This is a genomic window from Bifidobacterium canis, assembly GCF_009727065.1.
Lineage (GTDB): Bacteria > Actinomycetota > Actinomycetes > Actinomycetales > Bifidobacteriaceae > Bifidobacterium > Bifidobacterium canis.
On record NZ_WNLP01000010.1, the window covers coordinates 1 to 93980 of the forward strand.

Here is a 93980-nt window from a genome sequence, read left to right on the forward strand (position 1 = left end):
ACCCCCTGTCAATCCCACATCAGACACGCACAACCAAACCAACACAACAAAAGAAAGAACGCCACAACCAAACAACAAACAGCCTGCAACGAAGGACAGGAACCATGCACCATCACACCATCAACGAATACGACGAATACTCATAGGGAGGGCATGGAACGAATCAAGGCGAAAAACACGGGAATATGCAAGGGCGCAACCCATGGGTCGACCATGGGTTGCGCCCCTGTTGGAACCAAGGGTGCCGGTCAGCGCCCGTCACGCAACAAGGTTGTCGCCCATTGCACGGCCCCGTCCACCGTGTCGAACGCCTCCGTGCGTACATCACCATGCCCGTCCTCGGCTTGCACGGTCAGGCGCGCCCCGTCCACACCGGATTGGCCGGGAGGGAGGATGTGGAGTTTCCATGGGCTTGGAGCCCCGTTGCGTGTGGCGCGGATCATATAGTCGCCTGTGCCGATGTCGTTGGTTTCCATGCCGGTGTCGTCGAACGCGGCGACTTGCCAACCGGGTTGCATGTCCGTCAACGCGTCCTCGATGGCGGCGGCGAAGTCCGTGTCGTAGGGGTATTGTTCCATCACCATGTCGTGCAGCGTGTCCGTCATGATGTCCACCGCTTGGCCGGCGTCCTCGAACTGGTCGTACACGCTGCTGCCGTCCGTGTCGTAATGCCACAATTGGTATTGATTGTTGGAGTGGACCAACGTGTGGCGGGTGTGCATCGGCATGCTTCCCTGATCGCCGTTCTTGATGACCAGGCCATGGTCAATGCCGTTGGAGGCTGGTGCGATGGTGAGGAACCGGCTGGTGGTGTACCCTTGTGTGGCCGGATGGTGTTGCAGTTCGTCCCATAATGCCGCGTTGGTCATGTCCATGAATCGTCCTTTCGTTTGCACCCCTGTTTGCATGGTCGTACGACGGCTATGCCGTATCGGTTGGGTGTGTCGCTCACGGTCCATTATCACACCAACCGTCCCATGTCCGGCATTCATTGTCGCCGAGTGTGGGACGGTTGGTGTGCTGTCTTGTTTGGTTCACCGGCGGCTGGTGCGCGCCAGGATGATGATCCCGCCGATCATGGTGGTCAGGGAGATGCCGAGCAGGAGGATCAGTATCAGGCCTTGCCCGGTGGTGGGCATGGTGTGTTTGACGGGGATGCGTTGGTTGGTGCGGGTGATGGTGTCCATGGTGATGTGCTCCACCCCATGCCACCCGTCCGGTTTGAGACCGGTTGGCGCCTCGCACGCTTTCAACGCGAACTCGTATGGCGTACTGTCCAGGTTGTAATCGACGGGTGCTTGCGTTTCGGTGAGCCGGTACGCGGTGCCGCACTCCAGTTTGTCCACCACACTCGCCGCCGTGCTGCTGGTGGTGATGGTCCGGTCGTGCACGTACTGGGTGCCATCCCATCGTTGCAGGTCGAACACCGCGTCCGGCAGGAGCAGGGTCGGGGCCGTGCTGTCTGTTTTCTTCAAATACACGCCTTGGATCTTCGCGACCGCGGCGCTTTTGTAGATGGGGAACGTGTTCGTCGTGGTGGCGGTGCTGATGTCTTCTACCGGTTCGCCGTCCACGGTGAGCATGGCCGTGCTCCTCGCATTCGTGATCTGCGTGTTGACGCTGTTGTAGACGAGCGCGTATTCCAACCCAGATGCGCGCGTTGTCGGGCAATCCGTCCACGGTGAGCGTGCTGGTGGCGGCATCCCAACTGGCCGTGTACACACTGGGGTCAAGGGTGCGCGCATTACTGGGTGGTGTGGAGGGGATGTTGCTGTACGTGTAATAGTAGCCATAGCCAGAATAGGAGTTTGTAGTATGCAACGGCCCCGCTCCGTATAAGTAACTACCGTGATAGTTGCGATTGATGCTTTGTGTTTGTGGTTCGGTCAGGTATCTCACCACCACACTGCCGGGCATGGTCACGCCCATGCCTAGCAGGCCAGTGAGCAGACTGATGACAAGCAGGAGGATGCCGATGCGGTGGGTGTGATGCAGTGTGGTGTGCGGGTTGGGTTAAGGGTCAAAAAGTGTGTCCGGAATCGCGGATTTTCACGGATTGACCTGTAGGTTTCCGGAAAGTATATGCTCCGGAAGCATATATCTAGCCCCCGACGGGAAATCCTCGGTGTGGCAGCCGTGATGTGCTATGCGCGGCGTGGTGTGGTGTCGCAATGTCGAAGAACCAACCACGCTGCCACTGCGGCGGTGAAATGAAACGCAACGGCACCACCAGCAAAGGCACCACCAGATGGCGCTGCAAACAATGCGGCGCCTCCAGCGTCAAACGTCGAAACGACATCACCAACGCGGCAGTGTTCACCCAGTTCATCGAGCATTGCACCACCGCAATATCACTCGACGACCTAGCCAAACGAAACGGTGTTAGCCGCGCCACCATGAAGCGGCGCTTCAAGTGGTGCTGGCTCGTTGATGTGCCTGACCCCACCGCCGGCCACCACAAGCGGATCTACGACCAGGTATTTCTCGATGGCACCTACACCGCCGGTGGCTGCCTGATCGTCGCGGCGACCATCGACCACGTGATCGCCTGGCACTGGTGCAAACACGAAACCACCCGCGACTACCAACTGCTGCTTGAACGCATCGAAGCCCCACTCATCGCCGTCATCGACGGCGGCCAAGGCGCATACAGCGCAATCAAAAAGTGCTGGCCGACTACGAAAATTCAACGCTGCCTCGTCCACGCCCAACGCGTGGTCCGCCGCTACACCACCACCAACCCACGCACCGATGCCGGGCGCACCATCTACCGACTTGCGCTGAAACTGACCCGGATCACCACACTGGATGAAGCCGCCGCGTGGGGTGTGCAACTGCACGAGTTTTCAACGATCTACCGGGAATGGATGAACGAGAAAACCATGATCAAAGACCCCAAAACAGGTGCATGGACCCGCGTGTGGACCCACCACAACGTGCGCAAGGCCTACAACAGCCTCAACCATCTTTGGCGGTCCGAGATGCTGTTTGTCTACCTCAACCCGCCAGCAGGAGTCCTTGCGCCCGAGCGGATCAAATCCACCACCAACAGCTTAGAAGGCGGCATCAACGCCCAGCTCAAACTGCTCGCCAGAACCCACCGCGGCAGATCAGGCGAACGACAACGCCGCATGCTGGATTGGTGGCTCTACTTAAAAACGGAACTGCCTGACGATCCAGTACGAATCGCCAGGCAGTCCGACTGGGGCCAGGGCCAACTCGCCAAAGTATCCACCCTGACCCAAACCGAGAACCAAGCCGACCACGAAACAGGACGCCCAGCCCTCTACGACAACGCTATCGACACCGACTACACCCACTCAATCGGCATTCAAAAGGCCAAATCTAACCCCCGCGACACGCCGAGCCAGACACACATTTTGACCCTTAACCCTGCGGGTTCATGTCAGGCTCGTTTCTCCCTCAAGTGTGGTGATGGGGATTTCCTGTGTGATGGGTTTCGGTTCGTGCGCCGGGCGCCTCATGCGGCGGGTATGTGGATTGCGGCGGTTCAACGCGATGGTGATGACCACGATCACAAGCAGCCAGAACACGGCGATCGGCACCCATACCCATAGCCATGTGTGGTCCTCGGGCGCGTCCTGTGGCAGTGGGGCTTGTCCGGGCATGGTGGCGCGTTCCCCGGTGACAAGCAACCGTTTGGTGTTTACGCCGTATGGGGTGCAGGTCAATAGGGTGGCCAGATCGCGGTGTGGTTGGATGCGCAATGCATCGAACCCATCCGGGGCCACCACCTGGATGTCCACGACCCTGTACGCCAACGTCTGGTTGAGGGTGTGCAAATAGAACACGTCGCCCACGCGGGCCTGGCCGCCCAATGAGTGGAGTTTGTCGAACATGAGGGTGTCCGCCAACCCCGTGTGGGCGCTGATCACCGTGTGCGTGTTTTCTCCGCCGATGGGCAGGCTGGTGCCGTACATGTGGCCCGCGCCACGCTCCAACACATTGGGTGTGGTGCCGTGGCGGACGGGCAGGTCGATGCCCAACCGTGGATAGCTGACGGTCGCCATGAGCCCATCGGCTGGCAGATCCAACTCATGCAGATACTCTGTGTCGTACGTGGGCTGGTTGTTGTTGAACGGGTCGGGGTTGTCGTCCAACACGGGTTGCCCGCTGCCGGCCAGCCGCCGGTTGTAGCGGGCAGCGTCCGTGAGTTCCCGCTCACGGGTCTTCGTGTCCATGATGGCCGTGGCGTTGGCATGGCCGGCGTTGACGGCGGCGAGCTCACCTTGGTTCGCGTGCTGCAAGGCGAACGGGATGGTGGCGCATGTGGCGGAGACGATCAGCAGCAGGCAGCCCGCCACAAGGCTGCGCCACCGTTTACTGGCCTGCCGGTCACCATGTTTGCACATGCGTCACCATCCTTTCCACGGCCTCAGTGGCGGGCCGTGCGGGAACGGGCGAGCAGCAGCACACCCGCCACAGCGGCCAACACACACCCCGACGCCCAGACCAGAAGCCATGCGGCGCCCGTCTTGGGCATCTCCAGCAAGGTGCGCGCGTTCCTCACAACGACCGTGCCATCGGTGACGTCGATCATCTGGTGCACATCGCCGTCGCCTTCCGTGGTGGTGATGGCGCCGGTCTTGTCGTCCACGGCCACAGTGACCCCGGCCTGCGGCAGCAACGGGTTGCTGTAGGGGGATTTCGTTTCCTTCAACACGTACGCACCATCGGTGCCGTTGACGCTCACACGCCCGTTGGCGTCCGTGGCCAAAATCAGGGTCGTGCCGCTCTCCCCGGGTTCGGCCAAACGGTAGGCGCCGTCCCCGGTTTTGACGACCTCGCGTGCGGTGTCGCCGTCAAGAAGCTGGAATTCGGCGCCCGCCAATGGTTGGCCGTTCATGTCGGTCTTGGATACCATGGTCTTGCCGGTGTGCACGCTCACCGTGTCACCCTGCTTGGTCTCGTGATCCGTCCAGGTGTTCGGGTTGTGGGAGTATTCCATGTTCACACTGTTCGTGTCCTTGGTGCCTGCGACCGCGTCCTTGTCGAGCATCATCCGGTACTCGACCGTGATGGGAGCGCCCACAGGGAACATGGTTTTGTTGGGGATGATGTCCCCGTCCGTGGTGCCGAACCTGAGCGTGAACGCACCGTCCTTGGCGCCGGTGACATGCCAGTATTGCGCGTCCAACGGTTCGCCGTCCACACTGACCGTCATGGCCGCGGTCGCGGGATCGAAGGACAGGCCTTGGGAATACGTGTCGTTCAACGCGAGATAGTACTTGTCGTATCCGGTCCAGTTCGGCACGGTGGTGGTCAGGCGCATTGACACCATGCGCCCCTGTTCCGTGTCCTCCGACAACCCGTCGGTGTTCACATCGCCCTTGTCCTCGTCCTCGACGGCCGTGATGCGTTTGCTTACGGTGATGTCGTGGACCTTGTATTCGACCTCACTGAGTGTGAACGTGCTCGCATCAGTCGCAAGCCGGGTCTTGCCGTTGATGCCGGTGCCGTTCAACCCGGCGATCGTCGCACGGCCCGTGCCGGTGCGGTCCAACACCATATACACGCTGGGCGTCACCTGCGCCGATTGGCGGTTCGTGTTGCCCTCCACGGGATGCAGCCGGGTGCCGGCGGTGTCTTTGACCGCCTGTTCGTTCTTCAACGCGTCCAGGAAGTCACGCAATTGCCCCGACCATGGGGAGGTTTGCGAGTCCAACAGGTTCTGCACGACCCACAGCATCGGATCGTCCCTGTCATATCCGGTGGCGCCGGCCGCCGTCAACGCCGCACCGATCGCCTCGGTGAGGCCGGCATTGGTGGCCAGGTCGTATCCGATGATATCCGTGCCGTCCGTGGTCGCGTACGTGTAGGTGGCCAATGGGATCGCGTCAAAGGTGTTGGCGGTGATGTCGGTGGTGGCGGTCACGGTGATTGGTTGGTGTTTGGCCAATTCGGCCGCTGGGATGCGGCTGGTGTCGGCGTATGCCGTGCCAACGCCGGTAATGGCCATGATGGTCAGGCAGTCGGTGACGGCGGCCATGGTGTGTTTCCATGGGTTGTTCATGGGTGTTCCTTTGCTCTCTTCGTGCCCTTGGTGCGCAAAGGGACGCGCGCCGGTGTGAAGCCAATCCTCCTGTCTGTGGACCCTCTTGTGTGCGCTCTCTCCAGTACGCACGGGTGGGACGGCGCCGTCCCTGCGGCTGCAACCGGATGGCGGTGCCCACGCTGGTGTGGCGTCGCCGGCCGGTTGCGGCCGGTCCACCCCTCTATGCGTCAAACATGCAAAACGCCACACCGGAGCACGGTGTGGCGTTTCCTTGCATGGCAATGGGGCCGGTCAGGTGGTGGGGGCCCGACAGCATGGAGATGACCCATGGGGGTATGGGTTTGTCCATGGAATGGGTCCGTTCCACCCGTTCCAACAACGTGGACGGGTCGACCATGGCGATCCCGTCCGCATCGTGGCGCAATGGGGGGAATGGATTGGTGTGCCCGTGCGGGTCGCACACCACGTACAACCATTCGATCTCCCATGGCATGGTTCGCAACGGGTTGGGGTGGCCCATGATCCGGTGGAACGCGACGCGCGCGTCCCCCAACCCGCCGATGCGGAGATAGGCGTTGTTGGTGCCCTCGTCGAGCAGGAAGCCATGGTTGCGGATGGAACGGACGAACAGGCTGTCGGTGACTTGGTTCAACACGCAGTGGTTGCACGAGTCGCATTCGTGGATGGAGCATATCCATGCGCGCATCACCCCATCCGCGCCTTGGCCCAGGAGGATCCCGTTGCCGGGCAGGTTGGGGAACATGGCGGTGTGCCAGATGGCGGTGATGCGGGGCTCGTGCATGGCGATGGTACGCGCCATGATCATCTCCCCCGCTGTGCGTGGTTGCCCGTACAGGTGGCCTGTGGCGCGCGCATCGTCCAGATTGGCGCATAGGGCGGGGCCGGTGATCTCGTCCGTGCTGCCATCGTCCTGATGCCAGTACGAGGCGTAGCCGACCAGGGCCAACGCTCCCGGCAATGCCATTGGCAGGTCGTTGCGGGACGCGATGTCATGGATCCGTTGTGTTGCGTCCATAGCTGCACCCTCCTTGTCATAGGTGGCCGTGGCATGCGTCCTTTGCGCTACTGGCGATTGGGACCGTTGCGGGTGGCGTCCGGGACGCATAGGGGGGGCCATGCACGTTTACACCACGGAACGCGGCGCCGTCACGGCCGCGCACACCCCCATGCCCACCACTGACGATGATGCCCCCGTGGGCGAACTCGAGTTCGACCGGATCGTCACCCGCTGGTCCAACCCGAAGATCGCGGGCACCCCCGCATGGCGGCTCAACGGGATGATCCACCAACCCAACGTCGCCAGTGATCTGGTGCGCACGGCGATCACCACGAAAACCGTGGAGGCGTTGCGCGACCCGTCCAAAACCCTCACGCGCCGCTACGCGCACTACCTGTGCTCGCGAGTGAGCATCGAGAAGATCCTCAACGACCAGTACGGAATGGCGCCCACACTGGTGCGCCAAGCCAGCAAATACGAAACGTTGCGTTTGAAACTGCGTGGCGGTGACGGGCGTGGCCACCGGGAACTGACGGACGAGGACATCTGGGACATCGCCGCCCGTGAGGAAGCGGACCGGCAGATGGCCGCGTACGCACGCGGGGAACGCAAATGGATGCGTTGGCCCCCGTTGCATGACGGAATGAGCACGAACCCGGCCGCGCACCGCCGTCTCAAATGCGGCGGCCTTGACCAGTGGCGCGAGTTGACCCAAGCGGCCGCGTTGGACGGCAACCGTCCCCACTACAACATCGACGATGGTTTGCAGATCGGTGACATGCGGGTCGATGTCGCCGATGAGGCCCTCGGTCTGGTGGACGGGTCCGGTGGCATTGACCGTCAATGGTTGGCGGACCATCACATCACCTCCTCCATGATCAACGAATTGGGTGACGACCGGTTGCTGGCCATGGGGTTGGACCCGCAGGAGCTGCGTGCCGCTGCGGCCGCCTTGGACGCCTCCGACGCCACTGTCGCTTGCCCCGTTGATGCGTCCGCCCCCGCAGGTTGGAGGATCTGCCGTTGCCGCCGTTGGATGCGAAACACCGGCGTGCGGCCGAACGCATGGATGATGTGGTCGACGATCCCGTGCTGTGCCTGTGGTTGGTGGCGGGCTACCATGGGCGCGCCCTGCAACCGGATGCGGTGTTGTCCCATTACGGGTTCCCGGTGCGGTTGGCCCGTACCGGCCTGCGCGCCAAACGCCTGCCCATGGACGACAAAACCGTGGTGGATGTGTGGAGTGAGGCGTGCGGGCAGCTCAATGCGTTGGCCCGTCCCCGTGGCGCCACACCCGGCCGGCCGGCTACATGGAGTTCCAACGGACGGTCGAACGGTTCCGTGTGCAGATGCGCACCCAGATCATGCGCCGGTTGACCGGGCGGCGCAAGATGGCGCACCCCACACAACCGCAGCCTGCGGCGCCACAACCCGTCGAATGCCGGTAATGGTCAGTCGGCGGATACGGTGGTGTGTTTGAGTTCGCCCATCACCGCGTCCGCCAACACGGCCCGTCCGCTCAACACATCGAGTTTGCGTTCGTCCACGCTGTCTCGGGTGACGATCCGGTGGATCTGCACGATGCGGGTCTGCCCCTGCCGGTCCAACCGTGCGTTCGCCTGCGCCCAATCCTCCAAACTCCACGTCAGATTGAGCCACACGATGATATGGCCCGCATGCTGGAGGTTCAACCCGAACTTCGCCTGGGCGGGGTGCGCCGCCAACACCGGCACCTCCCCACGGTTCCACGCATCCACGATGCCGGGCTCGTCCACGGTGCGCACCCGCTTGCCGTACTTGGCGCGCAACCGGTCCAACTCGTCCCTCAACTGGTAGAACACGAGGATCTGCTCGCCTTGCGACTCCGCCATGATCCGGTCGAACACGTCAAGTTTGGCCGCATCGTAATGGATGACACGCCCGTCCACACTGTCCTCGTCCGGGTACAAACATCCGGAGGTGAATTGGACGAGTTTGCCCGCCAGGACGCCGGCGTTGACGGCGGTGACCTGACGGCCGGCCAATTCCAACCACCGTTCGTGTTTGAACCGTTCGTACTCACGGCGGGTCTGTTCGGGCATATCGACCCAATGGTCGATGATGAGGGGTTTGTCCGGCAACCCTTGGAGTTGTTCGCGTGCGAGCATCGTCAAACAGAACGGTTCGATCCGGCGCATGATCCGGTCGAACGCACCGGGACGGGCCCGCCACTCGTACACCACATGCCCGTTGCGCCGCCCGGGCGTGAAATACGTTTCCCGGTACCGGGTCAACGTGGTCTCCAACGCGCCTGTCGTGTCCAACAGGCGGCATTGCGCCCACAAGTCCATCAACCCTTTCGCGGCCGGGGTGCCCGTCAACCCCAACACCCATTGCACCGGGCGCCCATGCCCCGGGTGTTTGGGCGCGTGCGTGCGGTCCTGGCGGCGGCGTTTGAGGATGCGGAACCGGTTGGAGGACGGGTCCTTGTACCCGGACAGTTCATCCAATACGATCCCGTCCCATGGCCATTGGGCCAGTTCCCGGTCCAACCACCCCAGGTTCTCCTGGTTGATGATCGTCACCGTCGCCTGTTGGGCCAATGCTTCACGGCGTTGCTTGGCGTTGGATTTCACCCCGCATGCGACCGCCCAGTCCAATGTGTGCGACTGGCGCCATTTGGCCAGTTCCGCCGGCCAGGTGTTGACCGCTACGGTTTTGGGTGCGACGATCAGGAACCGCCAGTCGGGGTGGAGGCGGTGCATGACGTCCAAAATGGCGATGGTCGTCAATGTCTTGCCCAACCCCATGTCCAAAAACAGGCCGGCGCCCCCGTGCGTTTGGAACGCGTGGAGGGCGAACAGGACGGCTTGTTTCTGGTATGCGTGCAATTCCACCATGCCCGCTTGTGATGCGTCACACGGTGGGCGCATAGATGGCGGGCATGAGGACGCAACCACGCAAACCCAAAGGCAGCCCCAACGGCACGGGCGGCCAATACGACCATCTCCCCCATGGGCGTGACACGTTGCCGGACCTGGTGCGGGATGTGCCCGATGAGGGCACGCTCCAATCACACCGGGCACGCCGGGAGTATTACCGGGCCCGTGACAAAGCCGAAAAGGGATGGATGTACATGGACCGGTTCCTCAAGGCGAGCGAACCGGCCGGGGACGGGCATGATTGGACAAGCCAACCGGTGTGTTCCCTGGAACGTGAAATGGAACTGGTGGAACGGGCCATTGGCCCCGAGGGCCGGCCCGGCCCGGTGGCCCGCAAGTTCCTCATGGTCACCGGTTCACCCAGCCAGGCGCAGGATCTGGCACGCACTTGGGTGAATGGCACCCTGTTGGCGTTGCGCCGTTCCTGCGCGTTGGATCCCACCCGCTGCTATTCGGAACCGTTGGTGCGTGCCATGTTGGCGCCCGGCACGGTCAAACTCGAACGGATCCTCGCGAAACCCCCGTACCGTTTGTCCGCGCACCGGTCGCGGATAGGCAACCGGTACCGGGAACGGTTGGACGCGTACAAGCGGGAGCATGGCCGTGTCGATGACCGGATCCGTGACCGGGTGTGGGATGAGACGTTGGCGGATTATGTCGAGGAGAAGATGGCGTCGGGGGTGAGCATGGGCGGCGGTTTGTATTATTCCAACGGCCAGGACGCGAATCCGAGGCATGCGCATGTGCGCCGGGCCATGGAACAGGGGTTGCCGGTGCCGGTGCGGCGCAACCCGGATGGTTCGGTGTTCAACGGGCGTGCCGATTATGAGCGGATCCTCGCGGATTTCCGTTCCCAGTTGCACCAGCATTCCCTGGAGGCGGACCGGGCGTCGTTCGGGTTCGACCCGGCGGCCGATGAGGGACGGGTGGATACGTCCGGGGTGGATCTGGTCAAAGTGTTCCAACAGGCCGCTAGGCAAGGCCATGATTTGAATGTGCTGGCGGATACATTGCACTTGGATGATGCCATGCGTCAACGGGTGATGGCGGCCGCGTGCACCTGAACGGGGGCGGGACGCATGGCGTGTGCGATATTATTACGGGTACGGCAGGGGGCGGGACGCCCCCTGCCGCTCTTATGGCATGGAAAGGCAGGGGCGTCATGAAAGAGCCGCGGTGGAATCCGTTCGTCGCGTTGGGCAAACTCCTCTTCGCCTTGGTGCTGATCGGTGTGGTCCTTGCGTTCATGTCCGGGGCGGTGCTGTGGGGCATCATCAAAGCGATATGGCCGTTCCTGGTCGTGGCCGGCGTCGTGGGGGCCATCATGTTCCTGGTCGACGTGGACCGGGAGAAGAAACAGCGGATGATGGCTGAACAGGCCGCACGGCAAGCGGCATGGGAGGCGGAACAGGCCCGGTTGGCGGCGTTGCCCAAACCACCCGCGCCCGGGGTGCCTCCCACGGGGCAAAGCGAGGGACGGTGGACGGTGGATTACTGGCCGCCATTGACCCAATCCACACCAATGCGCCCCTTATCGGTGGCGGCCGACAGTGTGGCGGCACCGGTGGTGATGCCGCCAACCGGGTCACCATCCCATTGATGCGAACGCGTCCGCCGGATCCGTTGGGGTGGTGTGGGTGGCGTTGGGGTGGCGTCCACCACTTGCACCGGTGTGCGCCCCTCCTCCCCCGGTTCGCCAGAGGTGTCGGTGTCGGTGATGCCCAACAGGTGTTGGGCAAACCCGATGGCGCCATGGGAGGTGAACAGTTCATCGACCGCGTCCTCGTCCAAACTGGCCGCAACCTGCGCTTTGCGTGGCGGGGTGTATTTCACGCCCGGCGGCAGCACGCCATGCAACTGTGTTTCCACCAGCACACGCAACCAGCCGTCCGTGACCAGTTCAGGGTCGGCCACCGGCAGCGTCAACGTCATATCCACATGCCCATGCTCCTGCAACCATTCACCCAACGCCACGGTGTCCGACACACTGTAACGGCCATGTTGGCCGCCACGGCTCAACGACACGCGCCCTATGCGTTGGCCATTTACCATGATGTCCTCGGGTTGGCCGGCGGTGAGACGGTCCTCCTGCGCGGCCTTGCAGGCCCGCTCCACCATGTCCCACCGTTCCTTGTACGCCTTGGCCACACCGATGGCGGCCCGCAACTGCGCGTCCGACAAGCCGCTCACATCCATCACACGATCCATGACGCCCGCTCCTTTCCCATACGCCTCATGGCACGCACCCCACGTATAGGGTGCGCCAGCGTATCATGCGTCCGCATCAACGTTTCACTCCCCCTACTCCATGGGCAGGCGGGTGCCGGCCGGCCCCAAGTGTTGCGCGGAGTACGCGTCCACCAACCCAGTCAGATCATTGCCGCCATGCATGGAGTCCACGACCATGCGGCACATGCGCACACGCATCATGTCCCCCATGAGCCATGCGAGGAACATGCGCAACGACCAGGCGCCCGCGGACCGGTCGAACCGGGCGAGCTGCCCGTCCAACATGGCCAGATCCACACCGGGCCGCCAACCGGGAGTGAAACACGCGAATCCGTCACCCGCGCCATGCACCATGTCCAGCATGCCAGCCATGCCCACCTGTGGTTGGGTGACGCTGGCCGCGGCGGCGTACACGAACGCGGGATCGGAGAACGCGGTGTCCAACACCCCTATGGTCCACGGGTTGGGCGCCAAATCGGGCGCGTGCAGCACCCGCACCCATTCGGCCGCCATCATGTCCCCGGTGACGGTGTCCTCACGCAACGCCATGCACACCATGCGCGGCGCATGCGCCTCCACCGGCATACCGGCCGGTTCCTCTACATGTGCCGGTTCCACAGTTGGTGTGGTGGTGGAGGCGGGTTCGTGGGCTGGTGCAACCCCATCATCATGTTTGTTGAACAATCTCATGCCCACCGGTGATGCGTCACAATTCAGATCAGATCCTGGCTGATGCGCACCTCCACGGGGATCGCGGACCCGTCCACACCCATGTAGTAACAGATCGTGCCACGCAGCAAGCGTCCATCGGCCGGGTCGAACAACGCATACAACGACTGCCAGTCGGGCGCCTCCGACTCCGTGTCCAACACGCGCGCATGCATCATACGCTCATGCAGGCGCCCGTCCTCGGGCTGGTTGAACAAACGGCACACCGCCTGCGCCTGGCTTTCGCCGGTCGAACCACCCTCGTTCTTCACGCCCATGCCCAACGCCAAACCACGGCCCACGAAATCCTCCAGGCCCGCGTCCACGAACTCATCGACCTTCTGGCTGGCGAACACCGGCAGATAATGCTGGGCGCGCGCCAAACGGCCCATGCGGGTCACCAATCCCACACCGAACTCATCACCCAACAGGCTCCACGCCTCATCGACGATCAGCACCCCGTTGCGGCCCATGATCGCGGCCGTCGCACCCAACGCGGCCATACGCACCACCCACCGTTGGATATCCGACACGGCGGACGAACCGGTCTTGTCGGAAATGATGTTCAACGTGCCCGCGCTCAACAAGGTCAACCCCTGGCTGATCGCCAGACTGCGCCCGCCATGACGGGTGCCATAGATCAGCTGGAACATCGGGTCGGAACGCACCACACGGCGCAACACGGGCGTGATCTGCTCGACCAACGGGTCGATGCGTTCCGCATCCGAACCCCGGGCCATGTACGCCTCATACGCCATGTCGACCGCCTCACCCAAACAGTCGGCGCCATGCGCCGTTCCATACGACACGATCGTCGTCAACGCCAGTTCACGGCCACGGTCGCCGTGTTTGCCGCCGGTGATCTGCGAGAGCATCTCCACGGCCGTCTGCACCCTGTCCGTGCGCATCCGGTCGGGGATGCAACGCAACGGGTCGAGGATCCCGTTCGCATCCTCACTGTCCAACCGCACGATCGTGCCGTGGCGTTTGCGCACGAACCCGGTGAAATCATCCGAATTGGGTTTCGGGTCCAAAAACACGATGGGGATATGCGGCCTATCCTCCGCCACATGCGGTGCGTACGGGACCATGCGCGGATGCTGGACGCCGTCCTTGGTGGTGTACGGGTCGGGCAATTGCGCCAATTGGGCCGCGATGTGCAACAACACGCGGGTCTTGCCTGAACCCGTGGCTCCCGTCACCAGCAGACACGGCGGATCATGCTTCTCACGCGACTCGAACGGGGACACGTACACCGGTTGCAGATCGGCCTCCGTGAACCCAAGCAGGGCGCCCGGCAGATCACTGGCCGCGCCGCGGCCCATGTCGTCGCCGGCGACCGAACGGCCGGACAGGCCCGCGTATGCGAGGATCGGCACGGGCCAATACACGGGGCTGGGGTTGAAGGCCACGGGGCTGCCGATCATCATGTCCTGGAACGCGGCCTCCTGCCGGTCCGGGTTCAACGACACCTCCCCCGGGTACAGCACCTGCGTGGGCCGGTCGATGATCTGCGGAATCGCGGCGTGCACCCGCGCGTCGATCAACGTGGGCCATGGCCGCTCCCCCGTCTGGTACACGTCGTTGACGGCGGCGAGCTCACCGGCCACACGCACGTTGCGTTTGTGCCCATCCATGGCCTGCTGCATCGCCTTGTCGTACACATTCTCCTTGTCCTTGTCGATTTGTTCACGGCTCATGTCGCCGGGTTCCAGCAGGCCACGCACCGACAGGCACAACGCGCCCTGTCCGCCGCCACGGCCCTGCGCCAACAGGTTGGCCGCCCAATCCGAGTCCTGCACCTCGCGTTCGTCCTGCCCCTCGAACGGCAACGCGCCCAGGGAGACGATGGTCATGGGATAGGAATACGGGTTGTGGTCGCGCCATGTGCGGCAATCCCCACCCAGGTCGAAGAAGCGGGCGGCACGGCGGCATGACTCGTAGTCGGGGAACGTGTGCATGTGCTCGTGTTCGACCATGACGGGCACGATTTCGGGTTTGCGGTCCGTGCGCCACCATGCCAGGGCACGCCGCATCATCGCGTTGGACGGGACGGTGCAGCCCGCGTCCTGGAACAGTTGCGTGATCGTGTCCCGGTCATGGTCGAATGCGGAGTCCTCCACGATGCCCAACGCGTCCAAGCTTGTTATCGTGTTCAACGCGCCCAGCATGCGCCGCCACACGCTGCGCCGTTCCTTGCCTCCCCCGGTGGACAGGCGCACGCCGATGAGGGTGAAACGGTCGTGGACGGCGGTGTTGTCGTACTCGCGTTGCAACCGGATGCGGCTGGCCATGTCCAGTTTGCCGCTGGGGACGAATGGTTCGGGGGTGCTGACCGCAAGGATGTGGATTTCCCTATAGAACCCTTTCATCGCTTTGCGGCCGGCGAATGGGATGTGCGGGGTGAGTTCCGCGATGCGTGGCAGCAGGGTCAACAGTGGGCGCGCGTTGCGTTCCCGGTCCGTCCAGTTGGCGGCGTCCCGGACGGGTGGTTGTGCGGGCAGTTGCGCGTACAACCATGCGGCGCCGTCCACGGTGCGTACGAACCCGTTGCCCAGATGGCGGGCGCTGGTGCCCGCGTTGCGTATCGTTTCGCTCATGCCCTGCGCCTATGCGCACACCCCGGTCCCCACCCCCGACTGTTTGAAAACAATGGGATCGTTTTTGCCTGCCGCACACCATGGTTTTTATCCCACGGGCCATACGGGATCGGGTGGATGGCCTGTGGGTGTGCTTCGGTGACCGCAAAGGGGTCTTCACCGACGCAGTGATGTCGGTGAAGAACACTCAACCTTACTGCCGATTGGTGTTCGAGGCCCTGAAACCATGTTTCTTCACCGACGCAGTGGCCTTATAAAGGAACCCTTGAAATCGGCTCCCCTATACAAAGACCTTAAAAGTCGGTGCGTCACCGAAGAAACTTGGCAAACCTCAATCGGCAGTAGGCTAGGAGCCTTCAGTGACATTCGAATGTCGGTGAAGAAACTTACCTTTCTTCACCGACATCGCTTGTGCGGTCGGTGAAGAAACCTGCATGTCGGTGAAGAAACCTGTGGTGTCACTGCGTCGCCGATCCACCTGGGAAACAAAAACGAACCATTGCGTGCCATATTGTTTTCGGCCGTGGGGAGTGAAAAACCGCCCCCCGACCGGGGGTGGCGCGTGGGTGTTGGCGTTCATTCGGCGGCGCATTGGGCGAGGAACGTGACCGTCTGCTGTTTCTCACGGGCGGTCATGCTCAACGCCCAATCGTGTTTGATCCGCGCCCGGTGCGCCATGTAGTCGCATTGGTACGCGGTGTTGTCCGGCAGCCAGATGTCGGGCGCCACCGTGTTCGACGCGCTGCGGTAGCGGGCGGTGCCGTTGAAATCCACCCCCACACCCTTCGCCATGTTCGCCGGCCCGTCCGACGCCACCAACACATCCGCACTGTTCGCATACGCCACCCGTTTGGCTTGCGGCCAGTCGCGCGCGCCGGACGCGTACGCGTCCAACAGGGCGACCACATGGTCTATCTGCACCTTGGCGCTGGTCGTGCGCCCCCTGGTGAACGTGATGTCACGGCCGGTGTACGGGTCATGGAGCATGCCGGCGGTGACCCGGCACTGCCGGTCACGCGCCACCCCCGTCAGATCGCGCGCGAGAATGGCGTCACGGGTCGTGGCCTGCCCGCACCCGGTGGGCTGCCACCCGCCGAACTGGCTCTCCCGGTCATAGCCGCCCGGGCGGCCTTGGCCACCGGGACTGTGTCCAACAGGTTCAACGCCTGGCGGTACGACGCCTTGTCCCCCGATGGTTGCCGCGGTTGCGTCTGCGATGGTTCGGGCGTGGGCTCGGATGGTGTGGCGGGCGTGGCGGGCCGGTCGGGTGCGGGTGTGCTGGCGGACGGGGCCGGGGTGGGTATGGTGACCGCATCCGGGTTGTGTTCCAACCGTTCATGTTGGGGCCACAAATCCGACAGGCCGGCATTCGGGTCGCCTATCCCGGTGGTTTCGCTGAATGTGCGCCATGCAGGTGTGGCCACCAGCAGGATGGCGCACATGAGGATGAGCAGACAGACGACAACGCCATCCATGATGGGGTGTTTGGGACCGGTGCCACGCGCCATGATCGCAATGCTCCTTGTTATTCGGGGATGATGAACGGGGCCTGCACCAGGTCAAGCAGCCAGTTGCCCAGCGGCGCCAACCCGTGCAGGGAGATGCCCAACGCGCCCAACAGCCCGTAGATAAGGATGAACACCATGACGGCGCTGATGGCGCGCAGGGCTGCGCGCATCGCGCTCATGGTGCGGGCCATGGCGAACCCGGCGAGCAGGGCGATGATGAGGACGAGGGCGAAGAGCATGAGGCTGCCGGGGTTGAGGATGTTCGCCCAGAACATGCGCCATGCGTGGGTGAGAAGATCGAGAAGGCTCATCAAAGCACCGCCTTTACCGGAAATTGCAGGGGTATCGCCATGCGGCTATGCGCCCACCCGCCCAACACCACCCCCCATGTCGAAACAATACGGTGGGTATTGCAGGAATCCGGATGCGGTTTTCCACGGATCGGCCAGCGCCGATGGGTATGGTTGTTTTCTTCGGTTGCACCGGCCACAGGGGTGTCTTCACCGACGCGGTGATGTCGGTGAAGAGTGGCTAACCCTACTGCCGATTGGTATTGATGGCTTCAAAACCATGTTTCTTCACCGACGCAGTGGCCTTATAAAGGAACCCTTGAAATCGGCTCCTCTATAGAAAGACCTTAAAAGTCGGTGCGTCACCGAAGAAACTTACTAAACCTCAATTAGCAGTAGGGTTAGGAGCCTTCAGTGACATTCGAATGTCGGTGAAGAAACTTACCTTTCTTCACCGACATCGCCTGTGCGGTCGGTGAAGAAACCTGCATGTCGGTGAAGAAACCCGGGATGTCACTGCGTCGCCGATCGCCGTGCAACGAAAAAACAATGGATTGAAATACGTATTGTTTTCGGTGGTCGCAAGAAAAAACGGGCGGTGCGTATGTGGGTCAGGTCCCGTGACGCATAGGGGTCGTGTGAGGGCCATGGCCGTGGGTGAACGGACAATCCCACCCGTGCGACCGTGGATCATGGCGGAAACGTGCAAACGGCCCCACTGCACCCCAAGGGGTTTTACCCTTCTCACCCTTGGGGTGGCATGGGCCGCGCCACCCCCACGCCACCCACCACCCATGGCCCTTATCTTCCCCCTAATCACAGGCGGAAGGGTGTCAACGCCACCCCGGCGCGGTTGTCTACTTGCCGCACCGGGGAACGATGGGAGGGGCAGGCCGGCAACCTTCTAACCACCGGCCGCCACCGACCCCACCCAGCACCCTCCGCCTGTTTCCTCTTCCATGGTCGGGGACGCATTACGCATGGCAGCACAACCACACAACAAGAGGGGCCTGTCATGAACACACCACGCACCACGGATTGGCAACTGGCCGGATGGCGCATCCTGCCCGCACTGCTCAGCATCCCCGGGTTCACCGACGCCACCCCGTGGCCCGTGACCGTATGCTGCATGGCCATCTTCACCCTCGCCACCACCGAAGCGGGCATCACCCTGCTCAGCGGCAATGAAGAAAGGAACGAACAGTGAACACGGGACAATACGCACACGGATACGCATGGCTGCTCACCCACCACACCGACGCCATCCGCGCCATCCGGCAGGCGCACCATTTGCAACACCTCATCATGCCCACCATCCAATCCAACACCCCCACCGCCAATGGCTCCACCGTTTGCGCACGCTCAACACCGCATGCGAACAACACATCACCCAGTTGCGCGCCCTGCAAACCACGTTGCAAGTCCGGGCCCGATGGTCCCCGGCCGCCCATGACGCGGTCCATGTCATCACCCACGAAATCAACCAATTGGACCAATGCCGCACACCCCTGGCCACACTCTTGGACCGGCACACCATCGAAAGGACGGCATGATGATCATCGCGAAGACATTGTACCGAGGGCATACCCTCACCTACCAATACACATTCACCTGTGACATCTGCCATAGGCAACACCCAGCTGGGCTCCCACATGGCAGGCCGCCATCACCCACGCCCGCAACAACGGGTGGATGGTGGACACCACCATGAACCCATGGGCCAGCCTGTGTCCCACGCACCACGGAAAGGATGCCCGATGATCACACACCTCATGCACACCCTCCTGCTGCTCGCCGGCTGCTGGATGGCCACCGGTCCCGCAATGGCGGGTGCGCTCGCCGTCGCCGCCATCATCAACCATGGCCGCCAACGCACCCAACACAGCCTGCTGGGTGGCGGCGCATGTTGGATGCTGTTCGCCGCGTTCTGGATCCCATGGGCCATGCTTGCCGCATGGTGGGCGGTCAACCTGTAAAGGGAGGCTCCTATGTGGTTCGTGATCGTGTTGTGGCACCTGCTTCTGGTGGCCTGTGCAAGCCACAACCAGCGGCAATACTTCATGCTCCCGTCGTGGCGGCGCGACTACGGGCTGCCACGACGGGAGCCGTTGCCTCCGGAGTGCACATGCGGGCATTGGCTGTTGGTGGACATCACCACCGGCCACACCCTGCACCCCATCATCCCAACCACCATCGAACCAACGGAGGACACCCCATGAGAACACGGAACATCACTGTAGCGAAACTTCGCCGTGAGTATTGAGACCGGATCCAACAGGGCGGCAAACGGTTCGAGATCCGCAACGAGCCCATTCCCGACATGTCCACCATGATCGTGTTCGAAGACGCGGACACGGGGGAACATTTGGGCAATGCGCGTGTTCTGGAACGCCACCGGTTCGGCCCTGATGCCACCCCATGGTCATGGGCGTTGCTCGCCCAACTGGCTGACGTGACCGTGGATGAGCTGCGGGAACTGTTCCCCGGGACGTCCGCTCTGGATGTGTTCTATGTGTACCGGGTCGAACCGGTGGACGATGACGGGTTCTTCACCGGTCTCATCGCGGCCAGGTGAGAGGGACGCATATTGCCCGACATGAACGATAGGAATGGTATGAGCCGCCCCCGGGCGCGGATGGTGGATGGGGTGGATCGTGCGGCGTTCGCGCTCATGTGCGCGATGACGAACTGGGCGCAACCCAACCCCACCGAACAGGAGCAACAGGACCATTGGTGGGGGTTGAGCCCCGAACTGCGCGGGCAATACCGCAAGTGGGCGCATGCCGTACTGGACGCCCACCATTGCGCATGCGCGCATGACGCGTGCCCCACCGGATTGGATGGCATCGTGTTGCAGCATGCCCGTCTGCTGGACCGGTTGGAGAGGTCACGCGCCCATGGCGTCGCGTACTGGAACGTCCTGTCGGCATTGCGGTACGCCCTGATCGACGACCGGCCGGAGGGGTGCAGTCCGGATGCCGCCACCGTGCACCTGGACGGGGATGCCCCATGCATCACCTGCCCGCACGGCGCGTTTGGGTCATGGGAGGCGTGGGTGAACCATGCCATCCGGTATAGGGAGGAGTCATGACGGATAAGCGTGCTTGCGGTTCACCGGCGACGCCAGTGAGCAACTGCTTATCCCATGGGGTGTGCCGGGGCGGCCGGTCACCATCCTGAACCGCACCGGTTGGCGTATCCGCCATGATCCCTCCACGGGCGTCCGCCGCCATCAATGCAGCAGGCATAAGACGCTAGCACGCATGGGCCAGGCAATGCGCATATCACAGGAAGCGAGGAATAAGCGATGACGAGCTGGCACATCGAACAACAGGATGGCAAACCATACTACATGCCGCAATGCGAGGTGTGCGGCTTGCGGTACGACGAGTATGGGTTGTATGCGGACAAAGAGCAGGCCGCGACCGATGCGGTTGACGATGGGTGGCAGGCATGGCCGGATTTGTATCACGCCGACTGGGACTGCCGCTGCCCCCAGCATTGGAGTGTTCGGTGTGAGACATGCAAACGCCATGTGGCGCAGGCCGACCGGACCGAATTCAAAGGGTGGCTGTTCGACCGTGACGATGATGACATGCGTGTGGGTGTATGCGACCAATGCTTGGCCCGCATAGACACGTTGCCTACATTGGAGTTGGGCGCATGGCCCATCTTCCACCCCTCGCACCAGCGTATCGACAAGTGGCAGGCATTGAAGGTGTTGGAGGAGGCGGCCGAGGTCGTGGAAGCCGCGAAGGAAAGCATCCGGACCGTCACGGTCCTTGACGGACGGACCCTTGTCAACCGTGCCCGTCTTGTCAATGAGATCGCTGATTTGTTGCAGACCACCACCAATCTGTGCGCCGCGTTCGGCATCACGAGTGTCGATCTGGGGTTCGCCCGCACCGAGTGCACCATCAAAAGCCTCAAACGTGGCATGTTCGATGAGGGGCCACGCACCCGCATGCACCGCGAACCGGATGATACGTGACATTTCACGCGCGCAGTGACATTTTCGGGGTGGTGGGGACATGTCCGTTGGCATGTCCCCACCACCCCGCCAAACGGTGCGCGCGTGGACGCATGTGATGGGGTGTCAACGCAAAACACCAAGAGTCAAGGAGACCGCCATGGATACCACACCGATGATCGCCGCCATTGACCATATGCTCGAGGAACGCGCCATGCTGGACACCACGGATATCAGCCTCGTCACCGCGCAGATCGCGGAACTCGAACAGGCGCTCGACAAGCTCACCAGCACCATCGAACAGGAGGGACGTGAGGAAACCGCTCGGGAGGCCGCGGTGATCGCGGAGGCGGAAAACGAGCTCGACAGACTCAACGATTGCCAAGAGGCATTGGACGAGTAACCAACCACCAAGGTTCCCGTCCGGGCGTTATAGGCGTGGGGTGGGATACGGGAGACCGTATCCCACCCCACGCCTCATTCGTTGGCGGATCGGACAGGAGGTGTGTTACTGGATTGGGGGCGAATCGGGCGCGCGCGGGAGGCTTCGATGGCGGCATCAAGACGGCGGCGTTCCTGCTTGTACAGTTGCGTCATTTGCGGGTCGGTGAGCTGTTCATCCAACAGGTCGTCGAAACTGGTGAGAGGCATGGTTGTGTTCCGTCGTTTGTGCTCTTCGGTTCACCCTAGTTTCACTTGGCGGCCGTCCGGGAGGGTGCCGATGACGTCGAGCCGTCCGCCGAGCGCTTCCATGTATTTGCGGAGCGTGTCCACCATGGCGTGTGACCCGCCGTTGTGTTCGATTGCGGATACACGTTTCTGGTTGACTCCCATGCGTTCGGCAAGTTGGGCTTGTGTCAACCCGTTTTCCCTGCGGGCCTCTCGCAGTTCGTACAGGCGCATGTCCCGGCGTAGTTGGGCGACGGCTTGTGCGTTTTCCTCAGGGGTGATGTTGTGGTCGCGTGCGAAGTCTTCGATGGTGTAGTTCATTGTTGTTCCTTTCCTTGTTGTTCCAGCCATTCGATGTAGTTGGCTTCCGCTTGGCGTATTGCCTGGGGGTACCATTTGTTCCATTTGCGTTGTTTGTCTCCTCCGACGAGCATGATGGCGTTTCTTTTCGGGTCGAAGGTGAATAGGATGCGTATTTCGCTTCGTCCGTGGGAGCCGGGCCGTAGTTCCTTGAGGTTTTTGATGGTGGATGAGCCTTCGATCTTGCCGACCAGGGGACGTTTGAGATTGGGGCCTTCCTCTTGGAGCACGGTGATGGCCGCGAGGATCTGCCGTGCGGAGTCGTCGTCGATCCGGCGGAGCCAGTCGGCGATGGGGTCGAGTATCACATTCCACATGATTACTATAATACCATAGTTTTATGGTTTTCCAACGGTGCCACACGGTATGGCACCACGAGAGAAAGAGAGCCCATCATGGCACGTACCAACCGCATCCTCGCACAGGCGGTCCTCCGGATCCTGCTGCCCGCACGCGGCTACACCGATATCCGCTTCACCGCGGACGACAAACTCACGGCCATCATGCCGGACGGCACCGAAATGGCCGCCGTCGTCACCTCCCGCATCATCGGCGAGCACACCCGTGAAAGCGATGTGATCAGCATCGCCCCCACGAAATACACCACCTACGACCGCTACTTCACCATGGGCGCGCCGGCCGACGCCGCCAAACGGCTCGTGTTCATCGTGGACATCGATGCGGACCTGAACCGCGCCCGTGCCATCGCCCTGGAATACTCCGACCCTGAAATCATGGCAGTCGCAAGCGATGCGGTCAAACTGAAAACCAACGGCGGCTTGGCCATCAACTTCAACCGCTACAGCGAGCTGAAAGCGGATAGCATCGTGTCGGGCACGGTCACCATCGGCGACTGACACCCGCCACACGGGGCCGCTCCCCCAACGGGATACAAGTGGGGCCGGGTTGCAAACCAGAGGATTGCAACCCGGCCCCATCCTCGTTCCTGTGGCGGTCAGCTGCGGCGCTTGGCGGCAACCATCACGCCCGCACCCATGAGCATGGCCATCACACCGGCCACAGCCAGAGCCGTCACGTCCGAACCGGTGGACGCCAGTTGCGCGGCACGCTCCACGGCCTGCACGCTCTCCGGCACACCGGCCACCGTGTTGTCCGCAACAGTGGTGCCAGTGGCGCCGCCGGTCTTGTCAACCGCGCCGATCACGGTGGCCCCACCATGCACACCACCAACCGTGCCGGTCGAACCATTGGCGCCGGTCGAACCATTGGCGCCGGTCGAACCATTGGTGGCACCATTGTGGTTCTGGCCGTCCAGCAACGCCGCCAATGCAGCCTTCGCCGCCGCGACCTCCCGCTCACGCTGCGACACGGCCTCGCCGGCCTCACGGTACGCGTCCTGCGCGTCCTTGAGCATGGCCTTGGCCTCATCCAGCGCCTTATTGGCCTCGTCCAGCTTGGCCTGCGCGGCCTTCACCTCCGGCGTGTCCCACGCGGCCTTCTTCGCCGCGTCCAGCGCGGCCTGCGCGTCCGCCACCTGCCGTTCGGCCTCCGTCTTCGCCGTTTGCGCCGCCTCCACGGCCGCCTTGGCCTGCGCGGCATCACGGTCCGCACCGGCCAACACCTGTTCGGCTTGGGTGAGCTTGGCGCGGGCGTCCTTGAGATCCTGCTCACGGTCCGCCAGCGTGGCCTTCGCCTCACCCAACCGGGTGACCAGCGCGTTGGCGTCCTCCACCCGCTGCGTGGCCCCGGCCAGCTCATCGGCGGCCTCATCAGCCGCCTGCTTCGCCTGCTGTGCACGCTGCGCCATCTCGTCGGCCTCCTGTTTGGCCGCCTTGTACGCCTCTTGTGCGCGGGTGAGGTTCGCCGCCGCATCCTGCATGGCCGCATACTCAGCCGCGGCCTTGTCCGCCGCCAGTTTGGCCTGCTCCGCATCCGCCGTGGCGTCCTGCGCGGCCGCAGTGGCCTTGTCCGCCGCCTGCTTCGCCGTATCGTACTCACCCTTGGCCGCATCGAACGCGGCCTGCGCGTCCGTCACACGCCCATTGGCGTCCGACAACGCCCGGTTGGCCTGCTTCGCCTCCGTATCCGCCGCCGCCAGGGCGCTCTGGGCCGTCTCATCGGCCTGCTGCGCCTTGGTGTGCTCGGCCACAGCCTGCGACTGCGCGGCCTGCGCATCCGTCAGATCCTTGTCCGCGGCCTGCTTGGCCACGCTCGTGGCCTGCACACGCGCATTGGCCTCGTCCAGCAACGCCTGCGCATCCGACACGGCCTTGCGGGCCGCCTCCAGTTTCGCCTTCGCTGTCTGCAACCCATTCACATACGCCTCGGCCTGCGCCAGATACTCATCCGCATCCGTATACGGGCCCGTTTCCTTCATCGCCCGCAGCTGTTCGGTGCGCGCGTCACGGAACCCGTTCGAGGTGTGGGTGAAGAACTCCTGCGCCGCGGTCGGCGGCGCATACGGCAGATCACGTTGGACCTGCGTGATCGCCGCGCCGGTCGCGTACGACTGGTCACGCAGATTGATGTAATGGCCCACCTTCTGCCACAGGTCCGGGTACGTGGTCTGGATGCCAAGCGCCTCCATGTTCTCCAACCCCGGATAGTTGCCGGAGGCGACCGCCTCATCGTACGTTTCCTTCTCCGCGGTCCACCAACGCTCATACGGGGTGTCCGTGCCCCACGCCAGATTCTCCGAGGAGTAGAAATTGCCGGAATGGCCCAGGAGCACGGTCGCGTAGTTCGCGTTCACCATCGCCTGCGCCATGGCGAAATCGGACACAGGCAACGGGTCCAACCCCATGGTGGCACGCAGCCGGTTGGTCTCCTGCACCATCTTGATGCCCGCGATCAGATTCGGCAGGCTCGTCGCATCACCCTCTGCGCCGATATGCGTGTAATCAAGGACACCGTCCATGTAGTACGCGTCCGGGTTGGTGAGCGCCTCCTGTGCGATGAGGCTGCCGCGATGCTGGAACCAGCCCAATGCGCCGAGCTTCTCCTGCTGTTCGGCGGCCAGACCGGCCGGTTCCGCCTCAGCGAGCACACGGTTCGCCTCCGCCAGTTTCTCCTGCGCGGCCCGTTGCGCTTTGGTTGCCTCATCCAATTGCGCCTGCGCCGTGTCGGCGGCCGACTGGGCTGCCTCCACCTTCGCGTCGGCCGCTGTCTTGGCCTGTGCGGTCGCGGCCGCATCCGCGGCTGTGCGTTGTGCCGCCTTCTGGGCCGCGGCAAGTTCACGGTCCGCCTTGTCCGCCGCCGTCTTGGCCTGCGTGGCGGTATCGGTGGCCTTGTCGAGGTCGGTTTGCGCCTTGTCGACATTCGTCTGCGCCGTGGCAAGCGCCTTGTCAGCCGCCTGCTTGTTGGCGTTGGCATTGTCGGCGGCCTTGGCGGTGGCGTCCGCGATGGTTTTCAGATCGTCGGCCTTGTCCTGCGCCTCCTGCATCTTCGCCGGGTCCTTCGCGTCCCCCGCCAGCTGCTCCGCCTTCGCAACATCCTGTTGCGCGGCATCCGCTTTCTGCGCCGCATCCGTGGCTTGCGCGTCCGCCTGCGCCGATTGCGCCGCCGTCTTGTCGGCCGCAGCCTGCTTCGCCGCCTGTTCGCCCTGCAACGCATCCATGTCCGTGTGGTCGACCTGTTCCTGCAACCCGTCGACCACCGTCTGCTGGCCGGCCACGGCCTGTGCAGCCGCATCCGCGTCCTGTTGCGCGGCCTGCTGTGCCTGCTGCGCCGTCGCCTGCTGCGCCTGCGCGGCCTGCTGGGCCGCCACCGCATCGTCCAGCCTGTCGGCGGCGTTGCCTAGATGCGTGTTCGCCTCAGCCAGTGCATCCTGTGCGGCGTTCGTGGCGGGATCCGCGTTGACGGCCGCGTCCACATTGTCTTTGGCCGCCTGCACCTCGTTGGTGGCGGCCTGCACGCCCGCCTGCGCCCCGTCCACCGTGGACTGGGCCTGCTGCATGTCCTGCCGTGCCGCGTCCAGCCCGTCCTGTGCGGCCGTCACGGCCTGCTGCGCCTGCTCGATTGGGTTGGCCGCATTCGTGGCCTGCACTTGCGGTTGGGTGGCGTCCGGCGTGGTGTCCGCTTCACTGGCCATGGCGATGCCCGGTGAGGCGAGCATGCCCGCCATGGTCACCCCCGCCACAAGACCGAGCCCCGCCTTGTGTCCAACGCCTTGTGTGCGTGTGGTGTGTGTCGCGTGTCTTCCCCTGGGCATCTCCGCTCCCTTCGTCCCTTCGGTTGATGCCATGTCCATTGTATGCGCACCAATCATGTGTTTGTGGCCATTCGTTCCCATTGCCGCGTCCTTTCCGCATATGCCGATGTGGGTGGTTAGCAGGGCCGCACATGCGTCCGCACCCTATGCGCCGCGGGCGTATGGCCGTGGATGGTGACGCATATGCCCGGTCGTCAATGGCATAGCCGTTGGGACACAACCGGTATCCCCTCGTCGTATCCCCTCTTTGCGGGGGCATGGGTGAGGGGCAGGGAAAGGGTGATGATGGTGGACATGGACACGAGGCAACTGGAGGACCTGTTCGACATTTTGCATGCGAACGGGTTGATGACGCGCAGCGAACCGGGTGACATCAGCCACCGGGACCTGATGGACTTGCGTGACCAATTGGCACGCGAGGACGGATTGGTGGATCTGACGGAAACACTGTGGAATGCGTACCAGACGGCACACGCCCTGTTGCGCAATCCGCAGGACTGAACACCCACCATGCAGCCGGGGCCGAAACCTGCGGGGTATGGCGGGCCCTGCTGCATGATGGTCAGGCGCGGACGGGTGGCGATGGTGGTTCATCACCGGTCAGGCCGGTGATGATGTCACGCGCCTCCTGTTCGCTGATATGCAGCAATCTGGTGATGTCCTCCATCGGCACACCCTTGGAATGCCACATGAGTGCCAAATCACGCCGTTGTTCACTGGTCACCGGTCCGAACCTCCTCGAAGTCGCACAACACACAACCGGCACGGGGCCACACCCGTGCCGGTTGTGCACTATGCGCCCGGCCAACACCGCCCCCCCACCAATTGGTATTGACCACAATGGAACCGTCCTGTACCATTGCCGGCGCGCATCAATCCCGGTTGGGTGACCGGCCGGTCTTCATTCAGGGATGTTCCAGTGGACATCGGGCATATGCATGATGCGCGGTTCCCGGCCGGGGCAAACGGCCGGGACTTCATATGAAGCGGGGCGCCACACCCACCGGGACATGGCGCCCCGCTCGCACACCCAACCCCATGTGATCGGATGCGCATGGGGTATGACGCATAGCGGCGGCATATGAGCCAACTTCCCTATACTCCCTCGTTTAACACGGTCATGCGCAGCGCACACCGCCACTACCTGCGGCGTGAACGGCAACGGCGCACCAAACGCCGTATTCTCACCATCCTCACCGTCCTTCTCCTCCTCGCGGCCGCAACAACAATCTGGTCCCTGGCGTCAACGCGGGGGCACACGCCCATGGTGCGCGCCCAACTGGTGGCGCAATGCCAAACGGCGCACACCGACACGATGGATGCGTACAACAACGCCGTACGGGCCCGCAACGGGTTCCTGCACCGCTTCGAACAAGGACAAGTGCCGGATGGGCCGGACACGGGAGACCTGTTGGGGTTGGAACCGGCCAAACCAACCACCATGGATTGCAACGCCGATACGCAGCACGCGTTGGACGCCTACCAACGGCAGACGGCCCAATTGAACACGGTGGCGCAACGGTTCACCAATGTGTAACCGTCAGCGGGCCATAGGATTGGGGGCGGTGTTGGCGGCCGGTGGGACGGGCGTGTACGGGGCCGCCACCGGTGTGGCCGCATGTGGCATGCTTTGGTACATGCCTTGGTTGACGAGAAGATCGCTGTTCTCCGCGATGATTGTGACATTGGCGAGGATCTGCGCCAACACCAACAGGAACACGCCCATGATCACGATGAGCAACCCGACCGCCCAACTGACGGGCCCGGCGAACATGGTGCCCCAACCCGGCTCCAACCCGTCGTAAATGGACACACCCGCCTGAACACCACCAACCATGAGCAGGATCGCAATGACGCGGGTGGCGGTGACCCATGGTTTGCCATACTGGTGCGTGCGGTACGGCGGCTGCTGGACCGGTTGCTGCATTGGTGTTGGTGTTGGTGTTGGCATGATGCCCCTCCCCTCTTATTGTCATACCCCGATTGGGTATTGCCTGACAGGATAGCGCGCAACAGTCCATGCACCCAACCTCAAGCGTGTCGGCGCCACACCAACAACAAGGGGCGCCGTGCCGGGTGTGAACCCAACACGGCGCCCCCTGTTCACCTAGGCCATCCGGCCCTTGGCGTGGCGGGTTTATGCCATGTGCCGCGGTACGCCGCTGGTACGGCGCTTGAGGGACAACAGCATGCCCGCGCCACCCATCAGCACGGCGGCCAACACACCAAGCACCGCGACCGTGGCACCCGTATGAGCCAACGGAGGCGTAACGGTCGCGTTCCAATCATCCGTGTTCGACACAACCCGGTCGGAACCGCACATCTTCACACCGTCGATGTCCACTGCGCCTTCGGGCACGTTCGCATCGTCCTTGCCGTCGAACGGGGTGTCATCATTCACCACGCATTCGGTGAGCGGGATGCCGGACACGGACGCACGGTCCGTGTGATCGCCCTTGACACCCTTGAGGGTGCCCTTGACGTCCACCGACTGGCCGGGCTTGAGGATCAGCGTATCCCAGTTGTCGGGGTACTTGAGGTCCACCACACGGCCATCACCGAGGATGGTGTGATCGGTGAGTTTCAAATCCTTGGCGCGGAACACCGCGCCCTTGCCCGCCTTGTCGGTGCGGCTCGTGTTCGTGATGGTGAACACGATGGTGTCGCCATCCTTCGCGTCCTTCAACGCCTGGGCACGCGTGTCACGGTCACCGTTGGGCCAACCGCTCTTCTCATCCCACTTCTCCAAGTGGATGCTGGGGGTCAGGTCGGGCGTGCTGGTCCATACGGTGTTGGACACGAGTTCCTTGTCGTTGAACGTTTCGGTGAACGTGTTCTCCACCCGCTCGCTGGTGGCGATGCGCTGCACGCTGACGAACAGGCTCCATGCCTGCTCATGGGTGGTGTCGGCGGACACGAGCTTGAGGAACAGGTCGGTCGCGTTGGCGGTGATCGTGCCGTCCTTGTAGTCCACGGTGAACAGTTGTTCGCCGGTGGGCTGGGCGGCATCATCCGTGCCGGACTCGTCCCTGTTGGCGGTGTCGCCGGTGATGGCGGCGAGCAGTTCCGTGTTGTCGAACCCAGTGCCTGCGAGCACGTCGCCGGTCTTGGCGACCGGCTTGCCGTCCTTGTACAGGTCACGGTTGGCGCGCACCTGCCAAGCACCCAGGTACTTGTCATGCTGGGTGTCGAGCTTGTCGGTGATGCCCCACTGGGTGACCTGCGGATAAGCGCGGTTCGCGGGGATGACGGAACCGTCGAGACGGTAGAGGAACTTCTGCGTGAGCGGGATTTCCTTGCCGTTGACCGAATCGCCGTTGACCTTGAGCACCACGTCCTTGACGGGGTTGATGGGCTTGAGCGGGTTCGTGACCGTATTCGTGCTCTTTTCACGTCGTTGACGATCTGCGTGGCGGTGTTCTTCACCACATACCCGTCCGTGACCTTCGTGACCGTCATCGGCAACACAACCGTGTATTCCTGGCCCAACAGCGACTGGTCAATGGCGGGATCCTTGAGCGGATCCAGCTTGGCCTGGCTGTATGCCTTGAGATCCTTGGGTTGCGGATCCCCCTTGATGGTCTCACCCGTCGCGGGGACCTTCGTGTCCGCGGTCTTGGCGAACACATACGCCACACCATCACGGAACTGGATGTTGAACTTGGCGGTCACATCCTCGCCCTTGGCGTTGAGGACCTCCACGTTCTGTTCGTCGGCGGTCAAGTATTCGTCGTCGTAATCGTCGACGATGCCGGCGCGCATCACATTGTACGCGGTGCCCTTGCGGTCAAGGTTCTTCAGATCCAAGTGGACGCGGTAGTACAACACGTCGCCCAGCAACGCGGTCTTGCCGTCGATGCTGATGGACGGGTCCTTCTGTGTGTCCTCCTTGCTGGGGTTGAACTCCGGCGGCGTGTTGAACACCTGGTTGGACGGCGTGATCGAGTTGTTGAGGGTGAGCATCCACTGGTTGTCCACCCGGGTGTCGGTCGGCGCGTCCTTGCTGACGGTGCCCTCGAAACGGATCAGCAGGCGTGGGTTCTGGCCCTTGCCCCAGTTCGCCTTGACGTACGCATCGTCGAAGGCCAGTTGGAACAGGTGCTTCGTATCATCCCACTTGGTCGTGTACTGCGCCTTGGGGATGATCTTGCCGTTGCCCAGATCGGTGACCTCCACCGTCTGCTTGTCCGGAACCAGATACTGGTCGTACTGGTCGGTGACCACAACGTTCTTCACATCGTAGGCGAGCTGGCCGGGCAGCTTCGGCGTGGTGGTCAGCTGGTATTCGACCTTCTGGCCGGGGAACACGACCTTGCCGTCCACGCTTTCCTGCGCGCCACCTTGGGAGGCTTCGCCGATGACGTCCTTCTTGACCGGCGGCACGTACCCGCAGATCCACGGCTCGTTCGTCGGACGCTTGTCGCCGTTCACGGTCTGCGCGCCGCCGTTGGTCAGCTTCGCGCCCGAACCGGTCCCGTTGGCGGGGGTTTCGCAGAACGTGAGCTCGTCACCGGGCTGCTTGCCGAAATCCTTACGGACCTGGGCGGCGCCCTTGCCGTTCGCCATGTTCACCACACCGGGGATCAGCAGCGTGTACTGGCGGTGGTTCTTCAACCCCTTGAGGGTTTTGAGCGCATCCGCCTTCATGCTCACGGTAGCCTTCGTGCCCGCCGCCGTGATGTCGAACTGGCCGGTCACATCCGTGCCCTTGTTCACGATGTCATACACACTGGAAGCGGTGTTGGACTGCGCGTCCATCATGTACACCTTGATGCCCTTCGTGTCCGCGTCGAACAGGTAGTCCGCCTTCGTCCAATCATCCTCCAACGTGAACGTGGTGGGCGCGTCGATCAGATTCGCGGAGATGACGCCGTTGACCACAGATGCGACCTTGTCACCGTCCAAGAACACGTTCTGGTCGGCGCCCGTGTTGTTGGTGTGCTCCGGGTCGATGACCGCAGCCCACTTGCCTGACGCGTCCTGCTTGATCCAGCTCTTGTCCGGGTTCGGGTTCCACGTCGGGAACTCCTTTTGGTCGGTGTCCTGGCTGGTGTCGTTCCACAACACCGTGCCCTTGTCGGTCACCTTGTTGATGTCCGGCTTGGCTACGGTCACGTCCAGGTGGAACGCGTACGTGTGGTCGAGTGGCATCATCGTGGTGGTGTCCTTGCGTACCGCGGTGACGGTGTTCGCGTTCTTGTCCCAATTGATCGTGAACTGATCCGAAATGTCCTTGTCGTTGTCGGTCTCGTCGAGCACCTTCATGTTCGACACCGAATAGTTGACCCCATTCGGGGTGATCGTGTCCGTGAACCGCATCGCGTAACCGCCACGGCCCGTATCCGAACGGATCACCGTATGGTTCACCATCGCATCCGCGCTCACGCCCTGTTCGATCTCCTTGACCGGGGCGGCCGGCGGCACATCCACAATACGGAACGATTCGCTCGCCTCACGGTCGGCGGTATCCACCGCGGCCTTCATGTGGCCCTGCTTGGGTACCTGCACATCGAACCAGTACGTGCCGGACGGCCACGCCTTCCAACCGAAATCAGCTGGCGCGAACTCGGGGCTGCGCGTGTCGCCCTTCGTGGTGATCTTCACGCTCTTCGTCACGTTCTTCGCGCCCACGTACTTGTTGCCGTCATAATGCATGATGACGTTCGCGTTCACCTGCTGCGCGTCCCCTCGGGATTGGGAGGCGTGGATGGTGTCGCTCACCTTGCCGGTGCTGCCTGTTTTCAGATCCTGGGGCGCGTTCACATTCGTGGTGACCGTCAGATCATAATCCACCACCGGCGGCGCCGGTTGGTACTTGTCAAGCACGATGATGGCGATGGACGTGTCCGGGTGGACGTTGCGTTCCATGATCTTGTTCACACTGTCCGACGGGTTGTCCCAGAAGGGAGTGGACGTGTGATACTTGGTAACGCCAGCATAGTTGTATTCCACTGGTGCGACGTACTTGTTCCAGTTGTCGATCCACGTCTGGCGCGCCACGATGCCGGAGCCATTCCAGCCGTTCGTGCCTTGCGCCTGCGAACCGGCGACCGCACCTACGGCGACGACACGGCAGTTCGCCTGCCCCGCCTCGGACGGGTGACGCTGGTTGAACCCGCGCTCACACTCCGCACGCGCCTGATCCAACGCGGCCTGCGCCTTGGCCGGACCATTGTAGCTGCCGCCCTCATCGAGCATCGTCACATTCGCGGCCTTCATGGCCTTGCGCACCGAGTCGAGACTGGTGGCCGGACCCCACGACCCGTCCGGGCCATCACGGTACTGCCAGAACTGCGCGGCGTCCAACCCGCCGCCACCCGTACCGGGCTGGTTGCCGCCGCGCCCGCGGCGAGTGCGGCCGGCGCGCCAAGCGTGAGCAGCGTCGCACCGGCGGCCACACCGGCGACCGCTGCCCTGATTGAATGTTTGAAACGACCCATAAGGGGTTGCTCCTTCCAATATTGGTTTGCAACTTGCCGGATACCCTATGCGCGCAACCGGCAACACTCCCCTATGCGTCCAACACCACCCCGCCAACACAACAAAAAGGGGGGCGGGCAACACCCTAGGTTTTAGGTGTTCCCCGCCCCCGCAGCAACCATGCTCTGCGGTTGCCATCTACCTCGGGATGTATCCAAGGTCGGGGGTGCTGCTGCAGTTACCCTCATTGCATCCGTGTCCGCCGCTGACGGGCCCGCTGCCTGTGTTGGGTTTGGACGGTTGTGCGGGCTGCGCCGGCTGTACAGGCGCCGTCTGCTGCGGCGCCGTATACTGCGGAACCGACGGTGCCGTATACTGTGGCGCGGCAGGTGCCGTATACGTGGGGGTATACGACTGTTGCGGCGCCGTATACGACTGTTGCGCCTGACTGCTCGCCTGCGCCTGGGCTGCGGCCGCCGCTTCGGCCTCCTTGCGAGCCTTCTCCTCCGCCGCCTTCCTATCGGCCTCGCTCTTGGCCTTCACGCTCCCGTTGACCTGTTTCATGGCCTTATCCAACCCGGCCTGCGCATCCTTGATCTTCTGCACATCCTTGCCGTCCTTGGCGTTGCCGGCCGCATCCAGTTGCTTCTTCAACGCGTCACGGGTCTTGTTGTCCTTGACCTTGTCCTTGGAGGCATCGTACAGTTTCTTCGCGTCCGTGATCTTCTTGCCCAACGCGGTTTGCGCGTCCTTCAACGTTTTCGCATCACGCGACTCCATGACGCCCCTCACGTCCGCGTCCAGGGTCTTCGTGTGGGTCTCGTACCAGGACGTGTTCTTGTCGATCAGGGCCGCATTGTGTTCGAGCGCGGACTTGCCGTCCACATTGCACGCCGCCATCGCAGGGGTCCGTTCCTGACTGTCCTTGGCCAGAACGGCGACCGTCTCACTGTCCTCGACCTGTTTGTCCGTGACCTGCACCGCCGTCTTGTACTCGTCCCCGTTGATCAACGCATTATAGTTGTTCTGCGCCACACGCAACCGGTCGGCCGCCTGCGCGCACGACTCCTGCGCCTGCGCCAACTGGGTGGTCTGATGCGAGGCGACGGCCCACCAGACGCCACCTGCCGCCAACACGGCGACGGCGACACCGGCGGCGATGATGGCTCCCGTATGCTTTTTATGGCGCTCCGGCCCGTCAGGCGTGTCGCCCGACCCGTCCAACTGGATACGCTGCGTATCCTCCACCTGTCCCATGATCCCGATTTCTCCTTCACTGTTCCCATGCCCAACCCCCTTGTACGGGGCCAAGCGTGCCGGTATGGTCACCCGGCCAATGCGTCCATACCCGCCCATCCTATCCGCCCACACTCCACCCCACCACTCCAACACAAAACAATACACATGTTTTTACCGATGCAGGAAATGGTTATTTCCTGCGGACGGCACTAGACGGGCACCCGAGCCGCTCATGCGCCCTTCACCGCCCCTACAGGAGTCTTCACCGACGCAGCAATGTCAGTGAAGACTCCTCAACCCTACTGCCGATTGGGGTTAGAGGCTTCAAAAACACCTTTCTTCACCGACGCAGTGGGTTCATAAAGGAACCCTTGGAATCGGCTCCCCTATAGAAAGACCTTAAAAGTCGGTGCGTCACCGAAGAAACTTATACAAACCCATATGGCAGTAGGGTTAGGAGCCTTCACCGACTTTCGAATGTCGGTGAAGAAAGTTGGGGTTCTTCACCGACATTGCCAGTGCGGTCGGTGAAGAAACCTGCATGTCGGTGAAGAAACCCGGGATGTCACTGCGTCGCCGATCAGTCTGAACCACATTGGAAACGAATTGGAACACGTATTATCCGATGCTGGATTCCGGTAAAAACATGGTCATGGAAGCAGGGGTGGGAACCACGGGGCACACCCCCTACAATCCCTCGACGGCGCACTTCCGGCAAGCTCGGGGGGCATTACGGTTTTTGCCATGACGCCAACCGAAACAATACGACATGCAATATGTGTTGTTTTACAGTCCACTGCGATCGGTGACGCAGCGACAAGGCAGGTTTCTTCACCGACATGTAGGTGTCTTCACCGACTTCTGACATAAGTCACCGAAGAAACATAAGTTTCTTCACCGACATTGCAAAGTCGGTGAAGGCTCCCAGCCCTACTGCCATAAAGGTTTTATGAAGTTTCTTCGGTGACGCACCGACTTTTAAGGTCGTTCTATAGGGGAGCCGATTCCAAGGGTTCCTTTATAAGGTCGCTGCGTCGGTGAAGAAAGGTGTTTTTGAAGCCCCTGATACCAATCGGCAGTAGGGTTGAGGAGTCTTCACCGACATCGCTGCGTCGGTGAAGACTCCTGTAGTGTCACTGAAGCGTACATGTGCCGCATGGCCGTCCGCCATCCTGCCGCTCCGGTAATTATTCCATGCCGCCCGTGTGTATTGTTGTGTGCATTGTTTGGGCTGGTCGGGGACGCATGACAAAAGCAAGCAAACCGTCACACCTCGTGGAAAGGAACCGGCGATGAAAGCGTATGTGTACGATGCCACAACCCAACAGGCGCATGTGGAGGAGTTCGAACCGGAGGGCGCGTTGCGCATGCTGCAAACCGCGGTCGGTGGATGTGTGGAGTGCTGCACGCCGGACATGCTGCGCGTCCGCAACATTGACATGTGGGTCAATGAGGAATGCCTCCTGTTGGACGATGCGCCGTTCGCGTTCACGGTGCTTGTGAACAACCATCCTGTGCCCGTGTTCGGCAATGCGGTGTTCACCCGCGTGGACGAGCAAGGCGACACAGTGGGGTTGACGGATGGTGATCTGGCGGTGTTGGAGCACATGCTGGCCTGAACCCCCGCGCATAGGAGCCCATACCAGTGTGCCCCATGGAAAGGAGCCAATGATCATGGTCCAGTCGCGACGGCCCAAAGGAAGTCCCAACGGCACGGGCGGCCAATTCGCCCCCGATGCCACCGGCCCCATGGGCACCCCGCCCACGCTCACCTCCCCCACACCTGCCGTATGGCCCGAACATGGCGAGGGTGTGGTGTCCCGAACGGATTTGCGGGATATGACGGCGCGGGAGGTGTTGGCGTTGGACTGGTCGAACATCAATATGCACCAAGGCGATCTGCGGGGCACCGGCGTCACCCCATTGGATCTGCCTTACGACCCGGAGGACGGGGAACGGCCGGGACCGGTGTTCTCCAACACTTTCTTCGGTGACACCCACGGCCAATACGCCTGTTACACGCGTTATGCGGACGGTGATGTGGTGGCCACGCTCACCCAACCCCATGCCTCTGGCACGGATCCGGCGTGGGATGGGCAACTGGTGGTGTGCGACAAGCACGACATGCCCGTCTTGTACGACGAACATGGTGACGGCGCCCGCCGGTCGTACAGTGCGGCGGATCTGGCGTGGGAGGTCGACCAGTGGCGCGCCCATGAACGCACGTTGGGCCATGAGGTGCGTGAACGGGATGCGGCACGGCTCACCGATGCGCTTGACCGGTTCCTGGACGGGGAGCATGGCGTGTGGCGCAACACGGATATTCCCGCGAACATGGACACGGTGGCGCCCACTTGGCTCGATGAGTTCCAAACCACCTGTGTTGCGCACGCATAGTTGTCTTCTATCACATTGGGTTGAGCATGGGAAAGGGCGGCATGTGATGGTCCAGCCACGTAAACCAAAAGGGAGCCCGAACGGCACGGGCGGCCAATACGACGTGTCGCCCCATGGCGTGGATGGTCTGCCACCCATGCTGGAGGCGGCCCGCACCTCACCGGATGAGAGGGCGGTGCGGGAGTTGTACCGGCGGTTCATGGATACGTTGAACACGTACCCCGAGTGGGTGTCCCCCGACTTGTCGTGTGATTTCACCCAAGGGACCATCACCATCAACGGGAGCACCCGCATCGGGTTCGATGTGGATGATACGGGCATGACCGTGGCGACCGTCACCGGCCCGGACAGTGCCGCCTGCACGATGCCGGTGGTGGATGCCGGGGAGCTTGGCCGCGTGTATGCCATGGCGATCCGGGCCGCGTACCCGGATGCGGCACCCATGCCGCAATCGGGTGTATGGGTTGATGAGTACCGGCAGTACATCCGCGATCACACGTTGACACCCACCATGGCCACGGGGGTGGAACCGGGCTCTTGGCCCGACCCGGACCCGGACCAGGTGCCCCATGTGGAGGAAGGTGGGGTGCAAGTGCAATGGGATGGGACGGTCACCATCAACGGGGTGGCCCATGAATTGTCGGTGGCGGACCGGTACCGGTTGGCGCGAGACGGACAATATGAACCGGAGGGCGCCCCTGTCGCATTCCAGGGCGCCACCATCCGCATTGCCCCCGACCCGCGGGACCTGTCACGCCGTATCGTCTCGTTTCCCGATGGGACGGGTGCGAGCATACCGGCACCCGTCTGCCGGTTCGGCATTGGTGTGGGTTGCCCCACGGATCCACAGGCCGCGAGTGTACGGTGGCGGTGGGATGAGCCGGGTGAACAGCAATGCAAACGTGACGCGTATCTGGCCCGCAAACAGTTGGATCCGCAGGCGTTGCCGGATGATCTGCCGGCCGCCACACGGCGCGCACTTGCCCGGTACGGTGAACGGGTCGAGGTGGAAACCCAACAGCGGCATGCGCGGTTGCGCCGTGACCTGGACGGGTTGCGGCAGGCCCGGTTGGAACGGGATATGGCCGCGCACCGGGCGTTGGTGGCGCAGGGTATGGAGGGGTCGCCGACCGTGGTGCGTCCCGGTTGTGCACGGCCCGCACGTACGGGGATGTGCGCGCCGTGATCGCCGACACTGCGCAAGGTGTGGACGGCGCCCTGTTGCGCCAGGCGGCCGGCCGGGTGATGCCCTTGATACGTGAGGCGCCGGATATGGTGCGGGTGGATGCGCACCATGTGGATGTGGACGCGGTGCGGTCCATGGTGGCGGCCTGGTTCATTGAGGCGGCCAACCGCACCTGGAACTGATCAATGGTTGTGGCTGTGGGCGCAGTCGCGGCACACATGGTGGGTGCGGGCGAACATGTGGAACGTGTCCGCCCGGCATGCGGCGCACACGAACCGGTGGCATGCTTGGCATTGGTGCAACCGGTCGGCCCTCATGGGCCGGTGGCACCGGGCGCATTGGTAATGATGGTCCAACAACATGGGTGGCCCCCTGACATATCCGTGAACAATTGGGTGGTACCCCACCGGTGATGCGTCACCGCCCCAAGGGGTGACGCATCACCAGTGGGCGCGGAACCATATGGGAAAGGAGCCGGGAATGGGTCAGACGGAACGCCGGATGCAATGGTTGCAACAGCATGGATATGTGCGCAGAGACGAACATGGCACGGTGTTCTATCCGCCCATATCCATGGCGTTGCTGGGTGGGGTCGACCCGCAACGGGTGCAGGACGCGTGCACCCGCGCCATGCGGGATGGTGCGCATACCGAGGATGGGATGCTGGTGTGCACGTTGCCGGATGAGCTGATGCGGGATATGAAACGTGGCGCCAACGGGTTGCAGGCACAATACAACACCACCGACGCGGTGCTCATCTTGTACATGGAGGCGCAACGCTACGAACGTGCGCAAGGGGCGCGCCGGACGCGGTAAGCCATACGGTGTGTGGTGTCAAGACGCATGCGGCGGATAGTATGGGCATCATCATCGTTTGGAAAGGCGCGGCCCCATGGCGGAGAGCATCGAACAGCTGCACGAGTTACGCAACCAGAAAAGCGCGCAATTGGCGTGGGCGAAACGCGGGTATGACGACAACGGGCGCCCGTTCACGTCCATCACGTTGCGTCGTATGGCGATCGCACGCCTGGAACAGGATATCGCCGAGATCGACGAACAATTATGGGACCTGGAACAACCCAGCGAACACTGATTGCGCCTCCTTTGAGCGTGAAGGCTTGGTGTGCCGTCACACGGGTCTGATGGCCAGCCGGCTGTATGTGTTTGCGTCGAGTGGGATTAGCCGGCTGACTGGGTGGCGGCGTTCGTGGCGGAGCCGGTCGCGTTCGTCACGCAATTGCAGGTATGCATGCTTCCAAGCGTCGAATTGGTCGAGCACCGTTTGGGGGTTGATGCGACCATCGACAACCGGGCGTGCAGCACTGGCAATACCGCTTCTGCTTCATTCGGGGCGCCAAGGTATGCGGCCGCTTGGTGTGCGGCTTCCATGAGCCCATCGGTGCCCATGCCCCATTGGGCGTACTGGGCCAGTATCCGGCACAATGCCGCCCAATCGGACACAACGGTCAAGGGCTGGTCGCATTGGTTGCAATCCACGCATGGTTCCCCGATCAACGCCTGTTGCCGGGCCCAATCCCCCTCCATTGGTTCCACATACACCGTGCGGAGGAGATGATCCCACACGAGCATCAACGGGCGAGTGAACCCGTCATGCATGTGTGGTTCCTCTACTGGGTGTTGAGTGTGTTCCACGCCTCTATCGCCTCCTTGAAACCTCCCGGATGGTACATGCTGGCGAATACGGGCGCGTCCGCATGCCGGTCGCACCCGTCGCATTCGATGAACCAGTGCGCCCATGCGCGCCCCGAATCGGTGAGCCGCACCATGGGTGGCTGTCCACATCGCACGCACACCCCAATCGCAGGATATTTGCGTAACATGTTGATGGCATCGGCCGGCCACTGTCGGCGTGTGCACCCTTGGACCACGACCGTCCTCCTTGCTTATTGGTGTGTTCGTTCCATTGTTGTGGCACAGATTCCATGCGGCGACGAACCCTGTCTGACACACCTATGCCATGGCTACCGTTTGATGGCCGCAACCGTTGCCAAATGACACATGACGGGCATGGCATACCGGTCAACACTGGCAGCCATATGCCGCCGGATCGGGCCGGCGCTTTGATACCCGACCGCCATCTCCTCCAACAAACCACTGATCCTGTGGTACGCGTCCAACGCCAAGCAACTCAATACGCGGGTATCCTCAAGATTAGAGTGGACATCAAACGCAGTGAGGACACGACGCCCGTACCGTATGGCCCCCGCCAACCGTGGATTGTCGCATTGCAACCATATGCGGGTGAGACATTCCATGAAGGCTCCTTCCATGTCGCTAGTCATTGTTCTCCGTATTGTTATGGCGTAGGAAACTCCAGCATTGCTGTCCGAAGTTTTACGGGTGCGTGCTGCTTATAGATGGTGTTTGGCCAGATACGAATTGTTGATGATCTTGAAGCACAGGTTGTCTCCCAATTCGCCGCGTACCGTATCGGGGATGGGCTGGTCCGGGTTGAGATGCCAGACGATGCCCTCGTCCAGCACGTTCGGTGTGATCCGGCCACGCATGCCGTCCACGGCACTGATCAACGTGTCCATGCTGTCGGCGAGCGGGTACTCCCACGGTTTGGCTTCGGGTGCCGCGTGCGCAAGGAACGAATCCTCCCATTCGTCACGCGGCAGTTTCTCCCCGTCCTGCCAGACGGCGAACACGAACAGGTCACGCTTGGCTAGCTTCTGCCGGTTGCCGTTGATGCCGGGCCCGGCGTATTCGGCCTGCACACACATGCCCACACCGATGTCGAACACGCTCAAACCGCCGATACGTGAGGTGAAATAACGGTGCGCGAGCTCGCATGCGTCCCGCCAATCCGGGTGTGTGGGATCGACCTCATAGTTGCGGGTGAACATGCGCAACTCGCTGCCGTCGAAGAAGAACGTCAGGCTCATCCCGTCCACTTTCACCGTAGGCACCGCCTCCAGTTTGCATAGTTCATGCCAGATGCCGGTGAGGGTCTGGGCACGTGGGGCATCCGACTTGGAGCATGGCGCGTTGAACTCGCCGATGATGCCTTGTGCCGCGCGCTGCAATGCCTTGTCCTGACGGTTGGCGCCACGGCCGGTGAACACGGGCGGCTCGTACTTGATGACATGGCACGCTTCGGTGATGTCCGAGCCCACCGGCAGCGAGGGATCAAGCCCCAATTCAGGCAACGGCATGATCAGGCCCTGCGAGTAGACGCCACGCATCTTCATCGTGCGCAGCACATGGCCCGACACCTCCATGGTCTCACCCGTATCCGGATCAGTGACGGCCATGTGGCGCACCCCACGCGGCATGAACTGGCTGTAGCGTGGATCGGTTTCGGGCAACAGGCTGTCGGTCTCGAAATACGCGACCCGGTCGCCCACAGCAAGGCCCATGTCCTTGCTGATGATGACCTTCCACCCAAGCACATGGGCGAGCACAATCCGGTCCGCTCCCGCAATCGGGACGATCCGGGTGATGGTCTGGACACTGACAAGCGTACGGATGCTCATAGGCACCGCCTTTCTCAATCACATGCAAAAGAATGGATTCGCCTACCGGTATGGGTTGTGGACGCCTATGCGTCCTGTTCATTTCGTTTCCTTGTCGCCGGTGGCATCGGACGATGGGAGGCCGGCTGTTCGTGGCCCACGGCTCCGGCTCAAACGCCATAGCCGCCTGATCGGCAGCATGAAGGCGACCGCGCACAGGTCGATGAGTGCCGCCAGCCAATTGGGGTTGGATTGGCACAGTTCGAGGATGATTGCGCCGATCTCTGCGGCCATCGCAGCCGCGAACAGCCGGAAGACCATGGCGTCCGCCAATACGGGACGGTGCTGGCGTTGCAGATGCCATATGCGGATGGTGATGCATACCGCAAGTCCAATGGTCAACCCGTTGCAACATGTCGACCACATGGTCGCCTCCTTTCCTGTTCACTGGGTCTGCCGTTGTTGTGCCGCCAAGCGGCGGACGGTGTTGGTGTGCAGCCGGTTGCCCCTGCATGTGGAGCAATCGCCACACCGGCTGTGGGTCGGTGGTTACAACGGCCCGGTTGCCCCTGCATGTGGAGCAATCGCGTCCGACCGGGCATTGGTACAGATGGTGGCGCAATCGGGGTGTGTGGCGCAGGTAGGTTTCCGCGTCCGGGTAGCCGTGCGCCAAGGCTTTGCGTTCCAATGCGTTGTAGCGGATGGTGGTGTAGGTGCGGCTCATGGCGGACGCCTTTCTACTGGATGTAGGTGTATTGGTTGGCGTTCGCAAGGGTGCGGTTGGAGATGACGCCCAACCCCTGCACGTTGCTCTCCGAAATCGTGATGCTCCCATCCGCATGGACCTGTTCGACGATGGCGACATGCCCATAGGTCAGGTCGGCGCCGGCTTGTCCGGGTTGGAACACGATGATGGCACCCACCGTGGGCCCATGGGTGACCGTGTACCCCAAGCGTGCGGCCGAAGCGGCCCAGACGCCACCGTTGCCGAAATACGATCCGACAGGCAAACCAAGTTGGTGGCGGCGCACGTACGCCCACCATGTGCACTGCCCCCACGGGTACGCGTTGCCGCTGTCGCCCGTGGCGGCCGGGGTGCTGGTGGTCGTATCGGCTGGTATGTCGGTGTCGTTGAGCAGGTCCACGGTCTGTTCCGTGGCTTTCGCATGATGCAGGTCAGTGGGTTCGGGTGTGGCACGGGTGAGCCGCTCCACGTCGATCCGGTCATTGCCCATGGTCCATGTGCCGGTGGAGTCCACGCTTACCGCCTCCACTCCATCAGCCAACGCCTCACGGGTGGAGGTGCGGGACACGGTGGGCCCGTCCACACTGCGGGTGACGGCTGGGGTCGGGCTGCGGTCGGGCACACCGAGCGCGGTGGGGGTGCCGGGCATGGTGAGCGCGCACATGGTGGCACCACCCAACAACAACAGGGACATGACGCCGGCCGTCCATTTGCCGATACGGTTCCGTTGTCGCAGTTGGCGTCGGGTCAATGGTTTCACATGCGCACCACTCATACTCCGTGTCCTTTCTACTCGTCGTCACGCAATTGCCGGACGTAGGCGACGGACCCCAACCCGCCGGTGAAATCAAAACCAGGACGGGGCAGGTCGGCGGCCGTGACGGTCCGGTGCGGGTGTGGCGTGAACCGTTCGAGGCGTTCCACCCGCATGACGCACTGCCTCCCGTCATGGGTGATCAACCCGTACGCGTCCACGACACTGCCTTTGCCCAATCCGTGTGCCATCGTGGCGAGCCGGTCAGGGAAGAGCGCATGCACGGTCATGCCGTCCCGGTCGGCCATATCGAAACTGTGCGCGTATATGCGGGTGACCACGCCGTGCACACGCCTATATGACCATCGTGTCCCATGGTTGTTTGCAATCATGTTTGTCCTCCGATATGCCGATGCCATCCCACCATTGCCTGGCGCATATCACTCAACGCGATACTCCCCCCATTGGCTAGTTGAGTTGTTGTTGGAGCACACGGCCCACCGCGTTGAGTTCCGCGACCACCGTCGCCTCCCACTCGTCCGCGAGCTCCCCATGCCCGTCGGCACGCAACCGGGCGCACACCTCGTTGAGGCTGTCCACGGTCTCCCGCAAATGCCGCAACGCCATACCCAGATGGAACCCGGTACGGTAATCCAACCGCACCACCCCAAGATCAGCAGGCTCATTCAATGCACTCATGCCCCACCCCTATGCGTCCAACCAGTCCCGCACGAACCCCAAAACACGACCGAACGCATATTCCACGGTCACATCCAAAGGGAAGTCGAACACCACGCACCCGTCCTCCACACAACCGCCATGACGGGCCGCAACCCTCGCCAACCGTGCCGGGGACACGGCCGCGCATACCGCGTCGAACAGGAACCATCCATCATCACTGACACGCACCCGCCCGGCTTGCACCTGCACATACACCCGTACCAGATCGCCCTTGGTGTCCCAGACCGGCAACACCACCGGAAGCATCACACCCCCATCCGATCTGTCCGACCGTCGTGCACTGTGGTTGGCTGTGATCATGCTTCGTCCTCCCATGTGTCATTGTCATCCCACCATTGCGCCGCCCGTGCGCACAAGCGTGCCGCCAATTCACCCACGGTCTCCTCGTCCACCTGCGGGCAGTATCGCAAGGCGGCCTGTTCGGCAATGTCGATCAGCGCATCGTCGGCCCACCCGTCCCCAGCCAACGCCATGAGCTCCAGGTCAAGCTCCCCCCAAGTGCGACAGGTGGCGACCACCGTGTCACTGTCGCCGCATTGGCCGCATACAGTCTCGATCCGACGCCGCTGCCGTTCCGCGTCGGTTTGCATGGGTGTGGCCAGCAGGCCACCCATATGGGTGGCGACGATGAGGATCGGCGGAACCAATAACAGGGAGGCGCCGTTGGCATCGGCTGGGTTGTGGTTCGCGCTCATGACCGTTGTCCTTTCACATATGGGGTCAAACAATGCGTCCATGGGGTCGGGGTGTTCGCAGGGTGATGAAACAGGGGTGGTGTCGGCCGGGGCGGTCAGGATGCCACGGATGGTGTCCGCGCACACCCCGGTGATCAGGTGGATGTCCGCGACGCTGCACCCTTGGGCGCGCAACGCGCGGATATGCCGTATGGTCTTCGCCGAGGTCATGGCCATTCTCCTTTGCTGTGGCATTGTGGGCAGATCGCGTCGCATCCCCCCTATGATGCGCCACCCGTCGATGGTGAGCATATGATGGGTCGCGGCAAGGGCCATGCGCCCACAGGCCAGGCACCGCACCTGCCAATGGTCCGGACACCGGTGGTGGTGATGGTCGAGCGTGTCCACGAAATGCCGCCAAGGCCGCTTGTCCCGACCGCGGGTTTTGCCGCACAGGTCGCATGGGCAATCCAGTCTCATGCTCACTCCTCACCAGGCACGGGCATGACCTCGATGCCGCCCAACAACCCGTCCGTGCCGGCCATGGCCTGCCGGATACGTTCGAGAACATGGCCGGGAACACCGTTCGCCTCGTACTCCAACAGCAGCATCTCGTTGTGTTGGGTGCGGGCCTTGTTCATGAGCGCGTCCGTCTGGTCGATTACGGCCGTCAGGCGTTCACGTTGTTTGGTTGCCCATGTGTCCGGCAGCCGCCCTGCGATCAGGTACGCTTCCATCTTGTCGACCCCGTGTTCGATCAGTTGGCGGATGGAGCGCGCGGTGGCGAACACGTCCTCATCGAACCCGTCCGCCAACCGTACGGCCAACTGTTGGTATGCGCCAACCAACAGCATGGTGTCATGCAACAGGCCGTGTGCATGCCATGCGCATTGCGTGCGTCGTATCCATGTGACGTTCATTGCGTGGTTCCTTCCGGTTCCGGTTGTTCGCTGAGGATCATGTCGAGTTCCTCCGCGCTGATCTCCAACAGGCGGGTGATGTCCGACACGGGCACATGGCATTTCGTCCATGTGCGGGCCATCTCCTTGCGTTGTTCACTGGTCAACTGGTCTGTTCCTTATATATGGTTTGGTGATGGGTCAGGGTTTCCACATGCCGTTGTCGAGGCGTGTGCAGTACGCATCGACGGCCGTCAACGCATCCAAGTACCCGTCGGTGTACTGGTCGGCGTTCGCGTGCCCCACCCCCATCACCTGTTCGGCCCGGCTGGTGCGTTCCTGTGCCAACCGGTCGCATTCAGCCATGATGCGTTGCAGCAGGGCGCGCTGTTGGGACACGTTGATCACGATGCCTCCTTGTTGTTGTTGAGCATGGTGAGCGCGGCCCGCTGCGCACGCAACCGTGCCGCCGGGGTGGACGGGTCGAACTGCCGGCCTACACGTTCCAATGCGGCGATCAGCGCCGGCGGTCCGCTCGTGTCGCCGGCGCGTGCGGACAGTTGCTGTTTGGCGTCCGTGATCTCCTTGCCGATCACACGGTGGATGCGTGTGTCCTCGGCGAGGATCGCGTCAATCAAGCCTTGCGTATCGGTCATCTTGTGCTCTCCTTGTCTTCTTGCAGTTGCCGGATGATGCCGGGCGCCTGTCTCCAATCGCTCATGGTGATGCCCCCACTATCACGGCAGTACGGGTGGTCGGGATGGATGACGGTGATCCCTTTGGCGGCGAGCATGCCTATGGTGCATGGTTCGTCCTCGAACGCGACGTCCACATCCACGAGACTCTTGTCGCCGAAATGGAACGCGACATCGTATTCGGTCGGGCCGTGCGCGGGATCGAACCAGTGGCGGTCGAACCATGCGAACGTCTGCCTGAAATGTTCGTCGTCCGCACGGCTGGTCGCGATGAGCAGATCATGGCCGTCCTCAACCAACCGCCACAGGGCGCGCATCGCATGCGGATAGGGATGTTCCGCCAGATACAATCCGTCCATCACCGCACTACGGTGGGCGTCCGCATACGCCTCATATGAGGCGAACGGCCATGACGGGTCACGCCACAACCCGTACTCGCACGGGTCGGCCATCGCATACCCGTCCAACGGGCCATACACGTTGGTGCTCCGCAGATGGTGCCGCAACGCGTGCGTGTAATCCGCCAACGTGTTGTCCAGGTCAACCATGATGCGCACGACGCGCCCTCCCCGCCTGCACCATGCGCCACCGGCGCGTCAACGTGACACGTTCCGCGGGGGTTTTGCCACCCCACACGCCATACGACTCATGCTCCTCGACCGCATGCTGCAAACACCGGTCACGCACCGGGCACTTGTCGCACACCCGGCAGGCGAGCTCCTCACGCAACGCGTCGAAGAACATGTCCGGGTCATACGCGCCGGACGCGCACAATCCACGGCGCATCCACTCACGGCCAGACACCATGATGGCCACCATCCTTTCCTCCCATCACCGGTCCAACCCGTCCAACCGGGGCCGGGCCGGGTGCAACCAATGGTCCACGCGCAACGCCACTTGGAGTGCATACCCCAACAGCATCACCGCCACATCCATAATCCGATCACGCATGCGGCCTACACCTCCCCCACATCGGGAAACTCCAACAACGACGCCATGGCGCACATCCGGCACGCGTCCCGCTCCGGTTCGTCATTGGGGAACGTGAGCGGACCGGACGGCAACGTACGTTCCACCGTCCATAATCCCGGGCCCCCACGGCCCGACCCATCAATCCGGAACACGGTGTCTGTCCCATCGGCGTGCACATGGAACACGCCGTCAGGGTCCACGCACACATACCGCACACGGATCCGGGTGCGTGCACCCGACCCGTCGACCATGTCCAACGTGTCACCCACCTGCGGTGCGGCCACCATCCTGCCATCATGTTTGTTCATGCCCCGCCCTATGCGTCACGCACAACCCCACCCATGCCCTCTGCCGGTTTTGCATCCATGAGACCGCCGCCGATGCGAAACGAAACGCGCGCCCGCGCACCCGCGCGCCCGTGTGGAGCACGGGTGCCGGCCGCGGCGCAAGCGCCGCACTGTTCCCCGACGAAACGCAAAAAGGGAACGCCAAAAAGAACAAACCCAACACCCGCTTTTCCACACACGCCCCACGCCCCATACCCCTCACCGCAACCCAGCCGACACCATCCAACCACCGCAACCCCCAACCATCCCAACAACCGCCATGCACCCAACGCAACCACCATGAACGAATGCGCCACACAATCCACCCAACACAACCACCACGCCAACCACGCCAACCACGCCAACCATGCTTTTCCCTAGGGAGGGCATTCCCCGCGAACCATGCAAAACACGGGGGAATACGCCCGTTCGCCCCATGGCAGACCATGGGCGCCGAACGCGCCCGCCTTGCGGGCACGGACCACAGCAGGCAACGGACGCATTGATGGGGCCATGATGAGTTTCCCGTTGGGATCCCTAACATGGGACGGCACGCAGGATCCGATGGTGCGCACGCTGGATGCCGCATGGCGGTTGCACCACGCCATCGGACAGGAGGCACCCGTGTGGGTGGATGACACGGACGGCGTGCACACCCATGCGTTGGCCGAATCGTTGCGGACCGGACGGGCGCCGTACCTGTTCCTGCCCGAAGTGGAGGAATGGGAGCATGGCGGCATGGACGATTGGCAATGGTTGCACACACCAGGCTGTGAGCGCCTGCTCATGGCGCCCATCCCCCACGGGGACACACCACGACAGGCGGCGGACCGGTTGGTGCGGGACACCGGGGAGGACCCGGTGCGCGCGGCGGCGCGCATGGGTGTGCTCATGCATTGCGCCCACATAGCCCGCCACCATCCACGGGTGTGGGCGTTGGCCGTGTTGCAGACACGCACCACGCAATACGTGTCGGACGGCCGGTGGGATCCGGTGTGCGAGGACGTGGCCCACGGGTTCGAGTCCATGCTGGCGGTGCCCGGTTGGCTCTACCCCGGGTCTGGTCCGCACACCGTGTTCGCGCTCGCCCAATGCACGGCCCGTCCGGATAGGCCAGGCCGATGGGGTGCGCGTGAGGCGGTGGTGTTCGGCCGGCGTGTGGTGTTGCCCGGCGAATGTTGGGACCGGTTGGACGTGTTGGGGTTGCGTGGGTTGTTCGAGCCGGTGGACGAACCGGAGTTCTAGCGCCGTTTCCGTCTGTGGTCATGCGCATAGGGGTTGGGCATGAAGGTTTTCCAATTCAAGTTCCCCACCATGGTTGTGGACAAGGCGAGCGGCGAACGGGTCATGTTCGACCCCGCATCGAACGCGGACCATCGCCGCAAACTCGACGAGAACATCGACCAATGGCGCCGGCAGCACCCCGAGGCGCATGACGCGCAATTGGACAGCATCGACATGGATGCGCATGTGGCCGTGCTGATCGACCATGGCGTCACCAGCGTCAACCGTGAGGGCTCCCAACAGATCGTCAACCTGCGTCCCGCGGATCAGAAACCGGCCGCGGGGGAACGGATCGCACGCATTTGGGAGGCGCGTCTGGGCATGAAGATGGTCCGCTTCGAACCGTACGAGGGGCGTGCGGTGTTCGAGGCGTTGGACAAGGACCGGGTGTCGGCCCGTGGGATCCTGGCGAACGCGTTGGGGGTCAAACCCTGGGAGGTGATGGTCGAACCGCGCGCCGATGGCGGCTGGCGCTGCCGGTTGGCGCGCACGATCATCTGGCAGCCGTCGAAGATGGCGGCCAGGACGCAGGAGGCGTGCGAACAGATCGGCCATGTGGGTTGGACGTACACGGCGGACGCGAAAACGGGGATCATCGACATCATCCCCGGTGAACCGCCGGTGTTTTTGAAAACGCATCCGTTCCCGTTCGACCGGTTGGGTTCGCCTGCGGATAGGGATCGCACGCCGTTCGGGGTGAAACTGCCGGCGCGTGGCGGTGCGGATGTGGTGTATGAGCCGGTGGAGATGGATTGGCGTGAATCGTCGTTCCTGTTGATTGGTGGTGAGGGTGGTTCCGGCAAGAGCGTCCTGGCGAACAACCTGCTCGCGTCGATCGTGGCGCAACAACCGTTGTTGAGTGTGGTGGATCTGGCGAACAAGGCGACGGATTACTACTGGTTGCGCCCGTGGGTGACCGCCGGGTATTGGGGGTGTGAGAGCGTGGTGCAGGCGGCGGGCGTGTTGAACATGCTGGTCGATGAGATTGAGCATGGGGAGCGTGCGCGCGCGTGGAAGGAGAACGCGTGGCAGAACTGGTTGGACATCCCCCGGTGGGCGAAAGAGAAGTACCCGTTGCATTACATCGTGGTCGACGAGTACTCCTCCCTGGTCGATGAGGCGCAGTTGGTCAAACGCATCCCGAAGGCGGATAGTGTGTTGCCGGCGGTGTGGGCGCAGATGTTCACCGGTCAGGCGGAGAACGACATCCGTTCGCGTGTGCTGCGCCTGTTGCGCACGGCGCGCGCGCAGGGCTACCGGTTGATCCTCATTTCGCAGACCGTCAACGAACGTTCCGGGTTGGGGCCTACGACGCGTGACCTGTTCGGCCAACGTATTGTGATGGGGCCCAATCCCAGTGAGGCGTTGGTGCGTGGCGTGTTCCATGATGTGGCGTCGATGCCGGTGGTGCCGGAGCATTTGACCGCATTGGGGGTGACGAAGGGTGTGGGGCGTGCCGAGTTCACCGGGCAGGCGTCGGTGGTGTTCAAGACCACGTATGCGGGCACCCAGGATCGGTCGGACACGTATATGTTGGCCCAAGCGTTGGTGGACCGCATCGGGGTGCCGGACGGGGTCGATGCGGCACGGTTTTGCGTACGTTGGAGCCGCATGGTGAGGACGATCCGGTCGATGCGGAGTACATGCGCTGGTTGACGGACCGGGTCAGCATGCCGTATGCGCGTGCGTTGGCCACTGACCCGGTGCTGTCGGCGATCAAGGGCGCGTGGGATGAGAGCCGCATTGCGTTGGGCGAACGCCCTGACCCCATCCCCGGCATGGGTGCGGACACGGACGGCGCTGATGCGGGCGATGGTGATGCGGACGGGGATGGTGGTGCGGGTTTGCCGGCCGCCTCACCGGACGCGGATAGCCAACCGTCGGGCCCGGTGATGGACGCGCATGAGTTGGCGAGGCTGATGCGCGCATGAGCGGTGCGTACGCGGTCGAGTTCATGGTCTCCGGCATGAACTGGTTGACCACGGTCGGTGATGAGGACAGTGATCGGCGGGCGCGCACCCGCGCCCGGTTGCGCGCGTACGGGCGTGGCGTGTGGGCGCGCGCCAAACAGCATGGCGCGCGCCCGGTATGCACCTATATGCTGTTGGTGTTGGTCGGTGGCCGTGCCGAGTCGCCGGTGTTGGCGGCGGAAACGTTGAAACCGTTGATCGATGCGGGCACTGATGAGGGCATGTGGCCCGATGATGACCCGGCGCATCGGGTGATGACCTTGTACGCGCCCGATCCACGACGGTTGGCGGCGGGTGTGGCCAGCATCCACATGCTTGTCGTTCCCGTCCCCACTCGTGGGGCGGGTGGCGTGCGTTGGACTGGTTGTTGGACACGGTGCACGCCGGCATGGGCGCCATGCGCATGCTGGCGATAGGGGATGCGGATTGGTTGACGAGCAACATGCGCCTGCCGCAGGCGCAACGCAAGGCGCGTCAGACGCGTGTGATGCGCCAGGCGCGTCCCGTATGGTCCGATGGGGTGCGGTTGGGGGCGCAGGTTGGGGTGGTGTGCGCCGTCTCCTACCCTGACACGCGCTATTATGGCGATCCGGACAATACCGCGGAGACGGCGACCGCGTTGTATGGGGCGGGGGTCGCGTTGGGGGCCGCTCCTCCCATACCGCGTGTGTTCGCGTTCATATTGGATCCCGAACAGTGCGCGGGCCATACGCATGTGATGCGCCTGTTGTGCTTCGCCATGCCCCAGGGTGTGGATGTGGTGGCCCGGGTGGTGGGGTGCGCGCCGGACGTGTGACCCACCACCCGGGGTGTCACTGGTTGGGTTCGCCGCGGCGCGCGTATTGGCGGGCGAGCTGCTCTTGGTATTGGCTGGTTGGGGTGAGCCATTGGCCGGTCAACTGGTTATCGTTGCCACTGGCCAACGTCAGATCCTTGTCACGGATCAACGTCCGGTCGCGGCCATGCAGTTCGGCCGCGTGCTCGTGTTCCCATTGCGCCAACCGTTGCGGATCGTCCGCCGACCGGGCCATGTCCACCAACGCCGGGTCGGGTCCATGGTCGAACTTGCCCAACCGGATGGGTGGGATCGTGGCGTCCGCGTCCCGGACCGTGGGCAGGGTGTTGTATGCGCTCGTGTACGCCTGCGCCAGCCGTCGCACCTGCGGGTCATGGTGGTGGCTGTAATCATCCATCATGACCGCATACAAGCCACGCATCGTGCCGGTGAAGTGTTCGTCCATCATGGAGTCGACACGGGGGTTCGCCAACGGTTCCATCCCCTCATCGACCAGATCATGGGTGCGCATGTACCGGTACGCGGTCATCATCGCATACTGGGCTTGGACGGGGGTGTCCGCCAACCGCATGCGGGTGAACAGGCCACGTCCAACAGCGCTGCGGGGAGGGCGGGGTGCGTGCTGTAGCGCGTACAGGGCGCCCAGATGCCGTCCCCCGTCGGACAGGTCCACCAGGTAGTTCTCCACATCCTGACGGTCCTCATCGGTGTCGATGTGCCGGCCCATCCCGTACGTCCACAACGCCATGCCGCGTGCGACGCTGGCCGCACGGCCCGGCTGGTGCTCGAACCGGGTATACAACCCCTCCTCCGTGTCCGTGTCCACATCCCAGTTGCGGCTGACCTGTGTGTACAGGGGGCTGTCGGCGATGTTGTATTGGTCCAATACCGGCGCCACCTGTTCGATTTCGGTGCGCGTGTACGGGCTGGTTTTGCTAGGTTGCCAATCCCGGTCGGGCATCATGGTGCGCATGGCGGCCACGAGCCGGTGCGTGTCCGGCCGTGGTCCCGGTTCCTGTGGCGTCGTGTCCGGCATGGGCGGCAACCCCATGCCGGTGGTAGTGGCGGTGGTGTCGAATTGGCCGCCGGTGCTGTTGGGGCTGCCTTTGGGTTTGCGTGGCTGGCTCATGTCCTGCTCCCTTGTTGTGTCCGGTTACGCCAGCACACTATGCGCCGTTATAGCGGGTTCGCGGCCCTCCACTCCCACGGGAGCATGCGCAACGGTGGCATGTGCGCCAAACGCCACGCCAGCTCGTACCCGGGGTCATGGCGCCAGGGGATGTCATAGACCACACGGTCTTCGGCGCCGCGTTTGCGGGTGTGGACGAAGGTTTCCAGGATGAAGCAGGCGAGCATCGCCTGGGCCAGTTCCGTCGGGTCCATGGTGTGCAGTGTGGTGTCGATCGTGTATTGCTTGCCGTCCCTGTGCGTGGAGGCGGTCACGATACGCTGTTCGCCTCCCGTCGCGTCGACCCGGGTGATGCTCCAGGCGCTGTCGTTGCGCAACGTCAACGGCCCGGTGTCCGCTTGCATGTGCGCATCCTGATCCATGCCCAGGGCGATGAGCGGGACGGTGACGCGCAACTGGTCTGCGATGGTGTGCAGCACGTCCCACAATTGGCCCGACAAGGGGCGTGGCATTTGGGGGTCGAACAGCACGTCCATCGCGTCATGGACGATCCATTGGCCGTCATGGCCGACGGTCGCCAAAGGCTGGTCGCACCACCGGTCCACTTCGGTGCTGTCAAGGATGGCGCGGTGGTACCGGTTGGATACGACCTGCCCGTCCGTGCCGGTGATGTGCGCGCGTACGGTCCAATACTGCATGTTGGTGATGTCATCGCTCATGTCAACCTCGCTTTCCGAATCCGGTACCCGGCGCATGCGTCCAACGCGCATAGCCATGGTCTCATGGTACCGATGAGGCGTGTTGATATGGGTGGGGTGGTGTGATGCGCGGACGTGGCATGTGGACGGCTGTGGTGATGGCGGCGGCCATGCTGGCGGTGGTGGTGATGGTCGCCACCACCGCGTCCGTGGGTGTGTTCACCACCACGGTGTCCGGCATGGCCAACACCATCCATGATGATGGTGATGTGGTGTCGGCCACGGATTGCGATGATTTGTCGGGTGCCGCGTTGGGCGGTGAGGCGGCGCCCATGGGGTCGGGGCCGGCGGCGTTCGTGGACCGGTTCGCCCCTTTGGCGTACCGGACGGGCAAACGGTACGGGTTGCCACCGGAGGCGATCCTGGCGCAGGCGGCGTTCGAGTCGGGGTGGGCGATGAGTGCGCCGCAACACAATTATTTCGGCATCAAGGTGTGGGCCGGGTGCACGGGTGGGGCGACGACGGGCACGCAGGAGGACACGGGCTCCGGCATGGTGTCGACCACGGCGACATGGTGCGGGTATCCCAGTGCGCAAGCGGCCTATGACGGGTATGGTGCATTCATCCGCTCCAACCACCGCTACGATGCGGCGTTGCAATACCAACGGGACCCGTACAAGTACCTGGAGGCGATCTGGCGGGCGGGGTATGCGACCGATGGGGCGTACATGGCCAAGATAGGCCCGATTGTGCACCAGATCACCGAACGGATCAAAGCCACGAACATCATCCCCACCTCCGATAGGATCCATTTCGATGCGGCGGCACCCGGTGAGAGTGGTGCGGAAGGGGCGGGTGGCACGGTGGTGGACGCGTGCTCCACCCAAGCCGCCACTGCCGTGGCGGCCGGCAAGGTGGGTGGCGCCCCGGAGAACGCGCATGATTACAGTTGGATGTGTTCCACGACGGGCGTGTGCCGTGACGGCGACGGGTTCTCAGGAGACCGGATCAAATACCCGCATAATGTGGGCCGCTACCAGTGCGTGTGGTATGCGTGGAACCGGCTTGGCATGATCCATGGTCTGGACGGTTGGGATTGGGTGTTGGGCAACGGTGGCGACATCGCCCGCAACCTGTCCGGCAAGCCCGGTTGGACGGTGGACGCCACACCCCATGCGGGCGACGGGATCAGCCAGGTCGGTGGCGCGTTGGGTGGCGCTCCCCCCTATGGGCATGTCGCCGTCGTCGAGGAGGTGCAGACCAGTGGCGACGGGTGGCGCATCCGCATCAGTGAGGGCAATTACGGCACCGGCGGCAACGGCGCGTGGACGGGCTACAACAGCCGGTGGCTGACCCAATCCCAGTTCACCGGCGCCGGCAACGTGTTCTTCCGGTACAACGGTTGGAAAAATAACGCCGGTCAGTGTTCCCGCCCGTCGGGGGACACGGTGAACCCCTGCTGTTGGTCGCCGCAGGACGCCATGCACATCCCCTCCCATAGGCTCCAATCGACCTTGCCGTCCAGATCGGCCTGGGTGGCGGGGGCGCGCATGACCGGTTGGGTGGGGTTGATGTCCATCACCGGTTGGCCTTGCACGGGGATCGCCACACGGCGCCCATTGGCCATGATCCGGTTCATGTTCGTGTCCCACAATTGGTTCCATGGCGACACCCACCACGGGGAGGGTTGATTCGAACTGACCTCGCTCACCTTGCCATCCGTGTCGAACGTCAACTCGTCCGACAGGGGTAATCCTGCCATGATGGGGTCAACGCGTACGTGTCGGTGGAATGGAAAGTGTCACCGGGTTCGACAAGGATGGCGCGCACCACACCCGTCACCGTTGCGGTGTGCTCCCCGGTGTGTTCCACCGTGGGCCCCTCGATCCACCGTGAGCCGCTGCCCCATGCCTGTTGCACCCACCATTCGCCGACCGTGGGGTACGCCATGCATGAAAAACTGTTGGTCGTCCCCTGGCATGCGGGGTTCTGCCCTGTGGGCCCATAGTCGCTGTTGCGTTGGATGGTGGACACGGCCGACCAGTCCGGGGGCGTGTAGTCGGTGACACGCAATGCGTTGAGCACATCCTTGGCGGGACGGTGCGCGAATTCTTTGGGGTCGATGGTGGAGTCCGCCCCATACGTGCGCCACAATTGTTCGAAGCGGACCGCGTTGGCCTCCCGCACCTCCCGTGCCGACACGGGCGCGGTGGCATCCGGCGCATCAGCACTGGCACTAGCACTGGCGGTGGCGGATGCCGTGGGCGCCGCCGTGGAGGGCGCGCCGGTGTGGCCGCGTATGGCGAACCATACCACCACGGCCAAGAGGACGATGGCGAGAATGAACAGGCCGATGTGCAGCCAAGTGCGGGAACGGTGTGGTGTGGTGCTCATACCCCCAACTATGCCATAGGCCCCGGTGCGCGCATAGACGGCGCATGTCCGATTGTCCGCACTATGGAAAAGAGCCCCAATGACACACCCCACCCCACACGTTCCACGTACCGGCATCCTCCTGCTCGCCCTCCTGCTCACCCTCCCCCTATCCGGGTGCGCCGCCGGGCACCATGATGGCCCGGCGGGCACGGACGGGACCGTGGTCATGGAATCCCACCAAACACCCAATCATGGGGTGAATGGTCAGATCTCCCAATCCTGACCGCTTTCATCGACCACCACCGGATCGGACACCGGGGCCACCACACCGGTCTGATCCGCCAACCCCGTCAACTCCGGTTCGGGTGGCATGTACCGGGACAGATCCACCGGGTTGGCCGTCTGCAACCGGCTTGTCAACGCCTCCAACCCCCCGTCGCCCTTGCCCGGCCAGAAACACTGCACCATATCCACACCACGGCCCAGGTTCTCGAACAAACCACGGCCCTTGGGCATGCCGCCGGTACGGGCCGCCTGCGCATGCAACCGGTTCGCCTCACGCTCATTGGCCTGCGACACATTGCCCTGCGTGTTGCCGATACCCAAAAACACTCGCGCCAACATCCCCTTCGCCATGCCCGCATTCGGCAGCAGATCCAAATCGCCCGCGTTCAACTGCTGCGCGCCCAACACCACCGTGATGCCGGCGCTGCGCGCCTGCGTGAGCAGGTTCGACGCGTACAAGCCGATGCTGGAACGCAACCCGTTGCGCCAATCCGCCAACGCATTCGCATTATCCACATCCGGATCATCATTCGCATTCGCGATATTCGCCCGCTCCTTTTGCAACAGGCTGTTGAACTCGTCACAGAACACCAACAGGCGTGGCGGACGCACCCCGTCAGGCAACGTGGACCAATCCCCACCACCATGCTCACCGATCAGCCGCACCCGCCGGCGCATCTCCTCATGCGCATACCGGAACAACGCATAACACCCCGGCAACGACGGTTCGAACGCATCCACATACGGGGCCAACGGTTTGAAATCATTCGCCCCCTTGCTCGGATCGGTCACCAACACACGCCACCCCGACAACAACGCCATGCCCACCAAGGTCACCGACACACTCGACTTGCCCGAACCGGTCGTGCCGGACGCCAACAGGTGCGGCGACTGGGCCGGGTCGAACACCGCCAACGCGCCATCATCCAACACCCCAAACGGCAACACGCTTGCCCCCGGGCTGGCCAACGACCAGTCCACCGGCGCCCGGTCAGGCAACGGGGTCGACTCACACACCAACAACACCAGCTCATCCGCACCTTGCCCCGGCACCAATTTCGAATACGCATACCCGGCGGCCGTGCAGAACCCATCCAACCGGGAAACCACCATATCCCGGCCCAACCCCGGTGGGATACGGAACACACACCGGGTCAACCGTCCCTTGGCGGGTTGCACCGACACGGTCGTCACACTCACCCCATCACGGTTCACCGCCTTCGCGCTCGCCCACGCCTCATCCAACCGCAACCGTTGCGCATGCTCGAACTCCACTGTCCGCGCCCACTCGTCCCGGTCGGTGCCGCACCCGTTGCCAGCCCACAGGACCAGATGGCCCGCGTCCTCATACTCCCACAGCACCGTGTCCGCACCCATCAACGCCTGCAACCTGGGTTGGTTCTTGCGTGTGTCAGCGGCGGTGACGCCACCGGTCAACGTGATCCGGGTACGCCACAACGTCCACCCCATCCCGTTGCGTGCGCACTGGGTGGCGGGCCCCACATACGCCGCATGCTTCAACGTTTGCGCGAACGCACGGCTGATGATGACCTGCGCGAGCAACCGTTCCGCCGGCCCATCCCCCATAAGGTCACGCAACTGGACGGGCGTGTTGGGATTGTTCGCCGGCACCGTCTGCACGAACCGCATGTACCGGGTGAACCATTTGCCGTTCGCACTCATGCCGATCAGATCCGCTATCGTGCTGTCCCCGAACGCGGGGCGCACGTCCACCCGCATGTAATCCGCGGCTTGGTAGCCGCCTTTGGTGGGGATGCTCATGGGTGTGTCCTCCAACGCCCATCGTCCATCCTGTGCGGTCAACCGGTCCGCGCCCACACGCCGGTCGTACAGGATCTGCATGGGTGCGGGCAGTTTCGCGCCCGCCAACGCATCCTCCCACAGGTTCATGTCATCCTGCGCCCGCACCGCCAACCGCAGGTATGCGGCCGTGTCGCCCATCGTGTTCGCGGAGAACGATTGGGTGTGCTCCTGTCCGGCCTTGTCCTCATCGAACCCGATCGTGTCCAACTCGCCCGTGTACAGCCATGCATGGTCCAACCCCGGGTCGACGATCATGGTGATGCCGATGAGGGTGCCCCAGTCACCCAGTTCGCCCGCACTGCTGCCACGCAGCCAGTCACGGCGGATCATCTCCCAATCGGAGTTCGCCGTCCCACCATGCATCCGCCACACCCAACACGCCGGCCGGCCACCACGCTCGCCCACTTGTTTGAGTTTGCTGTCGCCCACGTACGCGTTGTAGTTGAAGCCCAGGCGGGCGGTTTCCATGTTCGCCCGGCACCGCAACCCCGTCTCATCCGCGATCAGCTCATCCGGTGGGCAGGTTTCCAATGGGGCTAGATTGCAGATGACGTGCAATGTGTCGTCCCCGTCCAACACGAACGCCACATCCATGTTGCTTTGGTTCGCCTGGGCGCGCAACAGGTCACGCACCTGCTTGTCCTGCCACGGTTGGGCACGGCTCACCGCCAACCGGCACACGATCTCCCCATGCTCGCCGTGCACGGTGTTGTCCAACCGGTACGGGGGTTGGTCCACGACCGCCTTGTCCAACGCCAACAGCCAACCGGTCAGCATGGCGGCCGCCTCCCGGTCGAGTTTCGCTTGCCGGCGTGCCGCCAGCCATGCGCGCCGCATCGGCAACGGCGCCAACAGGCACACCATGGCGGGGATGAGCCATGGGTTGTCCGTGACCATCCACAACGCCAACCCGGCCAGCACGCCGATCAGCATGCACATGGCGATGGCGGCCAAGTGTTTCTTCGCCCATGTCACCGGGCGTTGCCCTGTGGCGATGAGCCGTGCGGGACGTGTGGGCCGCGCGGCTATCAGCAGGATCGTGCTCACCATGTTCGCCCATGCCCACCATGCGCCGCAGCGCGCCCACACGAGCGCGCCCATCAGGCACGCCACACCCACGGTGAGCGTGGCCATGGGGTTGCGTGGGTCAAGGTTGCGGGACAGGTGGCGGAACCAGGAGCGCATCCACTTGTAGGACGTGTCCCGGCGTTGCTCCGCCGGCGTGTTCGCACACGTACGCTTCCATGGGTCCGTGCCCGTCAATTGAGGCGCCCTGGCCGCCAACCACGCCACCGCGACGGCGGCGAGCAGCACCGGCATGCCGGGCAAACCGAAACACGACAAGCCCACCGCCACCAACACACCGACCGTCAGGATCGGGGTGTGCGGGGAAGCGACCATGGGCGCGTTCTGGGCGCCACGCGAACGGGAACGGTTACGGGAACGGTTACGGGAACGGGAATAAGCCATACAACACGCCTATGCCCAAACCACCCGCGCCCACCCGCCTGAACACCGCAGATGGGCAACGATACCGTTACCGTGAACGCAAAAACGCTAGATACTGGTGATATTTGCGGAGCATCATATTCTTCGCATACTGCTCCATATACTCGTAATCCGGTTCACCTGAATCAGTGATGGGGAGCATAACTTTATCGCCGGCAAGATGTTCTTTATTTCGCTTATAACCATGACTGTATTTATGTTCAATCATGTCTTGCGCCGTAACAAAAACAGGCCGGTGTATTTGTTGACCCAATTAGCGTAGCCGTACAAAACATCACTTGTGGAGATGAATCGTTCGGCTTTGTATATCGCAAAACCGGCTGAACCATCTCCGTTCTTGATAAACCCGATACAGTTGCCATCAAGGATCATGGAACGGGAATACTCATCTTCCTTGACACGGCACAGCACTCCATTGTTGCGATTGGTTGCGCCTATGTAATTCACTCCCCCGTTGTCGGTCTTGTTCAGATGGTTCAGGCCTTTACCTTTTCCTGGCACAATCAATGTAAACAAGCCCACGATCGGAAAAGGGTTCCATTTCTTCTCGGCTAACGTTGGAAGTTCAATAGGTTCTCCTAGCTCTGCGATACGCGCCTCGATATAAGCTCGGTATTCCGATAGCATCGCTTCAAACTTCTGTCGTACATACTGTTCCATGTAGCCGTAATCAGGTTCCCCTGAGTCGGTGATAGGGAGCATGATCTGCATGTTGCGGATGCGGGCATCATTGATCTCGCGGTTGAAGTTGAAGTTCGACCCCTGTTTTCGATCAGCGCTGTCATGAACAGGTACACGTATTTTGACAGGTGCGGTGTTTTCAATGCAGTCACGTGGTCACTGGCTACGAACCTGAATGGCTCATAAAACGCTGTGCCCACGCTTCCACTGTTCGCGAGACTAATGCAATCTTCAAACACTCGGGTGCTAGAAGTCGCTTCGACATAATCATCCACGCCGTTGTTGTTCGCCGTCGATGAAACATAGGGAACCATACCCGGCACATGATCCGCATTCTTCAACCTTTTTCCTCGCTGAATCAAGTCGAAGATTTCTGGCATTTTGAAATGCGCCCATTCTTTTCTCCCAGTCTGGGGATTTCAGCATATTTCCCAAGTTCGTCAAGCTTTGGCATTGTCGCTGCCCTCCTCGAACAGGTATTCACGGTTCTGCATGACCATGGAGAACTCGAAGGTTAGATAGTCGCCAATGGCTTTTTCGAAGTCGGCGTCTGTGGGTATCTCGTCGTTGAAGTAGTAGAACGAGTGCAGCCATTCATCCTCCGGCTTGACCGTGGATTCGACACAGAACTTCGATGCCGCCTCAGTGCGCCCGAACCATACATCCAATAGATGTTGTTTCTTGTCTTTTGCAGAATCGCCTTCGACAAGTCCGACATGTGCGCGCACCTCGTATCCGTCGTCGCGGAAGTCGATAAACTTCGCCACATGTTCGGGGTCATGTGGCTCATGCGCGGTGAACACAGCGATGACCGGATTCGTGCCCACACCATAGAACGTGTCCGTATTGCAGGTGATGACACCTTCCAGCGTGTGGTGCTTCATAATGCTCACCTTGAACACCTGTTCGGCTTTCGATTTGCCGGTCATGGAGGACTGCGGCACAATGACCGCCGCCCGAGCCCCGACCGTCAGGGAATCCAGCAGATGTTCGACGAAGGAAAGCTCGTACTGTGTCGGGTCCGCCTTGCTGCCTTGCGAGTAGGGCGGGTTCATCAGGCCGACAGTTGCGCCCTTCAGCTGCACCTGTGCGGGGTTCTTTTTGAGAAAGTCGCAGCATTCGAGGTTGCTGTTGCCGTCCCCGCGCAGAATCATGTTCGTGGCTGCCACGGCGAACATGTTGTTTTGCAGTTCGATGCCGTACAACTGTTCCTTTTTGATGTGGCGGCGCTGCGTATCCGTGTCGGCCATCGTCAACATCCGGTGCATGGCGGAGATCAGGAAGCCACCGGTTCCGCAGGTCGGGTCGAGCACCTTGTCGTCCATCTTGACATCCGTTAGTTCGCACATCAGTTCACAGATGTGGCGGGGTGTGAGGATGATGCCCAACGTCTGTCCGTCACCGCCCGAGTATCTCATGAACTCGCCGTAGAAGCGTCCGATGAAATCCTCACTGGTTTTCTGGTATTTGATGTTGCGGAATACATGCTCGTACAGGAACTCCGTATAGTACTTCAACGGCGTTTTGCCGAGCGTCTCATTCACCTCGTTCAGGCGGAAGCTGTTTTGCAGGATGGAGAACTCAGACAGCAGTATGTCCTTCTTCACGTCCGGCCCCACGTTGGAACGCGTCAGCCGGGTGCGGATTGCGTTCATCAGCTTGTCGCCGTCGCGACTGCCTTCCACCTGATCGCCGGTGAGCAAATCGATGGCGAACCCCTTGTATTCGATTTCGTCCAACGCCAGCAGGATGCCGGCCACCACCAAAGGCTTGTCTTGATCCTTCAACGTGCCATAGGTACGTAGATATTCATGCAGCTGGGCCGCATCCTTGAGGATCTGCTCTGTGGTCTTCTCGACATCGGTTGCTTCATTCAGTACATAACGAGTGTAGTATTCACCGATATTCTGCTTGGAGAACGATATGAATGATTCGATATCGGGTAGCATCTTGTAGCCCTCGCGATCATCCACCCATACCGGCGTAATCACATGGTGCTTCTCATCTCCGGACACCCCGATGGCGAACACCTTTTTGAACGGTGTGTGCTGTGCAATGTGCTTAGCGTAGAAGTAGGCACCATTTACGGCGTAATCCATCACCGCCTTCACACTTGTGTCAAGGATCCCCGAGTCGGTCATCTTGATTTGCCGATCTATTGAGGCTTTATCTTCAATGACGATGACGAAATCTCCGATGACGGCAGTATATTCGGGGTATCCTACACGGCCGGTTCCACGTTTTGATGCGGTTTTGAGTGCTTCATCGATCTCTTTCACGTCGCTTCCCTGCGCATCGAAACGAATCCCGCAGTCCTTGAGCTGGCCGGCTACCCACAGATCGGTCTTGGGTTCCTTCTTCGCCATCAGCTGTTCACCTTCCCTCATTGTTCCCTGTCATGTGCTGTCATGGCGGCGTGAGCCGGCTGCCATGTTCTGCTCGATATATTCGTGCTTCTTCGCTTCACATATCTTGCGATGAAAACACGGGGTGTCAATCCTTGCCACCCAAGGATAAACGACAATGCCGAACAAAGCGCAAAGCAAAGCAGCCTATCCGCGTTGGTGCCGGTCTTCCAGCGTCTGTGGTGATCATTCGGTTCGTATTGTGTCTGGCAAGTCAGGCGAGGCGGTACAGGTCAAATCAACAGTTCAGCACTGCTATGGTTGTATGGCTGGCTCATGATGTTCCCCTTATGTATCAGAGGTGTATGGTTGGGTACGCTGCGGCGGGAAAGGTTTTTCTTCGAATCTGGCGAAACAATAACTTTTTAATGCAATTCTTTTGTGTTTCCGGCTGGATTGTGGACGCAGTGACATCATGGGTTTCTTCACCGACATGCAGGTGTCTTCACTGACTTCTGACATAAGTCACCGAAGAAACATAAGTTTCTTCACCGACATCGCAAAGTCGGTGAAGGCTCCTAGCCTTACTGCCGTAAGGGTTTTATGAAGTTTCTTCGGTGACGCACCGACTTTTAAGGTCTTTCTATAGGGGAGCCGATTCCAAGGGTTCCTTTATAAGGTCGCTGCGTCGGTGAAGAAACATGGTTTTGGAGCCTCTAACCCCAATCGGCAGTAGGTTTGATCACTCTTCACCGACATCACTGCGTCGGTGAAGACACCTGTATGGTCACTGAAGCATGCCCTTGGGGCGCGCTTGTGGTGTGCGTGGGTGCTGATGCTAAATCCCGCACCCTGGTGAGTGAATAGTTTTGTGCATTGTTTCGGTTTTCCCTAGTTGCCCCTCCTCCCCCGTTGTGTGTGCCGGGTGGCGGCATAGCTGGCTGTGAGCCCCATACGGCAATAGGGGTTGAACAGTGGCAGTGTGAAGGAGCGAATGATGAGCAACCAGTACCGCAAACCCAAGGGAGCGCCGAACAGTGCAGGCGGCCAGTACGACAACAAACCCGACATGGGGTTGACCGGTTTGCCTGATCTGGATCCGGTGAGCATGACCATCAGTGAACTGACGGCGACGATGCGTGAGAACGCGGTGCGGGAGCCGCGCGTGTGCAAGACGGAACAGGAGACGCTCCGGTTGCTTGCGCAGGCGGCCACGGTGCGTATCGAACCGTCCGGGTTCGTGTTGGAGGACGAGCATGGCGAGGTGGTGTTCCGTGAGATCAATGACGGGCCCATGTTGGATAAGACGGTGATGCGGGGCGACAAGCGTGTGCGTGGCGCGGTGCGCGACGTGCTGCGGGGCCGTTTGGAGGGTGTGCCGGCCGCGGACCGGCGTCGCATGGTGAAGGCGGCGTGGCGGGCCGCGACGCCGTATGAGCGGCGCCGTACCATTGATGCGAGCCCGTGGCGCCGGTATGTGCCGGCGACGAGCATCGCGAACAGTCTGCGCCGCCGCAAGGATGCGGACCGGGCGGCGCAGGTGTTGATCGATCTGCATTATGAGGATGCGGCCGCGGCGGCGAATGTGATCCGCAACGGGTACCCCGGCCCCGGGGATGCGCGGGCGGCGTGGAAGTTCATCAATTACACGAAGATCGAACGGTATGACAAGGATGTGGTCGACAAGGCCACCGGCAAGATCATGCACCATAAGGGTGATGCGGTCCGTGAAATGGGGTTGGTGAACAAGATGGTGCCCGGCACGCGCCGGTACGAGTTGGATGAGCAGGGGCGGCGGGTGAAGGTGCCGGGGATGGTGAACAAGCCCGCGGCGAAGGGCATGGCGGCCCGTTCGTATCTGCGGATGATGTTCCAACCGACCAATGGTGTGCCGTCGCGGGAGCAGACGAAGCAGATTGTGCGGGCGTTCCGTGAGTTGGATGATGCGCCGGATCTGCAGGCGCAGGCGTTCTGGGAGATGTGCTACGGCAACGGCAGCGTCCCCAATCCGCATGGTGATTTGCAGTTCGCGAAGGATCTGATCCGCATGCATGGCAAGGGCGCGGGTGTCGATCTGATCGATGGGGCGTCCGGGGCGCGTGGCGGCCAGGGCAACATGGCGCGTATGGCGGCGTATCACAAGGTGTTGTCCCCGGAGGCGGCGCGGATTTTCCTGGAGATGGAGCCCGGGGATGCGCGGGTGGCGCATACGCGGCGGACGCGCCGGGTGCGCAACAAGGTGACGGGGGTCATGGAGGACCGGTTGCCGGCGCGGTTGACGGAGATGCGTTCGTTCATCCACGCGGTCTATGAGATCTGACCCTGTTTGACGCCCGACGCAACAACGTAAGGGGGTGGTTCACTTGGACCACCCCCTTACGTTGTTGGTTTGTTGTTTAGTTGCCGTGTTCCTCTTCGTCGAGTTCACGGTCGAGGTCGTCCGGTTCGATGTCCTCCTCGTTGATCCAGTGGACCTCGCGGATGTCGACGTGGTCGTCGAGTTCGATGCCGGTGTCGGTTTCCTGTGCGACGCCGGCGAGCAGGGCGAACGTTTCGGCCTGCTCGCGCGTGGGCCATACGGTCGCGTCCTCTTCGTCCGCCACCCATTCGGGGTTGCGGCCGTCACCGTCGTCGTCGGCGAGCCATACCTCGTCCGCGGTGCGGACGATGCCGTAGTCGACGCCTCCGTGTTCGTTGGTTCGTGCCATGCGTGCTGTCCTTTCTATCGGGGTGTTTTTATTGTAAGGGTCATGCGCCGGGGCGCATGCTGGCCACGGCCGTGGCCATGGCAAGGGTGTGTGCGGCGTGCCGGGCGGCTTGCCCGATGCGCCCGTCCACCGGCATGCCGTCATCGGTGGGTTGGGTGAACCATGCGAGCAGGGCACGGACCGTGTCGCGGGCGGCGGCGGTGTCCAACCATGCGAACAGGGGTTCGGGTTGTGGTGCGCCGTCGGCCAGTCCGGGGATGTCGGGTGCGGCGCCCGGCCCGTATGCGGTGCGGGCCGCGGCCCATGCTCCTTGGATGAGGCGGATGAGGCTTGCTGTGGTGGCATCGGGAACGCCGATGAGCGCTTGGCTCATGTCCTGGAGGCGCAACCATCCGTATCCGGCCATGTTGATGCCGTGCGCGCCCCATGTGGGGTCGTAGGGGCGTTGTTCCACGAACCGCATATCCCCCGCCGGTGTGGCCGGCGTGGCGGGGGTGGGTGTGGGTTCCGCTGGTGTTGCCGGTTGCTCCTCTGTCACCGTTTCCGCTCCCGTTTTTGGTTCGGGTGTGGTGGCTGGTTCGGGTTCGGGTGGGGTGATGCCCCATTGGGCCAACGCGTCCCGCGCCCCGTCCATGCCCGCCCACGGGTCCACACCCATCACAGGGTCCGCCTCCTCGGCCTTGGGTTCAGGTGTAGGCTTTGGTGCGGGTTCGGGCACGGCCGGTGCATTGGGGTGCGTGCCGCCCATCAGATCCATCAACATCGCCTCATCCATCATGCCCTCCTTGCCGACGGTCACCGGTTGTTGCTGCCCACCGGTATGCGTCCGCACCACCGGGAAGCGTGGATCGTCCGCCCGGATGGGTTGCTCGCGCGCGGCGCGTGCCGCTTTGCCGGTGAACGGGCCCGCCATGGGGCACACGTTCGCCAACGGGCACCACGCGCACAACGGGCCCGGCCGCAACGGCACCTGCTGCACCCGTGGCTCCAACACACGCATCATGTCGCGCGCACCGTCCACATACGTGTGGCGTGCGGCGTTCATCAACCGCGCGTCCAGTTTGGCCGCCACATGCGTGCGGTGCTCCACATACACATCGCGAGCGCCCGTGATATGCACGCCCATCTGTTCGTACAGGTGCGCGTACAGGCGCAACTGGTTCGCATGCGTGCGCGCCCCGTCCGCGTATTGGGGCACGCGTCCCGTCTTCCAATCGACCACCACGCCGGTGGCGTCCCGGTAATCGCCACGCCCGGTGAACCGGATCCCGTCCCACTCGCCGTGCAACGCCTCCTCCACACCTGCGGGGTGCAACGGCCCGTCCAACGCGTCCGTCAACCTGAAGCCTTGCAAGCGCCGTGCCGCGCACATGGCCCAATACGCATCGTCCGCCATGGCGCCGTTGGGCAGCACGATGCGTGGCGCCGGATCGTCACCCCACCCTTTGTCCCGGACCATCCGGCGTTCATGGTCGATCGCGTGCGAGCACAGCAACGCCCATTCGGGCTCCACGTCATTTGGATCGTGGCCGATGGCGAGTTCCAACGCGGTGTGCGCCAACCGGCCGCACACCAACGGGTCGTCGGCACGCACCGGTTGGGGGATGAGTTTGCCCGCCACCCATCGTGCGGGGCATTGCGCCCATGTGGTGATGGCCGTGTGGGAGAACGCGCGGGGCACACGCACCGGTTGCTCCGGTACCGCATGCCCCGCGTGGAAACTGATCAATGGCGTCATACCATGCGTGATGCGTCCCTCCCCCACGCATCATCCATCGCATGCCACAGGGGCGCATACGGCCGGCCCGAAATGACGGCCGCGTCCGAGGGCATGCGCAGGCTCGGGTTGAGCCGGTGCAGTTCGACACGGCTCAACGGGACCGTGAGGATACGCAGCCACGGGCGCGCCGCCAACAAGGCCCGCACCTTGGGTTCGGGCCACGTATGGCCTGGGCCGTTGGGTTCGGGCAATAGCCCATGGTCGATGAGCCGGTCGATGAACATGGGCGGCACATGCAACAGGTGCGCCAACCGGTCCTTGCTGAACAGGGTGGGTTGGGCCGTCATAGCAGCTCCTTGAGCACACCCATGTCGAGTTGGGGCGCGTGTTGCGCGATCGTGGCGGCCACATCCATCTCCTTGCCCGTCCACTTCGCCTCCCCGTCCCCTGTGAGCGCCTCGCAGATGCGGGCCATGGCGCGGATCTGCGCCGGTTGACGGTCGATGAGTTGGATGAGGGTGATGGTGCGGGTGATCTCGTTGGCGTCGTCATGCGCGGCTTGCAACGCCTTGGCCGCATCGCGCCATTTGCCGTCCAGCACCTGTTCGATCTGTTGGGCACGGTCCTCTCCGGCGAGCTGTTCCATGAGCGCGCCCAACTGCGGGTTGCCCGTCAACGTCCGGTCGCACTCGAGGATGCGGGTGATGTCCCGGCGCGTGATGCCGGCGGAGCGTTTGGCGCGCGGTCGTGTGTGCGTGGGCTTGGCGTCGGCGCCCGTATCCTCCTCCACCGGTTCCGGCGCGCCCGCGTCCGCGGGGTCTGCCACGGTGTCCGGTTCGGGCATGGCGGGTGTGGCCGGTTCGGCCGCCGCGTCCGGGGTGGGGGTGTCATGGTCCCAGGAGGGGTTGAAGAACGACATTGCGGGTTCCTTTCCGTTTCGGTTCTGTTGTCACAAGGGTGCTATGCGCGTAAAACACGGGGATGTGCGGGCGCATAGCCATAGGTCATGAGTGAACGTCCCATAGCATTCGTCACCGGCGGATCCGGCGGCCTGGGCAAAAGCGGCAACGCGCGCCAACTCGCCGCATTGGCCGGTCGCCAACGCCTGCACACCGTTCTGGTGGACGGCAACCCGGGCCAGCAATCGCAACGCGCCTGGCACCGGTTGGACGCGGACAGGATGCTGGAGAACGCCCAATGGGACGATCTGAAACACGCGATGGTCATGCCCCGGGAACTGGGCCAACCGTATGCGCTGCTGCCCGGTCCCCTTGACCCGCGCGCCCCCGGGCTCATAGGGTTGTACGGGCGTGCGTTGATCGCGTTGAGCCGTGACCCGCACATCGACCTGATCGTCGTGGACGCCGACCGGATGGACCCGGCGCAATGGCGGTCCTCGCACACGTTCGCCGGTGGGGTCATCCGCCCGTTCATGCAGGCGGGCGCCGGGCGCATCCTGTTTCGTATAGGGCAGACGGGCAGCCAGTTGGGGGACGGGTTGAAGACATTGGATGCGGTGGGCATGCCGGAGTTGACGATCACGTGCGCGCAGGCGCCCGGCACCCTGGCCAACCCCCGCCCGGACAAGGATTGGAAACGCATGCTGGACGGGTTGAGCCGGTTCGCGGGCACCGACCAATGGACGGCGCAATCGTTGACCGGGCAGCAACCGGGACGGCCGCAAGGCACGCAATGTCCCGCATGGTTGGCGCGCCAAGCCCGGTTCGTGGGCGTGGACGTGAGTGCGGACACGGACGGCAAGGGGGTGTCATGGTTACGCCGGATCCTCGCGTAGCGGCCGCCGCGTCCCGGTTGGCGTCCCAACGGCGTGCCCAACTGCTCATTGAGCTCAAACACTTGGCCGACACGGGCCATGGGGACCAATGCATCCCTGTATTGGTGGACCGGGCGGCCCATGATCCGGCCGTGTGCGCGTTGCATGTGTGGCTGGTGGACCAGGCGGTGTTCGGCGCGGGCCGTGCCCTGGCCTGCCGGCATATCCAGACCGCGGCACGTTGGACGGGGTGTGTGTTGAAACACAGTCCGGCACGCACCACGGTGGGTTGGTTGTTGGACGACCGCACCCATGGGGCGCGCCTGTTGGCGTGGCTGGCGGCGATCGCCACCGGTTCGGGGTGGAAACCCGAACCCCCTGACCCGTACCATGGTTAGTCCGCCAACAGGCGGGCCGTCATGGTGCCCAGGCGCACCCACACGTCCCACTCGAACACATGGTCGGTTTGCGCGGTGTGTTCCACCAGTTGGCGCAACTGGCGCAACCGTTGCACCCCCGGCCGCCCGGTGGTTTGCGTGGGCCAATACTCGATCGCCAATTGTTCCCACACGCTTCCCGGTTCGTACAGCCTGGGCAGCAAACTGGCGCGTACGCTGGGCAGGGGCGCGCATACCAGTGCGCATGCGGGCAACGGGTCCAACACGTCCAATGACGTGTCCCACATGCCGGCCGCACGCATGCTGTCACGCACCACGCCCGCATCCCCCTTGTGCTGCAACCGGCGCCACCATTTGGGCCCGGGGCCGCCCACGGGGCGGGGCACGCACAACCCGGGGTGTTCGTCGAAGATGCCGCACAAGGGGTGGCCTATGAGCACGTTCTCGCTGTTCGCATCGTCGAAGACGGGATTGTACCCGTCCTCGCTTTCCCATGTGCTGGCCGGCAGGGTGTGCCCGTGCAGGATGCGCCGTGGGTTCGCCTTCGCCATCGCCACCGTCAGGCGGCGCACCCACCCGCACACGCTCGTGTTCAACGTGGGATCCCACAGGTTGTGTGTGTTCCAGTTCGCGGAGTGGGATACGATTTCACGGCCGACGATCTTCTCCGTGATCCGGGGTTTGATGTACTCGATCATGTGTTCCGCCTGACCGGGGTCGGGGAACAAACGCCTGATCTCCCCCTCCACCAAGGGCGTCGCCTCCACCAGTGCGGCCACCTGCATGCGCTGCTGGCTGCCCCATGCGCACGCGTCCGCATCCCAGTGCATGGCCCGCACCTGCGCGTCCAACCGGTCCCGTTGCTGTGACGTCATCATTCCCATACGGACGGCGGATGCGTCACACGCCGTGGCCCCCGTCGAACCATGGGACGGCCACGGTAAGGGCGGGCAGTGCGGTGTTGTCCCGGCCGGTGGTGCGCACGCACATCACATGCTCCCCCAACGCGCGGATCTGACTGGGGTCCACATTCAACGCGGCCGCCATGATCTGCGCGCTCGACGGGGCCAGTTGCGCGTAACAGCCGATGGTGCGCAACCCCAGCAGGCAACTCATCAACCGTTCGCCTATCTGTTCGGGGTATTGGGTGCCCGCGCACAATTCCGCCCCATACGCGCGCCCACGCGACCGCAGCCATTCGACCGCGGCGACATTGCCACCCTCATCGCGGCCGTCGGCGCCGGTGATCTCCGTGAGCTCGTCGACGAACACGCGCACACGCCGCCCCCGCTCCTGCCAACCCATGCACGACTCGCCTATCTGCAACCGCAACCCCTGGAACAGGAGCGCGTTGACCAGACGGCGCGCGTCCTCGCCCATGGCGGCAACGCCGGGGCGGGCGGGGTCGCCGGTGTTGATGGCCAATTGCACCCCATGCGCCAACAACCGTTCCCAGGTGACCGTACGCCGGCTTGGGTCGGTGAGTTGGGGAGCGCCGGCCAACAGGCCCATTTTGTTCATGGGTGCGTTGAGCAATTGGAACAACTGGCCGTCCGACACGGCCGGCCGCCCCGAACGTTCGTTGACGCCGCCATGGAGGCGTTCGACCGTCTCCCTGGCCTCATCATCGTCCAACGCGCACGCCATGGCGCGCGCCAGGGCACGGCCTGCGCGAGCCCCATGGCCGAACAGCAACGTGAACGCGCCATCCACCCATGTGGCGGGCACGGCGACGCCTTGGCTGGCGCACACTTGGGCGAACCGTGGCGAATCCATGGCACGCAACGTCAACGCCACGCTGTCGGTCAACTGCAAGCGGCTTTTGGGGCCGATCTGCTGGTCGCCCAACGCGCCATGCATCAGGTTCGCGAACCGTTGGGCCCGCACCCACGCGTCCCCCTCCCCGAGCAGACTGATCATCGGCGTGCGCGCATCCGCCAGGTCCATGAACCGCATGCGCGGGTTCAACCGGTGCAATATGGGGAAACTGTCCACGCCCTTCGCCTCGAACACCACGACCGAATCATCCGGGTTGCTGTGCGCGCACGCCCATTGCTGCACACCGTGCATGCTGTTCGATTTGCCGCCGCCGGGTTTGCCCAACAACGCGATCCCGTCCCACATGACCGCCGCCGGCATGCGCACCGGCTGCCCGTCGACCGCCACCCCCAACAAGGGCCCGTCCGCGTCCTGCAGTTCGGGCGGGCAGTGCGACAGGGCCGATTGGACGCCACGTTCACGCGCCAAGGGCGCCGCCAACGCCATCAACGTGCCCGGCGGCACCGGGAACGTGGAGCGTTCATACGCATACGCCTTCGCCCGCCGCCCGCGCCGGCGGCCCCCGTCGTCGCCGGCGGAGCGGGATTTGAAATCACTGGTCTCCATGCGCCGGGTGCGCGCATGCGGCCACCACCAATGCCGGGGCCGTTGCCACACGGGCGCGTCCGCCGGCATGCGCACCATGCGCGCCACCGCCGCCACCACCAGGGGTGCGCTCACCGCCAACGGCCACCATGCGCCCCACAGCACGCACGCCAGGGCCGCCAACAGGCACATGATGACACTGGTCATGAGGAGCGCGAACCCGGGACGGGAACGGTGCGCCGCCACACCCGGGGTGACGCCCAACCCCAACGCGGTGCCGGCCCGGCGCGCCTCACGGACCGCGTCCGCGCCACGCGGCATGCCCGCCACCACACGGCACGCGCCCACACCCGTCTCCTGCAACCGGTTCTGATCGGGCGCCATGTTGAACTCATCCGCCAACCAGTTCTTCGCCCGCCGGGTCTCCCACACCCCCTGCCGGCGCACATTGACCGCGACCACACCCCCATCCGCCGGATCGAACCGCGACTCGTGCGCATCCACCCCCGTATCCCGGGCCGTACGCGCCAACGTCGCGGACGCGGGAAACACCGCATGCGCCCACACCAACCGCCGCTCCAACACCTCCGGGGCACCCTCCAGGGGGCAGGCGCGCGCATGGCACGCGTCCGCCACCAACCGCACCACCTGCCCGTCCACCCCATCGGGCAGACACACCCACCGGCGTGTCCGGTCGGCCAACAACACCATCCCATCATCACGGTGCACCAACAGGCGCCACCACGAGTCCCATCCCGGCCGGTCCGCCAAACCCAACGCGGCCGCCGCCTTGCGCGCACGGTTCACATACGCGGCCGCATCCTCCGCCGGCACCCCCGGCAACGCCTCAAGCTCATACCACATACCCCTCTGCTATGCCGCTGACGCATCACCGGCCAACAACCAACCAACCCCTGAAAGGAACCTGCATGAAAGTCCTCGTGGAGGGCGCGGAACTGGCACGCGCCGCACAACACGTCTCCCGGGTCCTGGACAAACTCGACCCCGACCACACCCACATCACCCTGACCGCCGAACACGACACGGTGACCCTGACCGCGAACAGCCGCAGCCAATGGGCCCGCACCCGCCTGGACGCGGACGTGCTCGAACCCGGCACCGTCATCGTCGCCGGCTTCTGGTTCACCGCGCTCGCCGGACAGAACGGCCCGGGCGAAACCGTGATCGAAACCCGCACGGATGCGCGCGGCGAATGGCTGCACACCGTCAACGGACGCACCCGCGCCCGTATGCGCCTGATGCCCGGCGCGGCCGAAAACGAATGGCCAGACATGCAAGGCATGGAACTGGCATTGCCCGACGGGACGCTGCCACGCCTGATCAACGCCGTCACCCACTGCGCGTCCCGCAACCAGTCACGCCCCCTGCTCACCGGCGTGCACATCCACGGCGACGGCGACCATGTGGTGTTCGAGGCGACGGACCGGTACCGGGCGGCCCGCGCCCAAGTGGACGCCCCCGGCTTCACCGGCAGCGTGGTCGTACCAGCCGAATGGCTCAAACGCGTCGGACGGGACGCCACCAGCCTGCACATCGGCTCCCATCTCGTCATGGCCTCCAACCGTGTGGACGAGGACATGACGGTCGTCTTGGACGGCCAATACCCCGACATCGCCCGCATCATCCCCGACACGGAGGACGAGTACCCGCTGGTGGTGCACGCCGGCCGTGACGAACTGCTGGCCGCGGTCAAATACCTGCGCGCCCTGGACATGGACAACCGAGACACCCTGCCCGTGGACATGACGGTCACCAACGGCGAGGTCGTATGCACCCAAGCCGCCAGCGCGGACAGTGTGGGACAGGTCACGTTGGACGGCACCAGCGTGGACGGCGCAATGGACGGGATGCTGCGCCTCAACGCGCAATTCCTCGCCGACATCACCGCCTCATGGCCCCACGGGACGGTCGACCTGCGGGTGCGGGACGCGCTCAAACCCGTCCTGTTCGCCCAAGGCGACAACGACAACGACGAAGACGATGGGGCGCGTTTGCAGTGGCGCCAAGTGCTGGTGCCCATCCGCCAATAACCCCCGCCATGGATCTTGAGGGTCGGCCGCCACCTGTTGGCGGCCGACCCTTTTGTGTTCACATTTCGGCGCTCGCGTTGCCGTCCGGTGTGGACGGTTGCGCCGGTTGCGCCGGTTGCGCGGGTTGTGTGGGTTGGGTTGGTTGTGCGGGCGTGTACTGGGGTGTGTACTGCGGCGTGTACTGGGGTGTGGCGGGCGCCGTGTACTGCGGGCCCGTCTCCTGCGTTTGCGTTTGCGCCTCGGCCTGACGGGCCTCCTCCTGCCGGCGTCGCTCCTCCTGGGCTTTCTGTTTCGCCTCCGCCTCCTTTTTCTTGCGTTCCTCCTCCTGTTTTTCCTCTCCGCCTCCTGTTTGGCACGATTGGCGGCGTCCTCCTGTTGCGCCTTGGCGCGCAACCCACGCAACGTGTCCTGACGGGACTGCAACGCGTCCAACGTGCCCACCGGCAACCCCTCATACGCTTTGAGTGCCGACAACGTATCCTTGCCGGCCAACGGCCAATCCTTGACGGCCCGCGCGGCTTGCGTGCGCATCGCCTCCCATTGGGTTGCGATCTGCTCACTGATGCGCTTGTCCAGACTGTTGGTGCGGGACCGCAATCGGCTGGTGTGCGCCTCCGTGTCCGCCGGACAGGTGCGTTCGGGACTGCTGCCCGCGTTCAACCGCAACCGTTTCGCCCGCGCCACGCTCGCATCCCATTGCGCCAACTGCTGCGCGTATTGCGCGCACTGGGCCTCACGGCGCCGCCCATCCCCCGCGGTTTGGTGCGCGTGCAGCGCGAACACCAGGGCCGCCACCATGAGGATCGCCACGAACACGGCTGCGGCGATGATCAACGGCCGGTATGACCGGGCGCGGCCACCCCCATCATCATCGTCCGCGCAAGCGGCCACATCCACCGCATCGGCACCGGCAACCCCCGTATCCCCTATAGGGTCCGTGGATTCCCCATTATCCTCGTCATCGTCCCAGTCAAGGTCCAGGCTGACGCCACGCGAACCGATCTGCGCGATCCAATCATCATCATCCGCCGCTTTGTCAGGCAAGGGCATGCCCCCGTCCGTGGCCGGCTCACACGGGTGCTCTGGCATGGCGGAGACTGGTGCGGCGGCCACACCGTCCGTGGTGGTTGTTGGGGGCTCGTCCCATGGGGTGGCGTCGGGACCGGCGATGTCATCATCCGCCAACCCATCCCCCGTATGGCGCCCGTATCATCCACAAGTCCACCGTCCGCACCCCAATCCCACTGATCCGCGTCCTGCCCATCCGGCGTAACTGGCGTGGGGTGTGTATCAGCCCCGGCCTCGTCGGCTTGTTCCCCAGTGGCCTGCACGTCCTGCGGGGGCATGCCGGAATCCTGTTCGTCTTGCACTGGGGTGTCCCACAACGCATCCCAATCCTCATCATCCACCGCGGTCCCGCCGTCGCCCATGTCAGGGACCTGCACGGGCCCATCCCGGTCCACCGGCTGTGCCGGCACCGGCGCCTCACTCGGTTCGGGTTGTCCCGCCGGGGCCATGGCCGGTTCCGGATCGGTCCACAGGCTCTCCCAATCATCCCCATCCGGATTGGACGGTTCAACCGGCCCGGTGGCATGGCCATCGCCGCCCGGTGCTCCCATGGATGCGGCCTCGGGTGCGGTATGCCCCTCGCCCGCATTGCCCGCCGGGCGCACCTCACCTTTTGGCATGACGGGTGCGGCCGGTGTGGGTTCACTGGACACCGGGGGTGTGGCCGCGGACTCGAACTTCGGTTTGAATGGCATGCCACACCCCTATGCGACCACACCCAACCGAAAACAATACCCACTGAAAACACCTCGACACCACGGGAATTACCCGACTCCCCTCCCCACGCCCGGTCCGCCGGCCGTGTTCACGCCTGCACCGGCCACAGGGGACTCTTCACTGACGCAGTGATGTCGGTGAAGACTCCTCAACCCTACTGCCGATTGGGGTTGGGGGCTCCGAAAACATGTTTCTTCACCGACGCAGCGTGGTTCTAAAGGAACCCCCAAATCGGCTCCCCTATAGAAAGACCTTAAAAGTCGGTGCGTCACCGAAGAAACTTCATAAACCCCAATCAGCAGTAGGCTTAGGAGCCTTCACCGACATTCGAAAGTCGGTGAAGAAAGTTGGGTGTCTTCACCGACATCACCCGCGCGGTCGGTGAAGAAACCTGCATGTCGGTGAAGAAACATGGAATGTCACTGCGTCGCCGACCACACCGGAAAACAAAAAGAAACATATTGCGCATCGCATTGTTTTCGGCGTGGCTACGGAAATAAACCATCCTCCCCCGCTTTGGGGCGGTTGGGGTGGCCGGGGTGGTGGTCCTTGTGACGCATAGGGGGTACCGCAAGACGCGACACCGTAGGATGCGGGGAGGATGAGCACATGTGCACCTACCAAGAGGAACAGGACATGCAACGCTGGAGGTTCCGCGTACGCCCCGGCATGCCACGCAACGTGCAGAAGATCTACAACGAAATGAGCATCGTCGACTACGACGCCGGCGAATGGACCTTCATCGACGACCACAACGACCCGGTGCGCGTACCCACCCGCAACGACGGCAAACCCTACTTCGCCATCGGCTACGCGCGCGCCCTATGGGACTTGCGCAACCGCAACCTCGCCTTGGAACTGCAACCGGACGATGCCGGCACCGTCCTGTTCCGCCGTGACATCGACACCGAAACGGACGAGAACGGACAGGTGCGCCGGTTGCACACATGGCACGCGATCTCCGCCATCGCGGACGAGTACCGGGTGCCACGGGCGGAACGCAACAACGAGTGGGAGAACCTGTTCATCCAGGAATGCCGGCGGCTGAAAACACGCGACGGGCACCCATGGCGCGTCGTGCACGGCATCCGTTTCGACGACCGCGCCTACTGGCGTGAGGACGACGGCAAAGGCCACCAGCACCTGCATGAGATCCTCGACCCGGACGACCCGTTGATGCAAATGCCCTTCGAACTCAACCTCGAACACGCATGGGATGACCATCTCGCCGACGTGGGCGCACGCATCATCGACGATCTGACCGCGGACGCGAACAGCCGGCACAACATGATGCTGCTGCCCGCCAGCCCGTTCCTGCAACCCTACAAGCATCTGACGTTCGTCCTGGCCGGTGACGGCGGCAACGGCAAAGGCCTGTTTTTCAGCGCGTTCACGAAACACAACCGGCAGACCCAACGCCTGTCCGCCACCATCGACACGGAGAAACTCGTCGGCGGCGGCCGCCTGTCGGGCACATCGGTCGAACAGGAACCGGTCAAACTCGTGGGCAAACTGTGGGCGTTCGATGAGGACGCCAGCGGATTGGACACCCACCAGACGGACCGGTTGAAACGCCTGTCCACCGGCGACACGATCTCGGGGCGTGTGCTGGGCTCGGACGTGATCAGCTTCAACCCGCGTGCCGTGTTGTGCATCGCCACGAACCTTGATTTCGTGACGAACATGGACGCGAGCATGAAACGCCGCTTCGCGTTCATCCGCATGAAGGACAACCGCAGCGCCGACAGTCCCGAAATGGTGTACCTGCGTACGTTCGTCGCCACGGTGGGCGCCTGGGGGTTCATCATGGCGTCCTGCCGCTATTGGCAGCAGCATCCGGCCGGCAAGGCGTTGACCGTGCAGATCGGCCGGCCTGAGAACCTGTCGGAGGCGGAGGAATGGATCGTGGCGGAACTGGTGGAGCGTGGTTTCGCGGACAACACCAGCAACCCGTTCCGCCCCTCCAGCCATGCGACGCATGACATTTGCCAGAAGCTGGGGTTGAAGACGGCGAGGCGCCGCAACAAGAGCGTGCTCATGGTCAACATGGACGATGAGGAGGCGCGCGCCAGGTTCCAACCGTACGCCGCGTATGTGCGTGACAAGATCGAACAGGACGGGCATGCGGTGCCCCCGGACGCGTTGCGCCGCCAACCGGACAAGCGCAACCCGGACGAGTATGGCTTCGTATGTGATTACACGCCGGCGGGCGCCGACAAGGTCGCGCGCAACTGGCAGAAGCTCGCGTTGGACCCGGGTGTGGACACCAGTAGGGTGCCGCAGGGTGTCAATGCGTGGGCGGCGGTCCCTGCCGAGGGGTATGCGGTGTTGGATTTCGACGTGCCGGACGATCCGGGCGCGCAAACCGGGTGGGCTGTGTTGAGCGATGAGGTCGGCGCGTACGGGTCGATGGCGTTCCCCGCCACGTTCGTGACCCGCACCCCCGGCATGGGCGCGCATGCGTATTACCGGTTGCCCAAGGGTGTGGTGTTGCGCAACACGGCGCACCCGAAGACGGACCGGTTCCCCGATGGGTTGCCCATTGATGTGCGCACGGCCCGCAAGGGGTATGTCATCGCCCCCGGCAGCACCATCCGCAAAGGCCAGTATCTGATCGCGGATGCGCATGAGGTCGTGGAGATGAGCGCGGAAATGGTCGCCTGGCTGGATGAGCACGGGTATGTGGAGCATCCCGAAGCGGACGCGGAAACCGATGTGATGGTGGACTCTGATGGCGTCATCGCCGGTCCCGCGAACACCCCGGCCCCGGCGGGGCGTCGTGGTGGTGTGGATCCGTTGGGTGGCTTCTACCGTTCACCCCAAACGCAGCCGCGCCCGGAGGGTGGCAACCGTGGGGAGACGATGCGGTTGAATGTGCCGGCGCAATCCAAGGGCGCCACGCATGACGCGATCCGGGATTGGTCGTATGGGCTGATCCATCACGCCGCGGAGGAGCGGTTCAGCCAACCGGAGGTGGATGCGTTGGTGGAACGGATCAAACGCGGTGTGCGTGTTGGCCATGACCGGCATGACACGGCGTTGGTGTTGGCCGGCGCGTTGAAACAGGCGGGGTTGAGCACCCGCGTGCCGTTGGAGTGAACAGGTTGAGGGAGGTTGGCAATGGTGCAGGGTGAACCGATCGACCCGGTGGTGTGGGACGTGTGGTGTGCCGTCGTGGAGTACGAGACGGGGGCGCGCCACGGGTTCACGGCCCGTGTCGCCCGGTTGGATGCGTGGGGTGTGGTGGAGGCCAACGCCCGTTCGTTGCAGTTGGCGTTGGCGGTCTACCGGTGGCTGTTGGCCCGGTTCGCGATGACCGCACCCGACCGTGTCGCCGGGTGGCGCCAGCGCGTGCTGGAGTGCGAGGGCGCGCTACGGTTCCAAACCATGGACGCGTGAACCGTGCGGGTTCAACCCCCGCCCGGTTTCCGGTCAGGTGTTCAGGAACAGTGCGCGCCCCATGTCCGACAGCGAGTAGCGGATGGGTTTGGAACCATGCGTTTGCAGCAATCCGGCATCCGTCAGCGCGTCGAGCGCGTTCACGGTCTTGCGTTCGCCTATGTCCAACGCCTCCCGAAGGAGCTTGCGGGTCACGGGCACGCGCATCCCGTCGAACAGCTCCTCCTGGATCAGGAAGAACAGGATGCCCGCTTGCAGTCCGGGCATCCCCTCTTGTTGGCGGTATGACGTCAACGCGGTTTCCGCTGCCGACAACAGGGCTTGTTTCTCCGTCAATTGCGCGATGATGGCCTCCTGCGCTTCGGACACAAACCGGACCATGCGTTGGCAGAACATGGTCACGTCCGAGCAGTTCAACGGATGCTGGGCGTCATCGAATGCCTTGTAATACTGTGTCTTGTGGTCGGCGATGATGGTGCTGACGCTGAGCGCCGTCGGTGCGGATAGGTGCTTGCTTAGTTGCAGTGCGAACAGGAACCGTCCCGTCCTGCCGTTGCCGTCGTAGAACGGGTGGATGTGCTCGAAGGCATAATGGCACATGGCGGCCCTGAGCAATGGCGGGATGTCCCGGTCTCGCATCAAGGCCAGCCATTGCGTCAACTGCACTTGGATGGTGGATTCGGGCCAGGCCCCATCATGCAGTTTGCGTCCGGTGCTCTCATCCCAGACCGCGATGGTGTCCTTGCGGAACAGTTGCCCGTCGGGGGTGTCCTTGTCCTCCAGTTCCCCGTCCATGACCTGATCGTATATGCGGCGGATGCCCTCAAGGGTGGAAGGCAGTTCCAACCGTTCGGGACCGGGGTCGGACAGGCCGAGGAACAGCTTGGCGAATTCACTCCAACGTGTATGCCCGCCATTGGTGCTGGCGGCCTGCAACGCCTCGCTGATCTCCTTGCGTGTGGTATGCACACCTTCGATGGTGTTCGTGCTTTGCACTTCGGTGCCGATGAGGTCCATGAGGTATGCGTGGCACGCGATGGGCGGCAGGCTGCGCCACAGCGACTCCACCTGATTTTCCAAGTCGCGTACCTTATCCATATCGCGGCCGAGTTGCGCGGACAATATAGCGAACATTTCGTATCCGTCCAGCACAAGCCCTGAACGGTATGTGGACCAGCCGTTGATCCGTGTATCGTATTCCTGTTGCGCGGCTTGTTTTGGGGGAATGGTCGCGGAGCCCATGGCAACGGTTTGCCGGATGGTCTTGTACCCCATGCAACAACTCCTCATAACGTGAAAACGTGCATATACGGATGAACAAGACTACAGCTATACCTACAAAAAGTCAAAACAGCATGATAGCAAGCATGGGATACGGGTGTATGGCGTCAGGTATGCCGAATTGTGCTGATGATTCGCTTCTGCAGTGGCGTCAATGCACGGTACATGGAGTGTGGGCGGGCGGCAAACGCCCGCAATCGGCGCCGCACCCATGCCTTCGGATTCACGGAACGCACGGGGGCGGCGGCAACCACGGGCGCATATGCAATAAACCGGGTGCGCCCGTGGTTGCCCAACCCATATGTGGGAGGGGAACGGGGCGCACCCGGCTTATTGCATGAATAGCGGGGTGGTTCAGACCGTGCCGACGCCCATCGCGGCGAACGCGTCGCCCATGGTGTCCGCGCCACCAGCGTCGACCGTCGGGGCGGGCATGTTGAAGCCCTTGAGCGGGTCACGGTCCTCCATCGTGAACAGCGGGGTGCCGTCCCCCGTCTTCACCACGGCGTTCACCACCGCCTTGATGCCCATGTTGCCATTGACCACATACGGGGAGAACCAGATGTTGGCACGCACCCAGCAACCCGCGTACAGCTGCTGCATCGTCAACGGGCGTCCGGTGTTGAAATCCACCAGCAGGCTGCGTTCCGCACCCGTCTCCGGATCCTGCGCATGCGCCAGATCCTTCGACGTGGTCAACCGGATGAAATAGCGGCCGGCGAACTCCGGGTACACATCCTTGCGCAGTTCGCCATTGTGCTCACCACGGGTGAACCGGTCCGTGTCACCGTCCTTCAACGGCAGCTGTAGGGTCTTGACGAACGCGGGATTGTTCGGATCCTTGCCGGCGAACGGCACGAACTTCGCCTTCGTCTTCGGGTCATACCCGCACTCCTCGGTGCAGCCCTGCTTGATGGCGGCCATGACGGCCTGCTGGATCGCACGGTAATCCGCGGACGTTTCCACGGTCCTGTCCACACCATCCACGGTTTCCGTCCCCGGCTTCTTATCGATCAGCAGCGTGAGCTCGTACTTGTCGTTCATGCTGGGTTTGAACAGGTGGACGAACGTGGCGATGGCCGGTTCGGGAAGAATCAGATCAGACATGGCATGTTCCTTACTGTGTGCCGTACCCAACACCCAGCCCACTGCCGGGGTGGAGGCAACCCGTACTATGCGTCCCGACCGGGCACACGGACCGTTTCCGGCATGAACTGCTCGCACATCGTCACCCGCCGGCCCTGCACGAACGCCGACTCCAACGTGCGCCCGTCGAAAATGGCGACATACCCCTCCGCGTACGGGATCCTGTCACCGGGGCAGAACGCGCCGATGCTGCGCGCCAACGACACCGCTCCCGCCGCATCCCCCCGGGACGCCAACAGGTCAATCCGGTTCTTCGCCTCCCATCCGGCCGTCTCCCACGCCGGCGCGCCGGATACACGCCGGACGCGGGTTGGCTGGAGGGGGTGGGCGGCATGGGTGGGCGGCCCACATCCCTCATGGGGTTCGCATCGAACTGTCCACCCGCCCCATTGGGCGCCCCTTTCGGTTTACGCATGACCGGCATGACCATCACCCTTTCACGATTCCATATGACTGTTGTGGTGTACGCACCCCACCTATGCGCCGACACCCACCCCATCATCGGGGCCATGCGCCATATCCGCCAAACCATCCGGGATCATCGCCGCCCGTTCGCCGCGCGGCCAATACGACTCACGCGCCCGCACCAACAACCAAGTCGACAGGCGGCTGGGTACCCGGTCGCTTTTGCGCCTGTTGTGCTTGGCACACAACCACACCAGGTTGCGCCGGCTGGTGGCGCCCCCACGGCTCCACGGGTAATGATGGTCCATCTGCTCACCCATGCGCGGACAACGGATCAGACCGCACATGCGGTGCTCGCACTGGTTGCCGGTGCATTGTGTGATGAACTCCCGGTCCGCGTCCGAGAACAGGCGGCGTGGATCCCTGTCGAACGGGTTGTCCGGTTTGCGCATGGGCCAACACACCATTATGGCCACCAGTGCAACCACCAGTGCGGCCATCAGGGCCGTCCACAGCCAACCGGCCGGGACATGCGGCATACGCCAAACGGGCCAGTGCCACCCCGACAACGGGTTGAGGCTGATGTCGGCCGCAAACTCCGGACTGTCCGTTTCCGCCAACAACCGGTCATGCACACGGATGCACACACCGCCCACATACCCCATGGTCCCCATGCCGCCGGAACCGGCCACGGCCCACAGAACATGGCGCGCCCACCGGTGCGCGCCCATAAGCCTGCGCGCCAACCGGATAGGATGCCACATGGGTCAACACCACCCGAACACGGCGCACACCACCGCAACAGGCATGATGAGCCAGAACACGGCACCTATCCACAACCCCCACTTGTCCCGTGATGATTGCGACAGGAACCGGTCACGCTCCCGGTTGCGTTGCTCCCTATCCATACCTTATCCACACCTCCCAAGGTCCGGCCGTCACATACACCCATCCCCTATGCGCGCATAGACGCGCCCCATGAGCGCTTACACCACTTTGGCCATGGAAACCCTCCCCCTGCTGCGATGGGGCGACGTGGCGGGCAGTCTGGAGAACCGCACCGATGACGTCATCGACCAGATCACCGGCCTGTTCGGCTCCATCCCCGTAAGCGTCGAAGGGGTGATGCTGAGCTTGGGCAACGGATTGTGGACCGCGGGCGCGAAACTCCTGGGCATGTCCAACGGCAGCGAACAAACCATCGCGGACGCGATGGGACCGGTAAGCAACAGGGTCGTCAAAACCATATACGACACGTTGACGGGCACGATGATGATCCCCGCGCTGATCGTCGCCGCCACCATCTGCACCACCATCTTCATGGTATTCAAAGGCCAAGGCGCCCGCGTCCTCATGCAACGCTTCACCGCCCTGATCGTAGGGTTCGCGTTCGTCATCGGCATCGGCGCGCAATGCAGCCAACACCCCGACATCCCCGCCACCGGCACACCATGGTGGACATACCAGTTCGCCGACCAGCTCGTCGGCAAAACCGGCAATCAGCTCACCGGAGCGTTGGACGCGAGCATGAAATCCACCGGCGCGTTCCTCGCGTCCACCTCCACCACCAACAAACTCTCCTGCCGGCGCTACCTGGCGCGGTTGGGCGCGGAGGCATCCATGGGCCAGGATGATGTGATCCTGCGCAGCATGAACACGATGTGGGAGGAAACGGGGTTGCGCATGTGGGCGCGTGCCCAATACGGCGCCGGGGAGAACGGCACGGAGGTGTTCTGCCGTGTGCTGGAGTACCGGGCGGGCGCCAACCCGCTGGACCAGGCGGACCGGACGAACGCGGCCGCCATGGCCACCCCACCCGGCCAAGGCGACAATGTGGAACAACGGCTCCGGGCCCTCAACGGGTCCAACTCGCCGGTGAAGGCCAGCGGGTATGCGATGGCGTTCAACCCGGACCTGCTGATCATCGACGAGGAGGGGCCCACCGGGTCGGACAGTGACATCAAACCCGCCGCGTCGGCGAAAATGCTCGACCGGATGGTCACCATGTGGGACGTGTGCACCTGGAGGGACGGTGAGGGCGACAACGGGTACGTGTCCCGTGGCGGCTGGCAATGGGTCGACGCCGTCACAGGCCCCAACCGAGGCCTTGGCAACAACAACAAACTGTCGAACTATTGCCGGGTGGCGATCAGTGGCGAGGGCACGTTGGACGGCGGCAACACCAAGGATTGGCGCGTATGGGTGGTCGAGGACAGCACCAAAGGCGAAGAACTGCAACACCAGTTGAAGGACACGGCACTGGATGCCGCACGGGCTGCGCTGTCGGGCGCGGGGTTCTCCACCTCCGAACAACAGGAGATCATGGCCACGATCCAAGCGGGCAAACCAATGAGCGCGATCATGTCCATCGTCACCAATTTCAGCCTGCTCACCAACCCGTGGAAAATGATCGACGGCGCCAAAGGGGTGCGTCAAGCGTACGAGGAGTACCACAGGCTGCTTGGAGAAATCGCGCAGACCGTCAAGGACGGGTCGGGTGATGAGCAGGTGCAGGCCAACCGCACCCGCATCGGCAATCTGAACAACCCCAATGACGGTGCGTTGCGTGCGGTGGTCAAGAAGTTCGATCTGTCGAACTCGAACACCGCATGGCAGTGGGCGGCCCGCACGCACACGGACGCCGGCCAGTTGGAGAACACCATCAAGGCCATCGCCACCGTCAACCAACAGCACGGCAGCGCGCAATGGTCCGATGTGGGCGGCGGGTTCATCTTCGCCCTGAGCGGTCTGGTGAACATGCTCATCTGGGGCGTGGGCTTCGGCCTGCTTCGCCTGTTGGCGGTCGCGTTGGCGTGCCTGTGCGCCACCGGGTTGTGGTTCGCGTTGATCGTGTGGGCGGTAAGCCCCGACCGGGGGCGCAAAACCCTGTCGAAGACGGTGACCAGCATGCTGGGCATGATCGCACCCCCACCGTGTTGGGCTTGTACATGGCGGTCGCGTGCATCCTGATGAACACGATCATGATGGCGTTGGGCATCGTCGACCGCAACGGCAACACGGCGGCGACGGTCATGGTGATGGGTGTGTGCAGCCTGGTGCTGCCGTTGGCGAGCGTGTTTGGGTTGCGGTGGTTGTGCATCCGGGTGCTGCATGTGGGCGACCCGTTGAGTTTCGGCGCGCTTGGCGTCATCGGGGCCACCGTGGGCCAGGGGTGCGCAAGGCGGGCCGTATGGCGATGGCCGCCGGTGGCGCCCTGGCCGCCGGCGCCACCGGCGGTGCGGTCGCGATGGCCGCGATGAACGGCGCCCGGGCCGGGTCCGTGTCGGATGCGTTGCAGCACGGCTACCGGCAAGGCCAGCATGGACAGCATGGCCAGCACGGTGCAGGCAAGGGCACCGGGAGCGGCCGGCATGCGGCCCAATCGAACCAACAGTCGGAAGCGGACCGGGCGGTCGGCTCCCCCAATGGACCCGACGGGAATGCTTCCGGTGTGGTGGACAATGCGTTCGAACGCCAATTGGAACGGGAGCAGGGTGATCATCTGGACAGCATCAAGAACAACCTGATGGTCGAACACCCCGATTGGGACGAAGAGCGGATCGACCGGGAGGCGCGTGACCGGTTGACGGCGGACTCGGGCAACATGACGCAGCTTGCCGCCAACAAAACCGCCCGGAACATCGTCACCCGTAAAATGGAGCACGAGGAACTGGTCAAGGTGCGTGCCGAACACCCCCAGGCAAGCGAGGAGGAAGTGGCCGCCCTGGTCAAACAAGGCATGGCCGGCCGTCAAACGGAACGCGACAGGCAGATCAGTGAGGTGAAGCAACGGTTGCTGGCCGGACATCGGCAACGTGAACAGGTGCGTGTGCAGGCGGAACATGAACGTGAGTTGATGCGAACGGCGACGGGCCGGTTGCAATTGGCCCGTGAACTGCACACGGACGGGGATGGTGGCGTGCACCGTACGCGGGCGGCCATGGCGTTCGCCCGCGGTGAGGCCCACCGTTTCACCGAACAGCATCCCGTCCTGTCCCGTGCGGCCGGTGTCGCGGGTGTGGGCGCGTTGATGTTCACCCCATTGGCCACACCCGTCGCATTGGCCGTCGCCGGCCGGGGTATGGCCAAGGGCGCGCAGCACGCAGGCCAGGCCATCCAGAACACGGAAATGCGGGTGCGGGACGCAGCCGGGCGCGCCAAAGGGTTCATGTCCCTGTTGGCATCCCCAACAGGCCCCACGCCGGTTGCGGCGCCACACATGCTGCCGGTGGAACAGCAGGCGCGCATGCGCATGGGCGCTCCCGCCACCCCCATGGGTCAACAAACCGGACCGGGTGATGTGCGACCGGTGCCGGTGGCGCAAACGGCACCGCGCCCGCCCATCAAACCCGTGGCGTCCCCGCCTGCGCCACCCCAACCCGTGTCCGTGCCCGTGGGCACACCAACCGGGCACGGCGCATAGAACATGGCCGGCAAGGAATCTTAGGAAAGGATGATGGGGTATGGACGTGTTGGACAACACCAGCGCACTATGGTGCACGAACCCCGTGCCATTGCACGACGGCATGGAGGACCTGTACCACACCTGGTTCGCCGGGCATACCGGGCAACCAGACGGGCAGACGGTCAGCGTCCAACCATGGTCGCCCATGCCGTGCCCCACACCATGGGCGAACACCATGGACACGGTCACCAACATGTATTTGGGGTTGCCGATGATCTGGCTGCCCCAAGAGGTGTGGGCGCGCTACGGCACGGAAACCAACGCCGCATGGCACATGCGCATGATGCTCACCCTCACCATCCTCAACCAGGTGAACGTCACGGACCATGGGCAACTCACCTACCGGTTGATGGACACGATCCCCACCAACCCGGACCGTTTGGCGGCCATGGCCCTGTCCGCCGCCACTGGCGAGGGCAGTGAGGACGCCGACCAGTGCCGCCAAACAGCGGCCGCATGGGTGGACGTGGCATGGCCGGACGGCTACCCGTTGGCGATGTTGTGCGCCTTGGCGCGTGACCTGGTGCCCGTATGCGAGTACGGCAGCGCCGTCCTGTCCGCCTACACGGCGGTCGCGTACGCGACGGTTGGTGCGGACGGGCAACGGTACGCGGTGCGTATGCTGCGCACGCTCCGGGACGTGTACCCGCAGGTGTTCACCCCGGACGCGTTGACGCCGCAAGCGGTGACCGGCTGGTACCAGACCCACCGGCAGCAGGCGGTGGACATGATGAATGTGTTGGCGGACCTCAACCTCGAACACCGTGACATGGCGACCACCGTCGCCAACCTGTTGGCCTAGGCGTTTGGTTGGGGTGTGTCCCCCATCAGCTCCTTGAGCACATTGCCCACGTCGGCTTGCGCATGGTTCGTGCCCACATCAATGGTCACGGGGATGTCCTTGATGGTGAACGGTATTGGCGCGAACGTGGCGCGCACCATCGGCGAGGTGTTTCTTCTCCCGTATGGCCGGCGTACAGGCGTACACCGGCGGTTATGCGCTGGGGTGGCCAACGGTGGCGGCCCCGGCGTGTGTTCCCAGTGTACTGGGTGTGTGCCAGGTGTGGCGCACAGGGGTGTGGCGTGTGGGCGCATAGACATGCGGCGTCCCATACAGCGTGCGTGAAAGGATACGCAGATGACAAGCAGGAAATGGCAATTGGCGGCCGGGCTTACCGGACTGGCGCTGTTCGCGTCGATCGGTGTGGGTGTGGCGCCCGCCATGGCGGCGGACATCCCCGCCGGCACCGACCAGTTGACGATCACCGCCGGTCAGGGGTCCACGTTGGCGGGCAAGAACCTGACCGTGTACCGCATCGCCGAATACCCGGATGTGGTGATGAACGGCAACGATCTGGCGAGCCTGTCCGCCCGTTCGGTGAGCAACGCGACCGAACAGTGGGTGAAAGCCGCATTGGACGCGCAGCATGTGACCGTCAAAGCCGGTGACAACGCGGCAAGCACCCTGCTGCGTGTCACTGATGACACGAACACGGTGCGCCAACTGGCGGCCCGGTTGGCCACGAGCGTGGACGGCAAGGATTTGCAGAAGAAGACCGTGCCGGCATCCACCACGGAAAGCGTGACAATGCAGTTGCCGGCAGGATATTACCTGGTCACGGACGCGGATGGTGTGCCGATCCTCATCTCCTCGACGGTGCGGGGCAAGAACAGTTTGAACAAGAAGCCGATCGGACGGACCACCATCAAGTCCAACGGCATCAAACCGGAGAAGAAGGTGAAGAACCTCGCCGGCCAATGGGTCGATGAGGCGTCCGCCACGAACTCGGAGACCCGCGAGTACCGTGTGCGGTTCACCGTGCCGAACGCCGCCGCCGTGCAGACCGTCACCATCGGGGACGTGATGGAGAACATGGAGTATGTGGCGGGCACGTTCCACGCGACCGTGGATGGTGCGGATGTGACCGGCCAGTTCAACACGCCAACGAAAACCAGCAACGGGTTCACCGCCACATCCAAGAACACGTTCGTCGCCGCCCATGAGGGCAAGCAGGTGACCGTCACCTACAGCACCCAGATGACCACGTTGGACAAGTCCAAGCCGGCCGTCAACAAGGTGGGTGTCACCCCCGGTTGGAAGGACGGTGTGTTCCTGGAGGGCCAGCCGAAACCCACGGTGCCGACGGTCACGACGACGCTCAACACGTACGATTTCGGGTTGCGCAAGGTGTCCGCAGGCAACACCAGCAAGACGGTCGCCGGCGCCGGGTTCAAGATCCAAAACCAGTCCGCGTTGCATCAGAACAAGTGGATGAACTGGAACGCGGGCACGAAGCAATGGTCGTACGTGGATGCGGAAAACGCGGCCACGGAGTTGAGGACCGGCGCGAACGGCGTGATCGATTTCCGCAGCCTGGGTGCGGGCACGTACCTGGTCAAGGAGACCACCGTGCCGGATGGGTATTTCACGCATATCAAACCGTCGTTCAGGGTGACGATCACGGAGGACGGCAAGGTCACTGCCGTGGGTGTCGATCAGGCGGGCCTGGTCACCGGTGTGAACAATGCGGATGGCAAGGCTGGCACGCCCATGGTGACGGTGCAGAACGTGGATAACGTGTCGCAGTTGCCGAAGACGGGTTCGTCCACGTTGGCGGTCCTGTTGTTCGCCGGCATGGCGATCGTGTTGGCCGCGGGCGCGGCGGGCATCTCCGCATACATGCTCAAGAGCCGTGCCTGACCGGCCGGCAACCTGTTGGAAAGGACTGATTGTGAACACCAGTACTCCTTCAAGGCTGCCCCGTTGTGTGGCCGCCATGCTCGCCTTCATCATCGCCGTTCCTGTGGCGTTGATGGGTGTGGGTGTGGCGGCCGCCACCCCATTCGTCCCCATGGGGCATACATCGGAGGGGTTGCCTATCTATGATCTGCAGGAGACGTTGGCTCGTCCTGAGTATTCCAATGTGCAGATCGATACCACCAATGTCACCAAAGAGAACGTCATCAATGTGAATGGGTTCGAGGTGGATACCTCGGGAACATACACTGGGTGGATCCGTTGGCGGCCAACGAAGAAAAACGCATCGCTACGCGTCACCAATATCGGCACTTACCGCACTTCTGATGGGAAAACACACCGGTTGCAGGGTGATTTCATGGTTAACGACTACCAGAAGGCCGTTTTCAGCATCGATGGCCCTGCGCAGGGTCGAATGCGCATGGCACCTGGTTCGGCGCGGGTGGCGATTATAAATACCCCGGCACTGTGGCCAAGTACATGGACTATACGTTGAGGCTTCTGGATGAAAACGGCAATCCCATGCCGGAAGACATCAAGGGATTGGCGGGTTTTCAGGATTTGGACGGCGAACCGAATAACGGGCCGAAGGAAGGGGTGCAGTTACTCGGCGGGTTCGACGGAGCTTACATACGCCGTGACACCCATTTGGCACAGTATGGGTTCAATGGTTGGAATGGTGGCATGGACCCCAATAACAACCTGTTCGATGATCATGCCCAGAAGCATTATCTTGGTGTGACTTTCGCTGGCAATACCTTGAAACTGAGGTATGACACCGTTGGTGGCCGCCAAGCGTCCGTCCAGCCGATCAAAGCGTTGGTGGCATATGAGCTGAAGTACGATCCGAACGCCCCGGACACGAACAACGGTGTGCCGGCGATGAATGGGGATGGCATACCCACGCAAGGCGTGAAGAACGGTTGCCTTGCCTATTACGTGGGTGGTGACACCATCAATCTGGCGACCGGGGCCAAGGATGGCGATTGTTGGGATTCGTCCCAGTTGACCCGTCCCGGGTACACGTTCAAGGGCTGGTCCCCGGACCGGAACGCCTCTGCGCCGCAGGCGCAGATCACGATGCCGCATGAGAACACGACCGTGTATGCGATCTGGGTGAAGAATGTGCGGTTCACGTATGATGCGGACAAGCCCGCTGAATACACGGGCAGCATGCCGGGTGTGCCGGATGCGCGTGAGTTCTCCCCCGGTGCAACCGTGCCCAACACCTCCCCATGGAAGACGGGGGCCACCAACATCATCCGTGGATGGCGGTTCGATGGGTGGAGGACCGGCCGGGATGACACGTCCGCGGTGTATGGGTTCGACACGACCCCCATCACCCAGGACACCACCGTGTACGGTTCGTGGACGCCCCTGACCATCAACCTGCATTACGACGCGAACGGTGGCGAGGGTTCGCACCCGTCGCAGAACACGCGGTGGGATACGACGGTCACCATCCCGGACGATGTGAACGGTTCGTTCCACCGCGACGGGTTCACGTTGACCGGGTGGAACACGCAGGCGGACGGCAAGGGCACCGCGTACCAGCCGGGCAAGGGTGTGCCGATGGTCGACCATGACGTCACCTTGTACGCCCAGTGGGCGCCGCTGGCCACGACGATGCCGGAGACCGGTTCGGCCACGCTCGCGTGGCTGATTGGCGGCGGCGCATTGGTGCTGTTGATCGCGGTCGGTGCCGGTGTGTGGGTGTGGCGTATCCGCCGCAAGGCATAACCCCTGACCGGCAACACCTCTGGTGGCCGTGTGTGTGCGCCCCATGCCCGATTGCGGTGTGGGGCGCACCCTTGTATGGGATGGGTGTGACGTATAGGGCGGAGTCATGGACAAGCAGGATGAATGGGAATGGATCGTCACCGGGCATGATCCGGCCCGCGGGCGGTGTACACGGGCCGGTGAACGGCGGGCCCGTGCGCACCGGCGCCGCCTGGTGCGGGTGTTGACCGTGGTGATGGTGGTGTGCGCCCTGTTGGGTGTGTTCGTGTTCGCGTGGATCATGGTGGAACGCCATGAGGCCGGTGTGGAGCAGGCGCGGGCGGCCGCCATGGCCGTGCAGACCGACCCGGCACGGGACCTGTCCGGTCAAGGGGACAAGTACAACCGGGCGTTGGCGTCGAAACCGCAGGTGATCGGGGAAACCCTGTCGCAAGATGGGGTGTCGGGTGATTTCTCGTTCGCCTCCGACAAGGCGTATTGGGGTGCGGTGGATTATGGCGACGGGGTCATGGGCCAGTTGCTGATCCCCCGCATCCATGTGGACATGCCCATCAGGCATGGGGCTGACGCGTCCGCGTTGGACCGTGGCGTGGGCCATTTGCATGGCACCAGCCTGCCCGTGGGCGGCCAAGGCACGCATGCGGTGTTGACGGGGCATACCGGGGAGGCGGACAAGGCGTTGTTCAGCCGGTTGGACGAACTGGAACACGGGGATGTGTTCACGATCCGCACCGGCACCCGCACCCTGTCCTACCGTGTGGCGGACATCCGCACCGTACTGCCCCAGGACACGAAAGCATTGCGGATAGAACCGGGACGGGATCTGGTGACGTTGGTGACGTGCACGCCGATTTTCATCAACTCGCACCGGTTGCTCGTCACCGGTGAACGCATCCCGGACGGTGAGATGGCCGCCATGCGCGCGCACGCCCCTACTGTGGCCAGCGGTGTGGACCCGGCGCGGACGGCCCGGTTGGTGGCTTTGGGTGTGGGTGTGGCGGGCTTGCCGGTGGCCGTATGCTTGTCGGCGCACCGGCATACGGGCCGGGTGGCGCACCGGAGGCGCTGACCCCGCAGCCAAAAGGACGCATGGGACCGGCAAGCATCGTTCACCATTGTTTTGGCATGGAAGCTCGGGGTTTTAACCCCGAGAGGAAACGCCATGTGCCTCCGCGCCTTCTTTAACAATATTACGCGCGTAGTGATATAATGTATCGCATGTCTCAAAAGGTCGCGATCGAACGAGTGCAGGTACGGGGCGCCATCCCATACCTCGGCACAAACACGACCGAAGACGGGCAACAAGTACCGTTGTATTCCTCCAACCCTGATATCGTGATGCGCTGGCTGTGCGACGGGTGGCGCTGCCGGTACAACCAACTGCGTTCCCGCCGGCAAAAATGGGACAAGACCAGACAAGCGCTTATCCCGTTGGGTGACGAGCCGGACATGCGCGCCGACAAGCAAGCGAGAGCAGAATGCTCATGGCTCGCCGCGATTCCCGCGATGATCCTGCAATCCCCGAACCGTATCGAGAACACCGACTGGTGGAGCGCGAACAAACGCAGGAAGACCCTGCGCAAGCAACACCGGAACCCGGGCATGATGCCACGGTTCAAAAGCCGCCGTGACGATCTGTATTTCGTATGCTGGCACAACAGGGGCATGAACGCGAACTGGCGCCAGTTCAACAAGCACCACGGGGAAATCATCATCACCGGGCAGAACCCCAAGCCGGTCAACCTCGCAGGGCAACCTTGCCGGTACCGTATCCACATCCGTGTGCGCGTCAGCCAACCGATCCGCGACTACACGAGCATCGGCGTGAACTGGACGAGGAAAACCGTCGTCTTCATCAACGAACCATTGCCGATCGCACGGGAACGCACGAACCGCATGGTCGGGCTCGACCGTGGTGTGGCGCACACGCTCGCCACGTCCGACGGTGGGTTCATCGACCTGCCGAAAGCCCGTTTGGCCCGAATCGACCGGGAGATTCGCCGCCGTCAGAAGGCGCAGGCGCGCAGAGTGAAACTCTCCGGCGAACCCGTGAACGAATACAGACGGCATGCGAGCCGCGCATACCGGCGCACGCAAGCGCAAATCGCCGGCTTGTATGCGAAAGCGCATCGCATCATCGACGACTGGCAGCACAAGACCACGACCGCGCTCGTACGGGCGTACGACCTCATCGCCATCGAAAACCTCAACCTGCAAGGCATGACCCGACGCGCGAACATCAAACCCGACCCGAATCATGCCGGACGGTTCCTGCCGAACGGTCAAGCGGCGAAACGCGGACTGAACCACAGTCTACGCGCGGCCGCGCTTGGCGGCATCGCAAGCAAACTCGAATACAAGACGCAGGCCGCCGCCCATAGTCGGCTGATCCTCGTCAACCCGGCGTACACATCCCGAACATGCAGCAAGTGCGGGCATTGCGCGAAGGAAAACCGTGAGAGCCAAGCGGTGTTCCAGTGCCAACAATGCCACACACGCATGAACGCCGACGTGAACGCCGCCATCAACATCCTCAACCGGGGTGTTGACCATGTTCTCGGCTTGGACGAAGCCGAGCGTGCCATAACGACACAAGACGCCCGAACCGTGCAACACGGCGAAAGCGCGATCGTGGCACGCGGAACCTCAACCCGGCCTTAAACCGGATTGGAATCTCGGGGTTTCAACCCCGAGAGGACGTCAAAGGGAAAAGGAGGGTTGCCATGATACCGGATGTGGATGTGCGGGCGTTGGACGATACGGCATTATGGGAGCGCATCGCCCGGTGCGCGCGCAGCCAGGGCATGTGGGCGCCAGATGGCGGCCGTCAGCAACGGTGAACGCGGCCCCGCCTACCGGCATGCGTTGGTGCAATGGAAGGAGGCCAGGGGGCGTATTTGGAGGCGATGGGCGAGTATGATTGCCGGACCCTCATGCACCGCTACGAGCATCTGTCCCCCAGCGAACTGGATGCGCAACTGGTGGCTTGGGACCGGCGGGCCGCCCGGTTGGCCGGACACATGCGCACCATGGAGACGGGCGGGCGGGCATGGCGGCGTGTGCGCACGCAATGGCAGTGGGCGTGCTTGCATGGTGAGGCGATCCGGAGCCTCCACCCATAATCCGCCATCAGATCGCAAACCACCCCATGTGCTTTCCCGCGGTCGGCAAAGTACATGGGGTGGTTGTTTGGGAACTGTCCGCTGCGCATGGTGTGCGGGTCAGGGTTTGTATGGGTGGCAGTGCCACAACACGATTTCACGTTGGTTGGGCAGAAACGGTTCGGGGTTGCCCGGCAGGATGAACTCATGGTCGGGTTGGCCATGCCGGTCCCTCCACTTGTCCCACCGGCGTTGGTTGACCTCGCCCGCACGGGAGCGTTTGCGGGAGAACAACACCACCGCCACCAGCGCGCCCACGGGGATCAGGCAATAGACGAGCCAATTGCCGGCGAACACCAACCTGAGTGCGGACGCCACGAGCGCACCCATGGCGGCGCCACCCAACAGGAGGAACAGGTTCGTGGAGGTGATCCACACGCGGCCGCCCACATGCAGCTCGTCGACCTGTTTGACCCGTTCGCCCGACACGCGCGTCAGATCATACAACACGGTTTCCTCCCCGGTGTGCTTACAGGTGGAAGATGGCGGCGATGATGTTGAGGAGCACCTGCACGAGCGTCATCACCAATGAGGTCAAAAACGGCAGGATCTGGGCGGGCAGGATGAAGATCAGGCCGGTGAGCATGCCGGCGATGCACCAGATGACCTTGCCGTTGCCCGCGTTCATGCTTTGGCCCACAGGGGTTTGCGGCCAGAACTTGCGGATGACGAGCAAGGCGATGGTGATGATCAGGAACACGGCGCCGATGATGATCAGCAGTGTCTTCAACGTGGCGTTCTGTTCGATGTAGCCGCATGCCTGTTCGATGGCCTGCCGGCTGGGTTGGACGATTTGCGGGCGCGGCCAAGGTGACCTGTCTCATGGTGTTCGCCTTTCCTCAACACCACCCGTCCGTGACGTGGTGGTGTGCTTGTGTTCACATCCCCCGTCTATGCGCGCATAGACGCGGCATGGCTTGGTGGAGGAACACAAGGATGAT

97 protein-coding genes and 3 pseudogenes are annotated in these 93980 nt (G+C 63.1%); 40 read left to right on the forward strand and 60 right to left on the reverse strand.

The genetic code is table 11. From position 1 onward, the window contains the following. Positions 1-248: 248 nt before the first annotated feature. A complete protein-coding gene (locus tag GSD1FS_RS08090) occupies positions 249-875 on the reverse strand; it encodes a hypothetical protein (protein WP_155589162.1) in 627 nt (208 codons plus the stop codon). 159 nt (positions 876-1034) lie between these two features. Next, positions 1035-1703, reverse strand: coding sequence for an MSCRAMM family protein (locus tag GSD1FS_RS08095; protein WP_129966809.1), 669 nt, complete (start codon positions 1701-1703; stop codon positions 1035-1037). Between the two features lie 468 nt (positions 1704-2171). Between GSD1FS_RS08095 and GSD1FS_RS08100 the strand changes: the two are divergent. Beyond that, positions 2172-3338: pseudogene (locus GSD1FS_RS08100) on the forward strand (IS256-like element IS1249 family transposase); the annotation flags it as partial. 63 nt (positions 3339-3401) lie between these two features. Here GSD1FS_RS08100 and GSD1FS_RS08105 read toward each other — a convergent pair. The 3 genes from GSD1FS_RS08105 to GSD1FS_RS08115 form a co-directional block, all read right to left on the reverse strand. Continuing rightward, the gene (locus tag GSD1FS_RS08105; protein ID WP_155589163.1) at positions 3402-4373 is read right to left on the reverse strand and encodes a class C sortase; all 972 of its coding nucleotides are present in this window, start codon (positions 4371-4373) and stop codon (positions 3402-3404) included. A 23-nt stretch (positions 4374-4396) separates the two neighbouring features. Further along, a complete protein-coding gene (locus GSD1FS_RS08110; protein WP_155589164.1) occupies positions 4397-6034 on the reverse strand; it encodes an isopeptide-forming domain-containing fimbrial protein in 1638 nt (545 codons plus the stop codon). A gap of 202 nt (positions 6035-6236) precedes the next feature. Continuing rightward, entirely contained in the window at positions 6237-7052 is an 816-nt protein-coding gene (locus tag GSD1FS_RS08115) for a hypothetical protein (RefSeq protein WP_155589165.1), read from the reverse strand. Positions 7053-7314: 262 nt separating this feature from the next. On the opposite strand from GSD1FS_RS08115, the gene GSD1FS_RS08120 reads away from it, so the two are divergent. Beyond that, the gene (locus GSD1FS_RS08120) at positions 7315-8514 is read left to right on the forward strand and encodes a hypothetical protein (protein WP_155589166.1); all 1200 of its coding nucleotides are present in this window, start codon (positions 7315-7317) and stop codon (positions 8512-8514) included. Here the strand turns inward: GSD1FS_RS08120 and GSD1FS_RS08125 are convergent. Then, complete coding sequence (locus GSD1FS_RS08125; RefSeq protein WP_246166161.1) at positions 8486-9913, reverse strand: SNF2-related protein; 1428 nt, start codon at positions 9911-9913, stop codon at positions 8486-8488. The two genes, GSD1FS_RS08120 and GSD1FS_RS08125, sit on opposite strands and share 29 nt — an antisense overlap. 35 nt (positions 9914-9948) lie before the next feature. Here GSD1FS_RS08125 and GSD1FS_RS08130 point away from each other — a divergent pair, with 35 nt between their 5' ends. Continuing rightward, a complete protein-coding gene (locus GSD1FS_RS08130) occupies positions 9949-11019 on the forward strand; it encodes a hypothetical protein (protein WP_155589167.1) in 1071 nt (356 codons plus the stop codon). 427 nt (positions 11020-11446) lie between these two features. On the opposite strand, the gene GSD1FS_RS08135 is transcribed toward GSD1FS_RS08130, so the two are convergent. The 7 genes from GSD1FS_RS08135 to GSD1FS_RS08160 all read right to left on the reverse strand — a co-directional run bounded on the left by GSD1FS_RS08135 (position 11447) and on the right by GSD1FS_RS08160 (position 17311). Next, entirely contained in the window at positions 11447-12163 is a 717-nt protein-coding gene (locus tag GSD1FS_RS08135) for a hypothetical protein (RefSeq protein ID WP_155589168.1), read from the reverse strand. Between the two features lie 93 nt (positions 12164-12256). Continuing rightward, positions 12257-12874 carry a hypothetical protein gene (locus GSD1FS_RS08140; protein WP_155589169.1) on the reverse strand — a complete coding sequence of 206 codons (618 nt, stop codon included), beginning with the start codon at positions 12872-12874 and terminating at the stop codon, positions 12257-12259. A gap of 23 nt (positions 12875-12897) precedes the next feature. Beyond that, positions 12898-15492 carry an ATP-binding protein gene (locus GSD1FS_RS08145; RefSeq protein WP_155589170.1) on the reverse strand — a complete coding sequence of 865 codons (2595 nt, stop codon included), beginning with the start codon at positions 15490-15492 and terminating at the stop codon, positions 12898-12900. 346 nt (positions 15493-15838) lie between these two features. Beyond that, a complete protein-coding gene (locus GSD1FS_RS08150) occupies positions 15839-16072 on the reverse strand; it encodes a hypothetical protein (protein ID WP_155589171.1) in 234 nt (77 codons plus the stop codon). Then, positions 16069-16515 carry a GmrSD restriction endonuclease domain-containing protein gene (locus tag GSD1FS_RS10015; RefSeq protein WP_246166163.1) on the reverse strand — a complete coding sequence of 149 codons (447 nt, stop codon included), beginning with the start codon at positions 16513-16515 and terminating at the stop codon, positions 16069-16071. Before GSD1FS_RS10015 ends, GSD1FS_RS08150 begins: the two co-directional genes overlap by 4 nt. A gap of 5 nt (positions 16516-16520) precedes the next feature. Continuing rightward, positions 16521-16844, reverse strand: a complete 324-nt coding sequence (locus GSD1FS_RS10020) for a hypothetical protein (RefSeq protein WP_246166165.1) — start codon at positions 16842-16844, stop codon at positions 16521-16523. Positions 16845-17017: 173 nt separating this feature from the next. After that, positions 17018-17311, reverse strand: coding sequence for a hypothetical protein (locus GSD1FS_RS08160; protein ID WP_033515661.1), 294 nt, complete (start codon positions 17309-17311; stop codon positions 17018-17020). Positions 17312-18305: 994 nt separating this feature from the next. Here GSD1FS_RS08160 and GSD1FS_RS08165 point away from each other — a divergent pair. The 7 genes from GSD1FS_RS08165 (at position 18306) to GSD1FS_RS08195 (ending at position 21663) form a co-directional block, all read left to right on the forward strand. Further along, on the forward strand, positions 18306-18497 hold the full coding sequence (locus GSD1FS_RS08165) for a hypothetical protein (RefSeq protein WP_155589172.1): 192 nt from the start codon (positions 18306-18308) through the stop codon (positions 18495-18497). A gap of 550 nt (positions 18498-19047) precedes the next feature. After that, positions 19048-19266 carry a hypothetical protein gene (locus GSD1FS_RS08170; RefSeq protein WP_033515653.1) on the forward strand — a complete coding sequence of 73 codons (219 nt, stop codon included), beginning with the start codon at positions 19048-19050 and terminating at the stop codon, positions 19264-19266. Between the two features lie 12 nt (positions 19267-19278). Further along, a complete protein-coding gene (locus GSD1FS_RS08175) occupies positions 19279-19509 on the forward strand; it encodes a hypothetical protein (protein ID WP_155589173.1) in 231 nt (76 codons plus the stop codon). Between the two features lie 101 nt (positions 19510-19610). Beyond that, positions 19611-19865, forward strand: coding sequence for a hypothetical protein (locus GSD1FS_RS08180; RefSeq protein WP_155589174.1), 255 nt, complete (start codon positions 19611-19613; stop codon positions 19863-19865). Between the two features lie 21 nt (positions 19866-19886). After that, the gene (locus tag GSD1FS_RS08185; protein ID WP_155589175.1) at positions 19887-20381 is read left to right on the forward strand and encodes a hypothetical protein; all 495 of its coding nucleotides are present in this window, start codon (positions 19887-19889) and stop codon (positions 20379-20381) included. 216 nt (positions 20382-20597) lie between these two features. Beyond that, the gene (locus tag GSD1FS_RS08190) at positions 20598-21281 is read left to right on the forward strand and encodes a pyrophosphohydrolase domain-containing protein (RefSeq protein ID WP_155589176.1); all 684 of its coding nucleotides are present in this window, start codon (positions 20598-20600) and stop codon (positions 21279-21281) included. 139 nt (positions 21282-21420) lie between these two features. After that, complete coding sequence (locus GSD1FS_RS08195; protein WP_155589177.1) at positions 21421-21663, forward strand: hypothetical protein; 243 nt, start codon at positions 21421-21423, stop codon at positions 21661-21663. A gap of 74 nt (positions 21664-21737) precedes the next feature. On the opposite strand, the gene GSD1FS_RS08200 is transcribed toward GSD1FS_RS08195, so the two are convergent. From GSD1FS_RS08200 to GSD1FS_RS08210, 3 genes are read right to left on the reverse strand one after another with little or no spacing between them, the layout of a single operon-like run. Beyond that, a complete protein-coding gene (locus GSD1FS_RS08200) occupies positions 21738-21911 on the reverse strand; it encodes a hypothetical protein (RefSeq protein ID WP_153802310.1) in 174 nt (57 codons plus the stop codon). 30 nt (positions 21912-21941) lie between these two features. After that, positions 21942-22250 (reverse strand): helix-turn-helix domain-containing protein, encoded by a 309-nt coding sequence (locus GSD1FS_RS08205; protein WP_033515641.1) that lies wholly within the window; start codon positions 22248-22250, stop codon positions 21942-21944. Beyond that, on the reverse strand, positions 22247-22606 hold the full coding sequence (locus GSD1FS_RS08210; RefSeq protein WP_129870814.1) for a type II toxin-antitoxin system RelE/ParE family toxin: 360 nt from the start codon (positions 22604-22606) through the stop codon (positions 22247-22249). The genes GSD1FS_RS08205 and GSD1FS_RS08210 overlap by 4 nt, the downstream gene beginning before the upstream one ends. Before the next feature lie 78 nt (positions 22607-22684). Here GSD1FS_RS08210 and GSD1FS_RS08215 point away from each other — a divergent pair, with 78 nt between their 5' ends. Beyond that, the gene (locus GSD1FS_RS08215; RefSeq protein ID WP_033515637.1) at positions 22685-23146 is read left to right on the forward strand and encodes a hypothetical protein; all 462 of its coding nucleotides are present in this window, start codon (positions 22685-22687) and stop codon (positions 23144-23146) included. Between the two features lie 98 nt (positions 23147-23244). Here GSD1FS_RS08215 and GSD1FS_RS08220 read toward each other — a convergent pair whose 3' ends face one another. Continuing rightward, positions 23245-26373 (reverse strand): LPXTG cell wall anchor domain-containing protein, encoded by a 3129-nt coding sequence (locus tag GSD1FS_RS08220; RefSeq protein WP_155589178.1) that lies wholly within the window; start codon positions 26371-26373, stop codon positions 23245-23247. Between the two features lie 381 nt (positions 26374-26754). Between GSD1FS_RS08220 and GSD1FS_RS08225 the strand changes: the two genes are divergently transcribed. Then, the gene (locus GSD1FS_RS08225; protein WP_129870817.1) at positions 26755-26961 is read left to right on the forward strand and encodes a hypothetical protein; all 207 of its coding nucleotides are present in this window, start codon (positions 26755-26757) and stop codon (positions 26959-26961) included. Positions 26962-27022: 61 nt separating this feature from the next. Here the strand turns inward: GSD1FS_RS08225 and GSD1FS_RS08230 are convergent, their stop codons facing one another. Then, on the reverse strand, positions 27023-27184 hold the full coding sequence (locus tag GSD1FS_RS08230) for a hypothetical protein (RefSeq protein ID WP_155589179.1): 162 nt from the start codon (positions 27182-27184) through the stop codon (positions 27023-27025). Between the two features lie 357 nt (positions 27185-27541). On the opposite strand from GSD1FS_RS08230, the gene GSD1FS_RS08235 reads away from it, so the two are divergent. Next, on the forward strand, positions 27542-27997 hold the full coding sequence (locus GSD1FS_RS08235) for a hypothetical protein (RefSeq protein ID WP_196425071.1): 456 nt from the start codon (positions 27542-27544) through the stop codon (positions 27995-27997). Between the two features lie 3 nt (positions 27998-28000). On the opposite strand, the gene GSD1FS_RS08240 is transcribed toward GSD1FS_RS08235, so the two are convergent. The 4 genes and pseudogenes from GSD1FS_RS08240 to GSD1FS_RS08250 form a co-directional block, all read right to left on the reverse strand. Further along, the gene (locus tag GSD1FS_RS08240; protein ID WP_155589181.1) at positions 28001-28411 is read right to left on the reverse strand and encodes a hypothetical protein; all 411 of its coding nucleotides are present in this window, start codon (positions 28409-28411) and stop codon (positions 28001-28003) included. A 186-nt stretch (positions 28412-28597) separates the two neighbouring features. Next, entirely contained in the window at positions 28598-29794 is a 1197-nt protein-coding gene (locus GSD1FS_RS10025) for an LPXTG cell wall anchor domain-containing protein (RefSeq protein WP_425481786.1), read from the reverse strand. Positions 29795-29904: 110 nt separating this feature from the next. Then, positions 29905-33078, reverse strand: a pseudogene (locus tag GSD1FS_RS10305) (SspB-related isopeptide-forming adhesin); the annotation flags it as partial. Then, positions 33079-34137: a hypothetical protein gene (locus tag GSD1FS_RS08250; RefSeq protein WP_129870820.1), complete on the reverse strand. Its 1059-nt coding sequence runs from the start codon at positions 34135-34137 to the stop codon at positions 33079-33081. Between the two features lie 1274 nt (positions 34138-35411). Between GSD1FS_RS08250 and GSD1FS_RS08255 the strand changes: the two genes are divergently transcribed. The 6 genes from GSD1FS_RS08255 (at position 35412) to GSD1FS_RS08280 (ending at position 38795) form a co-directional block, all read left to right on the forward strand. Further along, positions 35412-35738, forward strand: coding sequence for a DUF3846 domain-containing protein (locus GSD1FS_RS08255; protein ID WP_033515604.1), 327 nt, complete (start codon positions 35412-35414; stop codon positions 35736-35738). A gap of 55 nt (positions 35739-35793) precedes the next feature. Next, a complete protein-coding gene (locus tag GSD1FS_RS08260) occupies positions 35794-36516 on the forward strand; it encodes a hypothetical protein (RefSeq protein WP_129870821.1) in 723 nt (240 codons plus the stop codon). A 46-nt stretch (positions 36517-36562) separates the two neighbouring features. Further along, on the forward strand, positions 36563-37702 hold the full coding sequence (locus GSD1FS_RS08265; protein WP_155589182.1) for a hypothetical protein: 1140 nt from the start codon (positions 36563-36565) through the stop codon (positions 37700-37702). Continuing rightward, positions 37699-37884, forward strand: coding sequence for a hypothetical protein (locus GSD1FS_RS08270; protein ID WP_155589183.1), 186 nt, complete (start codon positions 37699-37701; stop codon positions 37882-37884). Before GSD1FS_RS08265 ends, GSD1FS_RS08270 begins: the two co-directional genes overlap by 4 nt. Positions 37885-38182: 298 nt before the next feature. Next, positions 38183-38518 (forward strand): hypothetical protein, encoded by a 336-nt coding sequence (locus GSD1FS_RS08275; protein ID WP_129870823.1) that lies wholly within the window; start codon positions 38183-38185, stop codon positions 38516-38518. A gap of 76 nt (positions 38519-38594) precedes the next feature. Next, positions 38595-38795, forward strand: coding sequence for a hypothetical protein (locus tag GSD1FS_RS08280; protein ID WP_129870824.1), 201 nt, complete (start codon positions 38595-38597; stop codon positions 38793-38795). Between the two features lie 86 nt (positions 38796-38881). Here the strand turns inward: GSD1FS_RS08280 and GSD1FS_RS08285 are convergent, their stop codons facing one another. From GSD1FS_RS08285 to GSD1FS_RS08360, 16 genes are all read right to left on the reverse strand, one after another. Beyond that, the gene (locus GSD1FS_RS08285; protein ID WP_155589184.1) at positions 38882-39319 is read right to left on the reverse strand and encodes a hypothetical protein; all 438 of its coding nucleotides are present in this window, start codon (positions 39317-39319) and stop codon (positions 38882-38884) included. An 11-nt stretch (positions 39320-39330) separates the two neighbouring features. Then, the gene (locus GSD1FS_RS08290) at positions 39331-39489 is read right to left on the reverse strand and encodes a hypothetical protein (protein ID WP_155589185.1); all 159 of its coding nucleotides are present in this window, start codon (positions 39487-39489) and stop codon (positions 39331-39333) included. Positions 39490-40074: 585 nt separating this feature from the next. After that, positions 40075-41202, reverse strand: coding sequence for an RNA ligase family protein (locus tag GSD1FS_RS08295; RefSeq protein ID WP_129870826.1), 1128 nt, complete (start codon positions 41200-41202; stop codon positions 40075-40077). Positions 41203-41280: 78 nt separating this feature from the next. Further along, positions 41281-41607 carry a hypothetical protein gene (locus GSD1FS_RS08300; protein WP_129870827.1) on the reverse strand — a complete coding sequence of 109 codons (327 nt, stop codon included), beginning with the start codon at positions 41605-41607 and terminating at the stop codon, positions 41281-41283. A 311-nt stretch (positions 41608-41918) separates the two neighbouring features. Continuing rightward, the gene (locus tag GSD1FS_RS08305; RefSeq protein ID WP_155589186.1) at positions 41919-42701 is read right to left on the reverse strand and encodes a CHAP domain-containing protein; all 783 of its coding nucleotides are present in this window, start codon (positions 42699-42701) and stop codon (positions 41919-41921) included. Positions 42702-42715: 14 nt separating this feature from the next. Further along, a complete protein-coding gene (locus GSD1FS_RS08310; RefSeq protein WP_155589187.1) occupies positions 42716-43072 on the reverse strand; it encodes a hypothetical protein in 357 nt (118 codons plus the stop codon). Between the two features lie 76 nt (positions 43073-43148). Further along, a complete protein-coding gene (locus tag GSD1FS_RS08315; protein WP_129870831.1) occupies positions 43149-43379 on the reverse strand; it encodes a hypothetical protein in 231 nt (76 codons plus the stop codon). Between the two features lie 9 nt (positions 43380-43388). Beyond that, entirely contained in the window at positions 43389-43658 is a 270-nt protein-coding gene (locus GSD1FS_RS08320; protein WP_196425072.1) for a hypothetical protein, read from the reverse strand. Between the two features lie 59 nt (positions 43659-43717). Continuing rightward, positions 43718-44326 carry a hypothetical protein gene (locus tag GSD1FS_RS08325; RefSeq protein ID WP_129870833.1) on the reverse strand — a complete coding sequence of 203 codons (609 nt, stop codon included), beginning with the start codon at positions 44324-44326 and terminating at the stop codon, positions 43718-43720. A gap of 251 nt (positions 44327-44577) precedes the next feature. Beyond that, the gene (locus tag GSD1FS_RS08330; RefSeq protein ID WP_129870834.1) at positions 44578-45015 is read right to left on the reverse strand and encodes a hypothetical protein; all 438 of its coding nucleotides are present in this window, start codon (positions 45013-45015) and stop codon (positions 44578-44580) included. Beyond that, entirely contained in the window at positions 45012-45161 is a 150-nt protein-coding gene (locus GSD1FS_RS08335; RefSeq protein WP_153802323.1) for a hypothetical protein, read from the reverse strand. The genes GSD1FS_RS08330 and GSD1FS_RS08335 overlap by 4 nt, the downstream gene beginning before the upstream one ends. Positions 45162-45195: 34 nt before the next feature. Continuing rightward, positions 45196-45402: a hypothetical protein gene (locus tag GSD1FS_RS08340; protein WP_129870835.1), complete on the reverse strand. Its 207-nt coding sequence runs from the start codon at positions 45400-45402 to the stop codon at positions 45196-45198. Next, positions 45399-45650 (reverse strand): hypothetical protein, encoded by a 252-nt coding sequence (locus tag GSD1FS_RS08345; RefSeq protein WP_129870836.1) that lies wholly within the window; start codon positions 45648-45650, stop codon positions 45399-45401. Before GSD1FS_RS08345 ends, GSD1FS_RS08340 begins: the two co-directional genes overlap by 4 nt. After that, a complete protein-coding gene (locus GSD1FS_RS08350) occupies positions 45647-46237 on the reverse strand; it encodes a 5' nucleotidase, NT5C type (RefSeq protein WP_129870837.1) in 591 nt (196 codons plus the stop codon). The genes GSD1FS_RS08345 and GSD1FS_RS08350 overlap by 4 nt, the downstream gene beginning before the upstream one ends. Beyond that, the gene (locus GSD1FS_RS08355; protein ID WP_129870838.1) at positions 46230-46508 is read right to left on the reverse strand and encodes a WhiB family transcriptional regulator; all 279 of its coding nucleotides are present in this window, start codon (positions 46506-46508) and stop codon (positions 46230-46232) included. The genes GSD1FS_RS08350 and GSD1FS_RS08355 overlap by 8 nt, the downstream gene beginning before the upstream one ends. 137 nt (positions 46509-46645) lie before the next feature. Continuing rightward, positions 46646-46969: a hypothetical protein gene (locus GSD1FS_RS08360; protein WP_129870839.1), complete on the reverse strand. Its 324-nt coding sequence runs from the start codon at positions 46967-46969 to the stop codon at positions 46646-46648. A gap of 546 nt (positions 46970-47515) precedes the next feature. Here GSD1FS_RS08360 and GSD1FS_RS08365 point away from each other — a divergent pair. From GSD1FS_RS08365 to GSD1FS_RS08385, 5 genes are read left to right on the forward strand one after another with little or no spacing between them, the layout of a single operon-like run. Continuing rightward, positions 47516-48232, forward strand: a complete 717-nt coding sequence (locus tag GSD1FS_RS08365; protein ID WP_155589189.1) for a hypothetical protein — start codon at positions 47516-47518, stop codon at positions 48230-48232. A gap of 39 nt (positions 48233-48271) precedes the next feature. Then, positions 48272-49927: a hypothetical protein gene (locus GSD1FS_RS08370; protein ID WP_155589190.1), complete on the forward strand. Its 1656-nt coding sequence runs from the start codon at positions 48272-48274 to the stop codon at positions 49925-49927. After that, complete coding sequence (locus GSD1FS_RS08375) at positions 49915-50202, forward strand: hypothetical protein (RefSeq protein WP_155589191.1); 288 nt, start codon at positions 49915-49917, stop codon at positions 50200-50202. Before GSD1FS_RS08370 ends, GSD1FS_RS08375 begins: the two co-directional genes overlap by 13 nt. Next, positions 50199-50657 carry a hypothetical protein gene (locus tag GSD1FS_RS08380; protein WP_155589192.1) on the forward strand — a complete coding sequence of 153 codons (459 nt, stop codon included), beginning with the start codon at positions 50199-50201 and terminating at the stop codon, positions 50655-50657. Before GSD1FS_RS08375 ends, GSD1FS_RS08380 begins: the two co-directional genes overlap by 4 nt. Further along, on the forward strand, positions 50597-51037 hold the full coding sequence (locus GSD1FS_RS08385) for a hypothetical protein (protein WP_155589193.1): 441 nt from the start codon (positions 50597-50599) through the stop codon (positions 51035-51037). The genes GSD1FS_RS08380 and GSD1FS_RS08385 overlap by 61 nt, the downstream gene beginning before the upstream one ends. Before the next feature lie 16 nt (positions 51038-51053). On the opposite strand, the gene GSD1FS_RS08390 is transcribed toward GSD1FS_RS08385, so the two are convergent. Then, a complete protein-coding gene (locus GSD1FS_RS08390; RefSeq protein ID WP_155589194.1) occupies positions 51054-52166 on the reverse strand; it encodes a hypothetical protein in 1113 nt (370 codons plus the stop codon). A 47-nt stretch (positions 52167-52213) separates the two neighbouring features. Further along, the gene (locus tag GSD1FS_RS08395) at positions 52214-52885 is read right to left on the reverse strand and encodes a hypothetical protein (RefSeq protein ID WP_129870844.1); all 672 of its coding nucleotides are present in this window, start codon (positions 52883-52885) and stop codon (positions 52214-52216) included. Positions 52886-52989: 104 nt separating this feature from the next. Between GSD1FS_RS08395 and GSD1FS_RS08400 the strand changes: the two genes are divergently transcribed. Further along, positions 52990-54555, forward strand: coding sequence for a glucosaminidase domain-containing protein (locus GSD1FS_RS08400; RefSeq protein WP_155589196.1), 1566 nt, complete (start codon positions 52990-52992; stop codon positions 54553-54555). A gap of 40 nt (positions 54556-54595) precedes the next feature. Here GSD1FS_RS08400 and GSD1FS_RS08405 read toward each other — a convergent pair whose 3' ends face one another. The 5 genes and pseudogenes from GSD1FS_RS08405 to GSD1FS_RS08425 form a co-directional block, all read right to left on the reverse strand. Further along, positions 54596-55258 (reverse strand): hypothetical protein, encoded by a 663-nt coding sequence (locus GSD1FS_RS08405; RefSeq protein WP_155589197.1) that lies wholly within the window; start codon positions 55256-55258, stop codon positions 54596-54598. Positions 55259-55504: 246 nt separating this feature from the next. Beyond that, entirely contained in the window at positions 55505-58819 is a 3315-nt protein-coding gene (locus GSD1FS_RS08410) for a type IV secretory system conjugative DNA transfer family protein (RefSeq protein WP_155589198.1), read from the reverse strand. Between the two features lie 243 nt (positions 58820-59062). Beyond that, on the reverse strand, positions 59063-59569 hold the full coding sequence (locus GSD1FS_RS10040; RefSeq protein ID WP_246166167.1) for a hypothetical protein: 507 nt from the start codon (positions 59567-59569) through the stop codon (positions 59063-59065). Positions 59570-59637: 68 nt separating this feature from the next. After that, positions 59638-59928, reverse strand: a pseudogene (locus GSD1FS_RS10450) (restriction endonuclease subunit S); the annotation flags it as partial. 51 nt (positions 59929-59979) lie between these two features. Then, the gene (locus tag GSD1FS_RS08425; RefSeq protein WP_246166171.1) at positions 59980-61926 is read right to left on the reverse strand and encodes an HsdM family class I SAM-dependent methyltransferase; all 1947 of its coding nucleotides are present in this window, start codon (positions 61924-61926) and stop codon (positions 59980-59982) included. A gap of 952 nt (positions 61927-62878) precedes the next feature. Between GSD1FS_RS08425 and GSD1FS_RS08430 the strand changes: the two genes are divergently transcribed. Next, positions 62879-64204, forward strand: a complete 1326-nt coding sequence (locus GSD1FS_RS08430; protein ID WP_129870850.1) for a hypothetical protein — start codon at positions 62879-62881, stop codon at positions 64202-64204. 76 nt (positions 64205-64280) lie between these two features. Here GSD1FS_RS08430 and GSD1FS_RS08435 read toward each other — a convergent pair whose 3' ends face one another. From GSD1FS_RS08435 to GSD1FS_RS08450, 4 genes are read right to left on the reverse strand one after another with little or no spacing between them, the layout of a single operon-like run. Continuing rightward, the gene (locus GSD1FS_RS08435) at positions 64281-64592 is read right to left on the reverse strand and encodes a hypothetical protein (RefSeq protein ID WP_051920567.1); all 312 of its coding nucleotides are present in this window, start codon (positions 64590-64592) and stop codon (positions 64281-64283) included. Between the two features lie 40 nt (positions 64593-64632). Then, positions 64633-66330, reverse strand: coding sequence for a RecB family exonuclease (locus GSD1FS_RS08440; protein ID WP_155589201.1), 1698 nt, complete (start codon positions 66328-66330; stop codon positions 64633-64635). After that, the gene (locus tag GSD1FS_RS08445; protein WP_155589202.1) at positions 66327-66659 is read right to left on the reverse strand and encodes a hypothetical protein; all 333 of its coding nucleotides are present in this window, start codon (positions 66657-66659) and stop codon (positions 66327-66329) included. Before GSD1FS_RS08445 ends, GSD1FS_RS08440 begins: the two co-directional genes overlap by 4 nt. Then, on the reverse strand, positions 66656-67102 hold the full coding sequence (locus GSD1FS_RS08450) for a hypothetical protein (protein ID WP_155589203.1): 447 nt from the start codon (positions 67100-67102) through the stop codon (positions 66656-66658). Before GSD1FS_RS08450 ends, GSD1FS_RS08445 begins: the two co-directional genes overlap by 4 nt. Positions 67103-67318: 216 nt before the next feature. Here GSD1FS_RS08450 and GSD1FS_RS08455 point away from each other — a divergent pair, with 216 nt between their 5' ends. Both GSD1FS_RS08455 and GSD1FS_RS08460 read left to right on the forward strand, forming a co-directional pair. Then, positions 67319-68107, forward strand: a complete 789-nt coding sequence (locus tag GSD1FS_RS08455) for a hypothetical protein (protein ID WP_155589204.1) — start codon at positions 67319-67321, stop codon at positions 68105-68107. Positions 68108-68343: 236 nt separating this feature from the next. Continuing rightward, positions 68344-68484: a hypothetical protein gene (locus GSD1FS_RS08460; RefSeq protein WP_196425073.1), complete on the forward strand. Its 141-nt coding sequence runs from the start codon at positions 68344-68346 to the stop codon at positions 68482-68484. Here GSD1FS_RS08460 and GSD1FS_RS08465 read toward each other — a convergent pair. The 3 genes from GSD1FS_RS08465 to GSD1FS_RS08475 form a co-directional block, all read right to left on the reverse strand. Beyond that, positions 68481-69368 carry a hypothetical protein gene (locus tag GSD1FS_RS08465; RefSeq protein WP_155589206.1) on the reverse strand — a complete coding sequence of 296 codons (888 nt, stop codon included), beginning with the start codon at positions 69366-69368 and terminating at the stop codon, positions 68481-68483. The two genes, GSD1FS_RS08460 and GSD1FS_RS08465, sit on opposite strands and share 4 nt — an antisense overlap. A gap of 16 nt (positions 69369-69384) precedes the next feature. Then, positions 69385-70659, reverse strand: coding sequence for a hypothetical protein (locus GSD1FS_RS08470; protein WP_155589207.1), 1275 nt, complete (start codon positions 70657-70659; stop codon positions 69385-69387). Positions 70660-70855: 196 nt separating this feature from the next. After that, entirely contained in the window at positions 70856-71038 is a 183-nt protein-coding gene (locus tag GSD1FS_RS08475; protein ID WP_155589208.1) for a hypothetical protein, read from the reverse strand. A 739-nt stretch (positions 71039-71777) separates the two neighbouring features. On the opposite strand from GSD1FS_RS08475, the gene GSD1FS_RS08480 reads away from it, so the two are divergent. From GSD1FS_RS08480 to GSD1FS_RS08490, 3 genes are all read left to right on the forward strand, one after another. Then, positions 71778-72899 (forward strand): DNA polymerase III subunit beta, encoded by a 1122-nt coding sequence (locus tag GSD1FS_RS08480; RefSeq protein ID WP_165361871.1) that lies wholly within the window; start codon positions 71778-71780, stop codon positions 72897-72899. A gap of 2394 nt (positions 72900-75293) precedes the next feature. Then, positions 75294-77783 (forward strand): bifunctional DNA primase/polymerase, encoded by a 2490-nt coding sequence (locus GSD1FS_RS08485; protein WP_155589209.1) that lies wholly within the window; start codon positions 75294-75296, stop codon positions 77781-77783. Positions 77784-77804: 21 nt separating this feature from the next. Then, positions 77805-78083: a hypothetical protein gene (locus GSD1FS_RS08490; protein WP_033515397.1), complete on the forward strand. Its 279-nt coding sequence runs from the start codon at positions 77805-77807 to the stop codon at positions 78081-78083. A 33-nt stretch (positions 78084-78116) separates the two neighbouring features. Here GSD1FS_RS08490 and GSD1FS_RS08495 read toward each other — a convergent pair whose 3' ends face one another. The 5 genes from GSD1FS_RS08495 to GSD1FS_RS08515 all read right to left on the reverse strand — a co-directional run bounded on the left by GSD1FS_RS08495 (position 78117) and on the right by GSD1FS_RS08515 (position 81823). Beyond that, positions 78117-79217 (reverse strand): Fic family protein, encoded by a 1101-nt coding sequence (locus GSD1FS_RS08495; RefSeq protein WP_246166172.1) that lies wholly within the window; start codon positions 79215-79217, stop codon positions 78117-78119. A gap of 501 nt (positions 79218-79718) precedes the next feature. After that, positions 79719-80471, reverse strand: coding sequence for an ssDNA-binding protein (locus GSD1FS_RS08500; protein ID WP_155589211.1), 753 nt, complete (start codon positions 80469-80471; stop codon positions 79719-79721). A 65-nt stretch (positions 80472-80536) separates the two neighbouring features. Next, positions 80537-80746, reverse strand: a complete 210-nt coding sequence (locus tag GSD1FS_RS08505) for a hypothetical protein (RefSeq protein WP_155589212.1) — start codon at positions 80744-80746, stop codon at positions 80537-80539. Between the two features lie 240 nt (positions 80747-80986). Further along, a complete protein-coding gene (locus GSD1FS_RS08510; RefSeq protein WP_196425074.1) occupies positions 80987-81382 on the reverse strand; it encodes an HNH endonuclease in 396 nt (131 codons plus the stop codon). Positions 81383-81682: 300 nt separating this feature from the next. Then, the gene (locus tag GSD1FS_RS08515) at positions 81683-81823 is read right to left on the reverse strand and encodes a hypothetical protein (RefSeq protein ID WP_155589213.1); all 141 of its coding nucleotides are present in this window, start codon (positions 81821-81823) and stop codon (positions 81683-81685) included. Positions 81824-81893: 70 nt separating this feature from the next. On the opposite strand from GSD1FS_RS08515, the gene GSD1FS_RS08520 reads away from it, so the two are divergent. From GSD1FS_RS08520 to GSD1FS_RS08535, 4 genes are read left to right on the forward strand one after another with little or no spacing between them, the layout of a single operon-like run. Further along, entirely contained in the window at positions 81894-83885 is a 1992-nt protein-coding gene (locus GSD1FS_RS08520; protein ID WP_155589214.1) for a hypothetical protein, read from the forward strand. Beyond that, the gene (locus GSD1FS_RS08525; protein WP_155589215.1) at positions 83864-84175 is read left to right on the forward strand and encodes a hypothetical protein; all 312 of its coding nucleotides are present in this window, start codon (positions 83864-83866) and stop codon (positions 84173-84175) included. Before GSD1FS_RS08520 ends, GSD1FS_RS08525 begins: the two co-directional genes overlap by 22 nt. Further along, a complete protein-coding gene (locus GSD1FS_RS08530) occupies positions 84106-85338 on the forward strand; it encodes a hypothetical protein (protein ID WP_155589216.1) in 1233 nt (410 codons plus the stop codon). Before GSD1FS_RS08525 ends, GSD1FS_RS08530 begins: the two co-directional genes overlap by 70 nt. Positions 85339-85378: 40 nt before the next feature. After that, a complete protein-coding gene (locus GSD1FS_RS08535) occupies positions 85379-86182 on the forward strand; it encodes a hypothetical protein (protein WP_155589217.1) in 804 nt (267 codons plus the stop codon). Here the strand turns inward: GSD1FS_RS08535 and GSD1FS_RS08540 are convergent. Next, the gene (locus tag GSD1FS_RS08540) at positions 86179-86322 is read right to left on the reverse strand and encodes a hypothetical protein (protein ID WP_155589218.1); all 144 of its coding nucleotides are present in this window, start codon (positions 86320-86322) and stop codon (positions 86179-86181) included. The two genes, GSD1FS_RS08535 and GSD1FS_RS08540, sit on opposite strands and share 4 nt — an antisense overlap. 196 nt (positions 86323-86518) lie before the next feature. Here GSD1FS_RS08540 and GSD1FS_RS08545 point away from each other — a divergent pair, with 196 nt between their 5' ends. From GSD1FS_RS08545 to GSD1FS_RS08565, 5 genes are all read left to right on the forward strand, one after another. Next, on the forward strand, positions 86519-88081 hold the full coding sequence (locus GSD1FS_RS08545; RefSeq protein WP_155589219.1) for a SpaA isopeptide-forming pilin-related protein: 1563 nt from the start codon (positions 86519-86521) through the stop codon (positions 88079-88081). Positions 88082-88112: 31 nt separating this feature from the next. Then, complete coding sequence (locus GSD1FS_RS08550; protein WP_155589220.1) at positions 88113-88634, forward strand: hypothetical protein; 522 nt, start codon at positions 88113-88115, stop codon at positions 88632-88634. Then, positions 88607-89878: an InlB B-repeat-containing protein gene (locus tag GSD1FS_RS08555; RefSeq protein WP_155589221.1), complete on the forward strand. Its 1272-nt coding sequence runs from the start codon at positions 88607-88609 to the stop codon at positions 89876-89878. Before GSD1FS_RS08550 ends, GSD1FS_RS08555 begins: the two co-directional genes overlap by 28 nt. A gap of 106 nt (positions 89879-89984) precedes the next feature. Continuing rightward, the gene (locus GSD1FS_RS08560; RefSeq protein ID WP_155589222.1) at positions 89985-90947 is read left to right on the forward strand and encodes a class C sortase; all 963 of its coding nucleotides are present in this window, start codon (positions 89985-89987) and stop codon (positions 90945-90947) included. Positions 90948-91096: 149 nt separating this feature from the next. After that, positions 91097-92539 (forward strand): RNA-guided endonuclease InsQ/TnpB family protein, encoded by a 1443-nt coding sequence (locus tag GSD1FS_RS08565; RefSeq protein ID WP_155589223.1) that lies wholly within the window; start codon positions 91097-91099, stop codon positions 92537-92539. Positions 92540-93099: 560 nt separating this feature from the next. Here GSD1FS_RS08565 and GSD1FS_RS08570 read toward each other — a convergent pair. Both GSD1FS_RS08570 and GSD1FS_RS08575 read right to left on the reverse strand, forming a co-directional pair. Beyond that, the gene (locus GSD1FS_RS08570; RefSeq protein ID WP_054320822.1) at positions 93100-93489 is read right to left on the reverse strand and encodes a hypothetical protein; all 390 of its coding nucleotides are present in this window, start codon (positions 93487-93489) and stop codon (positions 93100-93102) included. 19 nt (positions 93490-93508) lie between these two features. After that, positions 93509-93769: a hypothetical protein gene (locus tag GSD1FS_RS08575; RefSeq protein ID WP_155589224.1), complete on the reverse strand. Its 261-nt coding sequence runs from the start codon at positions 93767-93769 to the stop codon at positions 93509-93511. Between the last annotated feature and the right edge of the window lie 211 nt (positions 93770-93980).

Bases quoted from the DNA above. Each gene is read 5' to 3' on its own strand.
- GSD1FS_RS08090 (WP_155589162.1), bottom strand. From the start codon at position 875: ATGGACATGACCAACGCGGCATTATGGGACGAACTGCAACACCATCCG.
- GSD1FS_RS08095 (WP_129966809.1), bottom strand. From the start codon at position 1,703: ATGCCGCCACCAGCACGCTCACCGTGGACGGATTGCCCGACAACGCGC.
- GSD1FS_RS08105 (WP_155589163.1), bottom strand. From the start codon at position 4,373: ATGTGCAAACATGGTGACCGGCAGGCCAGTAAACGGTGGCGCAGCCTT.
- GSD1FS_RS08110 (WP_155589164.1), bottom strand. From the start codon at position 6,034: ATGAACAACCCATGGAAACACACCATGGCCGCCGTCACCGACTGCCTG.
- GSD1FS_RS08115 (WP_155589165.1), bottom strand. From the start codon at position 7,052: ATGGACGCAACACAACGGATCCATGACATCGCGTCCCGCAACGACCTG.
- GSD1FS_RS08120 (WP_155589166.1), top strand. From the start codon at position 7,315: ATGATCCACCAACCCAACGTCGCCAGTGATCTGGTGCGCACGGCGATC.
- GSD1FS_RS08125 (WP_246166161.1), bottom strand. From the start codon at position 9,913: ATGGTGGAATTGCACGCATACCAGAAACAAGCCGTCCTGTTCGCCCTC.
- GSD1FS_RS08130 (WP_155589167.1), top strand. From the start codon at position 9,949: ATGGCGGGCATGAGGACGCAACCACGCAAACCCAAAGGCAGCCCCAAC.
- GSD1FS_RS08135 (WP_155589168.1), bottom strand. From the start codon at position 12,163: ATGGATCGTGTGATGGATGTGAGCGGCTTGTCGGACGCGCAGTTGCGG.
- GSD1FS_RS08140 (WP_155589169.1), bottom strand. From the start codon at position 12,874: ATGAGATTGTTCAACAAACATGATGATGGGGTTGCACCAGCCCACGAA.
- GSD1FS_RS08145 (WP_155589170.1), bottom strand. From the start codon at position 15,492: ATGAGCGAAACGATACGCAACGCGGGCACCAGCGCCCGCCATCTGGGC.
- GSD1FS_RS08150 (WP_155589171.1), bottom strand. From the start codon at position 16,072: ATGAACGCCAACACCCACGCGCCACCCCCGGTCGGGGGGCGGTTTTTC.
- GSD1FS_RS08160 (WP_033515661.1), bottom strand. From the start codon at position 17,311: ATGAGCCTTCTCGATCTTCTCACCCACGCATGGCGCATGTTCTGGGCG.
- GSD1FS_RS08165 (WP_155589172.1), top strand. From the start codon at position 18,306: ATGAACACACCACGCACCACGGATTGGCAACTGGCCGGATGGCGCATC.
- GSD1FS_RS08170 (WP_033515653.1), top strand. From the start codon at position 19,048: ATGATCACACACCTCATGCACACCCTCCTGCTGCTCGCCGGCTGCTGG.
- GSD1FS_RS08175 (WP_155589173.1), top strand. From the start codon at position 19,279: ATGTGGTTCGTGATCGTGTTGTGGCACCTGCTTCTGGTGGCCTGTGCA.
- GSD1FS_RS08180 (WP_155589174.1), top strand. From the start codon at position 19,611: ATGTCCACCATGATCGTGTTCGAAGACGCGGACACGGGGGAACATTTG.
- GSD1FS_RS08185 (WP_155589175.1), top strand. From the start codon at position 19,887: ATGAACGATAGGAATGGTATGAGCCGCCCCCGGGCGCGGATGGTGGAT.
- GSD1FS_RS08190 (WP_155589176.1), top strand. From the start codon at position 20,598: ATGACGAGCTGGCACATCGAACAACAGGATGGCAAACCATACTACATG.
- GSD1FS_RS08195 (WP_155589177.1), top strand. From the start codon at position 21,421: ATGGATACCACACCGATGATCGCCGCCATTGACCATATGCTCGAGGAA.
- GSD1FS_RS08200 (WP_153802310.1), bottom strand. From the start codon at position 21,911: ATGCCTCTCACCAGTTTCGACGACCTGTTGGATGAACAGCTCACCGAC.
- GSD1FS_RS08205 (WP_033515641.1), bottom strand. From the start codon at position 22,250: ATGAACTACACCATCGAAGACTTCGCACGCGACCACAACATCACCCCT.
- GSD1FS_RS08210 (WP_129870814.1), bottom strand. From the start codon at position 22,606: ATGTGGAATGTGATACTCGACCCCATCGCCGACTGGCTCCGCCGGATC.
- GSD1FS_RS08215 (WP_033515637.1), top strand. From the start codon at position 22,685: ATGGCACGTACCAACCGCATCCTCGCACAGGCGGTCCTCCGGATCCTG.
- GSD1FS_RS08220 (WP_155589178.1), bottom strand. From the start codon at position 26,373: ATGGCGGGCATGCTCGCCTCACCGGGCATCGCCATGGCCAGTGAAGCG.
- GSD1FS_RS08225 (WP_129870817.1), top strand. From the start codon at position 26,755: ATGGACACGAGGCAACTGGAGGACCTGTTCGACATTTTGCATGCGAAC.
- GSD1FS_RS08235 (WP_196425071.1), top strand. From the start codon at position 27,542: ATGAGCCAACTTCCCTATACTCCCTCGTTTAACACGGTCATGCGCAGC.
- GSD1FS_RS08240 (WP_155589181.1), bottom strand. From the start codon at position 28,411: ATGCCAACACCAACACCAACACCAATGCAGCAACCGGTCCAGCAGCCG.
- GSD1FS_RS08250 (WP_129870820.1), bottom strand. From the start codon at position 34,137: ATGGGACAGGTGGAGGATACGCAGCGTATCCAGTTGGACGGGTCGGGC.
- GSD1FS_RS08255 (WP_033515604.1), top strand. From the start codon at position 35,412: ATGAAAGCGTATGTGTACGATGCCACAACCCAACAGGCGCATGTGGAG.
- GSD1FS_RS08260 (WP_129870821.1), top strand. From the start codon at position 35,794: ATGGTCCAGTCGCGACGGCCCAAAGGAAGTCCCAACGGCACGGGCGGC.
- GSD1FS_RS08265 (WP_155589182.1), top strand. From the start codon at position 36,563: ATGGTCCAGCCACGTAAACCAAAAGGGAGCCCGAACGGCACGGGCGGC.
- GSD1FS_RS08275 (WP_129870823.1), top strand. From the start codon at position 38,183: ATGGGTCAGACGGAACGCCGGATGCAATGGTTGCAACAGCATGGATAT.
- GSD1FS_RS08280 (WP_129870824.1), top strand. From the start codon at position 38,595: ATGGCGGAGAGCATCGAACAGCTGCACGAGTTACGCAACCAGAAAAGC.
- GSD1FS_RS08285 (WP_155589184.1), bottom strand. From the start codon at position 39,319: ATGCATGACGGGTTCACTCGCCCGTTGATGCTCGTGTGGGATCATCTC.
- GSD1FS_RS08290 (WP_155589185.1), bottom strand. From the start codon at position 39,489: ATGGTGCGGCTCACCGATTCGGGGCGCGCATGGGCGCACTGGTTCATC.
- GSD1FS_RS08295 (WP_129870826.1), bottom strand. From the start codon at position 41,202: ATGAGCATCCGTACGCTTGTCAGTGTCCAGACCATCACCCGGATCGTC.
- GSD1FS_RS08300 (WP_129870827.1), bottom strand. From the start codon at position 41,607: ATGTGGTCGACATGTTGCAACGGGTTGACCATTGGACTTGCGGTATGC.
- GSD1FS_RS08305 (WP_155589186.1), bottom strand. From the start codon at position 42,701: ATGAGTGGTGCGCATGTGAAACCATTGACCCGACGCCAACTGCGACAA.
- GSD1FS_RS08310 (WP_155589187.1), bottom strand. From the start codon at position 43,072: ATGATTGCAAACAACCATGGGACACGATGGTCATATAGGCGTGTGCAC.
- GSD1FS_RS08315 (WP_129870831.1), bottom strand. From the start codon at position 43,379: ATGAGTGCATTGAATGAGCCTGCTGATCTTGGGGTGGTGCGGTTGGAT.
- GSD1FS_RS08325 (WP_129870833.1), bottom strand. From the start codon at position 44,326: ATGACCTCGGCGAAGACCATACGGCATATCCGCGCGTTGCGCGCCCAA.
- GSD1FS_RS08330 (WP_129870834.1), bottom strand. From the start codon at position 45,015: ATGAACGTCACATGGATACGACGCACGCAATGCGCATGGCATGCACAC.
- GSD1FS_RS08345 (WP_129870836.1), bottom strand. From the start codon at position 45,650: ATGACCGATACGCAAGGCTTGATTGACGCGATCCTCGCCGAGGACACA.
- GSD1FS_RS08350 (WP_129870837.1), bottom strand. From the start codon at position 46,237: ATGGTTGACCTGGACAACACGTTGGCGGATTACACGCACGCGTTGCGG.
- GSD1FS_RS08355 (WP_129870838.1), bottom strand. From the start codon at position 46,508: ATGGTGGCCATCATGGTGTCTGGCCGTGAGTGGATGCGCCGTGGATTG.
- GSD1FS_RS08360 (WP_129870839.1), bottom strand. From the start codon at position 46,969: ATGAACAAACATGATGGCAGGATGGTGGCCGCACCGCAGGTGGGTGAC.
- GSD1FS_RS08370 (WP_155589190.1), top strand. From the start codon at position 48,272: ATGAAGGTTTTCCAATTCAAGTTCCCCACCATGGTTGTGGACAAGGCG.
- GSD1FS_RS08375 (WP_155589191.1), top strand. From the start codon at position 49,915: ATGCGCTGGTTGACGGACCGGGTCAGCATGCCGTATGCGCGTGCGTTG.
- GSD1FS_RS08380 (WP_155589192.1), top strand. From the start codon at position 50,199: ATGAGCGGTGCGTACGCGGTCGAGTTCATGGTCTCCGGCATGAACTGG.
- GSD1FS_RS08390 (WP_155589194.1), bottom strand. From the start codon at position 52,166: ATGAGCCAGCCACGCAAACCCAAAGGCAGCCCCAACAGCACCGGCGGC.
- GSD1FS_RS08395 (WP_129870844.1), bottom strand. From the start codon at position 52,885: ATGAGCGATGACATCACCAACATGCAGTATTGGACCGTACGCGCGCAC.
- GSD1FS_RS08400 (WP_155589196.1), top strand. From the start codon at position 52,990: ATGCGCGGACGTGGCATGTGGACGGCTGTGGTGATGGCGGCGGCCATG.
- GSD1FS_RS08405 (WP_155589197.1), bottom strand. From the start codon at position 55,258: ATGAGCACCACACCACACCGTTCCCGCACTTGGCTGCACATCGGCCTG.
- GSD1FS_RS08410 (WP_155589198.1), bottom strand. From the start codon at position 58,819: ATGGCTTATTCCCGTTCCCGTAACCGTTCCCGTAACCGTTCCCGTTCG.
- GSD1FS_RS10040 (WP_246166167.1), bottom strand. From the start codon at position 59,569: ATGCAGATCATGCTCCCTATCACCGACTCAGGGGAACCTGATTACGGC.
- GSD1FS_RS08425 (WP_246166171.1), bottom strand. From the start codon at position 61,926: ATGAGGGAAGGTGAACAGCTGATGGCGAAGAAGGAACCCAAGACCGAT.
- GSD1FS_RS08430 (WP_129870850.1), top strand. From the start codon at position 62,879: ATGATGAGCAACCAGTACCGCAAACCCAAGGGAGCGCCGAACAGTGCA.
- GSD1FS_RS08435 (WP_051920567.1), bottom strand. From the start codon at position 64,592: ATGGCACGAACCAACGAACACGGAGGCGTCGACTACGGCATCGTCCGC.
- GSD1FS_RS08440 (WP_155589201.1), bottom strand. From the start codon at position 66,330: ATGACGCCATTGATCAGTTTCCACGCGGGGCATGCGGTACCGGAGCAA.
- GSD1FS_RS08445 (WP_155589202.1), bottom strand. From the start codon at position 66,659: ATGACGGCCCAACCCACCCTGTTCAGCAAGGACCGGTTGGCGCACCTG.
- GSD1FS_RS08455 (WP_155589204.1), top strand. From the start codon at position 67,319: ATGAGTGAACGTCCCATAGCATTCGTCACCGGCGGATCCGGCGGCCTG.
- GSD1FS_RS08465 (WP_155589206.1), bottom strand. From the start codon at position 69,368: ATGGGAATGATGACGTCACAGCAACGGGACCGGTTGGACGCGCAGGTG.
- GSD1FS_RS08480 (WP_165361871.1), top strand. From the start codon at position 71,778: ATGAAAGTCCTCGTGGAGGGCGCGGAACTGGCACGCGCCGCACAACAC.
- GSD1FS_RS08485 (WP_155589209.1), top strand. From the start codon at position 75,294: ATGTGCACCTACCAAGAGGAACAGGACATGCAACGCTGGAGGTTCCGC.
- GSD1FS_RS08490 (WP_033515397.1), top strand. From the start codon at position 77,805: ATGGTGCAGGGTGAACCGATCGACCCGGTGGTGTGGGACGTGTGGTGT.
- GSD1FS_RS08495 (WP_246166172.1), bottom strand. From the start codon at position 79,217: ATGTTCGCTATATTGTCCGCGCAACTCGGCCGCGATATGGATAAGGTA.
- GSD1FS_RS08500 (WP_155589211.1), bottom strand. From the start codon at position 80,471: ATGTCTGATCTGATTCTTCCCGAACCGGCCATCGCCACGTTCGTCCAC.
- GSD1FS_RS08510 (WP_196425074.1), bottom strand. From the start codon at position 81,382: ATGGTGTGTTGGCCCATGCGCAAACCGGACAACCCGTTCGACAGGGAT.
- GSD1FS_RS08515 (WP_155589213.1), bottom strand. From the start codon at position 81,823: ATGGATAGGGAGCAACGCAACCGGGAGCGTGACCGGTTCCTGTCGCAA.
- GSD1FS_RS08520 (WP_155589214.1), top strand. From the start codon at position 81,894: ATGAGCGCTTACACCACTTTGGCCATGGAAACCCTCCCCCTGCTGCGA.
- GSD1FS_RS08525 (WP_155589215.1), top strand. From the start codon at position 83,864: ATGGCGGTCGCGTGCATCCTGATGAACACGATCATGATGGCGTTGGGC.
- GSD1FS_RS08530 (WP_155589216.1), top strand. From the start codon at position 84,106: ATGGCGATGGCCGCCGGTGGCGCCCTGGCCGCCGGCGCCACCGGCGGT.
- GSD1FS_RS08535 (WP_155589217.1), top strand. From the start codon at position 85,379: ATGGACGTGTTGGACAACACCAGCGCACTATGGTGCACGAACCCCGTG.
- GSD1FS_RS08540 (WP_155589218.1), bottom strand. From the start codon at position 86,322: ATGGTGCGCGCCACGTTCGCGCCAATACCGTTCACCATCAAGGACATC.
- GSD1FS_RS08545 (WP_155589219.1), top strand. From the start codon at position 86,519: ATGACAAGCAGGAAATGGCAATTGGCGGCCGGGCTTACCGGACTGGCG.
- GSD1FS_RS08560 (WP_155589222.1), top strand. From the start codon at position 89,985: ATGGACAAGCAGGATGAATGGGAATGGATCGTCACCGGGCATGATCCG.
- GSD1FS_RS08565 (WP_155589223.1), top strand. From the start codon at position 91,097: ATGTCTCAAAAGGTCGCGATCGAACGAGTGCAGGTACGGGGCGCCATC.